The 115,343-nt window shown below is 32.8% G+C and carries 106 protein-coding genes, 2 tRNA genes, 3 rRNA genes and 3 pseudogenes (2 of these 114 cut by a window edge); 78 read left to right on the forward strand and 36 right to left on the reverse strand.

Annotated elements, in window-relative coordinates; all coding sequences use genetic code 11:
* The 16 genes from JG554_RS04265 to rrf form a co-directional block, all read left to right on the forward strand.
* A protein-coding gene (locus tag JG554_RS04265) for a PH domain-containing protein (protein WP_046207783.1) crosses the window boundary here: on the forward strand, positions 1-264 show its 3' portion. The gene continues 228 nt to the left of window position 1, outside the view; 264 of the gene's 492 nt are visible here — the last part of the coding sequence; the start codon falls outside the window, past its left edge; its stop codon occupies positions 262-264.
* A gap of 34 nt (positions 265-298) precedes the next feature.
* Positions 299-649, forward strand: a complete 351-nt coding sequence (gene acpS, locus JG554_RS04270) for a holo-ACP synthase (protein WP_046207784.1) — start codon at positions 299-301, stop codon at positions 647-649.
* 106 nt (positions 650-755) lie between these two features.
* Complete coding sequence (gene alr / locus JG554_RS04275) at positions 756-1,904, forward strand: alanine racemase (RefSeq protein WP_070039499.1); 1,149 nt, start codon at positions 756-758, stop codon at positions 1,902-1,904.
* An 87-nt stretch (positions 1,905-1,991) separates the two neighbouring features.
* Entirely contained in the window at positions 1,992-2,162 is a 171-nt protein-coding gene (gene mazE / locus JG554_RS04280; RefSeq protein ID WP_046207786.1) for a type II toxin-antitoxin system antitoxin MazE, read from the forward strand.
* Entirely contained in the window at positions 2,159-2,521 is a 363-nt protein-coding gene (locus tag JG554_RS04285; protein WP_019468010.1) for a type II toxin-antitoxin system PemK/MazF family toxin, read from the forward strand. The genes mazE and JG554_RS04285 overlap by 4 nt, the downstream gene beginning before the upstream one ends.
* A gap of 342 nt (positions 2,522-2,863) precedes the next feature.
* Positions 2,864-3,865, forward strand: a complete 1,002-nt coding sequence (locus JG554_RS04290) for a SpoIIE family protein phosphatase (protein ID WP_046207787.1) — start codon at positions 2,864-2,866, stop codon at positions 3,863-3,865.
* 68 nt (positions 3,866-3,933) lie between these two features.
* Positions 3,934-4,260, forward strand: a complete 327-nt coding sequence (locus JG554_RS04295) for an anti-sigma factor antagonist (protein ID WP_046207788.1) — start codon at positions 3,934-3,936, stop codon at positions 4,258-4,260.
* 1 nt (position 4,261) lies between these two features.
* A complete protein-coding gene (rsbW, locus tag JG554_RS04300) occupies positions 4,262-4,744 on the forward strand; it encodes an anti-sigma B factor RsbW (RefSeq protein ID WP_064209857.1) in 483 nt (160 codons plus the stop codon).
* Entirely contained in the window at positions 4,719-5,489 is a 771-nt protein-coding gene (sigB, locus tag JG554_RS04305; protein ID WP_046207790.1) for an RNA polymerase sigma factor SigB, read from the forward strand. Before rsbW ends, sigB begins: the two co-directional genes overlap by 26 nt.
* Positions 5,490-5,632: 143 nt before the next feature.
* Positions 5,633-7,783 (forward strand): Tex family protein, encoded by a 2,151-nt coding sequence (locus JG554_RS04310; protein ID WP_070039497.1) that lies wholly within the window; start codon positions 5,633-5,635, stop codon positions 7,781-7,783.
* Positions 7,776-8,228 carry a SprT family protein gene (locus JG554_RS04315; RefSeq protein ID WP_064209859.1) on the forward strand — a complete coding sequence of 151 codons (453 nt, stop codon included), beginning with the start codon at positions 7,776-7,778 and terminating at the stop codon, positions 8,226-8,228. Before JG554_RS04310 ends, JG554_RS04315 begins: the two co-directional genes overlap by 8 nt.
* A 346-nt stretch (positions 8,229-8,574) precedes the next feature.
* Positions 8,575-8,657, forward strand: a tRNA-Leu gene (locus tag JG554_RS04320).
* 35 nt (positions 8,658-8,692) lie between these two features.
* Positions 8,693-8,766: transfer RNA gene (locus JG554_RS04325), tRNA-Gly, on the forward strand.
* Between the two features lie 144 nt (positions 8,767-8,910).
* Positions 8,911-10,461, forward strand: a 16S ribosomal RNA gene (locus tag JG554_RS04330).
* Between the two features lie 283 nt (positions 10,462-10,744).
* A 23S ribosomal RNA gene (locus JG554_RS04335) occupies positions 10,745-13,663 on the forward strand.
* A 77-nt stretch (positions 13,664-13,740) separates the two neighbouring features.
* Positions 13,741-13,855 (forward strand): 5S ribosomal RNA (gene rrf, locus JG554_RS04340).
* The 16S, 23S and 5S rRNA genes sit together here with 2 tRNA genes alongside, the layout of an rRNA operon.
* Before the next feature lie 532 nt (positions 13,856-14,387).
* Here the strand turns inward: rrf and ilvA are convergent.
* The 9 genes from ilvA to ilvD all read right to left on the reverse strand — a co-directional run bounded on the left by ilvA (position 14,388) and on the right by ilvD (position 25,356).
* Positions 14,388-15,656 (reverse strand): threonine ammonia-lyase IlvA, encoded by a 1,269-nt coding sequence (gene ilvA, locus JG554_RS04345; protein ID WP_046206540.1) that lies wholly within the window; start codon positions 15,654-15,656, stop codon positions 14,388-14,390.
* A gap of 27 nt (positions 15,657-15,683) precedes the next feature.
* Entirely contained in the window at positions 15,684-16,259 is a 576-nt protein-coding gene (gene leuD, locus JG554_RS04350; RefSeq protein ID WP_064210005.1) for a 3-isopropylmalate dehydratase small subunit, read from the reverse strand.
* Between the two features lies 1 nt (position 16,260).
* Positions 16,261-17,631: a 3-isopropylmalate dehydratase large subunit gene (gene leuC, locus JG554_RS04355; RefSeq protein WP_070039235.1), complete on the reverse strand. Its 1,371-nt coding sequence runs from the start codon at positions 17,629-17,631 to the stop codon at positions 16,261-16,263.
* Between the two features lie 17 nt (positions 17,632-17,648).
* Positions 17,649-18,689 carry a 3-isopropylmalate dehydrogenase gene (gene leuB, locus JG554_RS04360; RefSeq protein ID WP_070039237.1) on the reverse strand — a complete coding sequence of 347 codons (1,041 nt, stop codon included), beginning with the start codon at positions 18,687-18,689 and terminating at the stop codon, positions 17,649-17,651.
* Positions 18,686-20,221: a 2-isopropylmalate synthase gene (locus JG554_RS04365; RefSeq protein ID WP_107360304.1), complete on the reverse strand. Its 1,536-nt coding sequence runs from the start codon at positions 20,219-20,221 to the stop codon at positions 18,686-18,688. The genes leuB and JG554_RS04365 overlap by 4 nt, the downstream gene beginning before the upstream one ends.
* A 124-nt stretch (positions 20,222-20,345) precedes the next feature.
* The gene (ilvC, locus tag JG554_RS04370; RefSeq protein WP_046206535.1) at positions 20,346-21,350 is read right to left on the reverse strand and encodes a ketol-acid reductoisomerase; all 1,005 of its coding nucleotides are present in this window, start codon (positions 21,348-21,350) and stop codon (positions 20,346-20,348) included.
* 44 nt (positions 21,351-21,394) lie between these two features.
* A complete protein-coding gene (gene ilvN / locus JG554_RS04375; RefSeq protein WP_046206534.1) occupies positions 21,395-21,868 on the reverse strand; it encodes an acetolactate synthase small subunit in 474 nt (157 codons plus the stop codon).
* On the reverse strand, positions 21,865-23,655 hold the full coding sequence (gene ilvB, locus JG554_RS04380; protein WP_070039243.1) for a biosynthetic-type acetolactate synthase large subunit: 1,791 nt from the start codon (positions 23,653-23,655) through the stop codon (positions 21,865-21,867). Before ilvB ends, ilvN begins: the two co-directional genes overlap by 4 nt.
* A gap of 12 nt (positions 23,656-23,667) precedes the next feature.
* A complete protein-coding gene (gene ilvD, locus JG554_RS04385) occupies positions 23,668-25,356 on the reverse strand; it encodes a dihydroxy-acid dehydratase (RefSeq protein ID WP_070039249.1) in 1,689 nt (562 codons plus the stop codon).
* A 612-nt stretch (positions 25,357-25,968) separates the two neighbouring features.
* On the opposite strand from ilvD, the gene tsaE reads away from it, so the two are divergent.
* From tsaE to JG554_RS04410, 5 genes are all read left to right on the forward strand, one after another.
* The gene (gene tsaE, locus JG554_RS04390; protein WP_070039252.1) at positions 25,969-26,430 is read left to right on the forward strand and encodes a tRNA (adenosine(37)-N6)-threonylcarbamoyltransferase complex ATPase subunit type 1 TsaE; all 462 of its coding nucleotides are present in this window, start codon (positions 25,969-25,971) and stop codon (positions 26,428-26,430) included.
* Positions 26,411-27,073, forward strand: a complete 663-nt coding sequence (gene tsaB, locus JG554_RS04395) for a tRNA (adenosine(37)-N6)-threonylcarbamoyltransferase complex dimerization subunit type 1 TsaB (RefSeq protein WP_046206530.1) — start codon at positions 26,411-26,413, stop codon at positions 27,071-27,073. The genes tsaE and tsaB overlap by 20 nt, the downstream gene beginning before the upstream one ends.
* Positions 27,046-27,510 (forward strand): ribosomal protein S18-alanine N-acetyltransferase, encoded by a 465-nt coding sequence (gene rimI, locus JG554_RS04400; protein ID WP_070039254.1) that lies wholly within the window; start codon positions 27,046-27,048, stop codon positions 27,508-27,510. The genes tsaB and rimI overlap by 28 nt, the downstream gene beginning before the upstream one ends.
* Entirely contained in the window at positions 27,503-28,531 is a 1,029-nt protein-coding gene (gene tsaD / locus JG554_RS04405; RefSeq protein ID WP_046206528.1) for a tRNA (adenosine(37)-N6)-threonylcarbamoyltransferase complex transferase subunit TsaD, read from the forward strand. Before rimI ends, tsaD begins: the two co-directional genes overlap by 8 nt.
* A gap of 327 nt (positions 28,532-28,858) precedes the next feature.
* Positions 28,859-29,281: a VOC family protein gene (locus JG554_RS04410; protein ID WP_064209770.1), complete on the forward strand. Its 423-nt coding sequence runs from the start codon at positions 28,859-28,861 to the stop codon at positions 29,279-29,281.
* Positions 29,282-29,383: 102 nt separating this feature from the next.
* On the opposite strand, the gene JG554_RS04415 is transcribed toward JG554_RS04410, so the two are convergent.
* Positions 29,384-30,985 carry a MutS-related protein gene (locus JG554_RS04415; protein ID WP_070039256.1) on the reverse strand — a complete coding sequence of 534 codons (1,602 nt, stop codon included), beginning with the start codon at positions 30,983-30,985 and terminating at the stop codon, positions 29,384-29,386.
* A 345-nt stretch (positions 30,986-31,330) separates the two neighbouring features.
* Positions 31,331-33,259, reverse strand: coding sequence for an ABC transporter ATP-binding protein (locus JG554_RS04420; RefSeq protein ID WP_070039259.1), 1,929 nt, complete (start codon positions 33,257-33,259; stop codon positions 31,331-31,333).
* Between the two features lie 147 nt (positions 33,260-33,406).
* On the opposite strand from JG554_RS04420, the gene JG554_RS04425 reads away from it, so the two are divergent.
* From JG554_RS04425 to JG554_RS04445, 5 genes are all read left to right on the forward strand, one after another.
* The gene (locus tag JG554_RS04425; protein ID WP_046206525.1) at positions 33,407-34,048 is read left to right on the forward strand and encodes a redox-sensing transcriptional repressor Rex; all 642 of its coding nucleotides are present in this window, start codon (positions 33,407-33,409) and stop codon (positions 34,046-34,048) included.
* Positions 34,049-34,233: 185 nt separating this feature from the next.
* Positions 34,234-35,319 (forward strand): YeeE/YedE family protein, encoded by a 1,086-nt coding sequence (locus tag JG554_RS04430; RefSeq protein WP_064209766.1) that lies wholly within the window; start codon positions 34,234-34,236, stop codon positions 35,317-35,319.
* A gap of 26 nt (positions 35,320-35,345) precedes the next feature.
* Positions 35,346-35,570, forward strand: a complete 225-nt coding sequence (locus JG554_RS04435) for a sulfurtransferase TusA family protein (RefSeq protein WP_019469551.1) — start codon at positions 35,346-35,348, stop codon at positions 35,568-35,570.
* A gap of 813 nt (positions 35,571-36,383) precedes the next feature.
* Positions 36,384-37,865: a sucrose-6-phosphate hydrolase gene (locus JG554_RS04440; RefSeq protein WP_070039261.1), complete on the forward strand. Its 1,482-nt coding sequence runs from the start codon at positions 36,384-36,386 to the stop codon at positions 37,863-37,865.
* The gene (locus tag JG554_RS04445) at positions 37,866-38,831 is read left to right on the forward strand and encodes a carbohydrate kinase family protein (RefSeq protein WP_070039265.1); all 966 of its coding nucleotides are present in this window, start codon (positions 37,866-37,868) and stop codon (positions 38,829-38,831) included.
* Positions 38,832-38,999: 168 nt separating this feature from the next.
* Here the strand turns inward: JG554_RS04445 and agrA are convergent, their stop codons facing one another.
* From agrA to JG554_RS04475, 6 genes and pseudogenes are all read right to left on the reverse strand, one after another.
* Positions 39,000-39,716: a quorum-sensing response regulator AgrA gene (gene agrA, locus JG554_RS04450; protein WP_046208006.1), complete on the reverse strand. Its 717-nt coding sequence runs from the start codon at positions 39,714-39,716 to the stop codon at positions 39,000-39,002.
* Positions 39,717-39,728: 12 nt separating this feature from the next.
* Positions 39,729-41,023 (reverse strand): annotated as a pseudogene (agrC, locus tag JG554_RS04455) (quorum-sensing sensor histidine kinase AgrC).
* Between the two features lie 30 nt (positions 41,024-41,053).
* Positions 41,054-41,191 (reverse strand): cyclic lactone autoinducer peptide AgrD, encoded by a 138-nt coding sequence (gene agrD, locus JG554_RS04460; RefSeq protein WP_046208004.1) that lies wholly within the window; start codon positions 41,189-41,191, stop codon positions 41,054-41,056.
* A gap of 2 nt (positions 41,192-41,193) precedes the next feature.
* Positions 41,194-41,763 (reverse strand): accessory gene regulator AgrB, encoded by a 570-nt coding sequence (locus tag JG554_RS04465; protein ID WP_046208003.1) that lies wholly within the window; start codon positions 41,761-41,763, stop codon positions 41,194-41,196.
* Positions 41,764-42,501: 738 nt separating this feature from the next.
* Positions 42,502-43,287, reverse strand: a complete 786-nt coding sequence (locus JG554_RS04470) for a carbon-nitrogen family hydrolase (protein ID WP_064209760.1) — start codon at positions 43,285-43,287, stop codon at positions 42,502-42,504.
* Positions 43,288-43,514: 227 nt separating this feature from the next.
* A complete protein-coding gene (locus JG554_RS04475; protein WP_046208001.1) occupies positions 43,515-44,144 on the reverse strand; it encodes a nitroreductase family protein in 630 nt (209 codons plus the stop codon).
* Between the two features lie 193 nt (positions 44,145-44,337).
* On the opposite strand from JG554_RS04475, the gene JG554_RS04480 reads away from it, so the two are divergent.
* Positions 44,338-46,413, forward strand: a complete 2,076-nt coding sequence (locus JG554_RS04480; RefSeq protein ID WP_070039267.1) for an SdrH family protein — start codon at positions 44,338-44,340, stop codon at positions 46,411-46,413.
* Between the two features lie 94 nt (positions 46,414-46,507).
* On the opposite strand, the gene mroQ is transcribed toward JG554_RS04480, so the two are convergent.
* The gene (mroQ, locus tag JG554_RS04485) at positions 46,508-47,251 is read right to left on the reverse strand and encodes an intramembrane glutamic endopeptidase MroQ (RefSeq protein ID WP_070039270.1); all 744 of its coding nucleotides are present in this window, start codon (positions 47,249-47,251) and stop codon (positions 46,508-46,510) included.
* Positions 47,252-47,426: 175 nt separating this feature from the next.
* Between mroQ and groES the strand changes: the two genes are divergently transcribed.
* From groES to JG554_RS04500, 3 genes are all read left to right on the forward strand, one after another.
* Positions 47,427-47,711 carry a co-chaperone GroES gene (groES, locus tag JG554_RS04490; protein WP_019469562.1) on the forward strand — a complete coding sequence of 95 codons (285 nt, stop codon included), beginning with the start codon at positions 47,427-47,429 and terminating at the stop codon, positions 47,709-47,711.
* A 51-nt stretch (positions 47,712-47,762) separates the two neighbouring features.
* On the forward strand, positions 47,763-49,385 hold the full coding sequence (gene groL / locus JG554_RS04495; protein ID WP_070039273.1) for a chaperonin GroEL: 1,623 nt from the start codon (positions 47,763-47,765) through the stop codon (positions 49,383-49,385).
* Between the two features lie 403 nt (positions 49,386-49,788).
* Positions 49,789-50,256: a bacillithiol transferase BstA gene (locus JG554_RS04500; RefSeq protein ID WP_064209736.1), complete on the forward strand. Its 468-nt coding sequence runs from the start codon at positions 49,789-49,791 to the stop codon at positions 50,254-50,256.
* 370 nt (positions 50,257-50,626) lie between these two features.
* On the opposite strand, the gene JG554_RS04505 is transcribed toward JG554_RS04500, so the two are convergent.
* Positions 50,627-51,919: an aminotransferase class I/II-fold pyridoxal phosphate-dependent enzyme gene (locus JG554_RS04505; protein WP_046207996.1), complete on the reverse strand. Its 1,293-nt coding sequence runs from the start codon at positions 51,917-51,919 to the stop codon at positions 50,627-50,629.
* A gap of 200 nt (positions 51,920-52,119) precedes the next feature.
* Between JG554_RS04505 and JG554_RS13190 the strand changes: the two genes are divergently transcribed.
* Together JG554_RS13190 and JG554_RS04510 are read left to right on the forward strand one after the other, a co-directional pair.
* The gene (locus JG554_RS13190) at positions 52,120-52,215 is read left to right on the forward strand and encodes a Trp-rich small protein (RefSeq protein WP_225309943.1); all 96 of its coding nucleotides are present in this window, start codon (positions 52,120-52,122) and stop codon (positions 52,213-52,215) included.
* Between the two features lie 229 nt (positions 52,216-52,444).
* Positions 52,445-52,639 (forward strand): SE1626 family protein, encoded by a 195-nt coding sequence (locus JG554_RS04510; RefSeq protein ID WP_046207995.1) that lies wholly within the window; start codon positions 52,445-52,447, stop codon positions 52,637-52,639.
* A gap of 120 nt (positions 52,640-52,759) precedes the next feature.
* Here JG554_RS04510 and JG554_RS13335 read toward each other — a convergent pair.
* Positions 52,760-54,283, reverse strand: a pseudogene (locus JG554_RS13335) (IS3 family transposase).
* Between the two features lie 219 nt (positions 54,284-54,502).
* Between JG554_RS13335 and pmtR the strand changes: the two are divergent.
* Genes pmtR through pmtD form a run of 5 tightly spaced genes read left to right on the forward strand, consistent with a single transcriptional unit; the run spans position 54,503 to position 58,064 of the window.
* A complete protein-coding gene (gene pmtR, locus JG554_RS04530) occupies positions 54,503-54,883 on the forward strand; it encodes a PSM export ABC transporter transcriptional regulator PmtR (RefSeq protein ID WP_046207994.1) in 381 nt (126 codons plus the stop codon).
* Entirely contained in the window at positions 54,880-55,746 is an 867-nt protein-coding gene (pmtA, locus tag JG554_RS04535; RefSeq protein ID WP_046207993.1) for a phenol-soluble modulin export ABC transporter ATP-binding protein PmtA, read from the forward strand. The genes pmtR and pmtA overlap by 4 nt, the downstream gene beginning before the upstream one ends.
* A gap of 36 nt (positions 55,747-55,782) precedes the next feature.
* Positions 55,783-56,445 carry a phenol-soluble modulin export ABC transporter permease subunit PmtB gene (pmtB, locus tag JG554_RS04540; protein ID WP_070039275.1) on the forward strand — a complete coding sequence of 221 codons (663 nt, stop codon included), beginning with the start codon at positions 55,783-55,785 and terminating at the stop codon, positions 56,443-56,445.
* An 18-nt stretch (positions 56,446-56,463) separates the two neighbouring features.
* Positions 56,464-57,336, forward strand: coding sequence for a phenol-soluble modulin export ABC transporter ATP-binding protein PmtC (pmtC, locus tag JG554_RS04545; protein ID WP_046207991.1), 873 nt, complete (start codon positions 56,464-56,466; stop codon positions 57,334-57,336).
* A complete protein-coding gene (gene pmtD / locus JG554_RS04550; RefSeq protein WP_046207990.1) occupies positions 57,336-58,064 on the forward strand; it encodes a phenol-soluble modulin export ABC transporter permease subunit PmtD in 729 nt (242 codons plus the stop codon). Before pmtC ends, pmtD begins: the two co-directional genes overlap by 1 nt.
* A gap of 71 nt (positions 58,065-58,135) precedes the next feature.
* Here the strand turns inward: pmtD and JG554_RS04555 are convergent, their stop codons facing one another.
* The gene (locus JG554_RS04555) at positions 58,136-58,696 is read right to left on the reverse strand and encodes a thioredoxin family protein (RefSeq protein WP_064209734.1); all 561 of its coding nucleotides are present in this window, start codon (positions 58,694-58,696) and stop codon (positions 58,136-58,138) included.
* Positions 58,697-59,038: 342 nt separating this feature from the next.
* Here JG554_RS04555 and JG554_RS04560 point away from each other — a divergent pair.
* The 3 genes and pseudogenes from JG554_RS04560 (at position 59,039) to JG554_RS04570 (ending at position 61,889) form a co-directional block, all read left to right on the forward strand.
* A pseudogene (locus JG554_RS04560) lies at positions 59,039-60,209 on the forward strand (IS256-like element IS256 family transposase).
* Positions 60,210-60,480: 271 nt separating this feature from the next.
* Positions 60,481-61,041 (forward strand): HAAS signaling domain-containing protein, encoded by a 561-nt coding sequence (locus tag JG554_RS04565; RefSeq protein WP_064209733.1) that lies wholly within the window; start codon positions 60,481-60,483, stop codon positions 61,039-61,041.
* Positions 61,038-61,889: a DUF4097 family beta strand repeat-containing protein gene (locus tag JG554_RS04570; protein ID WP_046207987.1), complete on the forward strand. Its 852-nt coding sequence runs from the start codon at positions 61,038-61,040 to the stop codon at positions 61,887-61,889. Before JG554_RS04565 ends, JG554_RS04570 begins: the two co-directional genes overlap by 4 nt.
* Before the next feature lie 190 nt (positions 61,890-62,079).
* On the opposite strand, the gene JG554_RS04575 is transcribed toward JG554_RS04570, so the two are convergent.
* A complete protein-coding gene (locus JG554_RS04575; protein ID WP_070039278.1) occupies positions 62,080-63,120 on the reverse strand; it encodes a C45 family autoproteolytic acyltransferase/hydrolase in 1,041 nt (346 codons plus the stop codon).
* Positions 63,121-63,549: 429 nt separating this feature from the next.
* On the opposite strand from JG554_RS04575, the gene JG554_RS04580 reads away from it, so the two are divergent.
* Positions 63,550-63,720, forward strand: coding sequence for a hypothetical protein (locus JG554_RS04580; protein WP_019469577.1), 171 nt, complete (start codon positions 63,550-63,552; stop codon positions 63,718-63,720).
* A gap of 249 nt (positions 63,721-63,969) precedes the next feature.
* Here JG554_RS04580 and JG554_RS04585 read toward each other — a convergent pair whose 3' ends face one another.
* A complete protein-coding gene (locus JG554_RS04585; RefSeq protein ID WP_064209731.1) occupies positions 63,970-64,395 on the reverse strand; it encodes a YolD-like family protein in 426 nt (141 codons plus the stop codon).
* 312 nt (positions 64,396-64,707) lie between these two features.
* Here JG554_RS04585 and pglS point away from each other — a divergent pair, with 312 nt between their 5' ends.
* On the forward strand, positions 64,708-65,745 hold the full coding sequence (gene pglS, locus JG554_RS04590) for a 6-phosphogluconolactonase (protein ID WP_046207984.1): 1,038 nt from the start codon (positions 64,708-64,710) through the stop codon (positions 65,743-65,745).
* A gap of 60 nt (positions 65,746-65,805) precedes the next feature.
* On the opposite strand, the gene JG554_RS04595 is transcribed toward pglS, so the two are convergent.
* From JG554_RS04595 to JG554_RS04605, 3 genes are all read right to left on the reverse strand, one after another.
* Positions 65,806-67,185: an aldehyde dehydrogenase gene (locus tag JG554_RS04595; protein ID WP_046207983.1), complete on the reverse strand. Its 1,380-nt coding sequence runs from the start codon at positions 67,183-67,185 to the stop codon at positions 65,806-65,808.
* A 150-nt stretch (positions 67,186-67,335) separates the two neighbouring features.
* Positions 67,336-68,262: a manganese-dependent inorganic pyrophosphatase gene (locus JG554_RS04600; protein WP_046207982.1), complete on the reverse strand. Its 927-nt coding sequence runs from the start codon at positions 68,260-68,262 to the stop codon at positions 67,336-67,338.
* 55 nt (positions 68,263-68,317) lie between these two features.
* Positions 68,318-68,869 carry a cysteine hydrolase family protein gene (locus JG554_RS04605; RefSeq protein ID WP_070039281.1) on the reverse strand — a complete coding sequence of 184 codons (552 nt, stop codon included), beginning with the start codon at positions 68,867-68,869 and terminating at the stop codon, positions 68,318-68,320.
* A 136-nt stretch (positions 68,870-69,005) separates the two neighbouring features.
* Between JG554_RS04605 and JG554_RS04610 the strand changes: the two genes are divergently transcribed.
* Both JG554_RS04610 and JG554_RS04615 read left to right on the forward strand, forming a co-directional pair.
* Positions 69,006-70,076, forward strand: coding sequence for a glycosyl hydrolase family 28-related protein (locus JG554_RS04610; protein WP_203265378.1), 1,071 nt, complete (start codon positions 69,006-69,008; stop codon positions 70,074-70,076).
* 142 nt (positions 70,077-70,218) lie between these two features.
* Complete coding sequence (locus tag JG554_RS04615) at positions 70,219-71,772, forward strand: SLC13 family permease (protein WP_046207979.1); 1,554 nt, start codon at positions 70,219-70,221, stop codon at positions 71,770-71,772.
* Positions 71,773-71,867: 95 nt separating this feature from the next.
* On the opposite strand, the gene JG554_RS04620 is transcribed toward JG554_RS04615, so the two are convergent.
* Positions 71,868-72,677 (reverse strand): prephenate dehydratase, encoded by an 810-nt coding sequence (locus JG554_RS04620; RefSeq protein ID WP_046207978.1) that lies wholly within the window; start codon positions 72,675-72,677, stop codon positions 71,868-71,870.
* 33 nt (positions 72,678-72,710) lie between these two features.
* Positions 72,711-73,778 (reverse strand): nitric oxide synthase oxygenase, encoded by a 1,068-nt coding sequence (locus tag JG554_RS04625; RefSeq protein WP_046207977.1) that lies wholly within the window; start codon positions 73,776-73,778, stop codon positions 72,711-72,713.
* Between the two features lie 240 nt (positions 73,779-74,018).
* Here JG554_RS04625 and JG554_RS04630 point away from each other — a divergent pair, with 240 nt between their 5' ends.
* From JG554_RS04630 to JG554_RS04675, 10 genes are all read left to right on the forward strand, one after another.
* Complete coding sequence (locus JG554_RS04630) at positions 74,019-75,488, forward strand: nicotinate phosphoribosyltransferase (RefSeq protein ID WP_070039283.1); 1,470 nt, start codon at positions 74,019-74,021, stop codon at positions 75,486-75,488.
* The gene (gene nadE, locus JG554_RS04635; protein ID WP_070039285.1) at positions 75,481-76,317 is read left to right on the forward strand and encodes an ammonia-dependent NAD(+) synthetase; all 837 of its coding nucleotides are present in this window, start codon (positions 75,481-75,483) and stop codon (positions 76,315-76,317) included. The genes JG554_RS04630 and nadE overlap by 8 nt, the downstream gene beginning before the upstream one ends.
* A 69-nt stretch (positions 76,318-76,386) precedes the next feature.
* Complete coding sequence (locus JG554_RS04640; RefSeq protein WP_019469590.1) at positions 76,387-76,965, forward strand: DUF2179 domain-containing protein; 579 nt, start codon at positions 76,387-76,389, stop codon at positions 76,963-76,965.
* Positions 76,962-77,147: an NETI motif-containing protein gene (locus JG554_RS04645; protein WP_046207974.1), complete on the forward strand. Its 186-nt coding sequence runs from the start codon at positions 76,962-76,964 to the stop codon at positions 77,145-77,147. Before JG554_RS04640 ends, JG554_RS04645 begins: the two co-directional genes overlap by 4 nt.
* Before the next feature lie 327 nt (positions 77,148-77,474).
* Positions 77,475-78,770: an adenylosuccinate lyase gene (gene purB, locus JG554_RS04650; RefSeq protein WP_064209727.1), complete on the forward strand. Its 1,296-nt coding sequence runs from the start codon at positions 77,475-77,477 to the stop codon at positions 78,768-78,770.
* 85 nt (positions 78,771-78,855) lie between these two features.
* Positions 78,856-79,158, forward strand: coding sequence for a YerC/YecD family TrpR-related protein (locus JG554_RS04655; protein ID WP_046207972.1), 303 nt, complete (start codon positions 78,856-78,858; stop codon positions 79,156-79,158).
* 296 nt (positions 79,159-79,454) lie between these two features.
* Positions 79,455-80,147: a heptaprenylglyceryl phosphate synthase gene (locus tag JG554_RS04660; protein WP_070039287.1), complete on the forward strand. Its 693-nt coding sequence runs from the start codon at positions 79,455-79,457 to the stop codon at positions 80,145-80,147.
* On the forward strand, positions 80,144-82,348 hold the full coding sequence (pcrA, locus tag JG554_RS04665) for a DNA helicase PcrA (RefSeq protein ID WP_070039289.1): 2,205 nt from the start codon (positions 80,144-80,146) through the stop codon (positions 82,346-82,348). The genes JG554_RS04660 and pcrA overlap by 4 nt, the downstream gene beginning before the upstream one ends.
* Positions 82,349-82,351: 3 nt before the next feature.
* Positions 82,352-84,355, forward strand: a complete 2,004-nt coding sequence (gene ligA / locus JG554_RS04670; protein ID WP_046207969.1) for an NAD-dependent DNA ligase LigA — start codon at positions 82,352-82,354, stop codon at positions 84,353-84,355.
* 12 nt (positions 84,356-84,367) lie between these two features.
* Positions 84,368-85,579 (forward strand): CamS family sex pheromone protein, encoded by a 1,212-nt coding sequence (locus JG554_RS04675; protein WP_064209724.1) that lies wholly within the window; start codon positions 84,368-84,370, stop codon positions 85,577-85,579.
* Positions 85,580-85,677: 98 nt separating this feature from the next.
* Here JG554_RS04675 and putP read toward each other — a convergent pair whose 3' ends face one another.
* Entirely contained in the window at positions 85,678-87,213 is a 1,536-nt protein-coding gene (putP, locus tag JG554_RS04680) for a sodium/proline symporter PutP (protein WP_046207967.1), read from the reverse strand.
* 381 nt (positions 87,214-87,594) lie between these two features.
* On the opposite strand from putP, the gene gatC reads away from it, so the two are divergent.
* From gatC to dinB, 7 genes are all read left to right on the forward strand, one after another.
* Positions 87,595-87,897, forward strand: a complete 303-nt coding sequence (gene gatC / locus JG554_RS04685) for an Asp-tRNA(Asn)/Glu-tRNA(Gln) amidotransferase subunit GatC (protein WP_019469599.1) — start codon at positions 87,595-87,597, stop codon at positions 87,895-87,897.
* Between the two features lies 1 nt (position 87,898).
* Positions 87,899-89,356: an Asp-tRNA(Asn)/Glu-tRNA(Gln) amidotransferase subunit GatA gene (gene gatA, locus JG554_RS04690; protein ID WP_046207966.1), complete on the forward strand. Its 1,458-nt coding sequence runs from the start codon at positions 87,899-87,901 to the stop codon at positions 89,354-89,356.
* Between the two features lie 12 nt (positions 89,357-89,368).
* Positions 89,369-90,796: an Asp-tRNA(Asn)/Glu-tRNA(Gln) amidotransferase subunit GatB gene (gene gatB, locus JG554_RS04695; protein ID WP_046207965.1), complete on the forward strand. Its 1,428-nt coding sequence runs from the start codon at positions 89,369-89,371 to the stop codon at positions 90,794-90,796.
* Positions 90,797-91,244: 448 nt separating this feature from the next.
* On the forward strand, positions 91,245-92,162 hold the full coding sequence (locus JG554_RS04700) for a diacylglycerol kinase (protein WP_046207964.1): 918 nt from the start codon (positions 91,245-91,247) through the stop codon (positions 92,160-92,162).
* A gap of 137 nt (positions 92,163-92,299) precedes the next feature.
* On the forward strand, positions 92,300-93,661 hold the full coding sequence (rlmD, locus tag JG554_RS04705) for a 23S rRNA (uracil(1939)-C(5))-methyltransferase RlmD (RefSeq protein ID WP_064209722.1): 1,362 nt from the start codon (positions 92,300-92,302) through the stop codon (positions 93,659-93,661).
* A gap of 204 nt (positions 93,662-93,865) precedes the next feature.
* Positions 93,866-94,420 (forward strand): DUF3267 domain-containing protein, encoded by a 555-nt coding sequence (locus JG554_RS04710; protein ID WP_070039291.1) that lies wholly within the window; start codon positions 93,866-93,868, stop codon positions 94,418-94,420.
* A gap of 199 nt (positions 94,421-94,619) precedes the next feature.
* Positions 94,620-95,690: a DNA polymerase IV gene (gene dinB / locus JG554_RS04715; RefSeq protein WP_070039292.1), complete on the forward strand. Its 1,071-nt coding sequence runs from the start codon at positions 94,620-94,622 to the stop codon at positions 95,688-95,690.
* 38 nt (positions 95,691-95,728) lie between these two features.
* On the opposite strand, the gene JG554_RS04720 is transcribed toward dinB, so the two are convergent.
* Both JG554_RS04720 and JG554_RS04725 read right to left on the reverse strand, forming a co-directional pair.
* Entirely contained in the window at positions 95,729-96,283 is a 555-nt protein-coding gene (locus JG554_RS04720; RefSeq protein ID WP_070039294.1) for a 3'-5' exonuclease, read from the reverse strand.
* Positions 96,284-96,498: 215 nt separating this feature from the next.
* Positions 96,499-97,005 (reverse strand): ferritin, encoded by a 507-nt coding sequence (locus tag JG554_RS04725; RefSeq protein ID WP_046207959.1) that lies wholly within the window; start codon positions 97,003-97,005, stop codon positions 96,499-96,501.
* A gap of 168 nt (positions 97,006-97,173) precedes the next feature.
* On the opposite strand from JG554_RS04725, the gene JG554_RS04730 reads away from it, so the two are divergent.
* On the forward strand, positions 97,174-98,493 hold the full coding sequence (locus tag JG554_RS04730) for a lipid II isoglutaminyl synthase subunit MurT (protein ID WP_046207958.1): 1,320 nt from the start codon (positions 97,174-97,176) through the stop codon (positions 98,491-98,493).
* Positions 98,490-99,215 (forward strand): lipid II isoglutaminyl synthase subunit GatD, encoded by a 726-nt coding sequence (locus JG554_RS04735; protein ID WP_064209718.1) that lies wholly within the window; start codon positions 98,490-98,492, stop codon positions 99,213-99,215. Before JG554_RS04730 ends, JG554_RS04735 begins: the two co-directional genes overlap by 4 nt.
* 84 nt (positions 99,216-99,299) lie before the next feature.
* Here JG554_RS04735 and JG554_RS04740 read toward each other — a convergent pair whose 3' ends face one another.
* On the reverse strand, positions 99,300-100,286 hold the full coding sequence (locus JG554_RS04740; protein WP_064209717.1) for an FUSC family protein: 987 nt from the start codon (positions 100,284-100,286) through the stop codon (positions 99,300-99,302).
* 175 nt (positions 100,287-100,461) lie between these two features.
* Here JG554_RS04740 and map point away from each other — a divergent pair, with 175 nt between their 5' ends.
* From map to vraR, 5 genes are all read left to right on the forward strand, one after another.
* Complete coding sequence (map, locus tag JG554_RS04745) at positions 100,462-101,214, forward strand: type I methionyl aminopeptidase (RefSeq protein WP_046207955.1); 753 nt, start codon at positions 100,462-100,464, stop codon at positions 101,212-101,214.
* 104 nt (positions 101,215-101,318) lie between these two features.
* Positions 101,319-101,705 (forward strand): hypothetical protein, encoded by a 387-nt coding sequence (locus JG554_RS04750; RefSeq protein WP_019469613.1) that lies wholly within the window; start codon positions 101,319-101,321, stop codon positions 101,703-101,705.
* A 16-nt stretch (positions 101,706-101,721) separates the two neighbouring features.
* On the forward strand, positions 101,722-102,423 hold the full coding sequence (vraT, locus tag JG554_RS04755; protein WP_064209716.1) for a cell wall-active antibiotics response protein VraT: 702 nt from the start codon (positions 101,722-101,724) through the stop codon (positions 102,421-102,423).
* Complete coding sequence (vraS, locus tag JG554_RS04760; RefSeq protein WP_046207953.1) at positions 102,420-103,463, forward strand: sensor histidine kinase VraS; 1,044 nt, start codon at positions 102,420-102,422, stop codon at positions 103,461-103,463. The genes vraT and vraS overlap by 4 nt, the downstream gene beginning before the upstream one ends.
* Positions 103,453-104,082 (forward strand): response regulator transcription factor VraR, encoded by a 630-nt coding sequence (gene vraR / locus JG554_RS04765; RefSeq protein WP_019469616.1) that lies wholly within the window; start codon positions 103,453-103,455, stop codon positions 104,080-104,082. The genes vraS and vraR overlap by 11 nt, the downstream gene beginning before the upstream one ends.
* A 69-nt stretch (positions 104,083-104,151) precedes the next feature.
* Here vraR and JG554_RS04770 read toward each other — a convergent pair whose 3' ends face one another.
* The 3 genes from JG554_RS04770 to JG554_RS04780 all read right to left on the reverse strand — a co-directional run bounded on the left by JG554_RS04770 (position 104,152) and on the right by JG554_RS04780 (position 106,300).
* Positions 104,152-105,240: a YihY/virulence factor BrkB family protein gene (locus JG554_RS04770; protein ID WP_046207952.1), complete on the reverse strand. Its 1,089-nt coding sequence runs from the start codon at positions 105,238-105,240 to the stop codon at positions 104,152-104,154.
* Between the two features lie 303 nt (positions 105,241-105,543).
* Positions 105,544-105,828, reverse strand: a complete 285-nt coding sequence (locus JG554_RS04775) for a YtxH domain-containing protein (RefSeq protein WP_203265379.1) — start codon at positions 105,826-105,828, stop codon at positions 105,544-105,546.
* A 7-nt stretch (positions 105,829-105,835) separates the two neighbouring features.
* Positions 105,836-106,300, reverse strand: coding sequence for a low molecular weight protein-tyrosine-phosphatase (locus JG554_RS04780; protein ID WP_046207950.1), 465 nt, complete (start codon positions 106,298-106,300; stop codon positions 105,836-105,838).
* A 132-nt stretch (positions 106,301-106,432) separates the two neighbouring features.
* Between JG554_RS04780 and JG554_RS04785 the strand changes: the two genes are divergently transcribed.
* The 3 genes from JG554_RS04785 to JG554_RS04795 all read left to right on the forward strand — a co-directional run bounded on the left by JG554_RS04785 (position 106,433) and on the right by JG554_RS04795 (position 108,565).
* Positions 106,433-106,636, forward strand: a complete 204-nt coding sequence (locus tag JG554_RS04785; protein WP_046207949.1) for a DUF1128 family protein — start codon at positions 106,433-106,435, stop codon at positions 106,634-106,636.
* A gap of 14 nt (positions 106,637-106,650) precedes the next feature.
* Positions 106,651-107,889 carry an aminopeptidase gene (locus tag JG554_RS04790; protein WP_064209715.1) on the forward strand — a complete coding sequence of 413 codons (1,239 nt, stop codon included), beginning with the start codon at positions 106,651-106,653 and terminating at the stop codon, positions 107,887-107,889.
* A gap of 154 nt (positions 107,890-108,043) precedes the next feature.
* Positions 108,044-108,565, forward strand: a complete 522-nt coding sequence (locus JG554_RS04795; protein WP_046207947.1) for an acyl-CoA thioesterase — start codon at positions 108,044-108,046, stop codon at positions 108,563-108,565.
* Between the two features lie 119 nt (positions 108,566-108,684).
* On the opposite strand, the gene yfkAB is transcribed toward JG554_RS04795, so the two are convergent.
* On the reverse strand, positions 108,685-109,845 hold the full coding sequence (gene yfkAB / locus JG554_RS04800) for a radical SAM/CxCxxxxC motif protein YfkAB (RefSeq protein WP_176745331.1): 1,161 nt from the start codon (positions 109,843-109,845) through the stop codon (positions 108,685-108,687).
* Between the two features lie 175 nt (positions 109,846-110,020).
* Between yfkAB and JG554_RS04805 the strand changes: the two genes are divergently transcribed.
* From JG554_RS04805 to JG554_RS04835, 7 genes are all read left to right on the forward strand, one after another.
* Entirely contained in the window at positions 110,021-110,191 is a 171-nt protein-coding gene (locus JG554_RS04805) for an SE1561 family protein (protein ID WP_019469624.1), read from the forward strand.
* Between the two features lie 89 nt (positions 110,192-110,280).
* Positions 110,281-110,799 carry a type 1 glutamine amidotransferase domain-containing protein gene (locus JG554_RS04810; RefSeq protein ID WP_046207946.1) on the forward strand — a complete coding sequence of 173 codons (519 nt, stop codon included), beginning with the start codon at positions 110,281-110,283 and terminating at the stop codon, positions 110,797-110,799.
* Positions 110,800-111,119: 320 nt separating this feature from the next.
* On the forward strand, positions 111,120-111,932 hold the full coding sequence (gene sgtB, locus JG554_RS04815; RefSeq protein ID WP_046207945.1) for a monofunctional peptidoglycan glycosyltransferase SgtB: 813 nt from the start codon (positions 111,120-111,122) through the stop codon (positions 111,930-111,932).
* A gap of 350 nt (positions 111,933-112,282) precedes the next feature.
* Positions 112,283-113,101, forward strand: coding sequence for a recombination regulator RecX (gene recX / locus JG554_RS04820; RefSeq protein ID WP_046207944.1), 819 nt, complete (start codon positions 112,283-112,285; stop codon positions 113,099-113,101).
* The gene (locus tag JG554_RS04825) at positions 113,079-113,393 is read left to right on the forward strand and encodes a YfhH family protein (RefSeq protein WP_046207943.1); all 315 of its coding nucleotides are present in this window, start codon (positions 113,079-113,081) and stop codon (positions 113,391-113,393) included. Before recX ends, JG554_RS04825 begins: the two co-directional genes overlap by 23 nt.
* Before the next feature lie 15 nt (positions 113,394-113,408).
* Positions 113,409-114,941 carry an ATP-binding cassette domain-containing protein gene (locus JG554_RS04830; RefSeq protein WP_203265380.1) on the forward strand — a complete coding sequence of 511 codons (1,533 nt, stop codon included), beginning with the start codon at positions 113,409-113,411 and terminating at the stop codon, positions 114,939-114,941.
* A 9-nt stretch (positions 114,942-114,950) separates the two neighbouring features.
* On the forward strand, positions 114,951-115,343 hold the 5' end (the start) of the coding sequence (locus tag JG554_RS04835; RefSeq protein WP_046207941.1) for a sugar ABC transporter permease. It continues 456 nt past the right edge of the window; the window shows 393 of its 849 coding nt (coding positions 1-393); its start codon is at positions 114,951-114,953; its stop codon lies beyond the right edge, outside the window.

Genomic DNA, 115,343 nt, shown 5'->3' on the forward strand with positions numbered 1-115,343 from the left:
AAAATATTTAGATATAAGTTAGAAAATCAAGAAATCACGGTTAGAAATGGCTTGTGGTTTATTAATGTAGTGAAAATTCCTTTGTTTCGTATTCAAAATGTCGATACCCATGAAGGTATCTTAATGAGAAAATATAATTTGGCGAGTTTAACCTTGTCGACAGCCGGTGGAAATACTGAAATAAAGCTAATTGACAAAAATAAAGCAAATACATTGAAACAAGAAATAAAAAAAGGTAATCATTCTATGCCACAGAATTTATAATAAAAAACTTATCATAGAAAGGCAGGAGTAGCTAATGATACATGGTATAGGCGTTGATTTAATAGAAATAGCTAGAATAAAAAAACTTTACTATAGACAAGATAAATTGGTAGAACGTGTATTGTCAAAAAATGAGCAACAACACTTTCATCAATTTAAAAGTGAAACGCGTAAAATAGAATTTTTAGCGGGAAGATTTACCTGTAAAGAAGCTTTTAGCAAAGCGCTCGGTACAGGACTTGGAAAAACTATAGCATTAAATGAAATAGATTGTTTTAATGATGAACTTGGAAAACCATGTATACATTATGATGGTTTTACAGTTCATGTAAGTATTTCACACACAGAACATTACGCAATGAGCCAAGTCATTATAGAAAAATAAAAAACGATTTTAATATAAAGTTTTGGCTATCTTTATTTAATTGTTATAAAATTAATTTAATGTATGTCAAAGTGTAACTTTATTTTTGAAATGGAGGTCTCGTTTAATGACTGATAAGTATTATAGATCCACATATTTAAACGTAGATTTAAATGCAATTGTGGCAAATTTTCAAGTTTTCCAAAAATTACACCCAAATAAAACGGTGATGCCAATCGTAAAAGCGAATGCTTATGGCCTTGGCAGCGTGAAAATCGCACGTTACCTTATGGATCATGGCGCTGATTTTTTTGGCGTAGCAACTTTGGATGAAGCGATAGAATTAAGAATGCACGGTATAGATGCTAAAATTTTAATATTAGGAGTTATACCTACATATAATATTAATAAAGCCATACAACATCGTGTAGCAATCACAATTCCATCAAAAGCATGGTTAGTTGAAGCGTTAAAAGAAATTCCAGAAGATAACGACAAAGATTTATGGTTACATGTAAAAATAGATACTGGCATGGGAAGATTAGGTATTAAAGATGCAGCGGAATATAAAGAAGTTATTGAGTTAATCCATAACCATGATCATTTAGTATTTGAAGGGGTATTTACGCATTTTGCATGTGCAGATGAACCTGGAGAATCAATGAATCAGCAACAAAGTTTATTTGAATCAATTGTCAATGAAGAAGAAAAGCCACAGTATATACATTCGCAAAATTCTGCAGGCGCATTAATGAAAGATAGCCAATTCTGTAATTCAGTGCGGGTGGGTATATCATTATACGGTTATTATCCTTCAAGTTATGTTAAAGACAGTGTGAAAATACATTTAAAACCAAGTGCGCAATGGATTAGTGAAATTGTACAAACAAAAGTCTTGCAACCAGGCGAATCTGTGAGTTATGGCAGTATTTATACAGCGACAGAACCTACAAAAATCGGTATTATTCCTGTTGGTTATGCAGATGGATTTCCAAGAGTGATGACCGGATTTAATGTAAATGTTAACAGCAAACAATGTGAAATTATTGGAAAAGTTTGCATGGATCAAATAATTATAAAAATTCCAGAAGAAATTCAAACTGGTGATAAAGTGATATTGTTGGATCATCATTCAGACAGTGAACAATCTGTGGAAGCGCTGGCATATCAACAACATACTATCAATTATGAAGTTTTATGTCGCTTAAATAGGAGATTGCCACGTATCTATTATGGTACTCAAGACCTAGAAATCCTTAATGAATTACTAAAATAGTATAGTCACTGTATTTAAAATTTGTTATTATATATCTAACAAGAAATCTCAATATATTCTATTTTAGTCACATGGAGGTCTTTATTCATGGCAAGTTTTAATCAAAGCAGAAATCATAGTATTGAACAACTATTAAAAGAAGGCTATTCGCAAATGGCTGACTTGAATCTCTCCCTTGCGGCGGAAGCATTTCCATTTGAATGTGAAGCTTGCGATTGCAATGAAGTCTACATTATATCTAAGAATAACAATGAATGATGAGAAGAGGAGACGTTTATTTAGCTGATTTGTCACCAGTACAGGGTTCTGAACAAGGGGGAATAAGGCCCGTAGTCATTATACAAAATGATACTGGTAACAAGTATAGTCCTACCGTAATTGTAGCTGCAATTACAGGTAGGATTAATAAAGCTAAAATACCTACACATGTAGAAATAGAAAAAAGCAAGTATAAACTCGACAAAGATTCTGTTATATTGTTAGAGCAAATACGGACGTTAGACAAGAACAGATTAAAAGAAAAACTGACATATCTATCTGAAGAAAAAATGCAAGAAGTTAATAATGCTATAGATATTAGCCTAGGTTTACATAATATTAGAAATCATAGAACATAATTTTTAAAAGTGAGCGTAATAAAATAACGAATAACAGACATCAATTCCTTATACATGCAACAAACACTTAATTCCAAGATAATTTGAAATAGAACAGAGAAAATAAAGCGTGTGTTTGTAATCAAATATTTATGAATAGGATGTTTAAGTTGAAAAGCTTTAGGTTATCCTAAAGCTTTTTTCGATATCAACGTAAAGTATGTATTTAAAAACATCTCACTTTGCTAGAAACAAAACTGTATTGCTTGATTAAATATTTAATACACATACATATAACAGAATATATTCTTGTTAAAACCGATGTATGCGATTTATATTTGCATTTTGAGGAGGAAATACTGAGTGAAAGAGTTCAAAAATCAATATAAAGCGCTAATTGACGAAAGTCTACACACAGTAAATGAGACAGATTTATTAAAAAAGTGTGAAGGCTTCACCGAAGAAGTGAAAAGAAAAGACTTGCTACCAGAAGATATCGTTGAAATTCATAAAAATTATGTTCAAGCATTAGAGTTAAGTAGTGAACAAATTTCTAAAACATTCAACGTACTTAAAGAAGTAGTAAAAGGATTTGGCTATAATTATAGAGATTATCAAGATCTTGTAAATCGATTACAATATCATGATAAAGAAATCGACTTAGCATCCCGTTTACAGCAAACGATGCTTAAGACAGATATTCCTCAATTCGATAGTATTCAAATCGGTGTAATTTCCGTAGCTGCGCAAAAGGTTAGTGGCGATTACTTTAATTTAATAGATCATAAAGACGGTACGATGAGTTTTGCAGTAGCAGATGTTATAGGTAAAGGTATACCTGCTGCCTTAGCTATGAGTATGATCAAATTTGGTATGGATTCATATGGGCATTCCCAATTGCCAAGCGATGGTCTTAAACGATTGAATCGCGTGGTAGAAAAAAATGTGAATCAAAATATGTTCGTAACGATGTTTTATGGACTGTATGAAGAATTAAACCACTTGTTATATTGCAGTTCTGCTGGCCATGAGCCAGGGTATATTTATAGAGCTGAAACCGAAACATTTGAGGAAATTAAAGTGAGAGGTCGCGTTTTAGGTGTTAGCCAACAAACACGATACAATCAACAAGAAATACCCGTTCATTTAGATGACTTAGTTATCATTTTTACAGATGGTGTCACAGAAGTAAGAAATGAAGCTGGTGACTTTTTAGATAAAAGTTATTTACTAGATATGATAAAAAAGTATAAACATATGCATCCACAAGACATTGTTCAACTTTTATATGAAGCAATTTTAAAAATTCAAAATCCAGAAAAAAGAGACGATTTAACAATATTGATAATAAAAAGAGTGAATTAGATAAGATTAATGATTAAAATAAAAGGGTATAACGGTTATTAATGAGACTATGCTTAGGAGTGTAATTTATGAATCTAAATATTGAAACAATATCACATGATACACATTATGAAGTTAAAGTTGGCGGAGAATTAGATGTTTATACTGTTCCAGAACTTGAAGAAGTACTCATGCCGATGAGACAAGAGGGAACGCATGATATATATGTAAATTTAGAAAATGTTAGTTATATGGATTCAACCGGTTTAGGACTATTTGTTGGAACATTAAAGGCTTTAAATCAAAACGATAAAGAATTATATATATTAGGTGCTTCAGATCGAATAAGTCGACTATTTGATATCACAGGTTTAAAAGATTTGATGCATGTTAATGAAGGAACGGAGGTCGAATAACATGCAACTTAAACAAGATTATATAGAAATGCGTTTACCAGCATCAGCAGAGTATGTAAGCTTAATACGTTTGACTCTATCAGGTGTATTTTCACGTGCTGGGGCGTCATATGACGATATAGAAGATGCCAAAATAGCAGTGAGTGAAGCAGTAACAAATGCAGTAAAACACGCATATAAAAACGATGCTACGGATGTAGGAATGATTAACCTTTGTTTTGAAATTTTTGATGATAAAATTAAAATAGTAATTTCCGATCAAGGGGAAAGTTTCGATTATGAAGAAACAAAAGCAAAATTAGGACCATATAAAGACAATGAAAATATAGATTTCCTTAGAGAGGGAGGTCTTGGTTTATTTTTAATTGAATCTTTAATGGATGAAGTTACAGTGGATAAAAACTCTGGTGTAACCATTAGCATGATTAAGTATATAAAAAAAGAGCAGGTGCGAAATAATGGCGAGAGAGTCGAAATCAGTTAATGACGTATCACCTGAACAAATCAACCAGTGGATAATGGAGCATCAAAATAATGAGAATTCAGATGCTCAAGATAAACTTGTTAAACATTATAAAAAGTTGATTGAATCATTGGCATATAAATATTCAAAAGGTCAATCTCATCACGAAGATCTCGTTCAGGTTGGTATGGTTGGTTTAATTGGTGCAATTAACCGATTCGACCTATCTTTTGATAGAAAGTTCGAAGCTTTTTTAGTACCAACTGTAATTGGTGAGATTAAGCGTTATCTACGTGATAAAACGTGGAGTGTGCACGTTCCTAGGCGAATTAAAGAAATCGGACCCCGTATTAAGAAAGTGACTGATGAATTGACAAATGAGTTAGAGCGCTCACCTTCTATTGCTGAAATTGCCGATAGGTTGGAAGTCAATGAAGAAGATGTGCTCGAAGCTATGGAAATGGGTCAAAGTTATAATGCATTAAGTGTAGACCATTCCATTGAAGCGGATAAAGACGGATCGACTGTTACATTATTAGATATTATGGGGCAACAAGATGATAATTATGATTTAACTGAAAAGCGTATGATATTAGAAAAAATACTCCCAATTTTATCTGAACGGGAAAGAGAGATTATACAGTGCACATTTATTGAAGGTTTAAGTCAAAAAGAAACAGGTGAAAGAATAGGTTTAAGTCAAATGCATGTATCTCGGTTACAACGAACAGCAATTAAGAAACTTCAAGAAGCAGCAAACCAATAAAATATATGCTTAAAGCAGAATTCATTTAATGAATTCTGCTTTTTTATACTTCGATTATTTTTAGGAAAAGAATCAAGATAACGTTATATGTTAGAATATATAAGTATTAGTAATAAATTTTTTATTTATGAGTGGAGGATACTATGGATAGTAATTTAATACAATCTATAAAAGAAAAATATAAATTTTCAAGTAAACAAATTAATGCAGTATTAACGTTGCTTGAAGAAAAAAATACAGTACCATTTATTGCACGCTATCGTAAAGAACAGACTGGCGGGTTAGATGAAGTAGAAATAAAACAAATTAATGATGAATATCAATATATGGTTAATCTTCAAAAAAGAAAAGAAGAAGTTATACATAATATAGAAGAACAAGGTTTACTGACTACAGAATTAAAAAATGACATTTTAAAGCAAACAAAGCTACAAAGAGTTGAAGATTTATATAGACCTTATAAACAGAAAAAGAAAACAAGAGCTACGGAAGCGAAAAGAAAAGGTTTAGAACCTTTTGCAAAATGGCTCAAAAATCCTAGTTTAGAAATGACAATAGAAGAAAAAGCAACTCAATTTTTCAATGAAGAAATAGAAAATATAGAACAAGCAATACAAGGTGCGCAAGATATTATTGCAGAAAAAGTTTCAGATGAACCTAAATATAGAACTAAAATACTTAAAGACACTTTTCAGCATGGCAAAATTGTTACACAAAAGAAAAAGAATGCTGAGGATGACCAAGAGATTTTTTCAATGTATTATGATTATTCAGAACCAATTAAAAAAATTGCAAATCATAGAACATTAGCAATCAATCGGGGAGAAAAAGAAAAAATACTATCAGTTAAAATAGATATGGATATTCAAGGCATTGAGAATTTTATTCGTAAGCATGAAATGATTCATCATCATGAAGGTTCAACAATTATTGAAAATGCGATTGCTGATAGTTTGAAAAGACTAATCATGCCTTCGATTGAAAGAGAGATAAGAGGTGACCTAACAGAAAAAGCTGAAAAACATGCTATTGATGTATTCAGCGAAAATTTAAGAAATTTATTATTACAACCACCAATGAAAGGGAAACAAATTCTAGGAGTGGATCCTGCTTTTAGAACAGGTTGTAAATTGGCTGTAATAAATCCTTTTGGCACTTTTATAGCTAAAGGAGTAATATACCCGCATCCACCAGTAAATAAAAAGGAAGACGCGGAGAAAATGTTTGTTCAGTTTGTAAATAACTATGATGTTGATTTAATTGCTATCGGTAATGGTACAGCTAGTAGAGAAACAGAACAATTTGTAGCTTCAATGATTCAAAAACATAAATTAAAAACACAATTTATAATTGTTAACGAGGCTGGAGCTTCTGTTTATTCTGCTTCAGAAATCGCTCGTTCAGAGTTCCCAGATTTTCAAGTAGAAGAACGTAGTGCTGTTTCGATTGGAAGAAGGGTACAAGATCCGTTAAGTGAGCTTGTAAAAATTGACCCAAAATCAATTGGCGTTGGTCAATATCAACATGATGTTAACCAAAAAGCATTGGAGGGCGCGTTAACTTTTGTTGTCGAAACAGCTGTTAACCAAGTAGGTGTTGATGTAAATACAGCTTCACGCTCACTATTGCAATATGTGTCGGGTCTGTCTTCGACTATAGCCCAAAACATAATTTTATACCGTGAAGAAAATGGGCCTATTAAACACAATAAGGATATTGCCAAAGTAAAAAGGTTAGGTGCTAAAACATTTGAACAAAGTATTGGTTTTTTAAGAATTATCAATGGTAGCGAACCTTTAGATAATACATCAATTCATCCAGAAAGTTACCAAGCAACTTATCAATTGTTAAGTGAGATTGGTTTTAGTGCAGATGATTTAGGAAAAGCTGATTTGAAAGCAGCTTTAAATCATGTGGATTTGACTGACATGGCTACAAAGCTAAACATTGGCGAACCCACCCTTGAAGATATTATCAAGTCGTTAATTGCACCAAATAGAGATCCACGTGATGAATTTGAGACACCAATATTAAAATCGGATGTCTTATCGATTGAAGATTTATCGAAAGATATGAAGTTAAGTGGAACTGTAAGAAATGTGGTTGACTTTGGAGCTTTTGTTGATATTGGTGTTAAACAAGATGGCCTTGTACACATTTCAAAATTATCTAAAAAATTTGTTAAAAACCCAATGGATGTTGTCAGTGTTGGAGATATTGTTGATGTTTGGATATTAGACATTGATGACAAGAAAGGGAAAGTATCACTAACTATGATTGATCCTCATGGATAATGAAAAATTACAAAGCATGACAGAGTCTATTTCTATCACAATTTTTAAAAGGCCGTTTAAACATAAAGCTTATTTTAATAAACGACTTAGAACAACTGGGGGTCGTTATATACTGAATACACACAATATAGAAATAAATGCAAAGCAATATGACGCTTTCGGTGAAAAGGCAGTTATTGATATTATTAAACATGAATTATGTCATTACCATCTTCATATACAAGGAAAAGGATATAAACACAAAGATAAAGATTTCAAGTTACTCAGTGCGCAAACAGGTGCCCCGAGATTTTGTTCAGCAGTTGAAAGCTATGAGAATCGAGTTAGGTACATCTATAAATGCTCAAACTGTGGTGTGAAATATGCTAGAATAAGAAAAGTGAATTTAAATAAAATGCTTTGTGGACATTGCAAAGGGAAATTGATAGAACAAAGCCATTTTTAAATAGTGAATTTAAGTAGCAAGAGAGCTGATACTTTTCAGCTCTTTTTTATTTAAGAATCACTTTACACGTTTGATATTAAAAAGACGATATAATTATATGAAATTTGTGCATTTAATTAGATAAAATAAATAAAAATGAATATTTTACTCTAATTCGTTATTTGTATGTGTTGACGATATATAATTTATGTTATATGATATTAAACGTTGCGAAAATAATATGAAATTAAATGAAGGACTTATTAAGTTTGTTAAAGAAATTTTAAAAACTTATTGACAAAACATTTCAAACATATTACAATTGAGTACGTTAACTTGATGAATGGAAAATTTTAGCGTCAACCGAGCGGCCGTGGCGGAATGGCAGACGCGCTAGGTTGAGGGCCTAGTGGGATTTATCCCGTGGAGGTTCAAGTCCTCTCGGCCGCATCAAAATACATTACATATGATATATATGAAAATATGCGGGTGTAGTTTAATGGCAAAACCTCAGCCTTCCAAGCTGATGTTGTGGGTTCGATTCCCATCACCCGCTCCATTATGAAATATTAAAATGAACATTGAAAACTGAATTGCAATATGTCAACGTTAATTCCGATTTCAACATTAAATGTTGAATCAAAACAACGTGTTATTGATAACACAAATTAGTATTTTATGAGCTAATCAAACATCATAATTTTTTATGGAGAGTTTGATCCTGGCTCAGGATGAACGCTGGCGGCGTGCCTAATACATGCAAGTCGAGCGAACAGATAAGGAGCTTGCTCCTTTGACGTTAGCGGCGGACGGGTGAGTAACACGTGGGTAACCTACCTATAAGACTGGAATAACTCCGGGAAACCGGGGCTAATGCCGGATAACATTTAGAACCGCATGGTTCTAAAGTGAAAGATGGTTTTGCTATCACTTATAGATGGACCCGCGCCGTATTAGCTAGTTGGTAAGGTAACGGCTTACCAAGGCAACGATACGTAGCCGACCTGAGAGGGTGATCGGCCACACTGGAACTGAGACACGGTCCAGACTCCTACGGGAGGCAGCAGTAGGGAATCTTCCGCAATGGGCGAAAGCCTGACGGAGCAACGCCGCGTGAGTGATGAAGGTCTTCGGATCGTAAAACTCTGTTATTAGGGAAGAACAAATGTGTAAGTAACTGTGCACGTCTTGACGGTACCTAATCAGAAAGCCACGGCTAACTACGTGCCAGCAGCCGCGGTAATACGTAGGTGGCAAGCGTTATCCGGAATTATTGGGCGTAAAGCGCGCGTAGGCGGTTTCTTAAGTCTGATGTGAAAGCCCACGGCTCAACCGTGGAGGGTCATTGGAAACTGGGAAACTTGAGTGCAGAAGAGGAAAGTGGAATTCCATGTGTAGCGGTGAAATGCGCAGAGATATGGAGGAACACCAGTGGCGAAGGCGACTTTCTGGTCTGTAACTGACGCTGATGTGCGAAAGCGTGGGGATCAAACAGGATTAGATACCCTGGTAGTCCACGCCGTAAACGATGAGTGCTAAGTGTTAGGGGTTTCCGCCCCTTAGTGCTGCAGCTAACGCATTAAGCACTCCGCCTGGGGAGTACGACCGCAAGGTTGAAACTCAAAGGAATTGACGGGGACCCGCACAAGCGGTGGAGCATGTGGTTTAATTCGAAGCAACGCGAAGAACCTTACCAAATTTTGACATCCTTTGACAACTCTAGAGATAGAGCCTTCCCTTCGGGGGACAAAGTGACAGGTGGTGCATGGTTGTCGTCAGCTCGTGTCGTGAGATGTTGGGTTAAGTCCCGCAACGAGCGCAACCCTTAAGCTTAGTTGCCAGCATTAAGTTGGGCACTCTAAGTTGACTGCCGGTGACAAACCGGAGGAAGGTGGGGATGACGTCAAATCATCATGCCCCTTATGATTTGGGCTACACACGTGCTACAATGGACAATACAAAGGGCAGCTAAACCGCGAGGTCATGCAAATCCCATAAAGTTGTTCTCAGTTCGGATTGTAGTCTGCAACTCGACTACATGAAGCTGGAATCGCTAGTAATCGTAGATCAGCATGCTACGGTGAATACGTTCCCGGGTCTTGTACACACCGCCCGTCACACCACGAGAGTTTGTAACACCCGAAGCCGGTGGAGTAACCATTTATGGAGCTAGCCGTCGAAGGTGGGACAAATGATTGGGGTGAAGTCGTAACAAGGTAGCCGTATCGGAAGGTGCGGCTGGATCACCTCCTTTCTAAGGATATATTCGGAACATCTTCTTTAGAAGATGACAAAGGAATAACATTGACATATTGTATTCAGTTTTGAATGCTCATTCGAGTATTCTTTAATGATTTGTACATTGAAAACTAGATAAGTAAGTAAAATTTATGATTTTACCAAGCAAAACCGAGTGAATAAGAGTTTTAAATAAGCTTGAATTCAAAAAGAAATAATCGCTAGTGTTCGAAAGAACACTCACAGATTAATAACATTTTGGGTTTTCAACCGACGGTTGTCGAGTTGGAAAGCAAATAGATTAAGTTATTAAGGGCGCACGGTGGATGCCTTGGCACTAGAAGCCGATGAAGGACGTTACTAACGACGATATGCTTTGGGGAGCTGTAAGTAAGCTGTGATCCAGAGATTTCCGAATGGGGGAACCCAATACGAGTTATGTCGTATTATCGATACGTAAATACATAGCGTATCGAAGGTAGACGCGGAGAACTGAAACATCTTAGTACCCGCAGGAAGAGAAAGAAAAATCGATTCCCTGAGTAGCGGCGAGCGAAACGGGAAGAGCCCAAACCAACGAGCTTGCTTGTTGGGGTTGTAGGACACTCTATACGGAGTTACAAAGGAATAGATTAGACGAAGCATCTGGAAAGATGCATCAAAGAAGGTAATAATCCTGTAGTCGAAAATCTGTTCTCTCTTGAGTGGATCCTGAGTACGACGGAACACGAGAAATTCCGTCGGAATCCGGGAGGACCATCTCCCAAGGCTAAATACTCTCTAGTGACCGATAGTGAACCAGTACCGTGAGGGAAAGGTGAAAAGTACCCCGGAAGGGGAGTGAAAGAGAACTTGAAACCGTGTGCTTACAAGTAGTCAGAGCCCGTTAATGGGTGATGGCGTGCCTTTTGTAGAATGAACCGGCGAGTTACGATTTGATGCAAGGTTAAGCAGTGAATGTGGAGCCGTAGCGAAAGCGAGTCTGAATAGGGCGTTGAGTATTTGGTCGTAGACCCGAAACCAGGTGATCTACCCTTGACCAGGTTGAAGTTCAGGTAACACTGAATGGAGGACCGAACCGACTTACGTTGAAAAGTGAGCGGATGAGTTGAGGGTAGCGGAGAAATTCCAATCGAACCTGGAGATAGCTGGTTCTCTCCGAAATAGCTTTAGGGCTAGCCTCAAGTGATGATTATTGGAGGTAGAGCACTGTTTGGACGAGGGGCCCTTCTCGGGTTACCGAATTCAGACAAACTCCGAATGCCAATCAATTTAACTTGGGAGTCAGAACGCGGGTGATAAGGTCCGTGTTCGAAAGGGAAACAGCCCAGACCACCAGCTAAGGTCCCAAAATATATGTTAAGTGGAAAAGGATGTGGCGTTGCCCAGACAACTAGTATGTTGGCTTAGAAGCAGCCATCATTTAAAGAGTGCGTAATAGCTCACTAGTCGAGTGACACTGCGCCGAAAATGTACCGGGGCTAAACATATTACCGAAGCTGTGGATTGTCCGTAGGACAATGGTAGGAGAGCGTTCTAAGGGCGTTGAAGCATGATCGCAAGGACATGTGGAGCGCTTAGAAGTGAGAATGCCGGTGTGAGTAGCGAAAGACGGGTGAGAATCCCGTCCACCGATTGACTAAGGTTTCCAGAGGAAGGCTCGTCCGCTCTGGGTTAGTCGGGTCCTAAGCTGAGGCCGATAGGCGTAGGCGATGGATAACAGGTTGATATTCCTGTACCACCATGAATCGTTTTAAGCGATGGGGGACGCAGTAGGATAGGCGAAGCGTACGATTGGATTGTACGTCCAAGCAGTAAGACTGAGTGTTAGGCAAATCCGGCACTCATAAGGTCAAGCTGTGATGGGGAGAGGAAATTGTTTCCTCGAGTCGTTGATTTCACACTGCCGAGAAAAGCCTCTAGCTAGATTTATGGTGCCCGTACCGCAAACCGACACAGGTAGTCAAGATGAGAATTCTAAGGTGAGCGAGCGAACTCTCGTTAAGGAACTCGGCAAAATGACCCCGTAACTTCGGGAGAAGGGGTGCTCTTTAGGGTTCACGCCCAGGAGAGCCGCAGTGAATAGGCCCAAGCGACTGTTTATCAAAAACACAGGTCTCTGCTAAACCGTAAGGTGATGTATAGGGGCTGACGCCTGCCCGGTGCTGGAAGGTTAAGAGGAGTGGTTAGCTTCTGCGAAGCTACGAATCGAAGCCCCAGTAAACGGCGGCCGTAACTATAACGGTCCTAAGGTAGCGAAATTCCTTGTCGGGTAAGTTCCGACCCGCACGAAAGGCGTAACGATTTGGGCACTGTCTCAACGAGAGACTCGGTGAAATCATAGTACCTGTGAAGATGCAGGTTACCCGCGACAGGACGGAAAGACCCCGTGGAGCTTTACTGTAGTCTGATATTGAAATTCGGTACAGCTTGTACAGGATAGGTAGGAGCCTTAGATACGTGAGCGCTAGCTTACGTGGAGGCGTTGGTGGGATACTACCCTCGCTGTATTGGATTTCTAACCCGCACCATTAATCATGGTGGGAGACAGTGTCAGATGGACAGTTTGACTGGGGCGGTCGCCTCCTAAAGAGTAACGGAGGCGCTCAAAGGTTTCCTCAGAATGGTTGGAAATCATTCATAGAGTGTAAAGGCACAAGGAAGCTTGACTGCGAGACTTACAAGTCGAGCAGGGTCGAAAGACGGACTTAGTGATCCGGTGGTTCCGCATGGAAGGGCCATCGCTCAACGGATAAAAGCTACCCCGGGGATAACAGGCTTATCTCCCCAAGAGTTCACATCGACGGGGAGGTTTGGCACCTCGATGTCGGCTCATCGCATCCTGGGGCTGTAGTCGGTCCCAAGGGTTGGGCTGTTCGCCCATTAAAGCGGTACGCGAGCTGGGTTCAGAACGTCGTGAGACAGTTCGGTCCCTATCCGTCGTGGGCGTAGGAAATTTGAGAGGAGCTGTCCTTAGTACGAGAGGACCGGGATGGACATACCTCTGGTGTACCAGTTGTCGTGCCAACGGCATCGCTGGGTAGCTATGTATGGACGGGATAAGTGCTGAAAGCATCTAAGCATGAAGCCCCCCTCAAGATGAGATTTCCCAACTTCGGTTATAAGATCCCTCAAAGATGATGAGGTTAATAGGTTCGAGGTGGAAGCATAGCGATATGTGGAGCTGACGAATACTAATCGATCGAAGACTTAATCAAATTTAAAAGTTTTGTTGGTTGAACTAAATTTTACTTACAATCTAGTTTTGAGTGTATAAATTTTATACATGACATTGTCTGGTGACTATAGCAAGGAGGTCACACCTGTTCCCATGCCGAACACAGAAGTTAAGCTCCTTAGCGCCGATGGTAGTCGGACTTACGTTCCGCAAGAGTAGGACGTTGCCAGGCAATCAAGACCCGAAAGGGTCTTTTTTTTACGTAAAAGGAGCTTAACTTCCAGTTCGAAGAACTGTAAACTGACAAAAGAAAGCGTTTGAAGCTGACGAAGTAAACGAGAGACGAAATGAGCTTACAAGCGGTAAGTGAGTGAGGAAAGCGTGAAATAGTAAAGGAATGCATGAGCAAAAACTCATGCATAAGTACCGCTATCTCAATAAATTGAGAGTGGTACTTTACGAACGCTTGTCTGAAATCAGAAAAGCTGCTTAGCGCCGATGGTAGCTGACTTACGTTCCGCAAGAGTAGGTGTAAAGAGGAATACATGAACTAAAGCTCATGTATAAGTCACACTATTCCAATAACATATAAATTTATAAGATATATAAGTGTCAAACGTAAAAATTAAAATTAAGAAGTGTGACTTTACAGGCAAGTAAGACCCGAAAGGGTCTTTTTTTTACGTAAAAGGAGCTTAACTTCCAGTTCGAAGAACTGCAAGTGGTACTTTATATAAAGTAAAAGTCTAGCATAAGCTAGACTTTTAAATTAATAGTGAATAAAGCATTTTGTTTTCGTTAATATAGATATTGGAAGGATCGAATTCATTGACATTCGACTTTAAGTTATCTAAATCTTGATGGTTATTTAATTGTATGCCGATGATGACAGTTCCTGTATTTTGAGAACTTTTCTTAAGGTACTCAAATTTAGTAATATCATCCTTTGGTCCAAGTACGTCATTTACAAATTCTCTTAATGCGCCAGGTCTTTGTGGGAAGTTGAGAATGAAGTAATGTTTCATTTCTTCAAATAATAAAGAACGTTCTTCGATTTCTTTCATACGGTTGATATCATTGTTGCCGCCACTTACAACACAAACAACTGTCTTACCTTTAATTTCTGAACGATATTGTTCTAATGCTGAAACACTTAAAGCACCAGCAGGTTCCGCAATAATTGCTTGTTTAGAATACATGTCCAAGATCGTTGAACAAACAGCGCCTTCATGTACTTGAATATAGTCATCTACTACATTTTTGGCAATATCATATGTGATTTCACCGACTTTTGCTACAGATGCACCATCCACAAATTTATCAATTTCAGGTAACGTTACTATTTGATTTTCTAGTACAACAGAGGCATACATACTACTCGCACCGGCAGGTTCTACGCCAATGATAGAAGTTTGTGGTGAATGTTCTTTGAAGTAAGTGCCTACCCCTGAAATTAACCCACCACCGCCTATAGCTGCGAATAAATAATCAAATTGAATGTTATCCTCTTTAGATTGTTTTAAAATTTCTTTGGCTAACGTACCTTGGCCAGCGATTGTATAAATGTTATTAAATGGATCGATGAAATTCATTTTATTATCTTGAGTATACGTAAGTGCCTCTTTTAGACAATCATCAAATGTATCGCCGGTAAGCACAACTTCAGCGTTACTACCACCAAAAAATTTCACCTGATTTATCTTTTGAAGAGGTGTAGTTACTGGCATAAATATAACAGCATTTAAATTAAGTTTGTTGGCAGTGTAAGCAACACCTTGTGCATGATTACCTGCACTTGCACATGTAATTCCGTTTTGTCTATCATTTTCATTTAACGCTATAATTGCGTTATAAGCACCTCTTAATTTAAAAGATCGAACCCATTGTAAGTCTTCTCTTTTTAAATAGACATCACAATCGTATTTAAGCGATAAGTAATGATCCTTTTGCAAAGGAGTTTCTTTAACAACATCTTTCAATTGTAAGAAAGCTTCATCTATATCTTTTGAAGAAACAGTTGTTTTGACAGCCATAAATTTCACACCTTTATTTAAGTTTCGTTAAAAAGCTTTTGACGTTTCATATGCTTGAATTTCATTTTCGAATTGTAGTGTTACAGCAATATCATCAAGTCCATTAACAAGTTTATTTTTCCACGTTTCATCAATAACAAAGTGAAATGTTTTATCATTCGCAGTCACAGTTTGATTAGGTAAATCAACAGTGACTTTACCTGCTTTGGCAATGTATTGACGTTCTTCTTCATTTAAAACGATAGGTAACATCGCATTTTTAGTACAGTTCATATAAAAGATATCACTATAACTACCAGCAATAATAATATCAAAACCATAATCCTTAATTGCCCAAGCTGCATGTTCACGGCTCGAACCACAACCAAAATTATCCCCAGTTACTAAAATCGTGGCATCTTGGTATTCTGGCTTATTTGGATTGAAATCTGGATTGTCGGATCCATCCTCTAAGTAGCGCCATTCATCAAAAGCAAAAGGTCCAAAACCAGATTTAGAAATTCGTTTTAAATGTACTTTTGGTATGATTTGGTCAGTATCAATATTATCATGAAATAATGGAACAACTTTACCAGTATAGGTTGTGATAGGTTGGATTTCCATATTATACAACCACCTTTCTTACGTCTACAAACTTCCCATTAATGGCTGCAGCAGCTGCCATAGCAGGGGAGACTAAGTGTGTTCGAGCCCCTTTGCCTTGGCGTCCTTCAAAGTTACGATTACTTGTTGATGCACAATGCACACCAGCAGGTACTTGGTCAGGGTTCATACCAAGACACATTGAACAACCAGGTTCTCTCCATTCAAATCCAGCATTTTTAAACACTTTATCAAGACCTAATTTTTCTGCTTCTATCTTTACTGTTCTAGAACCAGGAACGACGATTGCTGTAATATTAGGATGCACTTGATTTCCTTTTACAATATGGCTTGCTTCTATTAGATCAGATAGTCGAGCATTCGTACAAGAACCTAAAAATACATAACCTAAATCAATATCTTCTGCTTTTTGGCCAGGTTTTAGTCCCATATAGTTATAGGCCCGTTCATCATTAACATCATTAATTTCAGGAAATGGTGTATTAAAGCTAACACCCATTTCAGGGCTAGTACCCCAGGTAACTTGTGGTTCTAAATCAGAAACATCAAGTCGTATGATTTTATCAAAATTTGCATCATCATCAGTGTAAAGTTCACGCCATTCATCTACATCATATGCAAAGTTTGTTGCATAAGGTCTTCCTTTTACATATTCAAATGTAGTTTCATCAGGCGCCATCATCCCATACTTTGCACCAGCTTCGATCGCCATATTACAAATCGTCATTCTTGCTTCCATTGATAGACTACGAATAGTTTCACCTGAAAACTCAAGTGCATATCCAGTTCCAAAATCAACACCATATTGGTTAATAAGATGTAAAATAATATCTTTTGCATATACGCCTGTAGGTAGTTTACCAGTAACATCAATTTTTAAATTTTTTGGCTTTGTTTGCCATAGTGTTTGTGTTGCAAAAACATGTTCGACTTCACTAGTTCCAATACCAAATGCAATAGCACCAAAAGCACCATGTGTAGCTGTATGAGAGTCTCCGCATACGATTGTTTTTCCAGGTTGTGTCAGTCCAGTTTCAGGACCAACCATATGCACGATACCTTGTTCGTCAGAACCCATATCAAAAATATGCACATCAAATTCTTTGGCATTTTTTTGAAGCGTTGTTATTTGTTTATTAGCAATTTCATCTTTAATATTAAAAATATCAACTGTAGGAACGTTATGGTCCAACGTCGCATAGGTTAAATCTGGTCTGCGCAGCTTTCTATTTTGTAGTCTAAGTCCTTCAAAAGCTTGAGGAGATGTGACTTCGTGTATAAGATGTAGGTCTATATATAATAATTGTGGGTCACCTTCTTTACCGGTTAAGACATGCTTATTCCAAACTTTGTCAAATAGTGTTTTACCCATATGACATCTCCTCCTTTTTAAAGATTTTGTTTAATGAATTTAAAAATATCAGTTGTTTTATACTTACCATTGAGATCTTGAGTTGTTTTTTCATCTTCGATAAGTTGATAAATAACTGATTCTAATCTATGAGCAGCCTCTGGTGCATTAAGACTTTCTCTTAAACACATAACCACTGATAAAAGCATACCGAATGGATTTGCTATATCTTTATTTGCAATATCAGGTGCAGAACCATGAATGGGTTCATAAAGTCTTGGTCCTTTTTCACTAAAACTAGCTGATGGTGAAAGACCAAGCGAGCCAGGAATTACAGATGCCTCATCACTTAATATATCTCCAAATAAATTTTCTGTCACAATGACGTCAAATTGAGAAGGATTTGTAATGATATGCATTGCACAAGCATCTACAAGTAAATGATTAACTTCAACATCTGGATAGTCTTTAGATACATCATTTATTACATTTCTCCATAATTTACTGGAAGAAAGTACATTTTCCTTATCTACAGAAGTTAATTTTTTGCGACGGTTTTGAGCTAAATCAAAAGCAACTCTTGCAATTCGTTCTATTTCTGTACGTGTATAAGTTAAGGAATCTAAAGCTTTATCCTCATTCCAATGTTTTGGTTCACCAAAGTAAATACCACCTGTTAACTCTCTCACTAAAATAAAATCTGTACCAGCTACACGCTCTTTTTTAATAGGTGATAAGTGACTGGTACCACTCGTTACTGTAGTGGGGCGAATATTAGCAAATAGACCTAAAGCTTTTCGAATACCAAGCAGACCTTGTTCAGGTCTATTATTAGGGTCTGTCCATCTTGGGCCACCGACAGCACCCAATAAAATTGCGTCTGCTTGTTTACAAGCACTTAGTGTCGTATCAGGTAGTGGCGTACCATGATTATCTATAGCAATACCGCCGAAATCATGCGTTTCTAATTCATAGTCGAAATTATAGATATTACTCAGTTGTGAAAGAATTTCTAGTGAACCATTTAAAATTTCCGGTCCAATCCCATCCCCGGGAAGTGCTACAATCTTATAACTCATGAGTGAATACCTTCTTTCACTTCTGAATTAGAAACGTATTTAGCATGTGCTTCAACATATGATTTACATGATGCTAATAAGATGTCATGATCAATACCTACACCAGTAACGATTTGATCTCCAATTTTAATTTGGACATGTACTTCTGCTTGTGCATCAGTACCTTCAGTTACAGATTCAATACGATAGTCTATAAGTTCAGTTTTGCGATTGAAAATTCGATCTACTGCATTATATACAGAAACAATTGATCCAGTACCAATACTTGAATCTTGATACGTATTTCCATCTTTATCTTGAATTACTACGACAGCACTTTGTAGTCCATTTGAGACGAATTGTAGTTGCAGAGCTTCAACTTTATAGATGGCATTTTGTTCATGTTCAGTTCCTTGAATTAAAGCGTGTATATCCCTGTCAGTAACAGACTTTTTCTTATCAGCAATTGTTTTAAATTGCTTAAATAGTTCTTTTTGTTCTTCAGCATCCACATCATACCCCAATGCAACTAATTTTTCTGAAAAAGCGTGTTTACCAGATAATTTACCGAGCGGTAATTCAGTTGTTTTGACGCCTACTAATTGTGGTGTCATAATCTCATAAGTTTCAGGATTTTTAAGAACACCATCTTGATGAATACCTGATTCGTGACTAAAAGCGTTTTGTCCGACAATAGCTTTATTTCTTGGGACTCGAATTCCTGCATATCGTGCTATTAAATCAGATGTATTTTTAGTTTCTTCGAGATTTATTTGTGTTTGATTACCATAATGATCTTGTCGAACGTATAGGCCAAGTGCAACTTCCTCAAGGGCTGTGTTACCTGCACGTTCACCAATACCATTTAAAGTACCTTCAATGCGTTTTGCACCATTTTCAATTGCAGACATACTATTTGCAACAGCTAAGCCTAAGTCATCGTGACAGTGTGCACTATAAATAACTTCATGATTCGTTTTAATGCTTTCTTGGAGTGTTTTAAAAATTTTGCCATATTCTGTAGGGTAGCTGAATCCAACTGTATCAGGTATATTGATGACACTTGCTCCCGCATCAACTGCAGTTTGAACACATTCGATTAAGAAAGGTAGTTCCGTTCTTGTAGCATCTTCTGGTGAAAATTGAACGACGTCAAAATATTCTGTAGCATAAGCAACATGCTCTTTGATTGATGCTAACACTTCTTCTTTGGACATCATGAGTTTTGAGTCACGGTGAATAGGGCTAGTTGCTAAGAACACATGTATTCTAGGTTTTACTGCCTCTTTTGTTGATTGATACACTGCATCAATATCTTTTTTGACACAACGTGCTAAGCCACAAACAGCAGTGGTTGTTAATGCTTTAGAAATCGCTTCTACAGATTTAAAGCTACCTGAACTTGAAGCAGGGAAACCAGCTTCGATGATATCAACACCCCATTTTTCAAGTTGTTTAGCAATTTTTAAGCGTTCATCGAAGGAAAAGTTTACGCCTGGCGTTTGTTCTCCGTCTCTTAGTGTCGTATCAAAAATTTGAATATGGCTAGTCATTTTAAACATCTCCTAATAAATAGATTTTAGTTCAATATGATGAATGAGCCGAAGAATCTAAAATTGTCCTAAAAATTAAAGTAGGGGACTTCTCTTGATTCTTCAGGCATCACCATAAAACTAATTATTTTTCAATACTCTTGGATTTAATAAATGGCATCATCTCACGTAGGTCTCTACCAACCGCTTCAATTTGATGTCCATGTTGTTCTTCACGTAGTTTATGGAATTCTTCAAAATTATTTTCGTTATCTTTGATGAAACGATCGCTGAAGTTTCCTTGTTGAATATCGTTAAGTACTGCTTTCATATTATCTTTAACATCTGGAGTGATTACGCGTGGTCCTGATACATAGTCTCCAAATTCAGCTGTATTTGAGATTGAATAGCGCATGTTTTCCATGCCACCTTCATACATTAAATCAACAATTAATTTCATTTCATGTAAAACTTCAAAGTAAGCAATTTCTGGTTGATATCCAGCTTCAACTAATGTTTCAAAACCAGATTGAATTAGTTTTGTTGTACCACCACAAAGTACTGCTTGTTCACCGAATAAATCTGTCTCGGTTTCTTCTTTAAATGATGTTTCTAAAACACCAGCACGAGTTGCACCAATACCTTTTGCGTAACTTAGTGCTAAATCAGTTGCTTCACCACTTGCATCTTGTTCAACTGCAAATAGGGCGGGTACGGCGCTACCTTCTGTGAAAGTACGTCTAACTAAATGTCCAGGCCCTTTTGGTGCTACTAAAAATACATCTACTGTTTCAGGTGGTTGAATAACATTAAAGTGAATATTAAAGCCATGTGCGAAAACAAGTGCATTATTTGGCTCTAAATTAGGTTCAATTTCTTCATTATATACTTGTCCTTGAATTTCATCTGGTAATAATACCATGATGACATCAGCTTGTTTTGCTGCCTCATTTACAGGATATACTTCGAAACCATCATCTTTTGCTTTGTCAAATGAACGACCTGGTCTGATGCCAATAATCACGTCATAGCCGTTATCTTTTAGGTTTTGCGCATGTGCATGTCCTTGTGAACCATAGCCGATGATGGCTACTTTTTTACCTTGTAATGCATCTTTCGTTACTGATTGGTCATAATAAACTGTTGTCATAATAAAATCCTCCATGTTTTAAATATAGTTTGATGAATTGTGTTTTAAACTAAACCGGCTGAACCAGTTCTTGAAACTTGTTCAATGTTATATGATGATAGATCATCTAATAAATTATCCATTGTATATTGTGGACCTGAGGCTTGAAGATAGGTGTAAGGATCCTCATTTTTTAAAATAGAGACTAGCGCATCATAAGGTTTAATTACTTTTTGTAAATCTTGATGGTTACTTGGTGTTTCTAATTTCACAAGCACTAATTCTCTGTTGTAAGTGTTTGTATCAGTGATGTCTTCTACATCAATAATATTTATTTGTTTTTCCAATTGGCTAATTAAGTTTCTTAAAACATCTGAATCTGGGACTTCCGCTACAAATGTGATATTAGAAACGCCATCTTCTCTCGTTGGAGTAACTGATAACGTGACAATGTTAAATTGCCTGCGAACAAAGATACTCGTTAATCTATTTAAAGTACCAGCTTTATCTAAAACTTTTGTTCTAAATGTGCGTCTCATAATAATCCCTCCATCTCATAATTAGCTTTACCGCTAGGCACCATTGGATTAACAGGTTCGATAGGTGAGATACGAACATCAATGAGAGCAGGCCCTTTGTGTTCAAAAGCAGCGTCTAGTTGTTCTTCTAAATGTGTTGGATCATCGATAAGGAAACCTTTCACATTGTATGCTTCTCCCAATTTTAAGAAATCAGGTTGTCCATTAAATACGGAATGAGAGAAACGTTTGTTAAAGAATTTATCTTGCCATTGTTTAACCATACCTAACGTGCCGTTATTTATAATTACAACTTTTATGTCTAAATCGTATTCTTCTAGTATTGCTAACTCTTGATTGGTCATTTGGAAACCACCGTCGCCAACAAAAGCTACGACTGTTTTATCAGGTTCAGCTAATTTTGCACCTATTGCTGCAGGTATGCCAAAGCCCATTGTTCCTAAGCCACCACTCGTAACTAATTGACCGTGATTTTTAAATGGATAATATTGGGCAACCCACATTTGATGTTGACCGACATCAGTTGTAACAACTGCGTCACCTTTAGTAATTTCTCCTATATATTCAATAGTACGTTGTGGTTTTGAAAATGTACCATCTGGATCTTCTTTGTATGCAAAAGGTTGCTCTGCTTTATTGTTAAAGCATGTTTCTAACCAGTCATCATGGTTGATTGAATAGCTGTCGAATTCAAGTAATGCTTCTAAAGTTGCTTTACAATCTGCAACAATACCTAAATCAACTTTGATTATTTTATTTATTTCTGATGGATCAATGTCGATATGAACAATTTTTGCATTAGGTGCAAATTCATCTGGTTTACTTGCAAGTCTGTCATCAAAACGACTGCCAAAGTTTATAAGCAAATCACAATCTGTTAATGCCATATTGCTTGCGTATGATCCGTGCATTCCCCCCATACCTAAAAATAGGGGATTTTCATATGGTATGGCACCTAACCCTAATAAAGTACTAACTACAGGCAATTGATGTCGTGTAACAAATTCAGTGAAAACTTCATTAGCCTTAGCGTGATTTACACCAGCTCCTGATAAAACCACAGGTTTTTTAGAAGATTTTAAATAATCACGTAATTTTTGAATTTCTGTTTTGTCTGGTTGATTAGGAACTGAATAACCAGGTAGGTTCAATTCGTTTGAAACTTCTGCGTTAGTAGATAAGATTCCCATATCCTTTGGGAAGTCAATAACGACTGGTCCTTTTCTTCCTGAGTTTGCCACGTGAAATGCCTCATGGATTATTTTAGGTATTTCATTTACATTTTTAATCTGATAATTATGTTTAGTTATCGGTGTAGTCATTGAAAGCAAGTCTGCTTCTTGGAAAGCATCTTTCCCTATACCCGCTGTTGCAACTTGACCCGTGATAACGACAAGCGGTAGTGAATCACTATAAGCATCAGCAATACCAGTGATTGCATTTGTTGCTCCAGGACCACTTGTAACGACAACGACACCAGTTTTTCCAGAAACACGCGCATAACCCTCAGCAGCGTGTGAAGCACCTTGTTCATGTCTCGCTAGAATGTGTTTAATTTTCCCATCATAAAATGTGTCATATAGTGGAAGTACAGCACCACCAGGGTAACCAAATATAAAATCTACATCTTCATTTACAAGTGAATCTACTAATAATTCTGAACCAGATTTCATTTCATCAATTGTTTCTTTTTCTAATTCAACTTCGGGCTCAATTGCTTCTGCTGTTTCAAAATAATCTAAATTTTCTGATTTTTCATATTCAAGTATTTCAGTTTGTTTAGACATCATACTCACTCCTTAAATGAGATCTTCAGGTACTTGCATAATACCACCAGTATTAGCACTCGTTACTAATGCTGTATAGCGTGCAAGATAACCTGTTTTCACTTTTGCTTTAAATGGTTTCAAGTTTTGCTTTCTAGATTCTAATACTTCGTCTGTAACTTCTACATTTAATGTTCTGTTTGTTAAATCAATTGTGATATCGTCGTTGTTTTCAATTAAAGCGATAGGTCCACCCGCCGCAGCTTCTGGTGAAATATGACCAACAGCAATACCTCGTGTTGCTCCGGAAAATCTACCATCAGTGATTAATGCAACGTCTTTACCTAACCCTCTTCCTACAATAGATGATGTAGGGGCCAACATTTCCGGCATTCCTGGTCCACCTTTAGGGCCTTCATACCTAATTACAACCACATGACCTTCACGTACTACGTGATTGTCAATTGCTTCAACTGCTTCATCATGTGAATCAAAACAAATTGCTTTTCCTTTAAAGACTTTAATTGAAGGATCAACACCACCGACTTTGATGACCGCACCTTTAGGAGCTAAATTACCATAAAGGATTGAAAGGCCACCTTGTTTATCGTATGGATTATCAAGGTATCTGATTACATCACTATTTAATATCTCTTTGTGTTCGTTATTTTCACGAAGTGTTTTACCTGTGGCTGTAATTCTGTCTGGATGAAGTGTACCTTCTTTTTTAAATAATTCGTTAATGATAGCTGGAACGCCACCAGCTTCATGTACATCATGCATAGAATAGGAAGAACTTGGTGCTATTTTTGACAAATAAGGCGTTTTTTTCGCAATTTCATTTATTCTTGATAAGTCATAATCAATGCCAGCTTCATTTGCAATCGCTAATGTGTGTAGTACTGTATTGGTAGATCCCCCCATAGCCATGTCTAAAGCAAATGCGTCATCAATTGCTTCTTTAGTAACAATATCTCTTGGTTTAATGTCATTTTTGATATTATCAACAAGTTTAAATGCTGCTTCTCTAATCATTTCTCTACGTTGGTCACTTACTGCTAGGGCTGTACCGTTATATGGGAGAGCTAAGCCTAAGACCTCCATTAAACAATTCATTGAATTTGCTGTAAACATACCAGAACATGAACCACAAGTAGGGCAAGCATTTTGTTCCATATCTAAAAACTCATCTTTTGAAATTGAACCATCTTTAAATGCTCCAACTGCTTCAAACATTGAAGAAAGTGTTAATGCTTTACCTTGTGATGATAAACCTGCTTTCATAGGTCCACCTGAACAGAAAATAGCTGGAACATTGGTTCTTACAGCTGCTAGTAACATGCCAGGTGTAATCTTGTCACAGTTCGGTATGTAAAAGACACCATCAAACCAGTGTGCATTGATAACTGTTTCTGCAGCATCGGCAATAATTTCTCTAGATGGCAGTGAATATCTCATTCCAATATGTCCCATTGCAATACCATCATCTACACCGATTGTGTCAAATTCAAAGGGGATGGCACCTGCTTCTCGAATTGCTTCTTTAGCAATGTCAGCTAATTCTCTTAGGTGAACGTGTCCTGGTACAATGTCGATATATGAATTACATATAGCTACGAAAGGCTTATTCATATCTGTTGGTTTTTCTAAAGCACCTGTTGCATGCAAAAGGCTTCTTGCTGGAGCTTGATGATCTCCTTTTTTGATCATATCGCTTCTCATATTAATTCCCCCATAAATTTGAAAATAAAAAAGCGTCCCAATAAATAATTGGGACGCTTTCAAGTCCCATTCAACTAGAAATAGGACTTAAACATTTAGTAGATTCTTTACTAAAGTTCCAGTCCTAATAGCATAATAAAATGACTAAAATATTTGAAGTTGTTGGTTGGTATTGCATTGTATATTTGGTCATCTTATTATGCTCCTTTCCGTTAGAATGGTTTATCTGTTAATGTGTTAAATTGAATTGTCTAAAAATTCGATAAATTAAATTTACTATATTGAACTTGTGCTGTCAATGATTTTTTTAAATTTTCTATCAATTCAAATAATTTCAAAATGTTGGAACTTGTTTTAGTTTGAAGTAAAATAAGAAAAAATTTGTTAAACTATAGTAGTTAATTTAATGATAATAAAGTATTAAAGTAATAGATGATCATTTAGTGCTGATAAAAATCAATAAGAAAGTAGTCACTTTTAATGTTAGTGAATTTAAAACATTTTTTATCCATCATTATTGATTTGGAAGTAAATAGAAATACTTGAGCGATGCACAAGCATATGCGACACTAATCCAATTGATTTGGAAGTGTCGTTAAAAAGGAGAGACATATGATTAAAATAAATGATTTAGAAAGTATGGAACATTTTGCAAAATTGTTAGCGAAACATTTATCAGCAGGGGATATTATTTTATTAAATGGTGATTTAGGTGCTGGTAAGACAACATTAACGCAATTTATTGGTAAAGCTATGGGCGTAAAACGCAATATAAATTCTCCAACGTTTAACATCATTAAATCTTATCAAGGAAACGCATTTAAGTTACATCATATGGATTGCTATAGATTAGAAGATAGTGAAGAAGATTTGGGATTTGATGAATATTTTGAAGATCAAGCTGTCACATTGATTGAGTGGAGTGAATTTATCGAATCATTTTTACCAAATAATCACCTAACTATAGATATTAAAACCATAAATGAAACGACAAGAAATATAGAAATGAAAGCAGTAGGTCAACATTACAAAACGTTAAAGGAGGCCGTTGAACATGATTTATCTGTTGATTGATACATCTAATCAACCGTTGTCTGTTGCAGTTATGCAAAATAATGTAGTACTAGGTGAAATCAATACTAACGTGAAGCAAAATCATTCTACTCAGTTAATGCCGGCGATTCAACAGTTGTTTCATGAGAGTGGAATTGCAAAAGAAGAAATAAATGCGATTATTGTCGCGCAAGGACCTGGCTCTTATACTGGACTTAGAATTGGCGTAACGGTTGCTAAAACTTTGGCCTATGCATTGAATGCTGAACTATATGGTGTTTCTTCGCTAAAAGCGTTAGCTGCAACTGTTCAAGACGATGAACGACTTTTGGTGCCGATATTTGATGCACGTAGAGAAGCAGTATACACTGGAGTTTATCGATATAATGGAAACCAATTGCTCCAAGTAGAAGAAGATCAATATTTACCAATACAAGAACTTCTCAACTTATTACATAGAATGGGAAAACCATATGTATTTGTTGGCATAGACACTGAAAAAGTAAAAGATTTATTAGATAGTGATTGCATACCTAATATACCAAAAGCAAAATATATGAAGCATTTAGTTGAAACTACTGAAGATATACATCAATTTAAACCCAATTATATTAAATTGTCAGAGGCCGAAAGAAATTGGTTAAACCAACAGAAAAAGAACTAAATATACGCTTGATGACTTTGAAGGATGTACCTCAAGTATTTGATATTGAAAGAAATAGTTTTAACGACAGTAGTTGGACAATCGATGCTTTTTATCATGAAATAGAACAGAATGAGTTTGCACATTATTTTATAATTGAGTTTAATAATGTGATTATTGGTTATATTGGCATTTGGATAGTGATAGATCAAGCGCAGATTACAACAGTTGCGATAGATGAATCATATAGAGGCTATGGATTAGGACAATTATTATTAAAATACGCGATGAATTATGTACAAACCAAATGTGAAATTATGAGTTTAGAGGTTCGTATAGATAATGTGGTAGCACAACATGTGTATACAAATTTGGGATTCCAATTCGGAGGCAAACGTAAGAACTATTATGGTGAAGGTGAGGATGCAATAGTGATGTGGGTGAATTTAAATGAGTAATCAAACATTGATTTTAGCAGTTGAGTCAAGTTGTGACGAAACAAGTGTAAGCATTATTAAGCAAGGCACAGAAATTTTAAGTAATATTGTATTGAGTCAAATTGAAAGTCATAAGCGATTTGGAGGTGTGGTACCTGAGGTCGCTAGCCGGCACCACGTTGAAGGTATTACAACGACAATTGATCAAGCATTATATGAAGCAAATGTATCCATGGAAGATATAGATGCAGTAGCGGTAACTCAGGGTCCTGGACTCATAGGTGCATTGTTAGTAGGCATTAATGCAGCTAAGGCGTTAGCTTTTGCTTACAATAAACCATTGATACCTGTACATCATATTGCAGGACATATTTATGCGAATCATTTAGAACAACCATTACAATTTCCTTTAATAGCATTAATCGTGTCAGGTGGGCATACTGAACTAGTATACATGAAAGATCATTTGAATTTTGAAGTCATAGGAGAAACTAGAGATGATGCTGTTGGCGAAGCCTATGATAAAGTAGCGAGAACGATTGGTTTAGGCTATCCAGGTGGGCCACAAGTTGATCGATTAGCTGCAAAAGGTCAAGATAGCTATAATTTCCCGAGAGTTTGGTTAGAGGCTAATAGTTACGATTTTAGTTTTAGTGGATTAAAAAGTGCAGTCATAAATAAATTGCATAATTTACGACAAAAAGGAGTTGAAATAAAACCTGAAGATGTAGCAACGAGTTTTCAAAATAGTGTTGTCGAAGTTTTAGTTGGCAAAGCAGTGTCAGCTTGTGAGGCATATGATGTGAAACAGTTAATTATTGCGGGTGGTGTCGCCAGTAATAAAGGTTTAAGAGCAGCGCTTGATAAATCCTGTAAGCAACATGAGATTAATTTGCGAATACCGAGCCCAAAACTTTGTACAGATAATGCTGCTATGATTGGTGCTGCAGCACATTATTTATATCAAGCTGGATTTGTTGGTGACATGTCATTAAATGGATTTAATGATATGGATATAGAGCAATTTTCAATAAACAATTAAACTTGATAGGATGAACATTTAAAAATGTAATCACTTCATTTAGTGTAATATTAACTTAATATGATATTATCTCTATAAAAATGGATATAGCTTAGATTAATTATATATGAAATTAGGAAGTAGGAATATTAAATCAATGTTTGATGTTTCTACTTCTTTTTAAAAGTTTAATGCTATGTATTTCGTTAAATAAAAAAATATGTACATTATAAATATTATTAAGTTCAAATGTTTAAATATTAAAAAAGGGGTATATATTTTAATGTGTAGTCATACTATATAGAATAATGTAAATTTAGAATTACATTATCAGGAGGCGGCTTATCAATGAAATCAGTTCAGTATTTTAATTTTGAAAATAGTTTAGCAGCATTAGACTTTTATGAAAAAAATTTAGGTGCCACAGATATTCAACGTATTGGTGGTGACCATGAAATGTTTAAAGATATGCCAGAAGAATTCCAAGTAGACAAAAACTTTACAATGAATGCTTCATTTAAAGTTTTAGGTGAAACATTTTATTGTAGTGACACATGGAAAAATAAAAAAATCGATAATAGTGGTGCAATTGTAACATTTACATTTGATCACAGTAATGAAGCGGATAAACAACTAGCCATCGATTTCTTTAACAATGCAATAGCAGCTGGTTGTGAAGAGGCAATGCCGTTAGGTAAAACGGAGTGGTCAGAATTATATGGCATGTTTAATGATCCTTTCGGTATTACTTGGATGATTAATGCTGAATAAAATAGTTAAAGCAAATAAAGGAACAATGAAGCGAATATAAACTTCATTGTTCCTTTTCTGTATTTATTAGCGCATTTGTAGTTAAATGATTTGGTCTAAGACTTAAAGGAATTGATTGGAGGATGTTTTAGCACGTGTATATACTTGATTAGGAAATTTTAAGATTCTTAATAATTCAATTGCATTTCTTGTATCTGCTTTGCCAGGTTTAATTTTAAAATCAAAAGCAATCTCATTTTCATAAATGGTTTCGTTAAAGTGAAAGTTTTTGTACTGATTTTCTAATAATGTAGCTAATTCAATATCATGGGTCGCAGCTATGATTTCGTAATTTTGGCTATTGCCTAAATAATTTAACACGGATTCAGAAGCGGCAATTCGTTCTGTTGTATTAGTCCCTTTAAATATTTCATCAATGAAGCAATAAATTTTATCCTCTGTTTTTAAATCAAACAATCGTTTAATAGATTTGATTTCTGTCATAAAATAACTATCGCCAGACAAGATATCATCTTGGTTCACCATGGAGGTGAAAATTAAGCCAGGTTTATATTTAAAGTACTTTGCTGTAACTGTATTTATCGTTTGAGCGAGTAAAAGATTTAAGGCGATTGCTTTCATAAATGTTGACTTGCCTGACGCGTTCGAACCAGTTAATAATATATGACTATTAATTACTAAATCATTAGAAATAGCATCGACAAGCAGTGGGTGTGTAAGTGCTTCAAATTCTACTGAATCATCATTACTTGCTTGAGGCAATGCATATTGTGTTAATGTTTCTCTCCACAATGCTATTGCATAGTGATTGTCTATACTTCCTATATATTCATAACACGCCATAACTTCAGCTTCATATTTTTTAAAGCTATGTTGTATTAGATGGAAGATATGGTAGTCCAACATAAATATTGCTTTTAATAAGAATGCAAATACCATAGAATCTTCTGCTGTATTTACTCTTCCCAATAGACCACTTAGCCTACGAGCAACTTTAAAATGACTAAAGTCAACATCAATGGTAGGGGCACCATCTATTTTGTGAATTGCATAAGCCTTTTTAATAACATTTGATGTATAAAATAATGAATTTAAGTCTTGATCAAATGTCCTTTTGAGTACGCCACTTAAAATCATATTAAATATAGCAACAAGTATAGTTAAAAGAATACCGATTTCAGGTTTTAAAAATGCAAACAGTAAAAAGACTAACGGTAAATATGTAGTCAACATATACAGATGATTGCGTTTCACTGTGGTTAGTTGATCAGGGAACGTTGGATAAATTGCTTTACCGATTTTAGCAAGGTGGGTCGATATCTTTAGTCGAAAAAGTTCGTCATTTTTAAATTTTTGAATTAACATCTGATTATGAATGGTAAACATTTTCCTTAAAGTTGCATATAAACGCATCTCACCAATAGCAGTAAAATTAAAGTTCATGCTGTCGAAAAGGGCTTTTAAATTCAAGTCTGCGTAAGTTTTATCATCTATCAGATTTGTTTCATCAAACTGGTGTTTATATGTATCGAATTGATAACTATACCTGTGATTTGGTCGTACAAAAGATTCTAAAGGCTTTCTTAAGGACCATAAAGGTTTGATATCATGTATTAACTTTTTATTGGCAATGATTGTTGTGATAATAAATAAAAGAGTTGTTCCAATTATTAAAGCGATTAGGAACCAAAGAATAGGAAACATAAGTTTCACCTCATACTAGATTAATATGCTTTATTATGTCATGAAATAAATTGATATACAAATCGCTATTTAAGTTAAATATTTATAGATGTCAATAGAGAACGTGCGTACTTATCAACAATTAGTGTATAACTTGTTGATAAGTCGTGGGCAAATGTGTGGACATACATTGTTTTCTGAATATTCATTGGCGAAAAAGTAACATTTTACCTGTGTATAACTAGGATAACTCTGTGGATAGCTTTGATGATAGGGTTAAAGTTGTGAATAGTTAATGTGTAAAAAGTTAATAAAAAAGTACGAAAAATGAATTTTTCATTTTCGTACTTTTAGTTCAAATATGCTTTAAATTAACTTTTCTTGTAATTCTGCCCATTCTGACATAACTTGTTCTAATGCTTGTTCGCTATTTTCTTTCTCGTTAGCTAAACGCTTTGCTTCCTCTGGATCACTGTATATATCTGGCAGAGTTAGCATTTCATTGATTTCATTGATTTTAGTTTCAAAGTTATCTATTTTAGTTTCGCATTCATCAATTTGTCTTTCAATTTGGCGTTGTTCACGTTTTTGAAGTTTTTGATCGGTATAATGATCATTTTGTGATTCTATTGGTTTTGTTTGATGTGAAGTTTCATTTTCCTTTTTAGCTTGAATTGCTTCATTTTCTTCTTTTTTCTCAATAAAATATTGATAATTTCCTAAATACATTGTGCCACCATGAATGTCCAAATCATAAACTTTGTTTGCAAGTTGATTTATAAAATAACGATCGTGAGAAACAAATAAAATCGTACCTTCAAAATGATCCAATGCTTGCTCTAACATTTCTTTTGAATCTATATCGAGATGATTTGTAGGTTCATCTAAGATAAGTACATTGTTACGCTCAAGCATTAATAAAGCTAATTGCAATCTAGCTTTTTCACCACCAGAAAGGTCATTAATGATTTTTTTAACATCTTCTTGTACAAATAAAAATCGGCCGAGTACTGCGCGAATATCTTTTTCATTCATTGAAGGGTATTGGTCCCACAGATAATCTAGTATTGTTTTACTAGATTTGAATTCAGCTTGTTTTTGATCATAGTAACCGATTTTTAAATTTGCACCAGTAGTGATTTCTCCGTTCAATTTCGGTTGAATACCTGCAATTGTTTTGATTAAAGTCGATTTTCCGATACCGTTAGGCCCAATAATGGCGATATGGTCTCCTTTAGTCACTTCAATATTGATACCTTTGGTAACTGGCTGCTCATATCCAATATCTAAATCTTTGATATGGAAAACATCATTTCCTGTATTTCTATCAAAGTCAAATTGGATATTAGCACTTTTGGCATCAATCATTGGTTTATTGATTCTTTCCATTTTTTCAAGCATTTTTCTACGGCTTTTTGCCATACCAGTAGTTGAAGCCCTTGCTATATTTTTCTCAACAAAAGTTTCTAAGCGTTTAATCTCATCTTGTTGACGTTCATATTCTTGCATGCGTTTTTCATAATACTTATCTCTTTTTTCAATAAATTGTTTATAATTACCTATATAATGTTGCACATCGCCAAGGGCTACATCATAGATTTGATTGACTATTTTATCTAAAAAATATCTGTCATGGCTAATGATAACAATAGCACCTTTAAAATAGTTTAAATAACTTTCTAACCATTGTGTTGTTTCCATATCCAAATGGTTAGTAGGTTCATCAAGTAATAATAAATCAGGTTCACTTAATAACATTTGGGCTAATGAAAGCCTAGTTTTTTGACCACCACTAAAATCATTAATAGGGCGATTGAAATCCGCTTCAGTAAAATTCAGTCCATGGAGCACGGTTTTTATTTTACTTTCATATTGATATCCATCCTGTTGTTCGAATTCATTGGATAAATATTCATAACGATCGATATGACTTTTATATTCGTCTGTATCATATGCATTTGCATGTTGTGCTAACCAATCTGTTTCTTTTTTCATTTCAGCTTCTAGCTTTTTCATATTTTCAAAAGGTTTAGACATTTCTTCAATCACAGTTTGGTTTGTGTTGAGTGTCATTTGTTGTGTTAAATAACCAAGTTTTAAATTTTTACTTTTTGAAACATGTCCACTATCATAACCTTCGACGCCAGCAATAATTTTCATTAATGTAGATTTACCAGCACCGTTACGTCCTACGATACCAATACGTTCACCAGTTTTCACTTCAAAATCTACATTGTTAAAAATATCTTCTCCGTCGAATGATTTAGTAATGTCATTTAATTGTAATAATATCATCCGATTTTGCACCTCTCTATTCATTATCATTCTACCGTATTCTGCGTGTTGTTAAAACTACCAGTGTTTATTTTTATAATGTATTAATGTATAATGTTGTAGTAATTATAAGATTAATTAGACATTATAGTATAGGAGGACAAGATCTTGGCTAACCAAAGCGAAAAGATTCCTCGTGCCACGTTAAAACGGTTACCGTTATATTATAGATTCGTCAATACTTTGAAATCTAAAGGGATAGACAGAGTTAATTCTAAAACAATTAGTGAAGGTTTGAACATTGATTCTGCAACAATTCGTCGTGATTTTTCTTATTTTGGTGAATTAGGCAAAAAAGGGTATGGTTATAATATTGATAGCTTGTTACATTTTTTTAAAAATGAAATAAGTGAAAATGATGAAATTAAAATAGCCATCGTAGGTGTAGGGAACCTAGGTAAAGCATTACTAACATATAATTTTTCTATTCATGATGAAATGACTATTACAGAGGCGTTCGATATACGAGATGATGTGATAGGAACACAAATAGGCAATGTGGTTGTAAGTCCATTTTCGAAAATCACCGATGTCTTAAAGCAAGAGCAAATTGATGTCGTGATATTAACAACGCCTGAAAATGCAGCACAACAAGTTGCAGATACATTAGTTGGAGCTGGCATTAAAGGGATTTTAAATTTTACACCAACACGTGTTTATACGCCATCAGATGTTCAAGTTCATCATATTGATTTAGGGATTGAACTACAATCTTTACTTTTCTTTATGAAAAATTACAGTAATAAATAATAATTTTTAATATTAACTTTGTATAGATGCAAACATTTTTGATGTTTAGTTGTCTATGCAAAGTTTTTTTACTAGCAAGTTTTCATAGCACATCTTTTCATAAGACTTAAAACAGAAAGGTTGAAATTTCACTGTAAATCTAATATGATAATTCATATTGATTTCATCGGAAAAGAGGTAATGTTATGACGTGGTTAGTAATCAGTGGCTTAATCGTAGGCGGGCTTTTGGGGTTTGTCATGCAACGTACACGGTTTTGTCTTGCTGGTGGATTTAGGGATATGTATATCCAAAAAAGTAATAAAATGTTTTATGCCTTATTAATAGCAATATCCGTTCAAAGTATCGGACTACTCGTTTTAACTTCAACAGGGTTAGTGCAAATACCAGAGTCCACATATCCAATCATAGGTACGGTTATTGGCTCATTTATTTTTGGTATTGGCATTATATTAGCAGGCGGTTGTGCAACTGGCACATGGTATAGAGCAGGAGAAGGATTAATTGGTAGTTGGATAGCACTTATTGCATATGCATTTACATCAGCTGCTACTAAATTTGGTTTATTATTACCTTTAATGGACGGTATCAATAAACCTACTAATGTAAATACAAGTATGGCTCAAACTACAGGTATTCCGACATGGATTTGGGTCACTTTATTAACAATGATAACGCTCATATTTGTTGTAAAAACACTACGCAAACCAAAACCCAAATTTGCCGTACCAAAGTTAAAACAAAAATTTACAGGAATTCGCTATTATTTATTTGAAAAAAAATACCATCCATTTGTTGCAGCTATTGCAGTTGGACTCATTGCATTATTGGCTTGGCCAGTGAGTGAATCTACTGGTAGAATGTACGGTTTAGGCATTACAACACCATCTGCAAACATTGTTCAATTCTTTGTAACTGGTGATGTCCAACTATTAGATTGGGGTGTCTTTCTTGTTTTAGGTATCTTTGCTGGTTCTTATATTGCAGCAAAAGGTGCTAGAGAATTTAAGTGGAGATTACCAGATAAAAAAACAATCCGCAATAGTGTTATTGGTGGCGTATGTATGGGATTTGGTGCATCAGTAGCAGGCGGTTGCTCTATCGGAAATGGTTTAGTTGAAACAGCTACAATGTCTTGGAAAGGTTGGATCGCGCTTGCATCAATGATATTAGGTGCTTGGTTTATGAGTTACTTCATATTTATCAAACCAATGAAAAAAGCTCAAAAATCTACAACGCAAAAAGTTTCTACACAAACACAGACGACGTAAATTTTATTTTTTAGGAGGATTTCATTATGGTATATGAATTAGGTACAGTAGGTATGGTTTGTCCTTTTCCTTTGATTGAAGCACAGAAGAAAATGACTACTTTAGAGAACGGGGACGAATTAAAAATTGATTTTGATTGTACCCAAGCAACTGAAGCAATTCCAAATTGGGCAGCTGAAGAAGGTTACCCAGTTACTAATTATGAACAACTTGATGATGCTTCTTGGACAATCACTGTTCAGAAAGCTTAGTGATATAAAACTAAATTTGGATATCTGAATAAGATAAAACACAATGCTATATGAAGTGATTTCACTTCGTTAAAGGCTGACTACAGAAAAAAAGTCCGAGACATATTTTATGTTTCGGACTTTATTTAGTTCTATAAAAATTTCTCATTTAGTTACACGCGTTGTAAGGTTAAACGAGGTTAGTCCGAGTTGAACTATTTATAAATTTTCTTAAAACTAACAAAGTATATTGATGATTTTTTGAAAGTGTTATTCATAAAGTTGTCAATTGTTAAAAGTGTTTATAAAGCAAGTTGACTTTGATTTTTAATAGTATTTAAAGGGATTACAATATGATAAAATAGAGGATGTTTACAGTGCCAAGTAGATTGATTGGAAGAGATAGTAAAAATGATTTACATATCAAAGCGAATTGTCTGTCAGATGATAGAATATCATTTCAATTACAGTCTATATGAATATTTATGATGTCAAAATAATGTGCGAAAAGTTAAATTAAGGCATTTAATAAAGCTATACTAATATTAATATTAAGTTAGAAACTATTTATAGGGATGAATGTTGATGAAACAGAACTTATGTTAAGCATTGTTGATCTGATGTGGTCTTAGACATAGGAATCATATATTGATTAAACATCATACAAGGTGTAATGATATTGAAGAAGAGAAGCCATAGCGCTTTGAATCGATAAAAAGACAAATCTAATTAAATAGGAATGAAATAAAAACAAATGATGCATAAATGTTATGCTGAGTTGAATTGAGATGGACAATATCCGGAAAGTAGTAGTTAATAATAGGAGGAAATAAAGTGAGTGAATGGACAAGAGATGAACGTTATCAGCGTTACGAAGATATTGATCAAGAAGTAATGGATGAATTAACTGAGCTTGTGAATCAATCTAAATATAGACAATTATTTCATATTCAGCCGAAAACAGGACTCTTAAATGATCCTAACGGTCTAATTTATTATAAAGGAGAATACTACATCTCACACCAGTGGTTTCCTTTAGGAGCAGTCCATGGTTTGAAATATTGGTATACATATAAAAGTAAAGATTTAATAAATTTTGAAGATCAAGGGATTTCACTAAAACCGGATACAAAAGATGATAGTCATGGTGTTTATAGCGGCAGCGCATTTACATATCACAATAACTTGTATTATATGTATACAGGAAATCATAGAGATGAAAATTGGAATAGAAAGTCGACACAACATATAGCTAAAGTACTCGATAATGGCGAGGTTCAAAAATTTCCAAAAGCAGTAATAGCAGCACCGCCGTCAGGATATACACAACATTTTAGAGATCCTAAAGTGTTTGTTAAAGATGGAATTTACTATGCAGTCATTGCTGCACAAAATGAAGAAGGATATGGAAGAATACTTCAATACCAATCAACAGACATTGTGAACTGGACATTTCAAGGAGAAATAAAAACAAAGCTTGAGGCGTTTGGTTTTATGTGGGAATGCCCAGATTATTTTAATTTAGATGGCTTCGATTTACTGTTATTTTGTCCACAAGGTATTGAACCGGAGGGTGAAAAATTCAGGAATATTTACCAATCTGGTTATATTATGGGGCAATACGACATAGATCACCTTGTTATGAATCATGGTGATTTTCATGAATTAGATTATGGTTTTGATTTTTATGCGCCTCAAACTTTTACAGATGAATTTGGCGACAGAATACTCATTGGTTGGATGGGCTTACCAGAAGTGACCTATCCTACAGATTCAGATGGTTGGGCGCATTGTTTAACAATTCCGCGTATTTTGACAATTGAACAAGGCAATTTAAAACAACGTCCTATTAAAGCACTTCAACAATTAAGAACGAATAAAGAAACAGCATTAGGTTACGCTAATAAATTTACGCGATTCTTAAAACCATATGAAGGTAAACAATTTGAATTGATTATTGATATCTTGGAAAACGAAGCTACTGAAATATATTTTGAAATAAGAGCCTCAAAATCACAATCTTTGCGCATCGCTTATAATACAAAAAATAAAAAAATTACATTAGATCGTAGTGAAAGTGGCGCATTACCAGAACCAGTAGAAGGTAAAACACGTAGCACTTATTTGGATACACCTTTATCACAATTACAAATGTTCGTTGATACATCTAGCATTGAATTATTTTGTAATGATGGTGAGCGTGTAATGACTTCAAGAATTTTTACAGATGATGATGCGATAGGATTTAAAGCTTCTACTGAATCTGGGCAAGCCTTTCTCAATTTCACAAAATATGATATAAAGGGTGGACAATAAATGAAACGTTTACTTGCAATCGGCGAAGCACTTATCGATTTTATTCCTAATCAAAAAGATTCAAAATTAAAAGACGTAGAAGGGTTTACAAGACAAGTAGGCGGCGCACCTTGTAACGTTGCTTGTACAACCACAAAATTAGGTGGTCAAGCAGCTATGATCACTCAGTTAGGAAACGATGCTTTTGGTGATTTAATTGTAGAAACAATAAGTAATATTGGTGTGTCTACAAACTATATCCGACGAACAGATGAAGCGAACACAGCTTTAGCATTTGTAAGTTTAACCAAAGAAGGAGAACGAGATTTTTCATTTTATCGTAAACCATCAGCAGATATGTTATATCAACCTAGCAATATAGATGCAATAACTGTAACAGAAAATGATATGTTACATTTTTGTTCTGTTGATCTCGTAGATAGTCCAATGAAACAAGCGCATAAATCGTTAATAAATAAAGTGAAATCAGCAAATGGTACGATTATATTTGATCCTAACGTACGGTTGCCATTATGGCCAAGTGAAGCGGAATGTAAAAATGCAATTCGTGAATTCTTGCCATCAGCACATATACTTAAAATTTCAGACGAAGAATTGTCATTCGTCACTGGAAAAAAAGATGAAAAAGAAGCAATCGCTTGGTTATTCCAAGGTAGTGTAGAAGCTGTTATATACACTAAGGGTAAAGAAGGTGCTGAAATTCATTTCAAAGATGGTACCGTGCTTAGTCATGGTGGTTATAAAGTGAAAGCAATAGATACGACTGGTGCCGGTGATGCTTTTGTAGGTGCATTAATTAATAGATTAGCAGCATCTGATATTATCAATCCGATAGAAGCATTAAAACGAGAAGGTGGAACTATGCTTCAATTTAGTAACATCGTTGCTGCAAAAGTTACTACAAAATATGGCGCTATTGAGAGTATACCTACTTTAGATGAAGTTCAAGTGTTACTTGATTATTAACAAGAAAGGGAAGGACTGCAATAATTCTCTCAAGTTAAGGTGATTAAGGTTGAATGGGTGTTGAAGGTTGATTTAAGCTAAACGCATATATGAGTTTCACACAATAAATTGAAGAGTGATGTTAAAAGGCTGAGACATTTTTGTAGTCTCAGCCTTTTAGTTTATGTATTAAATTTTTTTAACATTACGTACAGAAGCATAGCAGTGTTCATTATTTTTGAAATAAACAATACGTGACTTAGAATCAATGGATTCAATATTGTGTCTATTGACAACAAAACTATTATGACATCTGAAAAAACGCTCGTCTAAATTATCAATTTCTTTTAAATTACCATAAAATTCAATTTGCCTATTGTCCAAATGAGCAATCAAACGATGCGAATTCGAAGATGATTCAAAGAACATGACATCATCGTATTGTACATAAATAGAATTGCTGCCGCGTTTAAGTTCGATTGTTTCAACCGTGCTTTCTTTTGAAAGTAATTTCAATCGAGTTTCTGAAGTTTCGAGGCAATCAATCACTCTGGATTTTAATTCGTCAGGATCATCTTTGAAGATGAAATCCATAGCAGCAACTTTATATACAAAGGTTAAATAAGTAAGCTCACTATGACTTGTGACAAATATGATATTGCTCACAGGATCATATTTTCTAATCTCACTTGCTAATTTAATACCGTTAATATCGGCCTCTAATTGTATATCAAGAAAATAACAACCAATATCTTTAAGTTCCTTTGCACGTTCCAATACCTCATAAGGATCTGACGTAGCTACTTCAATTTCCATTGGTTTTTCTTCTATCATGATGTAATTATTGATAATAGAAACTATATTTTCACGTTGTCTTACATCATCTTCACAAATGAATATTTTCATATTTACACATCCTTATGAATTAGAATTTAGTATTTCTACTTTTTGAATAAAGTAGTTATTGTCTATAGTTGTATCTAATAAAACATTGGAAGTTGCATCGGTTATTTCTTTTAAGTTAGATAATCCTAAACCACGATTTTTTCCTTTTGTTGAGTAATTTTCTTGGAACAAGGTATGTACTCTAGGCATATCAGGCTTACATTTGTTCATGATGATAAACATAACTGAATCGTCTTCATTTTTGATAAAAGCAATGCGAATTAGAGGATCATCCTCTATTTTTTCTGAAGCTTCTATAGCATTGTCTAATAAAATACCAATAATTCTACTCAAATTGATAATAGGCATATCAATTTTTTCAATTGGCTCTGGAACTTCAATACTTAATCTTATATTTTTTTCTTGAGCTTGTAATATTTTAGTTGTGATTAAACCTTTAATTTCACGGACTTTTAAATTTTCAATACCATTAATTTTAAGTGTTTTCATTTGCATATTATCTTGCATTGGTATGATTTCTTCATTGAAATATTTGCGTAAACCTTCCATATCATTTTCTCGAATATAATCAGATAATGTAGAAAGGATATTAACATAATCATGCCGAAACTTACGCATCTCATTATTAATCTTTTCAATTTGTAACGTATATTTATAATAATTTTCTATTTCTTTAATATTACGTTTATATTGGATTTGACGTATAATGCTGAAGGAAATAGTAATGATTAAAATAGCCGTAGTAATGATAACCACAGCATACATGATTGAAATAAATTTAGCATCACCAAATGAAACATTTTGATTTGGTAAGTAAAAATATATCAACCCTAAGATAATAAGTAGAAATAAACTAACTAATATTAAATATAATTTATTCAAAGATAAATCTGAAAAGAGAGTCGTTTTATAAAAAACCTAGCTATGTATGCGTAAATTAATGAAAACATAGTGAAAGTAATTGCATAAAATATTGAAAAATTATATTTGATAACTATTACATCTACAATCAAACTACTTAACCACAAACTTGTAAAGTTGGCCATATATAAAATAAAAAAACAAATCATTGTAGTAACAATACCAAGAAATTTGTTTTTATAATACATAAATATTAATGTAGCAACGAATAAAAATAGTACTGCTTGTGAATCAATTATAAAAAATAAAATAGCAGAAAGGATTATAATTCCAATAATAGAAATATAATCCTTCTTTATAAAATGAATACCACTTATAAGGCTCAAAGTATAGAACAAAATAATTGCTTGTAATAATGATAAAATCAATAAAAATAAAACCGCCATGTTATACACACTTTCTAAGTAACTATTATTTTATTTGTATAAATCTGTTAATTCTTTAGGAATTTCAGGTTCATCAACAAATCCAGTACAAGGTTTTACACTTGAGATTGTACCAATGAAAGTAAAGAACTTAGCAAAAATAGTTAAAATTGATTCGAAAATATTCATAATTAATAATCCTCCTTAGGGAAAAATATTGGAATTTGTAAAATTGCAATGATGGTAATACCAAGCAACATTAGTTGTTGGTATGGTTCATCTAAAAATACAGAAATAATTAATAATAATAATGTTACGGCGATAGCTTTAATTTTTTTTCCTTTTCTAAGTCGTTGTGGAATAGGTTGCTTTTTAGTTGCAGATGGTGAGAAAATTATGATTAAAACTAAACCTATTAAAGACAAGGTATACATTATTTCAGACGGTACTTTCATATACCCGACTATCCAAGGAAGTAAAACAAAGTAAAAAAGACTTTCTAAATAACATAATAGAGAACTTCTAGCATGTGCACCATGTGCAAAATGTCTGATTAAAAAAAATGATAAGTGTACAGTTAGTGTGTATAAAAATAGGTTGCAAAGGATTGAAATGCCATAAATTACAATTGCTTTAAAAAAGTTACTTACTACAACTTGCATGCCTAAACGCATTTTCAAATACTCTATATTATCTAGATTGTTTCGTATTTGAAGTTGTTTAGCAAGTCTATCTATTTTATTGTCAATTAATTTTACCATTGGCTATTCTCTCCTCACCCGTATTATACAATTTTAATTATATTTTAGGCGTCTCATTGCTTAAGTGTATGTTTTGTATTCCTAACTGTTTGTATTTCTTATCTTTTTAATTTTAACATATAATTCTTAACAAATAAGTATGAAATATAACGAGTTAGGAATTATTAAACGCAATTTCAAAAATTCATGGTTTAATAAACTTGTATCACAAAGAAGTGATAAAATTATTTAGACTTAGCCGTTTAAATGATGTTGTTAGTTAGGCTTTTGAGCAGGAGTCTAATTGACTTTACTAAATTGTGACTGTATCTTCGTATAGTTATTGGAGTTACAAGTTTAGTTGTCGGTTTCATTTCTTTGAATACGGATAAGAGGAGGCTGATGTTGTGACAAGAACCTTTTCAGTAATAGCTAGTGGTTTCGTGAAATAGTACTAAATTAGTACACAACTCGCTTAATACGTTAAGCAAATCCCTTAAATTTGTATTTGTAGACCTTTCCCAGTCTCAAATCAAATCTATTTTAACATTGTCTATAACAGAGACAATTTAAAATTTAAACATGTAAGCTATCGGAAACATCATTCAATTTATCATTTTAATCGGTAAATTCACTAATTTTTTTCATAATTAATAACATCCCCAAAAATAGATAGAGAAATAACTGTATAAAACATTCCCTTAATAATAAGTTACAAAAAACCGTGAGTCCCTCCCAAGCTCACGGTTTTTTTATGTTTTATTTATAAAGATGAGGTCTCAAATTTTTAAATACGGGTATTGCTTCACGTTGTTTAGAAACCTCATCTAAATTTAACGAACAATTTAATCTTCCTTCTTTATCATTGAGTTGATCTATAATTTCACCATTTGGATTAATAATTATTGAGTTACCAGCATACTCAGTTTTACCATCGTCACCACAGGTATTACAACCGACAACAAACATATCATTTTCTATCGCACGTGCTTTTAATAAAGCTATCCAATGGTCTAATCTAACACTTGGCCACTGTGCTACATAAAATGCGATTTCTGCTCCTTTACGTGCTGGATAACGTAGTATCTCAGGGAAACGCAAGTCATAACAAATAATTTGAGCAATTTTTACACCGTTAGAAAGTGAAAATGGTTCAGGAACAGCATTGCCTGGGCTCATAAAGAGTGGTTCATCTAACATTGGTACAAGATGTACCTTATCGTAACTATTGATTAAATAGCCTTGCTTAGATACTGCAAAGGCAGTGTTATATACACTTTCTTTCATGATATTAGATACAGAGCCTGCTACAATATCTACTTGATACTGAATAGCTAATTTTGAAATGAACTCAAAACTTCGTGATAATTGTTGATCTGCTAGTTTGTTCAATTGGGGTAAGGCATATCCGTTGTTCCACATTTCTGGCAATACAACAACATCTGTGTCAGTCGTCACATAATTAGAGAACCAATTTTTAATGGTTGCTTCATTAAAAGAAACATTTGCTGGTTCAATTTTAAGTTGAAAGATTTCTATATTCATCAATTTCACCCCTTAAATTAGTATTAGACTAAATATACTAAATATATTTAGAAAATTCAAAATATGATAAATTGTATTATATCTAGATATGAAAAAAGAGGCGAAGACACAGAAGTCTAAGCCTCATATTTTGGCAATCATACTAATATTGATAGAAAAGGAATGCATTTTGTCCACGTTTTTGAAGGTGGATGTATAATAACATGTCATTCCATATATTTAATCTTTTATTTTTTTATAAGGAATCGTTTGCTTATATCATTAAATTCTTTTTCATTAGCTGCTTCACGAATATTACCGAAAGGCATTTGTGCCATCAGTTTCCAAGTTTTTGGAATATCAAAAGCTTCAGAAACAGCTACATCTACAAGTGGGTTATAATGCTGTAATGAAGCCCCAATACCTTCAGTGCTTAGTGCTGTCCAAATAGCGAATTGATGCATTGCGTTTGTCTGATTAGACCAAATTGCAAAGTTTTCTGCGTAATTAGGCATTTGATTTTGTAATCCTTCGATGACTTCTTCGTCTTCAAAATATAAAATTGTTCCATATGAATGTTTAAAATTATCAATTTTATCAGCAGTCGGTTGAAAATCGCGATCAGGTCCCATTGTATTTTTCAGTGCTTCTTTTGTAATTTCCCAAAATTTATCATGGTTATCATTTAATAATAAAACAATACGTGTAGATTGAGAGTTAAATGAAGATGGTACATGTTTAACTGCATGTTCAATTATATTTTCAACTTCTTTATCAGAAATTGAAATTTCTTTATCTAAACTATAAATTGTACGTCTTGTTTCGATTGCATTTTGAAATGCATCTAAATCTTTTGATTTTTTAGAGAAAATTCCCATTATAGTAGCTCCTTTATTAATTCAAAATATATATCTAGTATAATAATTATACCTGAGTTTGTAAATAGGGTTTTTACAAAAAATTTCAGATTTATTACTTTTTCCTTTCAATAACCATCTATTTAATGAAAAAAAGTGAGCTTTCTAATATAATTATAATGAATACAAGGATTACTAATATGGAGGTGAGAAAATGAAAGGGTATAAAATGAATAAAGTATTAATCTCTAGCTTCGCTTTTGCAATAAGTGCCGCTTTAATATCTAAACCAATTCAAGCTGTTGAAGATCAAAATAATAACACATCGACTGGCACAAAGAATAAATTTGCTGAAACTGATGAAATGGGACGTTCATATTTTGCACCTTCAATTTCCAACCTTTATAATGTAGACGATAAAGAAAATTCTGTCTCTAACGTTGAAAATAATAATATAATAAAAAATGAATTGACAGATGATAATTTAAAATCAGATGAAAACTATGATTCATTGAATGATAATGCTTCTAACAATGATGGAAGTGATACACACATTCAACCCGACAATCCAAGTGAAGGAGACATATCTGATACAAATGAAGAGGGTGGTACAGAAGAGACGCCAAAACCTGACCAACCTGATAAAGATGAAGATACATCTTCAAAACCAGATGAACCAAGCGAAGGAGACACTTCTGATACAAATGGAGACGGTGATACAGGAGAAACATCAAAACCAGACAAACCCAATAAAGATGAAGAATCACCTTCAAAACCAGATGAACCAAGTGAAGGGGACACGTCTGATACAAATGAAGACGGTGATACAGGAGAAACATCAAAACCTGACCAACCTGATAAAGATGAAGATACATCTTCAAAACCAGATGAACCAAGTGAAGGAGACACGTCTGATACAAATGAAGGTGGTGATACAGGAGAAACATCAAAACCTGACCAACCTGATAAAGATGAAGATACATCTTCAAAACCAGATGAACCAAGTGAAGGAGACACGTCTGATACAAATGAAGGTGGAGGTTCATCGCCAAAACCAGACAAATCCAGTGATGGAAATACATCCGGTTCAAATGGAGGTACAGGAACATCGACAAAGCCTGACCGACCAAATGAAGGTGGAGGTTCATCGCCAAAACCAGACAAACCCAGTGATGGAAATACATCCGGTTCAAATGGAGGTACAGGAACATCGACAAAGCCTGACCGACCAAATGAAGGTGGAGGTTCATCGCCAAAACCAGACAAACCCAGTGATGGAAATACATCTGGTTCAAATGGAGGTACAGGAACACCGACAAAGCCTGACCGACCAAATGAAGGTGGAGGTTCATCGCCAAAACCAGACAAACCCAACGATGGAAATACAACCGGTTCAAATGGAGGTACAGGAACACCGACAAAGCCTGACCGACCAAATGAAGGTGGAGGTTCATCACCTCAACCAGACAAACCCAGTGATGGAAATACAACCGGTTCAAATGGAGGTACAGGAACACCGACAAAGCCTGACCGACCTAATTTGACACCACCGTCAAACTCTCATTATCCCAATACACCAAGTAATGGAAATCATGAGAGTGGTAATGGAGATGCGTATCAACTAACAAAACCAATCAAACCATCATATTCTGCGCGTCCGAACTTAAAAGGATCAAGTGAAAATGCACAATCAAATAAATATCAAAGTGATTTTAATTATGGAGATTTAGCAGTTAAAGAAGATACAAATCAAGCGTCGACGCATACAAAAAGTGACCGTCAAATTTTAAATAGATTTAACCAAATGTCTACCGGTTCATTTAAATATAATCCTTTTGTTGTAAACCAAGTAAAACAATTAAACAATGGTGAAGAAAAAATTTCTAATAGAGAAATTTTATCCATATTAAGACCACAACGATTTGATGATAATGCTTTTTTAAATGAGTTACAGAAAGGAACGAATTATTTTAAATTTCAGTATTTTAACCCATTAAAATCGCAGGATTATTATAAAAATTTAGATAATCAAGTTTTAGCTTTGATTACAGGTGAAATTGGCTCTATGCCAGATTTGAAAAATCCAAAAACGGAAAGTGCTACAGGTAAATATGAGTATCATTCTAGTGGCGATGAAGAAATGACTGAAACTGCGGATAAAGATTCAAAAAATACTATTGATATAAAATTTGAACGTATATTATTTGCTTTAATAACAGCTATTTTTATTATCTTTGTAGGTGTCGTAGTTGGTTACTTTGTTCATCGTAAAAACAAAAATAATGAATAACTAAAATATAAAAAGGGTTAATCCATTTCATAAGATGGATTAACCCTTTATTTTGAGAATGTAACTATTTTCTTATTTTATAATAAAATGTTAGTTAAACAATAAGATTAAAAATAAATGAAGTAGTTTCTTGTAACTCTTTTATTTTTTCTGGTCCAATTAAAACTTGAATAATTACTACAAAACCATTTTGCATCATATGTACAGCAATAGGAACCCATATGCGCTTAGTAAATGCATATAATCCTGAAAAAATCATTCCCATACCAAAGTAAATGATGAAGAAAGCTGGGTCACCGTGTGCAGCACTAAATATAATAGAACTTACTACCGAAGCTACAATGAATTTTAGGGTCTTATTACCTTTCATAAGTTGATATAACTCACCAAAGATAACTTTTCTAAACACATATTCTTCAAGAATTGGGCCTACAATTGAAATTAAAATAATGAAGACAGGTATATCTTGAGCGACTTTCATTAACCTTTCTGTATTTGGACTTGATTGCGGTCCACCTAATACAAACATATTAATTAAATTAGCAATGATTTGATAAACCATAACACTAACATATCCAACGAATGCCCATAGTATTGCGTAGCGTTTCTTCTCTTTTGCTTGTTGTTCTAACTGTGTTGGATTAGCAATGAAATTATTGATTATAATGATAATGATGGATGCAATTATAAATAAAATCACTTGTGTATAAATATTGGTAAACATTAACGATTTACCACTTAAATTGCTGAAAAAACCAGCCATATGTAAAAATAAAACACCATATTGTGCTAGACCATAAATAACTAATGTCAATATGGATACCCACAAACGAGACATAATGAACCTCCAAAAATAGTTTATATCTTATTTTAGCGTAAATTATGTTCATACACAAAATATACAACGATGGTTTTAACTTGAAATATTGACCAACTTTGATTATTATAGAAAATAGATTAGCACTCAAGGTAATAAAGTGCTAAAGATTTCCAATTCTAAGGAGGAACAATCAATGTTAAAACCATTAGGTAACCGAGTAATTATTCAAAAAATAGAACAAGAGCAAACAACAAAAAGTGGTATTGTATTAACAGATAGCGCTAAAGAGAAGTCAAATGAAGGTACGATAATTGCAGTAGGTGCAGGACGTATTTTAAAAGATGGTTCTCGAGTTGCTCCTGAAGTGAATGAAGGCGATAACGTTGTTTTTCAACAATACGCTGGCACAGAAGTTAAACGTGGGGACGAAACATATTTAATTCTAAACGAAGATGATATTTTAGCAATTATTGAATAATAAAAATTATAACTACGATAAAATATACTAACAACATGGAGGTTAAGAAATATGGCTAAAGATTTAAAGTTCTCTGAAGATGCACGTCAATCTATGCTAAGAGGTGTAGATAAATTAGCAAATGCTGTCAAAGTTACAATTGGTCCTAAAGGACGTAATGTTGTATTAGATAAAGAATACACTTCACCATTAATTACTAATGACGGTGTAACAATTGCAAAAGAAATTGAATTAGAAGATCCTTATGAAAATATGGGTGCTAAATTAGTACAAGAAGTAGCGAACAAGACAAATGAAATCGCTGGAGACGGTACAACTACAGCTACTGTATTAGCACAAGCAATGATTCAAGAAGGTTTGAAAAATGTTACAAGTGGTGCTAACCCAGTTGGACTACGTCAAGGTATTGACAAAGCTGTAGAAGTAGCGATTGAAGCTTTACATGAAATTTCACAAAATGTAGATAATAAAAATGAAATAGCACAAGTTGGTTCTATTTCAGCAGCTGATGAAGAAATTGGTAAATATATTTCTGAAGCAATGGAAAAAGTTGGAAATGATGGTGTGATTACAATTGAAGAATCAAGTGGCTTTAATACCGAATTAGAAGTTGTAGAAGGTATGCAATTCGACAGAGGTTATCAATCTCCATATATGGTCACAGATTCAGATAAAATGGTTGCAGAGTTAGAAAGACCATATATTTTAATTACAGATAAAAAGATTTCATCTTTCCAAGATATTTTACCGTTATTGGAACAAGTAGTTCAAGCTAACCGTCCAATTTTAATAGTAGCTGACGATGTTGAAGGCGATGCATTAACAAATATAGTATTAAACCGCATGCGTGGCACGTTTACAGCAGTTGCAGTAAAAGCGCCTGGATTTGGCGATCGTCGCAAAGCAATGTTAGAAGATTTAGCAATTTTAACAGGTGCACAAGTGATTACTGACGATTTAGGCTTAGAACTTAAAGAGGCAACAATTGATATGCTTGGTACTGCTAATAAAGCTGAAATTACTAAAGACAATACTACAGTTGTCGATGGTGATGGTGATCAAAACAATATCGATGCAAGAGTAAGTCAAATCAAAGCACAAATTGATGAAACTGATTCTGATTTTGATAGAGAAAAATTACAGGAACGCTTAGCGAAATTAGCAGGCGGTGTTGCAGTAATTAAAGTTGGTGCAGCAAGTGAAACAGAGTTAAAAGAGCGTAAATTACGTATTGAAGATGCTTTAAACTCTACAAGAGCTGCCGTTGAAGAAGGAATTGTAGCAGGCGGTGGTACAGCATTTATGAACATTTTTGATGAAGTATCAAAAATTGAAGCTGAAGGCGACGTAGCTACAGGGGTTAATATCGTCTTAAAAGCTCTAGAAGCACCTGTACGTCAGATAGCAGAAAATGCTGGCTTAGAAGGCTCAATTATAGTTGAAAGACTTAAAAATTCAGAAGTAGGCGTTGGCTTTAATGCTGCTACTAATGAATGGGTGAATATGCTTGAAGCTGGTATTGTAGATCCAACTAAAGTAACACGCTCATCACTTCAACACGCAGCAAGTGTTGCAGCTATGTTCTTAACAACAGAAGCAGTTGTTGCTAATATTCCTGAAGAAAATAACAATGAACCGCAACCAGGTATGGGTGGCATGCCAGGCATGATGTAAAATATTTATCACATCTATGTTTAGTTGGTTGATATGACGAAATAATATAAAAATTAAAAACAAACTTTATAGAAGATACTCATGGACGTTTCTCATTTAAACAAATTTTTTGAGAAACGTCTTTTTTATATATCATAGTATAAGTTAAAGCAAAACAAACGTGTTATTAAACTGAAGATTTACTAGTGATAATAAAAAGGTGTCAGTGTATGCTTTTTGATTATAAATTATATCTAAATTTTGAATCGATGGATTAGATATTAATAATTAAAATATACATTGTTTATAATAATTTTACTTATGTGAATAAGTATTAAATAAAAGGGTAGAGAGTGGATGTACGTTTTTATAGCCACATTATATTTAAGTTGCACGATATTTGAAGAGTGGAGGGGATTAAATTATGACAAAGAAATCAGTATATGATGTTATTGATATGGGTGTTAATTATTTAATTTCAGGTTATGATAATTGGAGTAATGATCAAGTATTGGACGATAAAATTGATTTATTCCCAAATACAATACATTGGCAATATGGTCATGTTTTAACTATATTTGAATCTGCATTATCTTTATATGATAAAAATACAGTAGATGTAGAGAAATACACACGTTTGTTTGGTTATGGATCCTCACCAGAAAATTGGGGAGATGAAACAGTACCAAAAATAGATGAAATCTTGAACGATTTACAAACTTTACCAGAGCGTGCTCAAAAAATTTCAGATGAAGAACTACAAGCAGAATTAACTGAAACCATTGCAGGTTGTAATACGTTAGACGAATTGTTGGTATTAAATGCCATTCATATTCCTTTACATGCTGGTAAAATTGAAGAAATGTCTCGTGTTTTAAAACAACAACAATAAATTAAAGGGATACTGATATATAAATCCTAGAAAAATAGCACACAGATGATTTAATGATATAATTTAATCCATCTGCGTGCTTCTTTATTCTTCAGTATTTCGTATTGTTGACTCGCTTTCTTAGGGGGGGCAGCTTCATCCTGTGATCTTCAGCTTATCTTGTTCCCCCAAGCGTCTCGCTAGAATACAACTCATTCACATGTAATTCCACATTAAAATACTTTAAAAAACAAGGCTCTATATCAAACCAGGTAGTAGCTCAATGAGCTAACTATAATTAACACAATATTGAAAAGGGCAATTTCTATATGATTTCAATAGAAATTGCCCTTTTTTACTTGTCCAAGAACTTTATGTCCCAGTGACTTTTTTATACATTTTGTAAATCAGAAATGGCTTTAGCTATTGAATCAAAGACATGAGGGATATCATCTTTTTCTACACAACTAAAAGCAATTCTAATGTCAGAATCATTTAATGCAATTACACCAATAGAATAATTTTCGATTAAATGCTTACGTAACTGTTCTGGATTAACATTTTTAACTTTAAGCGCCATAAAGTATCCAGAGTTAAAATCATAGGGTTGCCAATATGTTGAATATTTTTCGTCATAAACAACAGATTTTGTAGTTTGGTATCTTGCATTTAATGTATCTATATTCTTTTGAATCTCTTTGTCAAATTGATCATGGTTTTCAAGTACATATTTAACTGCACTTTGAGAAGGCATTGGTCCACTAGAAATATTACTTCTAATTAACCCTTTTACTTTGGCTTCTAAGACTTGTTTTGTAATAGGATCGTTCACACCAAAACTAATAAATCCAACACGTAACCCCCATGCAAAGAATTCTTTAGTAGCTCCATCTAAGCGGATAGGTAATAAATTAGGCAAATGTAAATTTGTTAATGCAGTAAATAGAGATTGCGTGTAAACATCTTCATAGAATAAACCATAGTAAGCGTCGTCTATTAATGCAATAACATTAGTGCCACGCTCTGCAAGTGATTTGATGGCATCGACAATAACGGCTACTTCATCTTTAGTAGGCGTATAGCCAGTTGGGTTATTAGGATAATTCAGGATTAAAATAACTTTATCTTTGTTATATTGTTCTAAAGTATGAACAAGTTGTTCAGTGGTGAAATGTCCATGCTCATCGAAGATATCATATGTTTCAATTTCAGCACTATGTCTTGTACTATATACTAATTTATAGTTACCCCAATTATGTGATGGTAGTAAAATTGTGTCTCCGCTATCAACAAACATATCTCCCACAATAGATAGACCGTGTGTCAATGCATTCGTAACAATAGGTCTTGTCATGTGATTCGCAGTTAAATCAGGATTGTCTTTCAACATTTTTTGTTGCCATAAATCGCGAAGTGCTTCTAAACCTTGAGGAGGTGCGTACGGAAAGATGTCATTTGGTTCTAAATGATTGAACATATCATTTAACGTTTCAGCATACATTTTACTATCTTTATATGTTGCCATACCAATTGTGGCATTATACTTAGTAGCTTTCGCTTCTGCAGATTGTGATAAAATGCCTTTTGGATAATACATTAATTTGCCTAAATCAGAAAGCATATCTGCGATTTCTGGATTGGATTTAGATAATTGTTCGTTTAAATCTAAAGCTAAAGGATTCATAGTTTGTTAACCTCTCTTTACTTTTTAAATGATATAACTATATTATCTTGAAATCAGTCAAAATTAAAGCGTTCTAAACATTTTATAAGAAAAATATAAATTTATGGTCATTTTATACGAACATGTGTTCTGATTTATGTTAGAATATAGATAGGCCATCAAAATCCTACATGGTACTTTTTTGTGGGGGGTGTAGTATGATTACGTGGTGGCAAGAAATTTTAGTAACTTTAATAACAGGTGGCTTACTTGTTGTATTCCGTGTTTGGTTAGAAGATAAGTGGAAAGACAAATAGGTGGCCTTACACAAAAAACCCCAAGTCTGATAGCGCAGACTTGGGGTTGTGTAGTATAATTCGTGGATACAATTATATTTTAGCACCACCAAGTATAAACTGCAAACAATATATTCTATTGCGTGTAATGGAAATTAATAAAATAATAAATTTAAATAGAAATAATACGAATGAGTTTTAGAAATTGCGAGTAAATTTTGATACAATATAATTATTTGAGGTGAGTATAGTGAAGCATTTAACAAAAATATTTGTGGTTATTGCTATTGTATTGTTTGTCGTTGGTTATTATTTGCAGGCTACTGGTCATGAAAATTCAGGCATAAAATTATTAATTGCAGCAATTATGTTTATGATATGTGCATTTATAAATAGAAGTAATGATAGACGCAAAAGAAATAACCAAAATCATAAAAGGAAATAAATAGTAAGATAGAGACAACAATTTCTTTCTTACTAAGAGCAAGGCTACCCATTTTTTATGTGAACTGCACCCTGTCAAGTAGACAGTGAAAAAAACAAAATGTTTATGGCTACCTTATATTTACGATATAAGGGTAGCCATTTTTAATGTTATTCTTTCTTGATTAAAAAATTCTATATATGAATTAATTGCTTTTATTGCTGTAGCCTTGTCTTTAAAAATCACTTTTTTTCTTCCTCTAAACAATTCACTTTTAATAGTTCCCCATACACCTTCCATAGGCCCATTATCTATGCAACATCCTGGTCGTGACATACTTTGTTTTATACCAAGTTGCTCTAACGTAACTTTAAATAATCTGCTTGTATATTGATATCCTCTGTCGCTATGCAAGAGTATACCTTCGGTATTCGGCACAAGTTTGACTGCTTTTTTGAGCGTATCTAATACAAATTTATTTATGACTGATAATCTGTTTGCTGCCTAAGTCATAAATAGCACTTAAGTAAAGTTTTTTACCATTGCTGAGTTTGAATTCTGTAACGTCAGTTAACCATTTTTTATTTGGGATTTGTTCTTCAAATTTTCTATTTAATATATTATGTGCTGTAATTTCAGGTGTTGTTTTAATATATCGTTTTCTTTTAGGGCGGATAGTAGATTTTAGATTAAGTTGATTCATCAATCTATAGACACGTTTATGATTTACTTTTTGATGTAGTTTAAGTCTTAAATATATGTATATACGACGATATCCATATATGCCTTTGTATTTATTGTAGATATCAACGATATCTTTGATTAATTTTTGATTTTCAATTTCTTTATTTGATGGTTTGCGATGTAACCATTTATAGTAACTTGAACGTGATATCTTTAATACTGAACATAACCAAGCTATCGGATAAAGGTTTTTAAATGCTTTTACCGTTTGGTATGATGCTTTTTGTCTGATGCCTGTTTCATCAACTTCCTTTCTATTTCTTCTTCCTTTTTTAAAACGTCATTTTCCATTTGAAGAAATTTATTTTTCTCTTTAAGTATCTTAATTTCAGCTTTTAATGCCTCTTCAGGTGTTAATACAGACTGGGGTTTCCCTTTTCCACGTCCATCTTTAAGCCCATCATACCCATGCAAGTTGTACTTTTTTACCCAGTTATATACTTGGCTATAATTGATGTTAAAATGATTTGCTGTTGTCTTATACGATTGGCCATGATTCATATAATAATCAACGATTTCTACACGATCTTCAAATGTTAATGATTTATATTTCAATTGATACACCTCGGGTTTTGGAGAATATGTTTTTAATATTTTACCCGATAAATACTTTGAAATCCATTTGTTTACAGTTGAAGTAGTGGGGATATTATATTTAACTACTAAATCAGTTAAAGATAGGCCATCATTTATATATTCGTGCACAACTTTAAGCTTAAATTCATTTGAGTAGGTATTATTTCTCTGAATTGGTAAAAGCACCTTTATTCCATGCTTCTTAAATTTATAATAGTTAATCAATAATGTTCTAGGAGAACAATTTAAATTTAATTTTTGAATTACATTTTTCATACTATATCCTTCTTCATATAAGCTGAAAGCTTTTTGATAAGTTTCAGGTGATAATTTTCTATGAGTCATAAAAAGCTCCCTTCAAAGTTTACATTTTTAAGTGTCTACTTTGAAGGGAGCATATCAATGTTGGTTAGCCTTTTTATTTTAAACGATATAGTTATTGGTTTTAATATTTAAAACAAAATTTTCAATCACTGTAAATTTTTATTTAAAATGAAATTTTGACTTTACAAGTGTGTATATATTGTATATATTGTGTATATACAGTTATGAGGGAGGACGTTAATGAAAATACTTTTAAAAAATAGTAGTGAAAGGCCGATTTATGAGCAAATCAAACAACAAGTAAAAGAGAACATTTTAAAAGGATACGTTGCTCCTGGAGAACATTTGCCTTCAATGAGAGAATTAGCACAGGATTTAAGTGTCAGTGTAATCACCACAAAGCGTGCCTACGAAGATTTAGAAAAAGATGGTTTTGTTTTTACTATAAGAGGAAAAGGTACATTTGTGAAGGAGCAGGACAGTTCAATTTTAAAAGAAAAACAATTTATAGTTATAGAATCCTTAGCTAAATCAATGAGTAAAGAAGCCAAGACCATTGGGATGACTTTGTCAGAGTTACAAGAAATATTAGCGTTGATTTATGAGGAGGACGACGAATGAATGCAATAGAATTGAAAAACATTAATTATCATTTTAAAGAATTTCAATTAAATGATATTTCATTTAAAGTCCCTCAAGGATTTGTAACTGGTTTTATCGGAGCAAATGGTGTTGGTAAAACGACAATTATCAGGTTAATCATGGATTTAATTGAACCTAATGATGGTGAAATATTCGTTTTTAACCAAAAAATGAAAAATAATGCTGTAGCAATAAAAGATAAAATTGGTTTTATTTATTCTGAGTTATATCTTAATGATAAATGGACAATAAAGAAAACAGAAAGTTATATTGCGCCATTTTATAGTTATTGGAGTCATGATATTTTTAAACATTATGTTGAGTTGTTTGGTTTACCTTTTAATAAAAAGATTAAAACATTTTCAACAGGAATGAAGATGAAGTTATCTATTGCAATCGCATTTAGCCATCAAGCGGAATTATTTATTTTAGATGAACCTACTTCAGGCCTAGATCCTATTGTTAGAAATGAAGTTTTAGATATCATTCAAAAAGAACTTATTGATGAGAAAAAGACTGTTTTTTTATCAACGCATATTATTTCTGATTTGGAAAAAATTGCTGATTATTTAGTCTATATTAAAGATGGAGAAGTTGTTTTGAATGATTTTTTAGATAAACTTTTAAATCAGTTTAAAATTGTCAAAGGTGATTCCGATCAAATTGATGAAGAGTTAAGGCAATTAACTCAATACTTTGAAAGTAATAAAACGGGTTATACTGCACTAACAACTCAAGCCAATGTGTTTTATGAAATATTTGGAAACGCCGTTGCAATCACTAGTCCAACAATTGAAGACTTAATGGTTTACCTCGAAAAAGGTACCCAAAAGAATGATTAGGGCCTTTCTAATAATTAACAACGCGGGAGGTATAAGATGAAAAATTTACTTATTCGAAACCTTAAGTTACGTAAATGGACGATTGTTTTATATGCAGTTTTACTTGTTATTTCGCCTTTACAATTAATTTTGAATCATGACACCTTGATGAATAAAGTGATTTATTCTGCACTTGTTATGGTACTGGTAGTTATTTCAGTTTTAGATTCAGGACATGTTTTTCGTTTTAATAAAAAGCTAGGACACAAACAATCCTATGACTTTTTTGCTAGTTTACCGGTTTCTAAATTATCTTTATTAAATGCGAACTATATAACTGTTTTGGTATTTACTTTTATTGGTGCAGGCATTTTATCTTTATATGGTATTTCCAATGATAACTATACAAATAATACAATTAACATTAACTTCACATTGCCATTTTCTTATATTGCCATCAACTTCTTTGCCATACCATTAGGCTTTAAGCGTTATACAGAACAAAAGGCAGAATATATTTCATTTATTCCTTACGTGCTAGGGATGTTAATTTTCTTACCGTTTGTCATTGCAATTATCATTATCGGTTGTTCATTACTATTTGATTATGACTTTGAACATTTAAGATATTTTAAAAATTTCTTTAACTATGGCTTTTTGTCACTAAGTGTTATATTTTTAGGAATAAATTATATCATTCAATATAGAAAGCTAAATTAACTTTAAAGGAGGCGCATTATGCAGTTAAAACAAATTACTAAAACATATGGTAGTAATAACGTATTAGACCATATTGATTTTGATTTTGGCCATAGTCAAATTGTTGGTTTAATAGGTAAAAATGGAGTGGGTAAAACCACTTTAATGAAAGTGATGAATGGCAACATTGTAAATTATAAAGGTGAAGTTCAACTAAGTAATAAAGAAAACGTAGGTTATTTAATTGAGCATCCTAAATTATACGATAATAAATCTGGCTTATATAACTTGAAGCTTTTTGCAAATGTGTTAGGAAAAGGATTTGATAAAAAGTATGCTGATCAAATTATCGATGCATTTGGAATGCGCGGTTATATAAAAAAGAAAATTAAAAAATATTCAATGGGTATGAAACAAAAGTTAGCTATTGCAGTGTCTTTAATGAATAAGCCCAAATATTTAATTTTAGATGAACCAACAAATGGAATGGATCCTGACGGTTCAATTGATGTTTTAAAAACGATACAATCACTTGTTCAAGAACTAGATATGAAAATCCTGATTTCAAGTCATAAACTTGAAGACATAGAGTTAATTTGTGATAGAGCAGTCTTTTTAAGAGATGGAACATTTGTACAAGATGTTGATATGAAAGAAGGTGCTCCAACAGATTCTACGGTATTGAATCTTGAAGCAGGTGACTTTGAGGCAGGATTAGCTTATTTAAATGAACATTTTGATGTTATACAGTCTCAAAAAGAAACAGGAGAAGTTATATTAAAGGCTCAAAAAAGCTATAAAGACATATTACGAGGGTTAGCAAGTAAAGAAATTTTCCCTGAATTTATTGAAACACGTAAAAGTTCGTTACGTGATACGTACTTTAATATCAATCAGAAAGGTGGCCAATAATGAACAGTATACAACTCGTAAAATATGACTTGATTAGTATATTTAAAAGTCCTTTAACTTACTTAGCATTATTATTGACGATTTTACCAATGATTGGATTTACAATTTTATTTGTTCAACAATCTGATGAAATGAATGGTAATACATTACTTTCAATTGGTAGTTGGTTCTTTTCTATTATGGGTCTACTTTTTGTAATTAAAACAATTACACGTGATATTTCTCAAGGTACGATTCAATTATATATGAATAAAACATCGAGTCGTGTGGGTTATGTTGTTGCAAAAGTTGTTTCTATTATACTAATTGCTATATTAATAACAGCTATTCTTGTTGCATTTGTTTTAATTGTTCAAGGTATTGTAGATGGTAAAAATATTAAAATGGATAAAATTTTTGAATTACTATGGTTTTTCCTAATGTTCCATTTATTCTTTGGATTACTATTATATTTATTTGCATTAGTAGTGCCTAAAACAGCGCTTATTTTCACATTAGGAATTTTCTTAGTATTGATTGTGCCTTTTGCAGAGCCTTTCTTACCAATGATTCCAAAAATTGGAGATAACATACAAGACTCATTAAAATATATTCCATTTAGTTATTTAACATCGAAAACGACTTCTGGAGATTATACATTCAGTAATTGGCAATGGTTTATTACCTCAGCTTCAATTGTTATTTTATTTATTATTAATCTATTCTATGCATCTAAAAAAGATATTTAATAGTAGAAATTAAACTTCAATAAAAACACGTATGAATTGTAGTAAAGCTCATCCAATTCATACGTGTTTAATTATTTAGTGATTAATTTATCTAAGATTGAATCGTAAACATGTTTCCACATTTGTGAGTCTGTTTTGTAACGATTTGCAATAATTGTGTGTGTTTCTGCTGATTTGTCTTTAAATGTAGGGTCGTCTTTTTCAGGTAATTTTGAGCGCGTGTCATCTACAAAGTTTTGGACTTGTCTAGCACGAGGCCCCCAAACAGTTTGTTGTTCAAAATCATCATTTAGAAAGACAAATATTGGAATAGATCTAGCCGTGCCATTTGTTAAGTATTGATCTATTAAATCAGTATTTTCATCGCGATGGAATACTCTGACTTCCAAGTGTAATGCTTCACTAATATGTTTTAGAATAGGAAGATTCATCATAGCATCTCCGCACCAATCTTCTGTTATTACAAGCACTTTGCTGTAAGGTAAAGATTTGATTTTTTCAAGACGTTCATCATCTTGAGGAAGTGAGAATGATTTATAAATTGTAAGTAAATTTTCTTGGTTTTCAGTCATATCCTCAATGTACTGATCAAGTGGCTGACTGTTTTTGAAATAAGTTTCTAAACTTGTCATTATTTTTCCCCCTTTAATTTATTAGCTATTATTATAGCAACAATTTTTAATGAAAGAAAATTTTTAATACTTAGAAAAGTAATAAGTTTTAATATTTGTTTTAAATGAAAATACTAAATGATTATGCTATATTAATTTAGTATGAATAGTGTAAAACAACATTGGATTACATAACTTTTTGATATTAGTTTTTAACTAATAATATTTAAACATTAAATTTATTATATTTAATCATTGAATCGATAAAGTCCGTATAATTGTGTAAAAGTAAAAAGGCCATATAACAGTCCTTTTACGGTACAATGTTTTTAACGACAAAAACATACCCAGGAGGACTTTTACATGACCCAAGTACATTTTACACTGAAAAGCGAAGAGATTCAAAGCATTATTGAATATTCTGTAAAGGATGACGTTTCTAAAAATATTTTAACAACGGTATTTAATCAACTAATGGAAAATCAACGAACAGAATATATTCAAGCAAAAGAATATGAACGAACAGAAAACCGACAAAGTCAACGAAATGGCTATTATGAGCGCAGCTTTACGACACGTGTAGGCACGCTAGAATTAAAAGTACCCAGAACACGTGATGGCCATTTTTCACCCACAGTGTTTGAACGTTATCAACGAAACGAAAAAGCCCTCATGGCTTCAATGTTGGAAATGTATGTATCAGGCGTTTCAACTCGTAAAGTATCAAAAATTGTGGAAGAACTTTGTGGTAAATCCGTCTCTAAGTCCTTCGTTTCTAGCTTAACAGAACAGCTAGAACCTATGGTTAACGAGTGGCAGAATCGTTTATTATCAGAAAAAAATTATCCTTACTTAATGACCGATGTACTCTATATAAAAGTACGAGAAGAAAATCGAGTACTCTCAAAAAGCTGTCATATAGCGATTGGAATAACCAAAGATGGCGACCGTGAAATTATCGGCTTCATGATTCAAAGTGGCGAAAGCGAAGAGACCTGGACAACATTTTTTGAATACCTAAAAGAACGCGGTTTACAAGGTACGGAACTCGTTATTTCTGATGCGCACAAAGGATTAGTCTCTGCCATTAGAAAATCCTTCACCAACGTAAGTTGGCAAAGATGCCAAGTTCACTTCCTAAGAAATATCTTTACCACCATTCCTAAAAAATTCAAAATCTTTCAGAGAAGCTGTTAAAGGAATTTTTAAGTTCACAGATATTAACTTAGCGCGTGAGGCTAAAAATCGATTGATTCATGATTATATCGATCAACCAAAATATTCAAAAGCTTGCGCATCATTGGATGATGGATTCGAAGACGCCTTTCAATATACCGTACAAGGAAATTCCCACAATCGACTAAAGAGTACCAATCTAATTGAACGACTGAATCAAGAAGTACGCAGAAGAGAAAAGATTATTCGCATCTTCCCCAATCAAACATCAGCCAATCGCTTAATTGGAGCCGTTCTTATGGACCTACATGATGAATGGATTTATTCTTCAAGAAAATACATCAATTTTGATAAGTAGAAATGGTAAAAACATTGTATAGCATTTTACACAGGAGTCTGGACTTGACTATATTGAATCTTTGATATGTTAGATTATGTTTACTTAATAATCTTAACGCAACATTTAGATGATGAATATATTAAAGTGTTTGTTATACATAGAAATGATGAAATTAGAGCGTTGAAATTTGTATTATTAAATTTGATAATGACATGCCTTATCGGTTTGCCATGTTTTGAATTGAAATAGAAATCGATGAAATCTTACAATTTGAATGGCGGTAGATAACTTGGATAAAATCACATTTTTAAATGCGTTAGAACAAGAATTAGAAAACCTACCTCGAAATGAACGAGATAAAGTGATGTATGAATATGAGCAGTATTTTTTTGAACAAGAAAACAATGGGAAAAATGAATACCAAATCATTGGAGCTTTAGAATCGCCAAAGCAGATTGGTAAACAGATAATGGCAAAAAATGCTATTGTATCTGCCGAATATAGACCAAGTACTAAAAATATTGTCAGAGCAATAATGGCTTCTCTAGGTATGGGGATTTTGTCATTAATTATTATTTTGATACCTATGGTAATATTAGCTGTATTTATGTGTGGCTTATTACTCGTTGCGTTTTTCTTAACTATTAGCCCTATATTGTTAATTGTTCATGGATTATTGAATCACATGATTAGTCTTGCGATAAGTAATTATTTTTTTGCTTTTTCTTTTACAGGGTTAGGTATTGTTTTATTTGTAATTATAGCTAAACTAGCTCAACTTGTTTATCGTTTAATTTTAAAATACTTAAGATGGAATATCCGAACAATTAAAGGAAGTGTAGATTTATGAAGCGGTTATTTTTAGGTGGATTAACTTTATTTATAACGTGCTTTCTTTTAGGAAGTGTTACATGGTTCGGTTTTGAAAAGCAAAATGAAAAATTAAATAGTGTTAATAAAGTATTAGATTCTAAAGATATTAAAAATTTAGATGTTTTAACTGAAAATTGTAAAGTTTTAATTAAAGCTGGAGATAAAACGTCAGTGAGATATAAAGGTAAAAGAAATCTTGATATTAGCAATCATGATAAAACGTTGAAAGTTAAAGAGACTGAAAAACTAGAAAACCATTATGGTTTAAATTACAATCCTTTTAGAAACTTTGAGGATAACTTAATTATCACTTTACCTGAAGAAAAATTAAATGAACTGCATGTTTCAAGTAAATATAACACTATAACGGTTAAACAATTAAATGTAAATGATGCAGATTTTTCAAAAAAGCATAAAAATGGAGGTAAGGTGTTTGTAAATGAATCTAAGTTTGAAAAGTTAAGGTATAAAGGACTAAATTCAGCTATAACGTTTAAAAATAGTGAAATAAATAATGCTAATATTAAAACTGAAAATGCCAGAATAAATAGTGAAAATACTCTTATCCAAGCGTCTGTGTTATTAGTAAATAATGGAAGCATAAACTTATCTAATACAGAAATCGATTCAAATTTTAAGGCTTCTGCTAAAAAAGGTGATATTAATATTAGTTATAAAGCGGCGCCGAAAAATACACTTCTAAAGTTATATCCATTTCATGGAGATGAAAAAGTTAACAATAAGCATTTTGTGAATCAAAAAATAGGAAATGGGGATAATATTTTAGAGTTATATACCACTGACGGAGATATAGTGATTGATTAATTACTTTTATAGAATCTGGGACATCATTGACTCGTCCCAGATTTTTTCATATTGTTAGTGAGCCTTATGTATAAGATTCAGCCCAGGTACTCATTTTGTACTTTTTTCGATTTTAATCATCATTGCTAGGAGAGAGACAATAAAATCTTTTTAATAAAATTAGATCTCTGTTTCACTCCTTTTGTATAGTCTAATAAGTTGCAAAGGTTAATTCGGTATCTAATTGACCAAAAAGTGTGTCTGTAGATAAAGCTTGCCCATTAAGCCAGTTTGCAAAGTTTATTTTGGTCGGATGTTTATTTTCACCGATTGCAATATATGCAGTTAAAGTCTGTGGTTCATACATACTCGTATGTATTGTTCCTGACCAACTTCTAAAAAGCTTGCTATAAATGTTATATGGAGGGTTATTAAATAATTTAAAAGCTTCTGCTTTATTTAGGTGTGCTGGTTTATGTTTAATAAGCCGTTCTAAACGCGCCTCTGATTCTGCTGTATAATTTCTATTTTCATGTGTTAATAATTTAAAGTGATTCGTACAAGTTTGGTCATAGCGCACGTTAATTGAACGGGGTGTAACTTCAATAATTGCATGATCTAGATTTTTATCCATAACAATGTAGCTAAATGAACTTCTATGTGGGATTTCCTTTAATAGTTGTATTGCTTCTGGTACAGTTTTACAATACTGTAGAATAATTCTACCTATCATATAACATACAAAACCGTCTCCAGGATGTTTACGGTGCATGAAATTGTAACCCATAGACAGCCCAGCTTCGTTCATTCCATCCATTCTTCCAGTTACACGCGAAGTTGGCCCAACCTGTGCTAAACCACCATCATTTGGTTGAAATAATAAATATCGTCCATCATAAGTGGCAGGATGGTAGTCGTAATTGCGTACCATGTAATCATTTCCTAAAAAGACAGTGCAACCGCTATTTTTTAATGGTGTAAAACGGTAATGTCCGAAGTTTAATATCATTTGTTTGGTAGGGAGATTCAAAACTTCTTGCATACCTTTTATTTCTTCCCAAATTTGTGGGGCATATATTTGGAAAATTTCATATGTTTCTTTAATATTTATATCAAATCTAGGCATGCGTTTTTTCCATTCTTTTTCTCTATTTTTTAGCATTGGTGTTTGCTGCATCCATTTAGCAGTTTTGACGCCTAAATCAAAATGTGATCCTCGGTGCGTTAAAATATCTGATTGTACTTTTTGCATAAAAAAACTCCTATGTTAAGTGTAACCTTACAATAATGTTATCTCATTGTAACGTCATGTTAATTGTATTACTGTTCTGTGGAAGTTATCATAAAATTAACTTTTAAAACTAAATCTTAATTTAGTTGAATGAGGTGATGATTATGTTAAATTACTATGGACAATTAAGAGATGCTCTATCAACTTGGTGGGGTAATTAATATCTAATGATTATTTTATAGTAGTATCATGTTTACTTCAAATGGTTATTAAATTCCAATTCTTTTCAAACTATTTAAGTTATAATGGTTATTTAGTATATTTATAATGTAATTTTATATTATGAATCCTTAGAATAATTTATTTGAAAAAGGGTATATATTTATTGATGTCTTTAAGTATGCTATCATAATTGTTAGACATGTTAATAAATTATTGAGGTGAAACAGAATGTGGAATTTTATTAAAGGTTTATTTAAATTTGTATTCGGTACAATTCTTACTGTATCGTTAGCAGCAGGAATAGGTGCTGTTGTATTCGCTTATATCTTCAAAAAAGACTTTGAAGATATCGAAAATAAAACAAAAGAAATCGTTTCAGACATCGAATCTAATAATTAATTACTGATAGAACACTTTTAAGTGTTCTATTTTTTTTAGCCTCCGTTCATCTGCCGAAAGCAGATGCTACGGAGGCTTATGCAGTCGGAAGACTGCGAACCAAAGTAAAAGAACTGCCGAAAGCAGATGCTACGGAGGCTTATGCAGTCGGAAGACTGCGAACCAAAGTAAAAGAACTGCCGAAAGCAGATGCTACGGAGGCTTATGCAGTCGAAGGACTGCGAATGACATGTGTGCAATAACTGACTTTTAGTACGATGTTGGTTGATGCTTTAGGTTTATGTTTGTGATATCAAAAAGTGATAGCTTTATTGTGTTTGAATTGGCAAGTGGATATCCCTCTAAGTACATATGAAGCATATCAATATTTTTAATTTCCAATGTGATATATTCTAGCCAACCATTCTTATAATATTCGATATCCACTGGTATATTTGCATGTAGTGCTTGATGTAGTTGAATATTAAGTTCATTTAATTGATCGTCTGATAAAATAGGACGGTCAATTTTATTTTGATCAATGATATGTTGTTGTACTGCCTCAAATTGTTCGGGTAACGTTGCAAATGGTGCCCACTTAACCATTCCGCGTCCTTGTGGAATATTAGGATTTAATTTTTCCCTAGGTATTTTTCTATAATCAGTTTCTTTATTATTATATTCATTTGAAAGCATCTAATCACCTCAATTCAATAATAGAACATTTGTTCGTATTATTGCAAGTTATTTTTCAATATTTAATAAAATGTTAGCGTAACGTCTGAAAACTGACCTGATTTATAAAAGAAAGCAGATAATAATTAAAGTGAAAGCTAGAAAATGATATGTTTAATTAAGATAAATTAGTTTAATAAAAGTAAAAGTTATTTTTGTCATATAGGTTACAATGAGATGATGTATAATCGCGTATTAGCACTAAAACCATTATATTGTCATTTAGCATTAATATTTATTAAAATGAAAGTATCATTATATGGAGGGGTTTACATGACTACAGTAGGATATATCGGTTCATATACGAAAAAAGAGGGGAAGGGCATTTACCGTTTCGAATTAGATGAACAAACAGGAACGATTGTTGAGGTAGAAACAGGTTATGAATTAGAAGCATCAACATACGTGAATCAGCATGACTCATTTTTATATGCTGTCACACGTGAAGGCGAAGACTGTGGTATCGCAAGTTTTAAAATAGACCAAGATGGCAAAATTAGCTTTATTAATAAATGTTTAGCTTCAACAAAAGGTAGCGGATGTTATGTTTCAGTTTCGCCAAATGGAAAATACATTTTTGAAGCAGTTTATGGTGCAGGACTGGCTCGTATTTATGAAGCGAATCCGACTACTGGTGAAGTTATTCGTTTAATTCAAGAGTTAACACATGATTACCCAACAGGTCCTTTAGAAAGACAAGAACAACCTCATGTCCATTACCTTGGTATAACACCAGATGAAAAATATGTGGTGGCTATGGATTTAGGGACAGATAAGATTGTAACGTATGAATTTGGAGATAATGGATACAGTGAATATGCAGTATATGACTTTGAGCCAGGAGATGGACCACGGCATATTGCTTTCCATGAAAATGGGAAAATCGCTTATGTTGTACACGAATTATCAAATATTGTAAGTGTTATGGAATACGAAAATGGTGAATTCTCAGAAATTGAGCGCCATGCAACAATACCCGAAAATTTTGAAGGTGCAACCAAGTTAGCTGCAGTAAGATTATCTCACGATCAAAAGTTCTTATATATTAGTAATAGAGGACATGATAGTATTGCTATCTTCAAACTTGGAGACAATGGCTCAACAATTTCACTCGTAGATATAGTGGCAAGTGGAGGAGCATTTCCTCGTGATTTTAATATTACTGGATCAGATGACTTCTTAGTTTGCGCCCACCAAGAGGGTGATTATGAAGTTGTTGTATTTAAGAGAGACAAAGTTACTGGAAAATTAGAGAAAGCAGATGACAACAAAAATGCACCAGAAGGTGTTTGTGTTCAGTTTTTAAAATAAAATAAATGATAAAAATCCCGAAAACTTAGCTTAGTTTTCGGGATTTACTATATTAAAATATTATTTGTTGAAGAATGCTTTAATATATTTAAATTTTCCTTTGTAAGGAGGGAACAATAGGCTTGATTCCAACCTTGTAGATTTAAAAATATATGATTTATCATGACTAAAAGTATCAAAAGAATATTTTCCATGGTATTTTCCTATACCGGAAGCACCAACACCACCAAAAGGTAAATTAGGGTTTGCTAAATGCATTAAGGTATCATTGATTGCACCACCACCAAAGGATAATTCATTTAGTATTCTCTCTGAACTGTTTTCATCTTCACTAAATAAATAAAGGCTAAGTGGTTTAGGTTTAGTACGTATTAAATCAATTGCTTCGTCAAAATCATCGTAAGCTATAATAGGTAAAATTGGTCCGAAAATTTCATTTTCCATAATTTTTGAATCGAAAGTAGTACCGTCTAAGATAGTAGGTGCAATAAAATTTTCATCAATATCAGTTTGACCACCAAAAGTAATCTCAGGGTGATGAATATTTAACAATTCATTTAAACGATGATAATGTTTTTTGTTTACAATACGTCCAAAGTCTGGACTATCTTGAATATTTGTACCATAAAATTCAGTTATTGTCTTTTTTAATGCACTGATGAGCTCATCTTTTACTTTACGATTTACCAGTAAGTAATCCGGTGCAACACAAGTTTGTCCAGCATTTGTAAACTTACCAAAACAAATACGTTCACTTGCAACTTTAATATTTGCACTTTCGTCAATGATTGCAGGTGACTTTCCACCTAATTCTAAAGTTACAGGCGTTAAGTTTTTGCTTGCAGCACTATATACGATGCGTCCAACTTGCTCACTACCTGTGAAGAAAATATAATCAAAAGGTAAATGAAGTAAAGACTGAGTTGTATCAGCATTTCCTTGAATGATATTAATATACTCAGGATCAAAGGCGTCGGAAATGATTTGCTGTATGACATCAGATACATTCGGTGTGAATTCAGAGGGTTTTAGTATTATAGTGTTTCCTGCAGCAATTGCACCAATCAACGGTTCTATTAACAATTGGAATGGATAATTAAAAGGTCCAATAATTAGCACTGTGCCATAAGGTTCTTTCATAATGTAACTTTTGGTAGGAAACATAAATAAGGGTGTATTGACTTGTTTGGTTTTGGCCCAATTTTTTAGTTCTTTACGAGCTGATTTAATATTTTTTAATGTAAAGCCAATCTCAGTTGCGTAGGCTTCTACTTTATTTTTACCTAAATCTTTTTGAAAAGCTTCAAGTAAGTCATTTTCATAATTTTTAATACTCTTACTTAACTGTTTGAGTTGTTTTTTTCTAAATTTAAGTGATTTGGTTTCATGAGTATTAAAATATTGTTTACTATTGTGGAAAGATTGTTCTATTGAATTCAAATATTATTCCTCCTAGTATATTGATGATTTAGATAGTTTAAAAAGATGGATAAAAAACTGGAACATAATTATTATTATGTCCCAGTTTTTCTATATAGTAAACTATTTAAGTTTTTACTATATAGTGTTATATATTGATAAAGTATGAGATTAGCTTAAAGCTTCTGTAATTTGTGGTACAACTTGTTTTTTACGAGATACAACACCTGGTAAAAATGCAGTATTATTGTCTAGTTTAACGTTGAATGCGTTGCCTACTTTATCTTTTTCAGCACCAACAACTAAAATTTTAGAATCACTGTTGATGATATCAGTTACAAGCAGTACAAATAAATCATATTTTTCATTTGTACTTACTTCTAACATTGCTTTTTCTAACTCTTCTTGACGTTGGAATACTTCATCAATATCTACAGTATTAACTTGACCGATACGTGTAATATAGTCACCCATATTAAATGATTTTGCATCCATATTTAATAGCTCAGATGCAGTTTTGTCAGTTGTTGAAGCACCTGCTTTTAACATTTCTAAACCATAAGATTCTAAGTCAACATCTGCAATTGATTTTAAAGCTTCAGCAGCGTCAATATCTTCTTGTGTACAAGTTGGTGATTTAAATAGTAAGCTATCTGAAATGATAGCAGAAATCATTAAACCAGCAATTTCAGGTTTGATTTCAAAACCACGTTCTTTGTACATTTTGTATAAGATTGTTGCAGTACAACCTACTGGCTCAGCACGGTAATATAATGGTCCTGCAGTTTCAAAGTTTGAAATTCTATGATGGTCAACGACATGTTGAATTGATGACTTATCAATTGTATCAGCACTTTGTTGGAATTCATTATGGTCAACTAAGATAACATTTTGATTATTTAAATCATCACTAAGTAATTCTGGTGTGTCTACATTAAAATGATTTAATGCATATTGAGTTTCAGGTCCTACTTCGCCTAAACGATAAGGTGTTGCGTCTGTATTTCCTGTTTGTTGTTCAAAATCTGCCATAATAATAGCTGATGAGATTGCATCTGTATCTGGATTTTTATGACCGAAAATATAAGTTTTTGCCATGTTTTAATTCTCCTTAATTTTTTATTTAATTTTATTTTATCATGATTTTCTATTGTTATTCTACTTCAGCACCTAATGAATTTTTAAAATGATCTAATGCCCATTGATGCCCTGTTGGATTAAAAGAAGCGACACCCTTATGAGAAATTGAAATAGCATATCCCAAATTGTAAGCAGTGATTGCGGTGTGCAGCACGCAAATATCTGTACATACACCAACAATTTCTAAATGCGTAATGTTGCGTTCACGTAACATAATGTCTAAGGGCGTACCACAAAATGAATCATAACGTGTTTTATCTAAATAATGCACATGATCATTAAATAAGATATTTTGAAAAATATCATTTACTTTACCGTAAAGTTCTCTTCCAGTGGTATCAATTATATTATGAGGTGGAAAAAGATTGTTTTCTGGATGATAGCTATTTTCTTCATAATGTAAATCCATAAGAAAAAAGATATTAGCCTGTTTTTTATTATATGCTTCAATTCTTTCAACAATATAACTTTCAATTTGTTGACCCGGAAGGCCACAAGTTAATTTACCATTATCAGCAACAAAATCATTTGAATAGTCAACAATAATAAGCGCGCTATTTTTCATCTAATGTAACACTCCCAAAATTAAGATTATAGTTATTATATACTAAGTACATAAATCATTAAAGGTGCATTTAAAGCGTTTGAAAAACGAACTATTAGTTTATTATAAAGTATTAAGTGAGGAGGAAGAATTACTAATGATAATTAATGCAATGCAGTTCGGCCTAAAAGGTAAGCATAGATGGGCAGATACACGCGCGATTCAAAAAGCGTTAAAATACGCTAGAAAACACAAAAACACAACAATTTATATTCCTAAGGGAGAGTATCATATTCGTAGACCGTTGGTAATATATGATTCAACTACTTTGATAATGGACGACGAAGCAGTATTAAAAAGAGTAGGCAAAGATACTTTATTGAAAAATGGTAGATGGCTGAAATCTTATTATGGATATGAAGGTAATAGTGAAATCTGCATTGCTGGTGGAACATTGGATATGAATGGTTATGAGTATCCATATAACAATACAGCAATGTGCATGGGGCATGCTCAAAATATTCAAATTTTAGGTGTAACATTTAAAGATGTTGTTGGAGGTCATGCAATAGATGCATGCGGCATTAATGGCCTATATATAAATGGTTGCGAATTTTTAGGATTTAAAGACGATAAAGGAGAAAGGTTATTTTCAGAAGCGGTACAAATTGATATACAAGTAAAAGGTGCTTTCCCAAAATTTGGTGCCACGGATGGTACGATAACTAAAAATGTAATAATTGAAAATTGTTATTTTGGAAATTCAAAGACACCAACGATGGGTGCTTGGAATAGAGCAATTGGATCTCATGCGAGTAGATTTAATCAATTTTACGAAAATATACACATTCGTTTTAATACATTTGAAGGTATCAACCAATACGCACTGACCCCTTTAAAATCAAAAGATACTTTTATCCATGATAATATATTTAAAAATTGTGGAGGAGGGATTCGATTTTTAGCAGTGAAAGATGGAAAAAATGCACAAGATCTCACAGGTAAGGCAAGACCAACGCAATCTGGAAGTAATTTAAATATTTATCATAATCACTTTATAGGTCATATGTCTAAAGATGCCATTCGAGTGCAAAGCTATAATAACGTAAAACACAACAATATATTTATAGCACAGAATTATTATGACAATAAGCAGCAAAGACTTTATTTAAAAGATATAGAAGATTTGTATCTCTCAAATCAGGAAAATATAAGCGTTAAAAAATAAATATAAAATAATGATTCTTTATTTTAGTAGTTCTGAATTAAAACACAATATAAAACATATTGTAATTTAATAGAAATTATATTATGTTAAAGAGTAATAAAGTAAGAAAATTCAGAAAGTAATTGAAATCGGGGGAATCATTATGAATAATATAAACAAAGGGGAATATAGGCGTTCGCAGTATTTAACATTTTTTTCTAAAAAAAATAAATCTTATAATGCAGGACAGCTTACAGGGTTGATTTTAGGGCCACTACTATTTATTTTGACATTGTTAACTTTTGAACCTGAAAATTTATCGTATAAAGGCGTTTTTGTATTAGCGATTACTATTTGGATCGCTATTTGGTGGATTACTGAAGCAATACCAATTGCTGCAACTAGTTTGTTGCCATTAATTTTATTGCCTGTTGGACATGTACTTAGCCCAGAAGAAGTATCTGCTCAATATGGTAATGATATTATTTTTCTATTTTTAGGTGGATTTATATTAGCTATTGCTATGGAAAGATGGAATTTACATACACGTGTTGCCTTAACAATCATTAGTATTCTAGGTACAAGTACTGGAAAGATTTTATTAGGTTTTATGATAGCGACAGGATTCTTATCTATGTTTGTTTCTAATACTGCAGCTGTGATGATTATGATACCGATAGGTTTAGCGATTATTAAAGAAGCAAATGATTTAAAAGGGGAAGAAATGAATGCTACAAGCATCAGTAAATTTGAACAATCGCTAGTGTTAGCCATTGGGTATGCAGGAACCATTGGTGGTTTAGGAACTTTGATCGGAACGCCTCCACTTATTATCCTTAAAGGCCAATATCAATCTGCATTTGGTGAGGAAATAAGCTTTGCTAAATGGATGGTCATTGGCGTACCTACAGTCATTGTACTATTGATTTTAGTATGGTTGTATCTACGTTATGTTGCATTTAAACATGATATGAAAGAACTGCCAGGCGGTCAGAACTTAATTAGGAAAAAATTAGATGAGTTAGGAAAGATGAAATACGAAGAAAAAGTGGTACAAGCAATTTTTATATTAGCAAGTTTGTTATGGATTAGTAGAGAATTCTTATTGAAAAATTGGTCGTTCACCTCAGAAGTGGCAGACGGTACAATTGCCATGTTTATAGCTGTATTATTATTTTTAATACCGGCTAAAAATAAAGAACAACATACGCGAATTATTGATTGGAATGTTGCCAAAGACTTGCCATGGGGCGTACTCATTTTATTTGGTGGAGGTTTGGCACTTGCTAAAGGTATCTCAGAGAGTGGCTTAGCGAAATGGTTAGGTGAACAATTAAAGTTGATTGAAGGCGTTAGTCCATTAATTATCGTTCTTGTCATTACAATATTTGTGTTGTTTTTAACAGAAATAACTTCGAATACAGCTACTGCGACTATGATTTTACCTATACTTGCAACACTTTCAGTTGCAGTTAATGTACATCCGCTACTACTCATGGTACCTGCTGCTATGGCCGCTAATTGTGCTTATATGTTACCAGTTGGCACACCACCAAATGCTATTGTATTTGGAACTGGAAGGATTAGCATTAAAAAAATGGCGTCAGTTGGATTTTGGGTTAACCTGTTGAGTATTATTGTTATTGTGTTAGTAGTTTATTTCTTAGTACCACCAGTATTAGGTATAGATATTACCAAACCATTACCATTAAAATAAATCAAAAATAATAGAGCCCGAGACAATTAAATGTCTCAGGCTCTATTATTTTTGAAGTATCATATCATGATAAGTTTTTGAATTTTACTTTCTGATTAATCGTGATTTAACTTATTGAAAGATCCAATGATTGTAACTTGAAAATCTAAAGTGTTCAAGATTTTAATGACTTTCGATAACGCTTCTGTTAAACCAGTATCTGCTTGGACGAAAAAATGATACATGCCCAGCTGTGTTTTTAAAGGTCTAGACTCAATCCAAGATAAGTTGATGTTAAAAAGCACAAAAGTGTTTAAAATACTTGCAAGTAAACCTGGTTTATCAAATTGTGGTGTAATGAGTAACATTGTGTCACTAGCATTGTCCGAATGTTGTGGCTGGTTACTTACGACTAAAAAACGTGTGACATTGTGAGGGAAGTCTTGAATGTTTTGTTCTATAGGTTGAAAGCCATAAGTTTCCCCACTACCTAAAGGTGCGATTGCACCCACTTGGTTGGTTATTTTTTCTAAACTTTGTATCGTGCTATCTACATAATCATATGTGAACTTATGTTGTTGTATATATTGGCTCGTTTGACTAATTGCTGGGCTTATTGAATAAACTTTTGATATATCATTGACTGTTGCATTTTCAGGGCCATATAAAGCAAATTGTATATCTAAATGTATTTCTCCCTGTGCATAAATATTTTGTTGTGTTAAGGCATCGGCAACAATATTGATTGTACCTTCAATTGAATTTTCGATGGGCACGACAGCAATACTATGATTATCTTCTGAGACAGCAGTAACGACTTCATACAAATTAGATTTAGACGTATATTCGAACTCAGATTCTGATAGATATTGTTTTGCCGCTAAATATGAAAATGTTCCTTTTGGACCTAAATAATATAATTTCATGTGACGTTACCCCTTGTATATATGTGTTAAAAATTAATGGAAAGGACACCCAGAAACAGATGATTGTTTTTTATAAAAGAAATTCGGTTCTTTCATCTCATTTTTATACCCGTGATGGTAATTAGATACTAAAGTTGGAGATAAAGATGGTGCCAACCAAGACCATTTTCCGGTTACATCTCTTCCATTTTTCCGTTCGTTTTTTTCAAATCTTTCAAATTGTTTTGACGCAGTTAGATGATCAACCATTGATACGCCTTCATTTTTAAAAGAATGATATACTGCATAATTCAATTCGACTAACGTTCTATCTTTGTTAAAAGAATTATTCTTTAGTGTATCAAATTCAAAAGCTTCTGCAACGGTTTCTAGTAAATTGTAGCGATATGAATCAGTAAAATTTCGCACCGCAATTTCATTTACCATGTACCAGCCGTTGAACGGCGCGGTTGGATATGTGATTCCACCAATTTTTAAGTCCATGTTAGATATAATTGGTACGGCATACCATTTTAGCCCAAGCTTTTCTAATTTTGGAAAACGATCATGAGTAATAGGCACTTCTTTTATCATTTCAGGTTGATAATTGTAAAACTTTAACGATTCACCAGGAATTTTATAAATTAAAGGTAAAATGTCAAAATCTGTATGTTTGCCTTGCCAACCTAAATGTTCGGCTAATTGTGTGATTTTTAGTTCGGAAGGGTCACCTACGTCTTCATAACCTGCATATCTGATAAGTTGATTATTATATATTTTTGGAGGATGTTGAGCATCAAAAATAGTGATACATGGTTTTATTTTCCCTCCATTTGTAGCGAATTGAATATGATTTTCTATTGCATCTAAAAATTCTTGTTCAGTCTGGATATGTCTTGCATCATTGACGGTTAATGAGTCCCAGAATGCACGGCCTATACAACGATTTGAATTTCTCCAAGCCATCTTAGCACCATATACAAGTTCCTCGTTAGTATGTTTATACGTACCAGTTAAGTTTATTTGTGTTTCTATCTGATTAATTCGTTTTAAAATAGTATTTTCGTTATAATTTAATTCTTTATACATTGTTTGAATAAATGATTTAGCTTCATTTAACATATAAAACACCTCGCACACATTATACGGTATTTTTTCTATTTTTAATGTTTAATTATAGAATTGTCATGATTTTGTCGCTACTATTTTGAATTTACTACTAACTAAATAATAATTAAATAACAAAATTATATTTAATATTATGATGCGTTATGTTTGAAGTAATATGGATAAATTCATTTCAGATATAAACGTTTAATTTTTTGTGTTAAACTAATGAAAAAGCCGATAGGAGAGATAGCGGTGTACCAATTTGAGGATGATACATTAGTATTACATAATGATTTATATCAAATAAATATGGCGGAGAGTTATTGGAATGACGGGATTCATGAAAGAAATGCTGTATTTGATTTATATTTTAGAAATATGCCTTTCAACAGCGGATATGCAGTGTTTAATGGATTGAAACGAGTGATTGCTTATATCAATAACTTTCATTTTTCGGAATCGGATATTAAATATTTAAAATCCATTGGTTATCAAGAAGACTTTTTAGAATATTTAAAAGATATGAAATTTACTGGTAATATTCGTTCTATGCAAGAAGGAGAATTATGTTTTGGTAATGAACCTTTATTAAGCGTAGAAGCACCACTTATCCAAGCACAATTAATTGAAACGATGTTGTTAAATATCGTGAATTTTCACACGCTAATTACTACGAAAGCAAGTAGAATAAAACAAGTAGCGCCAAATGACACATTAATGGAATTTGGAACAAGACGTGGACAAGAAGCAGATGCTGCTTTGTGGGGTGCAAGAGCAGCATATATTGGTGGATTTGATTCAACGAGTAATGTGCGCGCTGGAAAACTTTTTGGCATACCAGTATCAGGAACGCATGCGCATGCAATGGTTCAAACTTATGGTGATGAATATATTGCATTTAAAAAATATGCAGAACGCCATAAAGATTGCGTGTTCTTAGTTGATACTTTTCATACTTTGAAATCTGGTGTACCAACAGCGATAAAAGTTGCTAAAGAGCTTGGTGATGAAATTAACTTTGTTGGTATACGTTTAGATTCTGGTGATATCGCTTATTTATCAAAAGAAGCACGTCGCATGTTAGATGATGCAGGATTTACTGAAACTAAAATTATTGCATCAAATGATTTAGATGAACAAACGATTACAAGCTTGAAATCGCAAGGTGCAAAGGTTGATTCATGGGGTGTTGGTACTAAATTAATTACTGGTTACGATCAGCCTGCCTTAGGTGCAGTATACAAACTTGTGGCAGTAGAAGATGCTTCAGGGAATTATGTAGACCGAATAAAGCTATCAAACAATGCAGAAAAGGTAACTACACCAGGAAAGAAAAACGTCTATCGTATTATTAATAAGAAAACAAACAAAGCTGAGGGTGACTATATCACGTTAGCGCATGAAGATCCTTATGATGAGTCTCCACTTAAATTGTTCCATCCTGTACATACGTATAAGATGAAATTTATAAAATCCTTTATAGCCAAGCCGTTACACCATGATATTTTTAAAGAAGGTGAACTCGTTTATGATTTACCAAATGAAAAGGAAGCACAAAATTATTTGACTAAAAGTCTTTCGTACTTATGGGATGAGAACAAGCGTCATCTTAATCCTCAGGAGTACCCAGTTGATTTAAGTACAGAATGTTGGGAAAATAAACATAAACGTATATTTGAAGTGGCAGAACATGTGAAGGAGATGGAAGAAGAACATGAGTGAAATTCAAGATATTATCGTAAGAGAAATGAAAGTCAAGCCCAGCATTGATAGCAAATTAGAAACGCGTAATATTATTCAATTTATTAAAAATTATATCCAATCTCATTCATTTATTAAATCATTGGTTTTAGGTATTTCAGGTGGGCAAGATTCGACTTTAGCTGGTAAGCTATGTCAAATCGCGATAAATGAATTAAAAGAAAAAGATATTGATTGTCAATTTATTGCAGTTAAATTACCATATGGCGAACAAAAAGATGCTGATGAAGTTGAAGATGCTTTGAAGTTTATACAACCGGATCGAACAATTACAGTCAACATTAAACCTTCAGTAGATCAAAGTGTAGAATCGCTAAAAGAATCTGGAATTGTGTTGACGGATTTCCAAAAAGGGAATGAAAAAGCGCGTGAACGTATGAAAGCACAATTTTCGATTGCATCCAATCAACAAGGAATTGTTGTGGGTACTGATCACTCAGCGGAAAACTTGACTGGATTTTTTACAAAATATGGCGATGGTGCAGCAGATATCGCACCGTTATTTGGTTTAAATAAACGTCAAGGGCGACAAATATTAGCATATTTAGATGCTCCAGCACATTTATATGAAAAAGTACCAACTGCTGATTTAGAAGAAAACAAACCACAATTACCAGATGAAGATGCACTTGGTGTTAGTTATGCTCATATAGATGATTATTTAGAAGGAAAACAAGTGCCAAAAGAAGCAAAAGTTATCATAGAAAATCATTATATTAAAAATGCACATAAAAGAGAATTAGCTTACACAAGATATACATGGCCGAAAAATCAAACAGATTTCGAATGATTTTAGTGACAAAATAATAAGTTACTGATAAAATAATTTGAATTTAATGAGAAAGAAAGGGAAATGAACATGTCAGTAATTACTTCTAATCCATGGTTAATGGTTTTAGCTATTTTTATTATTAATGTTGCTTATGTAACTTGTTTGACAATGAGAACGATTTTAACACTCAAAGGTTATCGTTATGTTGCAGCAGTGGTAAGTTTCTTAGAAGTTTTAGTATACGTTATCGGTTTGGGAATGGTTATGTCTAGTTTAGATCAAATTCAAAATGTCTTTGCATATGCATTTGGGTTTTCAATCGGTATTATTGTAGGAATGAAAATTGAAGAGAAATTAGCGCTTGGTTATACAGTTGTGAATGTTACTTCATCTGAATATGAATTAGATTTACCAAAGCAATTGAGAGATTTAGGTTATGGCGTTACACATAATACTGCTTATGGCAGAGATGGCACGAGATTAATCTTACAAATATTAACACCAAGACGTTTTGAGCTGAAATTGATAGAAACCATTAAGCAAATTGATGAAAAAGCGTTTATCATCGCATATGAACCAAGAACAATTCACGGTGGTTTTTGGGTTAAAGGTGTGCGTAGCAAGAAACTTAAACAATATGATCCAGATAAAGTGGAAAGTATATGAAAAAGCAGCAAAAGTTTAAAGTAGAAGAAAACGAAACGATACAAGCTTGTTTGCAACGTATGCGAGATGCTGGATATATGCCTATTAAACGCTTTGAAAAACCAATTTATAAAGAAAATAAAGATGGTAAATATGAAGTATACAGGCAAGAAATTCAATTTGTTGGGAAATTAATAGAATAATTGTTTAAAACAGATACTTAGTGTTAGATATATAAACGCAATCGTTGGCAGAGATAGAAATCTCAGGTCAACGATTTTTTTATCATATAATCGCAAATTAATATAAAATGATAAGTCTTGAGGAGAATAAGGTTTTTATGCACGGCTTTTGATAAAACGTGTTAAAATTTCTATAAAGAAGATAGAAAAGACTTATACATTTATGATTAATTCTGTTAAACTAATAATGACAAGAATAAACACGAACTTTAATTGTATTTTTTGATAAAATGTACATGTTTTTGGAGTTTGTGAACTAAAACTTACGCAAGATAGGAGCTTATTTTAATGATAGAACGTTATTCTAGAGAAGAAATGTCTAATATTTGGACGGATCAAAATCGCTATGAAGCTTGGTTAGAAGTAGAAATACTAGCATGTGAAGCTTGGAGTAAATTAGGAGATATACCTGCTGAAGATGTATTGAAAATTCGTCAGAATGCAAAGGTTGATGTTAACCGCGCAAAAGAAATTGAGGAAGAAACACGACACGATGTCGTTGCATTTACAAGACAAGTATCAGAGACATTAGGTGAAGAGCGTAAATGGGTACACTACGGGTTAACATCAACTGATGTAGTTGATACGGCATTAAGTTATGTCATTAAACAAGCAAACGATATTATTGAAAAAGATTTAGAAAGATTTATTGATGTTTTAGCACAAAAAGCTAAAAATTATAAATATACTTTAATGATGGGACGAACTCATGGTGTACATGCGGAACCAACAACATTTGGTGTCAAAATGGCATTATGGTATACAGAAATGAAACGTAATTTAGAGCGTTTTAAGCGTGTGAGAAAAGAAATAGAAGTTGGTAAAATGAGTGGTGCAGTAGGGACTTTTGCAAACATCCCACCTGAAATTGAAGCGCATGTCTGTGAAAATTTAGGTTTAGATACAGCCGCTGTTTCTACTCAGACGTTACAACGTGACCGACACGCATATTATATAGCTACTTTAGCGTTGATAAGTACTTCTATGGAAAAATTTGCAGTGGAAATACGCAACTTACAAAAAACTGAAACAAGAGAAGTTGAAGAAGCTTTTGCTAAAGGCCAAAAAGGTTCGTCAGCGATGCCACACAAACGTAATCCAATTGGCTCAGAAAATATTACTGGTATTGCTCGTGTTATCAGAGGATACATTACAACTGCATATGAAAATGTAGCTTTATGGCATGAAAGAGATATTTCACATTCATCTGCAGAAAGAATCATGCTGCCAGATGTAACGATAGCTTTAGATTACGGGTTAAATAGATTTACAAATATTGTAGAAAGACTTACTGTATTTGAAGATAATATGTTAGCAAATATCGATAAAACTTTTGGTCTTATTTATTCGCAACGTGTATTATTAGCGTTGATAAATAAAGGTTTAGCACGTGAAGCAGCATATGATAAAGTACAGCCAAAAGCGATGGAGTCTTGGGAAACAAAAACACCATTTAGAACATTAATTGAACAAGATTCATCTATTACAGATTTATTGAGCACTGAAGAATTAGATGAATGTTTCAATCCAAAACACCATTTAAACCAAGTTGATACGATTTTTAAACGTGCAGGATTAGAATAATTGAAATTTACTTATGAAATCGTTACACTTTAATGTATTAGCACGTTGAATTAAGATTAAAATGAAAGTACAGGGGTTGTTTTTAATGCAAATAGAAAAATTAAGAGGAAAAGCATTAGATGAATTATTTGATGCAATTCTTACATTAGAAAACAGAGAAGAATGTTACCAATTCTTTGACGATTTATGTACAGTAAATGAGATTCAATCGTTATCTCAACGATTGCAAGTCGCAAAAATGATTAAGCAAGGATATACTTATGCGACGATTGAACAAGAGTCTGGTGCTTCAACTGCAACGATTTCTCGTGTTAAGAGATCTTTACAATGGGGAAATGATGCTTACACAATGATTCTAGACCGCATGAATATTGAAACGGCCGATTAATTAACAATTCTATATACTGTAGCGAAGTGTAATTTTAATGATTTCATTAGTAAAGCTGTTAGTAAAGAAACTTTCTTTGCTGACAGCTTTTTATGTTGTTAATTTAAAGTGTATTGATAAAATAGATACGAAGCGATTATTTTTCTGAAAAATTTTGAATATATTTAATGAGAAACATGATTAATCTACCATTGATATGTCATGTTAGAATTCAATATAAAATCCTATATCGTTTTAGAACTCAGTGGTTAAAAATGATATAATCAAAAGTATGCTAAAAAAAGGAGTAACATATCATGTATGACATTAAAAAATGGAAACATATTTTTAAATTAGATCCTGCTAAGTCGATTTCTGACGATGATTTAGATGCGGTATGTATGTCTCAAACCGATGCAATTATGATAGGTGGCACAGATGATGTTACTGAAGATAATGTTATTCAATTGATGAGTAGGGTGAGAAGATATCCTTTACCTCTCGTTTTCGAAATTTCCAATATCGAAAGTGTAATGCCTGGTTTTGACTTTTATTTTGTACCGACTGTATTGAATAGTACAGATGTAAAATATCATAACGGTGTACTTTTAGAAGCATTGAAATCATTTGGACATGTCATAGATTTTGAAGAAGTTGTTTTTGAAGGATATGTTGTCATGAATCCTGAAAGCAAAGTAGCACAAGTTACACAAGCTGAAACAAATTTAACAGATGAAGATATCGAAGCATATGCTCAAATGATTAATGAAATGTATAAATTACCAGTTATGTACCTTGAATATAGTGGTGCATACGGAGAAGTTGAAAAGGTAAAGACAGCTGCAAATATGTTAAGTGATACACAATTATTTTATGGTGGTGGCATTAGTAATCAAGAAGAAGCTGAAGAAATGGCTTCGATTGCTGATACGATTATCGTTGGTGATATTGTTTATAAAGATATTAAAAACGCATTAAAAACAGTTAAGATAAAGGAGTCACATAAATGAATGCATTAGTAAATAAGATGAATGATGAACAAAGTTTAGCAGTACGCACTACAGAAGGGCCACTACTTATTATGGCGGGTGCGGGTTCAGGCAAAACACGTGTTTTAACTCATCGTATAGCTTACTTGCTTGATGAAAAGGACGTATCCCCATACAACATTCTAGCGATTACTTTTACAAACAAGGCAGCAAAAGAAATGAAAGCACGTGTGGAAGCTTTAGTAGGAGAACCGGCTCAAGTTATATGGATGTCAACATTTCACTCAATGTGTGTAAGAATACTGAGAAGAGATGCGGATAGAATTGGTATTGAACGTAATTTTACTATAATTGATCCTACGGACCAAAAATCAGTTATCAAAGATGTATTGAAAAATGAAAATATAGATAGTAAAAAGTTTGAACCAAGAATGTTTATAGGTGCTATAAGTAATTTGAAAAATGAATTGAAAACACCAGAGGATGCACAAAAAGATGCTGAAACATATCATGAACAAATGGTTGCTACAGTGTATAAAGGATATCAAAGACAGTTATCAAGAAATGAAGCGTTAGATTTTGATGATTTAATCATGGTTACAATTCGATTATTTGAACGTGTGCCAGATGTGTTAGAATTTTATCAAAATAAATTCCAATACATTCATGTCGATGAGTACCAAGATACAAACAAAGCACAATATACATTAGTAAATCTTTTAGCATCTAAATTTAAAAATTTATGTGTAGTTGGTGATTCTGATCAATCTATTTATGGTTGGCGTGGTGCTGATATTCAAAACATACTTTCCTTTGAAGAAGATTATCCTGAAGCTAAAACGATATTTTTAGAACAAAATTATCGCTCAACTAAAAATATATTAAATGCAGCTAACGAAGTAATCAAAAATAATTCAGAGCGTAAACCCAAAGGGTTATGGACAGGTAATACATCTGGAGAAAAAATTCACTATTATGAAGCTACTACTGAGAGAGACGAAGCGGAATATGTAGTTAAGGAAATTATGAAACAACAACGTAATGGAAAAAAATATAAAGATATGGCTATCTTATACCGTACCAATGCTCAGTCTCGTGTGTTGGAAGAGACATTTATGAAATCTAATATTCCATACACAATGGTTGGTGGTCAAAAATTCTATGATCGTAAAGAAATTAAAGATCTACTTAGCTATTTGAGAATAATAGCCAATAGCAATGATGATATCAGTTTACGTCGTGTAATCAATGTACCAAAACGTGGCGTAGGTCCATCGACAGTAGATAAAATTCAGGCATATGCTGCTCAAAACGAGATAAGTATGTTTGATGCACTAGCAGAAGTAGACTTTATAGGCTTATCTAAAAAAGTAACACAAGCATGTATTTCATTTTATGACATGATACAGAACTTAATTAAACAACAAGAATTTTTAGAGATTACAGAAATCGTTGAAGAAGTATTGGTGAAATCAGGTTACCGTGAGATGTTGGAACGAGAACAAACATTAGAATCAAGAAGTAGATTAGAAAATATAGATGAATTTATGTCAGTCCCTAAAGACTACGAAGAAAACACGCCATTAGAAGAACAGTCGTTAATCAATTTTTTAACAGACTTATCTTTAGTTGCTGATATAGACGAAGCGCAAATAGATGATGGCATAACGTTGATGACAATGCACTCAGCCAAAGGATTAGAGTTTCCTATTGTATTTATTATGGGCATGGAAGAATCATTATTTCCACATATAAGGGCGATAAAAAGTGATGATGATCATGAAATGCAAGAAGAAAGAAGAATTTGTTATGTAGCGATTACACGTGCTGAAGAAACGTTATATTTAACGCATGCGACATCAAGAATGCTTTTTGGAAGACCGCAGTCCAATATGGCTTCAAGATTCTTAAATGAAATACCTGAAGATTTATTAGAAAACGAAAATAAATCACGAGCAACTACACAAGGAAATCGATTTAAATCTGCAACCAAACAACCTGAAAAAAGAGGATATAGTAAACGTGTGACATCCTCGAAAAAAGCACAACAATCGACGGATTGGCATGTTGGTGACAAAGTTATTCATAAATCATGGGGTGAAGGTATGGTAAGTAATGTTAATGAAAAAAATGGTTCGGTTGAATTAGATATTATCTTTAAATCTGAAGGACCTAAACGTTTGCTTGCTCAATTTGCACCTATTGAAAAGAAAGGGGAATAAAGCGTGGCTGACTTACAATCGCGTGTCGATGTATTACATCAATTACTAAATCAATATAGTTATGAATATTATGTACAAGACAACCCTTCAGTACCAGACAGTGAATACGATAAACTTTTACATGAATTGATAGATATTGAGGCGAACAACCCAGAATATCGAACAGCTGATTCACCTACAGTAAGAGTGGGCGGCTCAGCTCAATCAACTTTTGAAAAAGTGAATCATGATACACCGATGCTAAGTTTAGGGAATGCTTTTAATAAAGAAGATTTAAAAAAATTTGATCAGCGTATACGTGAACAAATTAATCATGTGGAATACATGTGCGAATTGAAAATAGATGGTTTAGCAGTTTCTCTCAAATACGAGAATGGTAAATTCGTACAAGGTTTGACACGTGGTGACGGTACTACGGGTGAAGATATCACCGAAAACTTAAGAACGATACATGCAATACCATTAAAGATTAATGAAGCTAGAACATTTGAAGTTCGTGGTGAAGCATACATGCCCAGAAAATCATTTTTTGATTTAAATGAAGCTAAAGCACAAAATGATGAGCAACCTTTTGCCAATCCAAGAAATGCAGCTGCTGGTTCACTTCGACAATTAGACTCCAAACTTGCAGCAAAGAGAAAGTTAAGTGTTTTCTTATATAGCGTAAATGACTTTACACAATTTCATGCACATACACAAAGCGAAGCTTTAGATGAATTAGATAAATTAGGTTTTAAAACAAATAAAGAAAGAGAACGTGTCCAAACTATAGAAGAAGTATTCGATTATATTGAAAAATGGACTGAAGCACGTGAACAGTTACCTTATGATATCGACGGCATTGTTATCAAAGTAAATGATTTAGACCAGCAAGATGAGCTTGGCTATACACAAAAATCTCCTCGTTGGGCAATTGCGTATAAGTTTCCTGCTGAAGAAGTCATAACAGATTTATTAGATATTGAACTGAGTATTGGTAGAACAGGCGTTGTTACACCTACGGCTATACTTGAACCAGTTAAAGTAGCGGGCACTACAGTTTCTAGAGCTTCTTTACATAATGAAGATCTAATACATGAAAAAGATATTCGAATTGGTGATAGTGTTGTAATTAAGAAGGCGGGAGACATTATACCAGAAGTCATAAAAAGCGTATTAGATCGTCGGCCACAAAATGCTGAAGTTTACCACATGCCTACACATTGCCCTAGTTGTAGCCATGAACTTGTAAGAATTGAAGGGGAAGTGGCTTTAAGATGTATCAATCCAAAATGCCAAGCACAACTTGTTGAAGGTATGATTCATTTTGTATCACGACAAGCAATGAATATAGATGGTTTAGGTACTAAAATTATTCAACAACTTTATGAAAATGAAAAAATAAAAGATGTTGCTGATATATTTTACTTAACTAAAGACGATTTGCTACCATTAGAGAGAATGGGTGAAAAGAAAGTAAACAATCTATTAAATGCGATTGAAGATGCTAAATCAAACTCATTAGAACATTTGCTATTTGGTTTAGGGATTAGACACTTAGGTGTCAAAGCGAGCCAAGTCATTGCTGAAAAATATGGAACCATGGATGATTTATTTAATGTTACAGAAGAGTCATTGATTGAAATCTATGATGTTGGTCAAAAATTAGCACAATCATTAGTCACTTATTTAGAAAATGAAGATATCCGTGCACTTATTAATAAATTAAAGAAAAAACATGTTAATATGACTTATAAAGGTGTCAAAACAACAGAGTTAGAAGGGCATCCAGAATTTATTAATAAGACCATTGTTTTAACTGGAAAGTTATATCAAATGACAAGAAATGAAGCTTCAAAATGGTTAGAGATTCAAGGTGCTAAAGTTACAAACAGTGTTACAAAAAAGACAGATTTAGTAATTGCTGGAGAAGACGCTGGTTCAAAACTTACAAAGGCTGAACAATTTGGTACAGAAGTTTGGACAGAAGATGACTTTGTCCAGAAACAAAAAGAAATAGAGGGATAGAGGAGATAATGCATGAAAAGAACGATTATACTATTCATCTCAGCAATTTTTCTATTATCAGCATGTGGAAATGAGGATAATGAAAAAAGTAAAGAACAATCTAATGACAATAAGCAGCAAGAAAAATCAGGTTCAGTTAAAGAAATTGCCACCGATAAAAATGTTCAAGGCAATAATTATAGAACGATTTTACCATTTAAAGAAAGTCAAGCACGTGGTTTATTACAAGATAATATGGCAAATAGTTATAACGGTGAAGATTTTGAAAACGGGCTTTTAGAATTGAGTAAAGAAGTTTTTCCAACTGACGATTATTTATATCAAGATGGTCAATACTTAGATAAAGATACGATTAACGCTTATTTAGACCCGAAATATACAAAATCAGAAGTAGATGCAATGGATGAAGATGAACGAAAAGAAAAGAAAGCGAATGAAAATTTAGGTTTAAATCCATCACATAATGGTGAAACAGATCCAGAAAAAATTGCGGAAGATTCACCTGCATATCTTTCTAATATTTTGGAACAGGATTTTTATGCGAGTGGTGATACTAAAGGGAAGAAAATTAAAGGTATGACCATTGGGCTAGCAATGAATAGTACTTATTACTATCAAAAAGAAAAAGATGGCGAGACCTATAGTAAAGATTTAGATGATAAAGAAATTAAGAAACAAGGAAAGCAAATGGCAGGCGAAATTTTGTCAAGAGTCAGAGAAAATAAAGCTTTGAAAGACATACCTATACACTTTGCAATTTATAAACAAACTGGCGAAAATTCAATTGTACCAGGAGAGTTTATTGCTGGTACGACAGTTGAAGATGGTAAGACACGTATTAATGAATGGAAAGATATTAATCAAACAACAGCATTGTTACCTTCTGATGAAGCAAGTAAAATTGATGAAAATTTAAATAATAATTTCAAACAATTTAATGATGATTTACAGACGTATTTTAATAACTTTACTCAAGCAGTAGGGACAGTTAAATTTGATAATAAAAAAGCGAAGCAACTAACTGTTGATGTACCGATTGATTATTATGGCGAAGCAGAAACAATTGGTATCACACAATATATCACTGAACAAGCAGAGAAATACTTTGATGATATTGACGAATATGAAATTCGTATAAAAGATGGTAACAAGGCAAAAGCTTTAATCAGTAAAACTAAAGATGACAAAGACCCACAAGTCCATATTTATAAAAACAATAATTAATAAGCATATACACATTAAAAGCCACACTTGTAATCAAGATATGTATTACAAGTGTGGCTTTTAATGTGTTAATTTATAGTGAGAGAGTTATTATACGATTATTCTTTGACAATCTCTTTTACTTTATTTAAATCGTTATTTACAAACTCACCGGGCTTTTTCGTAATTTTACTTACTAGATAAGTAACGATCACACTAGCTAGGAAACCAGGAATTATTTCATACATACCGAAGATTTCATTTATTGATGCTAATGGTTTAATCCAAGCAATCCATACAATAACGACTAAAGCACCGGTAATCATACCGCTCAAAGCACCAGCGTGAGACAAACCCTTCCAGTAAAGTGAGAAGATTACTAACGGACTAAATGCCGCGCCAAACCCTGCCCAAGCATTACCTACAAGGTTTAAAATTGTATCATTTGGAGACCAAGCAATCCAAATTGCAATAATTGCTACTAGTAAAACAGATAGTCTTCCTATCATTACAAACTCTTTTTCGTGTGTTTTTGCTTTCGATTCACCGCGAATAAGTTTATAAAAATCTTCAGTCAGTGAACTAGAAGTTACTAATAACTGAGATGAAATTGTGCTCATGATAGCTGCCAATATAGCTGCTAATAAGAATCCACCAACGAGTGGATGGAATAAAATTTGGCTCATAATGATAAATAGTGTCTCTGGATCTTCCATTTTAATATGGTATTGAGGTATAAATGCGATACCTGTTAACCCTACAGCAACTGCACCTAAGAGCCCTACAACCATCCAGCTTATACCTAAACGTCTAGCTTTTGGTAAAAGTTTATGTGTTTTAATGGACATAAAACGAACGATGATATGTGGTTGTCCAAAATAACCTAAACCCCAGGCAAATAAGGAAATAATACCTAAAAATGTAGTCCCTTTAAACAAGTCCATATTGGTAGGTTTCATTGCTGCTACCTCACTAAATGTATCCAAACCGTTGAGTTTTATAAGTGCTACGATAGGGACCATGACCATAGCAATTAACATAATTACACCTTGAAAGAAATCTGTAATGGATACAGCTAAATATCCACCAAAAAACGTATAAAAAATAACGATTGCTGCAACAATGATAAGCCCCCAATGATAGTTCAAGCCAAAAGCACTTTCAAATAATTTACCACCAGATACAAACCCAGAATGTGTATATAAAGTAAAAAACACAACGATGATTAGACCTGAAATTATTTTTATGTAATTTTTGCGGTCGTTGAGTCGATTTTTAAAAAAATCTGGTAAGGTAATAGCATCTCCTGCAATTTCAGTATAAATACGAAGTCGAGGTGCGACTACAAAATAGTTAACATAAGCGCCAAGTGATAAACCAATTGTAATCCACATTGCAGATAATCCAGTACTATATACAGATCCAGGAAGCCCCATAATCATCCATCCACTCATATCAGATGCACCTGCTGATAGGGCAGTTACATAAGGGCCAATACTTCTACCTCCAAGCATAAATTCACTTAAATTACCTGTGGATTGCTTATAACCGTAATAGCCAATAACTAATAAAATGATAAAATAAATAATAATCATGATATACGTTTGCCAAGTAGCGTGAACTTGATTCGCTAAAGATGTGCCTAGAATAAACATAATACTTCAACTCCCATATCCCCAGAATATTAAATTGTGTTACATGAATTATTATACAATGAAATTTATAAATAGAGTAGAAATATTTTTTGTTTTTCAAAATAATTAGCTCAATGACAAAAATGAAAAAGCTTACATTAAATGAAATAATATTACACTATTTATAAAAAATATGGTTTATTATGCAATGATTGATATAAATGCTGTGATACTTAAGTAGATTATGTTCAAAATATATTTAAGTCACATAATTCCAAAAGGTTGAGCAAAAGGAATTAAAATAAACAAGGTTATTTATTGTTATTGGTGAAAAGTTTAGATTTTTGCTTGGAATTTTGATACAATTTTATAATGAATGAGTAAAAAGGAGGCTTTTATTTAATGGCTAAAGTTACACGTGAAGAGGTAGAGCATATTGCTAATTTAGCTAGACTTCAAATATCAGAAGAAGAAACAATTGAAATGCAAGATACATTAGAAAGTATTTTAAATTTTGCTAATCATATAGATACAGCAGACACTAGCTCAATTGAGCCAACTTATCATGTATTAGATTTACAAAACGTGTTAAGAGAAGACAAAGCAATCGAGGGCATTCCTCAAGAGCTTGCATTAAAAAATGCTAAAGAGACGGAAGATGGACAATTCAAGGTGCCATCTATCATGAATGAGGAGGACGCTTAAGATGACCATCCGTTATGAATCTGTGGAAAATTTAATTACATTAATAAAAAACAAAGAAATTAAACCTTCACAAGTAGTAAACGATATCTACGATGCAATTGAAGAAACTGATCCAACAATCAAATCATTTCTTGCATTAGATAAAGATAATGCTATTAAAAAAGCACAAGAATTAGATGAGTTACAAGCCAAGGACCAAATGGAAGGCAAACTTTTTGGTATTCCAATGGGAATTAAAGATAATATTATTACTGAAGGTGTAGAAACAACATGTGCTAGTAAAATGCTAGAAGGATTTGTACCTATCTATGAATCCACAGTTATGAATAAATTACGCAACGAACAAGCGGTTTTAATTGGAAAATTAAACATGGATGAATTTGCAATGGGAGGTTCTACAGAAACTTCTTATTTTAAAAAAACGTTAAATCCATTTGATCACACAGCTGTTCCTGGTGGTTCATCTGGTGGTTCTGCAGCAGCAGTTGCAGCAGGATTAGTTCCTTTTAGTTTAGGCTCTGATACTGGTGGTTCAATTCGTCAACCTGCAGCTTATTGTGGAATCGTAGGCTTAAAACCAACTTATGGTCGTGTATCACGTTTTGGTTTGGTAGCATTTGCGTCTTCATTAGACCAAATCGGACCGTTAACACGCAATGTTAAGGACAATGCATTAGTATTAGAAGCAATCACTGGTTTAGATGAAAATGATAGTACAAGTGCACCAGTAGAAGATGCAGACTTTACATCTGATATTGGTAAAGATATTCAAGGACTTAAAGTAGCATTACCAAAAGAATATCTTGGCGAAGGTATATCTGACGAAGTGAAAGCATCTGTGAAAAACGCTGTTGAAACATTGAAAGAACTAGGTGCTACAGTAGAAGAAGTTTCATTACCAAACACAAAATATGGCATTCCTTCTTATTATGTAATCGCATCATCTGAAGCATCATCAAATTTATCGCGTTTTGATGGTATCAGATACGGTTATCATTCACCAGAAGCAAATTCACTTGAAGAATTATATAAAATGTCAAGAAGTGAAGGATTTGGTGAAGAAGTTAAGCGTCGTATTTTCCTTGGTACATTTGCGTTAAGTTCGGGTTACTATGATGCGTTCTACAAAAAATCACAAAAAGTTAGAACATTAATTAAAAATGATTTCGATCGTATTTTTGATAACTATGATGTTGTAGTAGGACCAACAACACCAACAACTGCATTTAATATAGGTGAAGAAATCGATGATCCACTTACAATGTATGCGAATGACTTACTAACAACACCAGTTAACTTAGCTGGTTTGCCAGGTATATCTATTCCTTGCGGTAAAGCGAATGGACGTCCAATTGGTTTGCAATTTATTGGTAAACCATTTGATGAGAAAACATTATATCGTGTCGCTTTCCAATATGAAACAAAATTTAATTTGCATAATGAATACGAAAATTTATAAGGAGTGGAAATCATGCATTTTGAAACAGTTATTGGACTAGAGGTCCATGTTGAGTTAAAAACAGAATCTAAAATGTTTTCTCCATCACCAGCACATTTCGGAGCAAAACCTAACTCAAACACAAACGTCATTGATTTGGCTTACCCTGGTGTATTACCAGTTGTCAATAGACGTGCGGTTGATTGGGCGATGAGAGCATCAATGGCATTAAATATGGATATTGCAACAGAATCAAAATTTGATCGTAAAAACTATTTCTATCCAGATAATCCTAAAGCATATCAAATTTCACAATTTGATCAGCCAATTGGTGAAAATGGTTATATTGATATTGAAGTAGATGGTGAAACGAAACGTATAGGTATCACACGTTTACACATGGAAGAAGATGCTGGTAAGTCAACGCATAAGGATGGTTATTCACTAGTTGACTTAAATAGACAAGGTACACCATTGATTGAAATTGTATCTGAACCAGATATTCGCTCACCACAAGAAGCGTATGCATACTTAGAAAAATTGCGTTCAATCATACAATATACTGGTGTCTCTGATTGTAAAATGGAAGAAGGATCATTGCGTTGTGATGCTAATATTTCTTTACGACCATATGGTCAAGAAGAATTTGGAACAAAAGCAGAATTGAAAAATTTAAACTCATTTACTTATGTACGTAAAGGGTTAGAATATGAAGAAAAACGTCAAGAAGAAGAATTATTGAACGGCGGAGAGATTTTACAAGAAACGAGACGTTTTGATGAAGCTACAGGTAAAACGAATCTTATGCGTGTAAAAGAAGGTTCTGATGATTACCGTTACTTCCCAGAACCAGATATTGTGCCTTTATATGTTGACGATGAATGGAAAGAACGCGTACGTCAAACAATACCTGAATTACCAGATGAAAGAAAAGATAAATACGTCAATCAATTTGGTTTACCAGCATATGATGCACATGTGATTACATTGACAAAAGAAATGTCTGATTTCTTTGAAGGTGCAGTAGCTGAAGGTGCAGATGTAAAATTAACTTCAAACTGGTTAATGGGCGGCGTTAATGAGTATTTAAATAAACATCAAATAGAATTATTAGATACTAAACTTACACCACAAAATCTTGCAGGTATGATTAAGTTGATTGAAGATGGCACAATGAGTAGTAAAATCGCTAAAAAAGTTTTCCCAGAACTAGCTGAAAATGGTGGAGATGCCAAACAAATTATGGAAGATAAAGGCTTAGTTCAAATCTCTGATGAAGCAACACTGCTTAAATTTGTAAATGAAGCGTTAGACAACAATCCACAATCCGTTGAAGATTATCAAAATGGTAAGGGTAAAGCTATGGGCTTCTTAGTTGGTCAAATTATGAAAGCTTCCAAAGGTCAAGCTAACCCACAATTAGTGAACCAATTATTAAAACAAGAATTAGATAAAAGATAACATCATCATTTATTTTTAAACAGTTTTAATCTAATTAAAGAAAAACCTGAGACTGAAGCATCTTAAATTAAAAAATAAACGTCAATTTCTATTACAAATATAGGAATTGGCGTTTTTTGTTGGTGTAACATTCAGGAATATATCATTATCATCTTTTTTTTAGCGATTTTGGCAATTATTGACACCAGGGGGATTATTTAAAATGAGCAAATGAGGATAAGGTATATTCATGTAAAATGTAGCACAATCAAAACTTTAAAATTTCTAATGTGATCGCAATTCTTAATTATGGATTAATGCTTATGTTTTAGCCATTGGTATGGATGTTTCAAAAACTTTAATATTGAGTAGTATATTATATTTTCTTTTAAAAACAGCCTAAATGCTTTTATCATTTAACTAAATCATTTAATATATATACTGAGTATAAAAAGTTGAGGGATAAAATATGAGAAAACGAGCTAGAATCATTTATAACCCAACATCTGGTAAAGAATTGTTTAAGCGAACATTACCAGATGTGTTAATAAAATTAGAAAAGGCCGGTTTTGAAACGAGTGCCTATGCGACTGAAAAAATTGGAGATGCTACCACTGAGGCGAAGCGTTGTTTAACACAAGATTATGATGTTTTAATAGCTGCTGGTGGTGATGGGACACTTAATGAAGTCATCAATGGCATAGCAGAACATCCGAATAGACCTAAGATTGGCATTATCCCAATGGGAACTGTAAATGATTTTGGGCGAGCTTTGCACTTACCTAATGATATTATGAGCGCGATAGATGTCATTATTGAAGGTCATTCAACACGCGTTGATATCGGGAAAATGAACAGTAGATACTTCATTAATTTAGCTGCAGGTGGACAATTAACACAGGTATCTTATGAGACACCAAGTAGATTAAAATCAATTGTCGGCCCTTTTGCATATTATATTAAAGGATTTGAAATGTTGCCTCAGATGAAAGCTGTTGATTTACGTATCGAATATGATGATGAGGTTTTCCAAGGAGAGGCGCTCTTATTTTTATTAGGTTTGACCAACTCTATGGCAGGATTTGAAAAGTTAGTGCCTGATGCCAAATTAGATGATGGCTATTTCACCTTGATTATAGTTGAAAAAGCTAATTTAGCAGAATTAGGACATATTATGACGCTTGCATCTCGAGGTGAACATATTAAACATCCTAAAGTACATTATAAAAAAGCCAAATCGATTAATATTTCTTCATTTATAGATTTGCAATTGAATGTGGATGGTGAATATGGTGGCAAGTTGCCTGGTAACTTTTTGAATTTAAAACAGCATATTGAAGTCTATACACCAAACGATATTAAAAACGAGGAGTTAGTTGAGCAATAATAGACAATATATTAAAATAAAGCATCATCGTGAACGAGATTAATGAATAAGATAAAATGAATCTTCCAAAATGTTAATAGACAACGAGGTTAGGTAAAACTACAAATAGCCTAACCTCTTTTATATGGGGTGACAAAATGAGCATAATACAAAAAAATGAAATTATAGAAGGACGCGTAATTGATTTAACACATGAAGGACATGGCGTTGTAAAGTTAGACCGTTATCCTGTGTTTGTCCCTAATAGTTTAATAGATGAAACGATTAAATTTAAAGTGATCAAAGTAAAAAAGAATTTTGCGATAGGTAAATTAATAGAAGTTAAAGAACAAAGTAGTGAACGTGTCGAGCCACCCTGTGTATATTATTACAAATGCGGGGGCTGTCAATTACAACATATGACATACCAAGCTCAATTGAATATGAAGAAAGAACAAGTGGTTAATTTGTTTCATCGAAAAGCAGATTTTAAAGAAACGATAATTAATGAAACAGTTGGTATGGAAAACCCCTGGTATTATCGAAATAAATCACAAATACCCGTTGGAAAGAATAAAGAAGGAGAGATTATCTCAGGTTTTTATAGACAAAGAAGTCACGATATTATAGATATGGAAACATGTTTAATTCAAGACCAATTGCATCAAAAAGTTATGAACCAACTTAAAGTTTGGTTTAACGAATTAAATATTAGTGTTTATAATGAACAAAAAAAACAAGGGCTTATGAGACATGTTGTTATACGTACTGGACACCATTCAAGAGAATTAATGGTTATTTTTGTGACAAACGGCAGGAAATTTAAACAAAGTGATTTACTTGTACAAAAATTAATTGATACATTTCCTGAAATCACGAGTATTAAACATAATATCAACAATACACATTCCAATGTGATATTAGGAGCCGAGTCTAATACCTTATATGGTGAGACAACAATTAATGATAAATTATCAGACGTTACTTTTAAAATAAGCGATCAATCTTTTTATCAAATTAATTCGATACAAACTGAAAAATTGTATCAGCTTGCGATTGAATATGCAAACTTAAATCAAGATGATATTGTCCTGGATACATATTGTGGTATTGGAACAATAGGTTTATATATGGCACCAAAAGCAAAACATGTTTATGGAGTAGAAGTCGTGCCAGAAGCCATTGAAGATGCACAACAAAATGCGACTATAAACCAATTCGAAAATACTACTTTTGTCTGTGGTAAGGCAGAAGAGGTTATATTAAAATGGAAATCACAAGGAATTAAACCAGATGTAGTGATGGTTGACCCACCTAGAAAAGGCTGTGATGAAACATTTTTACAAACATTATTAGAATTAAATCCAAGAAAAATTGTCTATATTTCATGTAATCCATCTACACAGCAACGTGATGCGCAATATTTAGCGCAACATTACAAACTAACGAAAATTACACCAGTAGATATGTTTCCACATACAACACATGTTGAAACGGTTGCACAATTCAACCGTATTTAAAAATAGCTTAATAGATAAGTGTTATTCAATAAACATTGTGTAAAGTTAATTAACTTGTTATTTACTCAGTATTGCAGTTTATTTCATTCTAAGAAGATTTGTTAAAATTCAATTACAAGTCATTAACTTTGTTCAATAGCTCTTTCTAAGTGGATAAAATCATTGTATACTCTAGGTAACAACAAAGCATTTGGAGGGTTGCTAATGTTTAAAATTGAGTTGTTTTCTAATAAAAAGTTATTAGAAGGATTTTTACTATTCCAATTGACAATAGTAATGATCAGTATATTGCTATCGTATAAATTTGCTTATTTATTTGCTTCAGTTATAGAGCAAAATATCTTATTTAATTTAATCTATGGTATTTTAGGTTTTACAATTGTTTATTTCATACATGAATTGATTCATAACTTAATGTTTCGCATTTTATCAAAAGGTCAAAAACCAATTTATCGAGTTAAATATGGTTTGGTAAAGTCACATATGCCACAAGTTTATTTTAAAAAATGGCAATATAGCTTGATTATGTTAGCCCCTTTAATTGTTATATCATCCGTTTTATTTATCGTATTTTTTATTACGCCTTATTCATCTATCATATTTATAGCAAGTTTTCACATTGGCTATTGTGTTATGGATTTATATTTACTTTCCGGCGTATTAAATGACAAGGTTGAAGTGATAGAAGACACTGAGGATGGTATTAAATATTATACAAAAAACCCTTCAAATGAATTGCAAACTGAACCAAAATCATAAAAAATAATTAATCTGAGTTAGTATTACTACTATATACGCAGTTGCTTTTATGGATCATTGCGTGTTAAAAAAGTGGTTAGCTAACTCTTTTTTTTATATGCTTTTTGTTATGAGCATATATTATGTAACAAAATCATTTAGATTGTAAGATAAATATCAAAAGCATCATAATATGAATTTTAAAAGGGAGGTGTGTGCATTGTCAGAAAGAAGGATTATTCATATAGATATGGACTATTTCTTTGCTCAAGTAGAAATAAGAGATAATCCAAATTTGGAAGGGAAGCCAGTCATCGTCGGTGGAAAGGCAAGTGGTAGAGGCGTGGTGTCAACAGCTTCTTATGAGGCAAGAAAATATGGTGTTCATTCTGCAATGCCCACCGCACAAGCACATAAATTATGTCCGAATGGTTTTTATGTATCACCTAGATTTGAAGCCTATAAAGAAGCTTCAAATACAATTATGAATATTTTTAAAAGTTATACTGAAATTGTCGAACCATTGTCATTAGATGAGGCTTATTTAGATATTACGCATTTAGTGCGACCTGATTTACCGGCGTCTATGATTGCACAATATATTCGCAGAGATATATACGAAGCAACTAAGTTAACATCCTCTGCAGGTGTCTCATACAATAAATTTTTGGCGAAGTTAGCGAGTGGTATGAATAAGCCTAATGGTCTAACTATTATTGATTATAAAAATGTACACGATATTTTAATGGGATTAGATATTGGAGATTTTCCAGGGGTGGGTAAAGCTTCAAAAGAAAAAATGCATGAACATAAAATTTATAATGGTCAAGATTTGTATAATCAAAGTGAACGTGAATTAATTCGTCTTTTTGGAAAACGCGGTTATGGATTGTACAATAAGGCAAGAGGTATAGACAATAATGAAGTGAAAGCTACAAGAATTAGAAAATCCGTCGGAACAGAACGTACTTTCGCAACCGATATTAACGATGATGATCAAATTCTGCAAAAAATATGGGAATTAAGTCATAAAACAGCTGAACGCTTAGCCAGAATTCAAAAATCTGGCAAAACCGTTACTGTTAAAATTAAAACTTTTAAATTTGAAACCTTGTCAAAACAAAGAAGTTTGAGAGATCCAGTAAGAAATGAGACGGATATTTATAATATTGCTTATAGTTTATATACTGAACTAAAAGATTCAGAAACACCAATTAGATTGGTTGGTGTGACAGTGGGTAACCTAGAAAAGGCGACCTATGAAAATATGACAATTTACGACTATATTTAAGTAAAATACAAAGGTAATATAGACTGATTTTAAATCCATTAATCTTTATCTTTTAACTGTTTACCAAATATTGATAACATACTGTTTAAATCATCATAGTGTTGTAATAGTCGAAAGGTAATCATTGCACATGCTTTCGCATCATTTAAAGCATCGTGATGACCATGAAAATCTAGATTGTAATAATGCATCATGTGGCTCAACCCATAACGATGACTATTTATTGTTTTTCTAGACAGTTGTAGTGAACAAAAATAAGTAATTGTTGGTGTTTCTTGTCCAATTTGTTTAATGCTGTCATACAACACATTCATATCAAAGGATGCGTTATGAGCAACTACTGGTAAACCATCAATGAATTGCATCATATATGGATATACTGATTCAAATGTCGGCGCATCTTTCACATCATTTGGATTAATACCATGAACTGCAATGTTTTGTTTTGAAAAATAGTCATTTGGATTAACTAGTGTGTAAAAAGATTCTGTAATTTGATGATTGATCACTTTGACCATTCCCACTGAACATATACTCGTTCTTTTTCCATTTGCAGTTTCAAAATCTAAAGCAATATAAGCATTGGCTGTCATCAAGCAAGAATCCTTTCTCTTATAGAATATGTTATGACTTTATATAATTCTCTTTTCGAAGTCAAGTGAGTAAAACTCAATGAAACAAATAGTTGCATCTGCTAGTCTTTGCTGCTGACTCATAAATACTTAAAAAGCATGCCAACATCATTGGCATGCTTTTGTATAGTTATTAATAACTATATAGAAATAAGTAGTGAGTTACCACACTAACTCTATGCTTCATCTTCATTAAATGAACGTGAGGCTAATTCTTTCTCATATAAATATAAAGTATTACTATCATCACCGATACGTTTTAAGTAATCAATATGTGTATCAAACATTGATTCTTCTTCGACTTGTTCATCTAGGAACCAATTTAAAAATGAAATCGTAGCATAATCTTTATCTTTATTAGCTAAATCAGATAAGTTATAAAATCTGCGTGTTACGTCTTGTTCTTGAGCTAAGCCATCTTCAAAGGTTTCTAAGATACTTGTGAATTCAGATTTAGGTGCTGGTATCGAATTAAAGATTGCTTGTTCACCACGATCATTGATGTAATCATAAATTTTCTTACCATGAAATCTTTCTTCTTTTGCTTGCTGGATATAGAAATTAGCAAAGCCTTCGTAGGATTTGCTATCACAATATGCAGCCATTGCCATATAGGCGTGTGCAGCAAAATATTCGTGATTCATTTGTTCATTTAATGCATCTAATAATTCTTTATTCAACATAAGTCAAAGCCTCCATGTATCATTTTTTATTAGTATAGCAAATTTATTCTCATTCGTAAATAATAATTATTCTAATCTGGGAGGTTGATATATATTTGCATTGAGAATTGTTTGGAATACAACTTAATCGTGTTATAATATTTGAGTGAATAGTAGAGGAGGAAGTAGATGAGACAATGGACTGCAACACGCCTAGCGAGATTGGCAAGACAAGTAAGTCGTACTGTTGGGAAAAAAGGAACAGACTTACCAGGTCAAGTCGCTAGAAGAGTGGATAAAAATATTTTAAGAGAATTAGCATCTCATGTTGATGAGATTGTATTTATAAGTGGTACAAATGGGAAAACGACTACATCAAATTTAATAGGTCATACGTTAAAAGCAAACCAAATTGAAATCATACATAATAATGAAGGTGCAAATATGGCTGCTGGAATTACATCAGCTTTTATTTTGCAACTTAAAAAAAATACTAAAATTGCAGTTATTGAAATTGATGAAGGTTCTATACCAAGAGTACTAAACGAAGTTACACCTACAATGATGGTCGTCACTAATTTCTTTCGTGACCAAATGGATCGATTTGGGGAAATCGATATTATGGTAAATAATATTGCAAAAGCAATTGATAATAAAGGTATAAAATTATTATTAAATGCCGACGATCCTTTTGTTAGTAGATTAAAGATAGCAAGTGATACTGTTACTTATTATGGTATGAAAAAGCATGCGCATGATTTTGAACAAAGTTCTATGAATGAAAGTAGATATTGTCCTAATTGTGGTCGTTTATTACATTATGATTATATTCATTATAACCAATTAGGCCATTACTATTGTGAATGTGGTTTTAAACGAGAAAAAACAAAATATGAAGTATCTCAATTTGATTTAACTCCATTTCTTAACTTAAATGTTGGTACTACAACATTTAATATGAAAATTGCAGGCGATTTTAATGCATATAATGCAATTGCTGCTTATACCGTGCTCAGAGAACTTGGATTAAATGATGCGTCAATTCGAAAAGGGTTTGAAACTTATACTTCTGATAATGGCAGAATGCAGTATTTTAAAAAGGGTACCAAAGAAGCTATGATCAATCTAGCAAAAAACCCTGCCGGTATGAATGCAAGTCTCTCGGTCGGTGATCGAATAGAAGGGAATAAAGTTTATGTAATCAGTTTAAATGATTATGCTGCGGACGGACGTGACACATCTTGGATTTACGATGCTGATTTTGAAAAATTAGTGAATCAACAAATAGAAGCTATTATAGTTACAGGTTCACGAGCGGAAGAGCTACAATTAAGATTAAAACTTGCAGAGATTAATGTACCGATCATATTAGAAAGTGATATCTACAAAGCGACTGCGAAAACAATGGAATATACAAATAGCTTTACTGTAGCAATACCTAACTATACTTCACTTTCCCCTATGTTAAAGCAATTGAACCACTCTTTTGAGGAGGACAAAGTAAAATGAATGAGTTGACGGTCTATCACTTTATGCCCGATAAATTAAATTTATATAGTGATATAGGAAATATCATTGCACTTAAACAACGTGCTAAACGCCGTAATATCGAACTAAAGGTAGTAGATATTAATCAGACAGAAAATGTTACTTTCGATGAATGTGATATCTTTTTTATTGGTGGCGGTAGTGACAGAGAACAAGCATTAGCTACACAAGAATTAACTAAAATTAAAAGCAAGTTGAAAGATGCGATTGAAGATGGCTTACCCGGTCTAACTGTGTGCGGTGGTTACCAATTTTTAGGACGTAAATACGTTACGCCAGATGGTACAGAATTAGACGGTTTAAATATTTTAGATTTTTATACAGAATCTAAAAAAGATCGTTTGACAGGAGATATTGTAATCGAAAGTAATACTTTTGGCACAATAGTTGGATTTGAAAATCATGGGGGACGTACTTATCATAATTTCGGGACTTTGGGAGAAGTTACGCATGGTTTTGGTAATAATGATGACGATGCCAAAGAAGGTATTCATTACAAGAATTTATTAGGTACGTATTTACATGGCCCCATACTACCTAAAAACCATGAAATTACAGACTATCTATTAGAAAAAGCGTGTGAACGCAAAGGCATTGTATTCGAACCGAAAGAATTAGATAATACTGAGGAAGAAGCAGCTAAGAAAGTCATTATTGAACGCGTTTCTCAACAGAAAAAATAGAATTCCGACTTTATTAAAATATAAAAAATAGCCTAGGACCTTTGTCCTAGGCTATTTTTTATGTTACGTATTTAATGTTATTCTTTAAGCAAATCGACTATTTAAAATTCTATAAATTAATAGTATTTCATAGACAATATGACTTTTTAATTGGTTTTTATCAAACTCATCTAAACCTTTGACCGTGGATTTAAGTAATGACGCTGATTCAGGATGACGTTCAAAATGTCCGGTACTATGTATATTATTTATACTGTCAGCAATATTCAGCATAGCAAGTTGCTCTTCTTTAGTAAAGGTAACCTGCGTGTCTTTTGGCAAATAAACTAAGTTAGATAGGTGAGTTATGAATAAGCGATTTGTATGTGTACGTGTAGTTAAAGACTTTAAACGAATCCATTCTGAATGATGATGTTTATGATAACTGAGTTCGTCTTTTTGATAAGAAAGCAACGTTTCGACTTTTTGATTTAAATTTAATAAAGTGGCAAGTTGTTGATTGGTCGATCCATTATAAAATTTACCAACAACTAGTTGGCGTATACGCTTATGAAATAGTGCATACATTTTTTCTTCTGTTAAATTAATAGCATCATCCAGTTGATCATAATATTTGGGTGGTAAGACAATAAAGTTTACTAATCCAGCTGTTACTAATCCAATAATAGCTGTTAATAGTCTGGAAAAGAAATTAAAATAATAAGCATCATGTATACCAGGAATCATAGCCATTGCGGTTAATGTTGCTACAGTAGTACCAACTTGTAAGTTCAATTTTGTACATAAAATAATGGTGAATGTTGCACTAAATGCATAGGCAAAAGCAGATTGATCACCAAAAATAAAAGTGAAAATCACGGCAAATAATGCACCAATAATTGTAGCAGGAAGTCTTCTATACCCTTTTATTAATGAAGCCTTAGCGGTTGGTTCAATTGTGACTATAGCTGTTAATATAGCGAAAATTGGGTTTAAATTTAAGGCTAAACAAAAAAGAGCAGTTAAAAATGTAGCTAAACCTGTTTTTATTGTACGTGCACCAACAATATTTTTATACCAAGAATCATTCATATTAAAACTCCTATATAAATAAACGTTTAATGATTTAACCAGAATTGTAAAACTGGTTATGTCATTACTTCGTTAAAATGTTAAACTATATATGATAAAATTTTCTAATTTATTATATCAAAAAAAGTCTGCTATAATAAGAAGGAATATAATTTACAAAAAGGAACGGGATAAAATGATTGTAAAAACAGAAGAAGAATTAACAGCACTAAAAGATATTGGATACATTTGTGCACTTGTCAGAGACAAAATGCAAGAAGCTACTAAACCTGGTATTACTACAAAAGAACTTGATGATATTGCAAAAGATTTATTTGAAGCACATGGAGCTATTTCTGCGCCAATTCATGACGAAAACTTTCCAGGCCAAACTTGTATCAGCGTAAATGAAGAAGTGGCACATGGTATTCCTGGAAAACGAAAAATTCGTGAAGGCGACTTAGTAAATATTGATGTTTCTGCCTTGAAAAATGGCTATTATGCGGACACAGGGATTTCATTTGTAGTTGGTGAAGCGGATAATCCATTGAAACAAAAAGTTTGTGATGTTGCATTAGAAGCATTTGATGCAGCTATGACCAAAATCAAGCCTGGTGCGAAGCTAAGTCAAATTGGTAAAGCAGTCCATGCGACGGCACGTAAAAATGATTTAACTGTGATTAAAAATTTAACAGGTCATGGTGTAGGTCAGTCATTACATGAATCTCCAAGCCATGTGATGAATTATTATGATCCAAAAGATAAAACATTGCTTAAAGAAGGCACTGTAATTGCTGTTGAGCCATTTATTTCTTCAAAAGCAACATTTGTCACAGAAGGTAAAAATGAATGGGCTTTTGAAACGCAAGATAAAAGCTTTGTTGCTCAAATTGAACATACCGTTATAGTAACGAAAGAAGGACCAGTTTTAACTACTAAAATAGATTAGAATAAGTTTCGGTCTAAAGTCCTAATATAAGATGGTTCCGGAGCCTATACTAATGGTTCCGGATATTTTTTATAATAGAATCTAATCAATCATGAGGTGATTCTATGAATTATATTACGACTTATTTAGAAAAAATGACCAAACAAACCTTTTATTCAAGCTTAATTGAGTATAGACAATATCTTGATAAAAAATTAAGAAGTATAGAAATGTACATAAATTATCTATTTGAAAGAAAAACTTATGTAGCTAGGCTAATAGATCATTTAACATTATCTTTAGAAAATAAATATATCGACATTTTAGATGAATCTGATATTGAATGTGCACAGGAAATTGAGCACTATGATATAGAAAAAATTAAAAATGATTTGAATGAAATGGAAGCAGACTACGCACGTATTGTAGCCGATTTATCACAACAAGCTAAAGAAAAAGTAAATGTTGAAACAGAATGTGATTTAATCGAACAAATTAGTTTAGTCGCTTGAAGAAAGGTGGCGAAACATGACTCATAAATATATATCAACTGAGATGTTGATTGTGTTTACAGCATTAATGATAATAGCTAATTTCTACTATATTTTCTTTGAAAAAATTGGCTTTATTTTTGTATTATTATTAGGCTGTATATTGGTTTATGTAGGATATTTATATTTTCATAAAATACGAGGTTTATTATCATTTTGGATAGGGGTATTACTTATTGCTTTTACCTTATTATCTAATAAATACACGATTATTATATTATTTATATTTTTAATTGTGTTAATAGTGAGATATATCTTTTATAGATTTAAACCGTTGAAAATTATTGCGACAGAAGAGGCAGTAGAATCTCCAGAATTTATTAAACAAAAGTGGTTTGGTGAGCAACGTACACCTATTTATGTTTATAAATGGGAAGATTTACAAATACAGCATGGTATTGGTGATATTCATATAGATATGTCTAAAGCTGCTAATATTAGAGAACATAATACGGTAGTAATCAGACATTTTTTAGGTAAAGTGCAAATTATTGTGCCTTTAAATTACAATATAAAATTACATTTTTCAGCACTTTATGGCAATGCATACGTCAATGAAACATCATATAAAGTTGAAAACAACAATATTAAAGTTATTGAAGAAACAAAAGAAGATAATTATGCTGTTAATGTCTATTTGTCAACATTCATAGGAGATGTTGAGGTGATTTATAAATGAATCACTACATAAGAGCAATAGGGTCGATGTTGATATTAGTTTATAGTACATTTTTCGCTATGTTTTTTATAGATAAAGTATTTGTGAATATTATATATTTTCAAGGTATGATTTATACACAAATCTTTGGTATTCCAGTTTTACTATTTATTAATTTATTAGTTATATTACTATGCATCATAGTTGGCTCAGTATTAGCATATAAAATCAACCAACAAAATCATTGGTTACAAGATCAAATTGAACGTTCTATTGAAGGACAAACAGTTGGTATCAACGACCAGAATATAGAATTATATAATGAAACAATTGAATTATATCAGACACTTGTACCGCTCAATCAAGAAGTTCATAAATTACGTTTAAAAACACAAAATTTAACGAATGAATCATATAATATGAACGATGTGAAAGTTAAAAAAATAATTGAAGATGAAAGGCAAAGACTGGCTCGTGAGTTACATGATTCCGTTAGCCAGCAACTATTTGCAGCAAGCATGATGCTCTCTGCCATTAAAGAAACTGATTTGAAAGCACCTTTAGATCAACAAATTCCAGTATTGGAAAAAATGGTCCAAGATTCACAATTAGAAATGCGTGCCTTGCTATTACATTTAAGACCAATTGGCTTGAAGGATAAATCACTTGGCCAAGGTATCAAAGATTTAGTAGTTGATCTACAGAAAAAAGTGCCAATGAAAGTCGTACATGATATTGAGGATTTCGACGTTCCTAAAGGCATTGAAGATCATTTGTTTAGAATTACACAAGAAGCAATTTCAAATACATTAAGACATTCAAAAGGTACAAAAGTTACAATTGAATTGTTTAATAGAGAAGAATATTTATTATTACGTATACAAGATGATGGTAAAGGCTTTAACGTTGATGATAAGGTAGAACAAAGCTATGGGTTAAAAAATATGCGTGAACGAGCACTTGAAATTGGCGCAACATTTCATATAGTATCACTGCCAGATTCAGGAACACGGATTGAAGTTAAAGCCCCATTAAATAAGGAGGATTCGTATGCCGATTAAAGTATTATTTGTTGATGATCATGAAATGGTCAGAATTGGTATTTCTAGTTATTTATCTACTCAACCAGATATAGAAGTAGTCGGAGAAGGGCAATCGGGGAAAGATGCAATTGAAAAAGCACATGAACTTAAGCCTGATTTAATTTTAATGGACTTACTCATGGATGATATGGATGGTGTAGAAGCTACAGAACAAATCAAGAAAGATTTGCCACACATTAAAGTTGTTATGCTAACCAGTTATATTGAAGATAATGAAGTATACCGTGCTTTAGATTCTGGTGTAGATAGTTATATTTTAAAAACGACAAGTGCCAGCGATATCGCCGAAGCGATACGTAAAACATATCGTGATGAATCTGTGTTTGAAGCAGAAGTGTTGGTTAAGATGAGGAATCGTATGAAACAACGCGCTGAATTATATGAGATGTTAACTGAACGTGAGATGGAGATATTATTATTAATCGCTAAAGGATACTCAAATCAGGAAATTGCTAGTGCTTCACATATTACAATCAAAACAGTTAAAACACATGTCAGTAACGTGTTGAGTAAATTAGAAGTACAAGATAGAACTCAAGCTGTAATTTATGCATTTCAACATAATTTAATACAATAAAAAAAGCTAAAACCTAAGCAAATAATGTGTGCCTAGGTTTTAGCTTTTTAAATTTATATATAAAGAAAATTAAGTCGTTTCATTTACATCGTTATTTTTTTCTTCTTCAAGTTGATCAATGGTAATTTCTTCTGGTGTCTTACCTGCAACAACTTTTCTTTGATGCATAATAGCATTGATTTCAGCACCAATGATGATGATAAAACCAGTGATATAAAGCCATAGCATTAATATAATGATACCGGCAATACTACCATATGTTTTAGAATAATTAGCAAAGTTTGAAATATAAATACCAAATAAATAAGAGCCGCCTAAAAATACGATAGTTGCAAAAATAGCACCGGGTATAACTGAAAGCATTTTAATTTTAACATTTGGCGCTAATGTGTATAAAACCATAAATGCAATTAGAACGACAATAACGGGCAATACAAAACGTACTGTATCAAATACCCATTTCACTTGTTCACCAAGTCCAATAGGCCCAAATAATAGATCGCCAATTTGTTGACCAAATGTAGGTAAAACAAGCGCAACTGGCATTACGATTATCATTGCTAAGGTGAATAACACGCTATATAGTTTAGAAACTACAAAGTTTCTACTATCTTCAACATCATATGCGACATTGAACGAATTCATTAATGCAGTCATACCGTTGGATGCAGACCATAATGCTGCGATTAACCCAATAGATAGTAAGCCACCACTAGCATTGTCCATAATATCACCGATAATAGATGATACTTGTGGTGCGTAATCTTGTGGTACATGTTCCTTAATCATGCTTCTAATTGAACCTTGTTTAATACCGAGATATGGCACAATAGATAACAAGAAAAGTAACATAGGAAATAGTGACAGCATAAAATAATAGGATAATTGTGCTGATAATCCTGATGCATCGTCTTTTCCTATTCTATATACTAAATAAGAGAAAAAATTTGAATCTTTAGTATATTTTGCTGGTTTATTGATACGTGAGACAAAAAATTCTTGATTATCTTTTTTTGGTGATTTCGATTTGAATTCATTTGGTGTTATGTATATGCGATCACGTTCAATTTGTTCGTGCTTATCTTTTTTGTTCTTTTGTTCTTCAACTTCTTTAGTTTCATTCAGAAAATTAGAAGATGTTTTTTCATTTTTAGACATATCAAATCTCCTTGTATACTGATATTTTACGTATACAGTTTAATATACTGTAAAATCTATTAAAGGTAAATATGTGTTGCCACATTCTTTTGAAATAAAGTATCTTTTGAGAAATAAAATATCAGATAATAAATCAAAAATAAAGAGGGTAGGAAAGAAATCATAACTAACAAGTTGATTTCCAATTCCCACCCCCGCTAAGTTGACTATGTTATATTTCTGCTAGTCATCTTTGACGATTCACTTCAATTTATAAATATGAAATAGATAAACATTTATAATGTTCATTAGTAAAGCTGTTCCTTAATTTTTCAAACGATTATTTTTGCATTCAACAAATGTATCCTTTGCATCTTTTAAAGAGCGTTCTAACTCAGGATTATTACGTCTAATTTCTTCAATTGCATCTTTCCAATATGAAACTTCATCTTTAATGTTAGAAAATGCTGAAGGCTTTTGTGAACGATTACCTTCTTTAATATCTTTAATTGATTGTTTTAATGATTGGCGTGTAGATTTGTCAGCAAGTGTTGCTGCGCCTCCTATTACAGCACCTAATAATATACCTGGAATTAATTTGTTTTGCATGATGTTGTTACCCCTCTCTTAAATTAGCATCTTTAATAATGAAATCAATTAAATTATCACAAGACGATTGTACCATTTTATACACGCCTTCGAAATTGTTTGTATAATAAGGATCTGGTACATCAGTTTCAGTCATATCACTGAAATCTAACAATTTAAATAATTTTCCTTTAATATTTGGATTAATACTTTGAATATCATCAACGTTGCTTTGATCCATAGCAATAATATAATCAAAGTCGTCGTTAGAATCAAATAGTTCACTAATCATCCCATCAAATGGAATATGATGTTCAGTTAATATTTTTTGTGTCCCTTCGTGAGGTGATTGACCAAGATTCCATTTACCTGTACCTCTTGAAGTGACTTCTATACCATCGATACTTCTATCTTTTAATCTTTGGCGCATTATAGCTTCTGCCATAGGTGAACGACAAATATTTCCTAAACAAACAAATGCAACTGTAATCATATATTGACCTCCAAATTATATAATCCTATTTCCCATTTTAATGTTTTTTTAATCATTTCTAAAGAGGAATTATGATAAAAGTTTTACAAGGTTAGCAAATTTGATAAAATAAATTAAAAAGAGGTGAGAGTTGTGACTAAAAATAACGAAGAAATGATTGAAGAAATTCGTGATCGTTTAAATCTAGTTAATCAAAGTTTAATCAATCCCGAAAAATATAAATCTGCTGATGCGCAAGAAGTAAAAGAGGTATATGATTATGTAACTTCGAAAGCCTCATTTACGCCAAGTGAAGCTTCAGCAATTGCAGATGCGCTTGGACAAATTCGTAAATAAGGGAGAGTTTAAATATGGGGCAATTACAACATAAAATGAAACAGTACGCTGAATTATTAGCAGGCATTGGCATGAACGTACAAGAAGGCCAACCAGTATTCATCCGTTCAAGCGTAGATGCTTTAGAATTGACACATTACATAGTTGAAGCAGCATATAAAAGAGGGGCTTCAGATGTGAAAGTAGAGTATAGTGATGATCGTTTAGCACGTCTTAAATTTGAAAATGAAACAGTTGAACATTTTGAAAAAAATGAAGTTAAGACATACGAGGTAGCTAAACGCATGGATTATGTTAACCGTGGTGCAGCAAATCTAGCATTAATTACTCAGGATCCAGATTTATTAAATGGTATAGATAGTGATAAATTAGCCACGTTCCAAAGACAATACGCTACAGCATATAAAGGTTATATGGAAGCAAGTCAGAAAAATCAATTTCCTTGGTGTGTAGCTGCATTTCCATCAAAAGCGTGGGCAGCACGTGTATACCCAGAATTAACTGTAGAAGCAGCATATGAAAAATTTATTGATGAAGTCCTAGACATTGTACGTGTAGACGGAAATGATCCAGTGGTAAATTGGGAAAAGCATATTGCAAATTTAAGTAAACATGCAGATAAATTGCAACATAAAAGCTATGAGGCTTTGCATTATATCTCTGAAGGAACTGATTTAAAAATTGGACTTCCAAAAGGGCATATTTGGGAAGATGCAACGAGTTATACAGAGAATGGTCAAGCATTTGTTGCTAATATTCCGACAGAAGAAGTATTCACAGCACCGCATCGATTGAAAGTGAATGGATATGTAACGAATAAATTACCATTAAGCCATAACGGTAATATTATTGATGGATTTACACTTACATTTAAAGATGGTGAAGTAGTAGACTTTAAAGCCGAACAAGGTGAAGAAGTGCTACGTGATTTACTGAATACAGACGAAGGAGCCAAACACTTGGGTGAAGTGGCTTTAGTACCAGACGATTCCCCAATTTCTAATCGGAATACAATATTTTATAACACGTTATTTGATGAAAATGCCTCTTGTCATATTGCATTAGGTTCAGCTTATGGCTTTAATATTGAGGGTGGCACAACGATGACTACTGAAGAAAAATTAGCACATGGATTAAACGATTCACTGGTTCATGTCGACTTTATGATTGGTAGTTCTGATTTAACGATTTATGGAATCACAGCAAGTGGCGAGCAAGAACTGATTTTTGAAAATGGTAATTGGGCTAATTAATCATTTTAAAATAAAAATAGTTTAATCATTAGATATTTTCCAATTAAAATCATCATTTTCGGGGTGGGACGGCGAAATCTTTTTAATAAAAATAGGTTTCTGTCCCACTCCTAATTTATATTTGCTTAAGTTTAAAAAAGGGAAGGAATATATTATGGGAACTACTAAAATGAAATCGATGTCTGAATCGAGAAGTGTTAAAGCAAGACAAGTATTTCCGCAAGATACGAATCATCATCATACGATGTTCGGTGGAATGTTGATGGCTAACATTGATGAAATAGCAGCAATTACAGCAATGAAGCATAGTAACGCACAAGTTGTTACGGCATCTACAGATTCTGTTGATTTTTTAAAGCCAATTAAAACGGGCGATATCGTATCATATGAGGCAATGGTGTCATATGCAGGTACATCATCAATGGAAGTATGTGTACAAATTACAATTGAGGATGTTTTGAAAAATGAAAGGCACCTAGCAGCACTGAGTTTTTTGACTTTTGTTGCACTGGACAATGAAGGTAAACCATCAAATGTACCGCAAGTGTATCCAGAATCAAAAACTGAAAACTGGTTTCATGAAACAGCATTAGCGAGGGTTAAACGCCGTAAAGAAAGAAGACAAGAAAGTAAAGAAACAATTGAGTTTTTAGCTAGTGTGCAGCATATTGAATAAAGATAAGGAATGTCTATTCCGAATATGATGATTGAAATCTTAGTTTTGACTAAGGATATTCATCTTATTTGAAAATGACATTCCTTTTTTGATTGAATTATCAAATTTAATAGAGATGATCAATGCATAGGATAACGTCGATGCATATCTATTTCATTTTGTTTGAAATTTGTATCAGGATAATACATATTTTTTACGAGTACATTTGGTCCTAAGCAATTAAATTTAGGGCAATGGCAGTTTAATGATTGTGCTAAAGGTGTCTTTAACCATGCATCAAAAACATCTGTGAGTTTATCATTTTTAATATTTGATAAAGTACCATTTTCATCACCAAAATCAGTCACTATAATGTTTCCAGAGAACACATTCACATTTAATCTATTTCTACCATCTGGATCATTTCGCATCGTAACATTTTTGGAATTTCTTAATCTATGTAGTAATGCTTGATCATCTTCGTTGGAAATACATGGATAAATGGGTAATGTACCAAAAAGCATCCATATATCTGGATGTCGAATATCTAGTAAGTGATGAATTGCTTCTTTGATTTCAGCTAATGATAACACCTCTAATTGACTAGCAAAGTCAGAAGGATACATCGGATGAATTTCATGTCTTTGACATTTCATATCATTAACAATTTCATTATGTATTTTATTCAGATAAGGTCTTGTACTTTTGTTTAACATTGTTTCAGCAGAAATGAACATGCCTTGTTCAGAAAGTGTTTGAGCGTTTGATAACATTTGATCATAAAGTCTCAATTTTGCTTTCAATGGTGGCTGTTTTTCCATTGCTCCAAATCCAACTTCTGTAAATTCATCTATCGTTCCCCAATTATGTGAAATATGCATTACATCAATATATTCAGCTATATCTAAATATCTGTCGATAGGTAATGTAAGATTTGAATTCATTTGAACATAAATCCCGCGTTCATAGGCGTATTTCAATAGTGGTTTCACAACATTTTTAATAGATTTCTTTGAAAACATAGGTTCACCACCAGTGATGGACATCGTTTTTAAATTTGGGATTTCATCCAAACGTCGATAAATTAAATCTATTGGTAAAGGAGAAGGGTCTGCAGTTTGAAGTGTGTATCCTACCGCGCAATGACTGCAACGCATATTACAGAGATTCGTCGTGGTGAATTCAATATTACTTAAAGTTAATGCATTATGTTCTTGAATATCATTATAGGTTTCCCATGGATCATTAAATATAGATATAGGTTTTTTAATACTAGATAATATAGATTTTTGATATGTCATTTAAAACATCCTTTTATTAAAGCTTGGTTTAGGTTTAAATATATGAAATGGTTAAACATATAGAAATTATTCTAATTTTGTTAAATTATTTCAGTTTATAATTATTAAGACTTTAGCAAAATTTGTCAAATCCATGTTAGTATAATAATATCTGAAAAAAGGAGTTACTAATACAATGGATGACAATCAAACAATAGATCAAATAAAAAAGAGATTAGAAAAATTTATGAATGATATCGATCATGTGAACCCAAATGAAGTAAAAGTAGAAGACATAGACGAATGGATTGGCTTATTAGATCAATTAGAAGAAAAAGTTAAATCAGTTTCGAAATCATCAGATTAAATTTCGGAGTATTGAAAGTTTTTATGTTTAAAAAACTCTAGTTTCGTCTATACAGAGTATATAACATAAATATGGAAAGGTGATAATTCATGGCTAAAAAAGTAGCAATTATTGTAACGAATGAATTTGAAGATGTAGAATTAACAAGTCCTAAAGAAGCAATTGAAGAAGCAGGACACGAAACTGTTGTTATTGGAGATGAAGCCAATAGTGAAGTTGTTGGGAAACATGGTGAAAAAGTTTCTGTGGATGTAAGTATTGCTGATGCAAAACCAGAAGATTATGATGGATTATTAATTCCAGGTGGTTTCTCACCTGATCATCTACGTGGTGATTCTGAAGGCAGATACGGTACATTTGCTAAATACTTTACCAAAAATGATGTCCCAACGTTTGCAATTTGCCATGGACCACAAATTTTAATAGATACAGACGACTTATCAGGTAGAACAGTAACTGCAGTACTAAATGTTCGTAAAGATTTAGCGAACGCTGGTGCACAAGTTGTTGACGAATCTGTAGTTGTTGATAAGAATATTGTAACTAGTCGTACACCTGATGATTTAGATGACTTTAATAAAGCAATCGTAGATCAATTAAATGCCTAATCATTTGTGGTACGTCAATTTTAAAAAATGGTATTAATGAAATAGTTGTCTATGTTTTAGATGAATTTACTTTGAATGTGCTAAAGTGGTTCATTATAAAATATAGGCAACTTTTTTGTTTCTTATTAGCATTGAATTTTAAATTCAAACCGTATTTTGGTATTGAGATATTATAAATTTTAAAAGCTTTGATCATAATGCCATGATAGGAGTTACATATACACCCTTGGACCGATTTTTATGATTTACTATAGATAAAAATTCCAACAATTGATAAACTCACTTATAATGATATGAGAGCAATATAAAGGAGCTACCGCATGAAAAGAAGCGATCGTTATAAGCAAACAACCAAAAAATCTCAAGCTGATACTGTAAACGAACCTCAATATAATACTTATTTTCAGCCAGTAACAAAAACAAAAAAACAGAAAAAAGGAAAAGGACTTTTCTTCAAATTGCTTATTCCTATTTTAATTGTTTTAGGAATATTTATTGCTATAATGTATGCTTTGAGTACGCGCGCAGATATTGATGAATTAAAAAAAATAGAAAATAAGAATTCGTTTGTATCTGTCTCAAACATGCCAGAATATACTAAAGGTGCATTTATAGCTATGGAAGATGAACGCTATTATAGGCATCACGGATTTGATATAAAAGGAACGTCAAGGGCACTTTTTTCGACATTAAGTGATAAAAATGTACAAGGTGGAAGTACAATCACGCAACAGGTAGTAAAAAATTATTTTTATGATAATGAACAGTCTATTACACGTAAAGTTAAAGAATTGTTTGTAGCTCATCGCGTTGAAAAAAACTACAGTAAAGATGAAATACTTAGTTTTTATATGAATAACATTTATTACGGTAGTGATAATTATTCAGTAGAATCAGCTGCAAATTATTACTTTGGGGTTACGACAGATAAAAATAATCAAGAGTTGCCACAAATTTCAGTTTTACAGAGTGCCATTTTAGCAAGCAAAATTAATGCACCTAGTGTTTATAACATCGATGATATGTCGGATAATTTCATAAATCGAGTGAAAACGGATTTAGAAAAAATGAAACAACAAGAATTTATTTCAGATGAACAATACAAAAATGCATTATTAGAATTAGGCGTATGATTATAGTAATATCAGCAAGTATCACGAGAAGTATAAGATAAGTTGTCAAAGAGAAGTCCCTGCCTTAGTAGTCATGAAAAAATGAATGCTTGGAAGGGGCTTTTTTAAATATTTTAAAAATACAAAATACGTTAATTTCAACTGTGCAATGAAGGTTTTTTAAATGCTTGTTAAGTACTATAAAATATATTGAAATTTGTAGATTAACGATGTCATTTTGTGAAAGGAATAAACCTTGAACCATGATATAATTTGTATATAAAAATAATGAAGTTGAAGTTTGCAAATAAAAATCACTATAATTCCATTCATAAACAATATAAGTTATTCTTATAAGTGGAGTGAAGATAATGCCGAAAATCACAAAAATAGAAGTTCAAAAAAACAATAAAGAACGTTTTAATTTATATTTAGATGATGAATTTGAGATGGGTATTGATATTGATACTTTTGTCTATTTCAATCTTAAAAAGGGACAACTTGTTGAAGCAGCTGAAATGGAAAAAATTCAAAAGTATGAGCAATATAGACAAGCGATTAATATAGCGATTCAATATCTGTCATATAGAAAAAGAACTGAGCACGAAGTGGCACAGCATCTAGCAAAGAAAGATATTTCAGAAAGTGTTATTGCAGATGTATTAGATTATTGCCATAAGCAAAATTTAATAGATCATAAAGACTACGCGAATAGTTTAAAAAACACTATGATTTTAACTACGGATAAAGGACCTGAAATTTTCAAACAAAAATTACGCGAAGCTGGTATAGAGCAAAATATCATTGATGAATATGCGCTTTTATATAATGAAGAACAACCTTTAGACAAGATTATAAAATTAGCAAATAAAATATTGAAACAAAAAAAAGGACCACAAATAAAGCGTGAAGAAAAGTTGAAACAATCTTTGATGCAAAAAGGTTATACATTTGAAACGATTAACATTGTGATGGAAGAATTAGATTTTTCACAATCAGAAGAATCATTAGACATGTTATTACAAAACGATTTAGAAAAAGCGTATACTAAGAGTTCGAAAAAGTATACAGGTAGAAAATTAGTCAATAAAACGATTGAAACACTTATGAGAAAAGGCTATCAATATGATAAAATAAAATCTAAACTAGAAGAGAGTGGAATTGAGAATGGAACGGAAGAAATTGAGTGAAATGAGTGAAATAGAATTACGTCATGAAATTCAAGGGTATAAAGAACAAATGCGCAAAGCAGAAATGAATGGTATTTATAACGAGTATGACGTATATGCAAGTAAAGCAATCATAGCAGAAAGCTATTTAGTAGATAGAAATAAAGTAGAACTTGGCAAAATTTATCAACTGAATGATGGTACAAAAAGTTATTTTAAGGTAGAACGACTTAAAGGTATTTTTGCATGGGGATTCAGAATCAATAGTTCAGAGCCAGAAGAAGGTTTGCCCTTAGCATTATTAAAACTGTAGAAGGATGAAGATAGTATGGGTAGTTCAATTATTTTAAAGTTACTTAATGTAACACATTACTATAGAAATAAAAAATCAAAAAAGTGGTATCAGCCTTTTGGTTATGATGCAGATAACATAGAGTTAAATAATATTAATCTACATATCTATCAAGGTGAATCACTTGGCATCATCGGTGAGCCTGCGTCTTCAAAATCTCTTGTAGGTCGGATATTAAGTGGTGAAATTAAACCTGATAAGGGAAGAGTTGTGCGCAAAACAGATTTGTTTTATGCAGATATAGACGATAAATATGCTCAAAATATATCGGTTGAAGATTACATATCTAATGCAGTTACATTATTCCCATACAAAGTCAATACGCATAAAGTTGAACAAGTTCTAAAATATGCACATGTCGAAGCGCAAAGTGATACGCCTATATGTGAATTACCAGATGAAGTATATGCCCGCATACTTTTTTCACTTGCCAGAACATCTAAAGCAAGTATTATTATTTTTAATAAAATACTGCAAAATTTAACGGATGAATATTTTGAAAAAGCAATTGAACTATCAGATGAATACATAAATAATAATTTAACCATTGTTATGATAGATGACAATGTTGAAAGAGTTAGTAAGGCAAGTAATTATATAGCGTGGGTTTCGCATGGTCAACTTAGAATGGAAGGTTCTATTAAACAAGTCATTCCTGTATTTAATGAACATGAGAGAGATAGAGCATCTTTAGAAAGTGATGAAGAAAAACGAAATTTTGATTTAGATTGGAAAAAAAGTAGAGCGCGTACGCCTGAGTTAACTTATAATTTCAAACGAATTGAAAGATATAACCACGTTAAACCACCGGTTGTACTAGTTAGATTCTGGACATTTATAACTATTTGTATACTAGGTGTGCTTTTAACAGCAGTGTTAATATTTAATGATATTGGTAAAATTAACATAGGACAAAATGAAGACCAAGCCACTATTCAAAACCAACCTAAAAATCCTTACGAAGCTAAACTATCATATGGAATCGTATTAGATGATTCAGTTAAATTAAAGAATCTAAAAAAAGGAAATGAGTTAAGTCCTAGCAAGTACGCTTTGCTTACCATTACTGGGGAAAACACAAAAAATTATCGTGTTAGTGTCGATAATCAGTCTTATAAAGTCGGGAAAAAAGATATTCGTTATTTTGAACCAGCAGGTTTATTTGAAGAACATAGTGGAGATGCACTCGCGCCATTTATGAGTAAAAATTATAGTAATTATTTTGAATTTTTTAATAGTCACTTACATAAAAAGCATGGTACTGTGACAGATTCACTAGTTCCAGAAGAAGGGAAAAATGATCGCTTTATTGTACCTATCGTTCAACAACCGATTGCAATGATATTTAATGATCAAAATAAACTTTCCGGGTTTACAATTCCGATGAAAGATAAAGCGAAGTTAAAAGAGAAATTTAATATTGATAATAACTTCTGGATTACTAAATCAGGTGATGGTTATTTCATGGCAGATTTTAAAAATGATAAATGGATATATATTGAATTGTAGGTGTAGTAAATGATAGATAATTTAATTAATTTTTATAAGAATGCACCATTTTTAAGTAAACACTTGTACCATCGATTAAAGGGGCAATGGAAATGGTTTGTAATACCATTTATTATTAGCATCCTGTTATTATGTCTGCTAATGTTCATATTTAATGTGAATGGTACAGAAGAAATAAAACAAGCACGTGGTTATTTTAGATTAGCAGCATTAATAAGTTTTTCATTTATCTGGATAGCTATTTATCAAAGTTATCAATTGTTTAAAAAAGAGTATTTTACTGCTAAAGTTTTTAATTTGAATCCAATTTTTCAAACGATTATGATAGCTATTATTTCTAATTTATTAATGTTTATTGCGTTAATGATGATTATATTAATGACACCAGTTAATATAGAGAGT

This window comes from Staphylococcus sp. 11-B-312 (assembly GCF_016743055.1).
GTDB classification, from domain to species: domain Bacteria; phylum Bacillota; class Bacilli; order Staphylococcales; family Staphylococcaceae; genus Staphylococcus; species Staphylococcus ureilyticus.

What these genes read in the sequence shown, in the direction of transcription:
- acpS (WP_046207784.1), top strand. Translation starts at nt 299, where the DNA reads ATGATACATGGTATAGGCGTTGATTTAATAGAAATAGCTAGAATAAAA.
- alr (WP_070039499.1), top strand. Translation starts at nt 756, where the DNA reads ATGACTGATAAGTATTATAGATCCACATATTTAAACGTAGATTTAAAT.
- mazE (WP_046207786.1), top strand. Translation starts at nt 1,992, where the DNA reads ATGGCAAGTTTTAATCAAAGCAGAAATCATAGTATTGAACAACTATTA.
- JG554_RS04285 (WP_019468010.1), top strand. Translation starts at nt 2,159, where the DNA reads ATGATGAGAAGAGGAGACGTTTATTTAGCTGATTTGTCACCAGTACAG.
- JG554_RS04295 (WP_046207788.1), top strand. Translation starts at nt 3,934, where the DNA reads ATGAATCTAAATATTGAAACAATATCACATGATACACATTATGAAGTT.
- rsbW (WP_064209857.1), top strand. Translation starts at nt 4,262, where the DNA reads ATGCAACTTAAACAAGATTATATAGAAATGCGTTTACCAGCATCAGCA.
- sigB (WP_046207790.1), top strand. Translation starts at nt 4,719, where the DNA reads ATGGCGAGAGAGTCGAAATCAGTTAATGACGTATCACCTGAACAAATC.
- JG554_RS04310 (WP_070039497.1), top strand. Translation starts at nt 5,633, where the DNA reads ATGGATAGTAATTTAATACAATCTATAAAAGAAAAATATAAATTTTCA.
- JG554_RS04315 (WP_064209859.1), top strand. Translation starts at nt 7,776, where the DNA reads ATGGATAATGAAAAATTACAAAGCATGACAGAGTCTATTTCTATCACA.
- ilvA (WP_046206540.1), bottom strand. Translation starts at nt 15,656, where the DNA reads ATGGCTGTCAAAACAACTGTTTCTTCAAAAGATATAGATGAAGCTTTC.
- leuD (WP_064210005.1), bottom strand. Translation starts at nt 16,259, where the DNA reads ATGGAAATCCAACCTATCACAACCTATACTGGTAAAGTTGTTCCATTA.
- leuC (WP_070039235.1), bottom strand. Translation starts at nt 17,631, where the DNA reads ATGGGTAAAACACTATTTGACAAAGTTTGGAATAAGCATGTCTTAACC.
- leuB (WP_070039237.1), bottom strand. Translation starts at nt 18,689, where the DNA reads ATGAGTTATAAGATTGTAGCACTTCCCGGGGATGGGATTGGACCGGAA.
- JG554_RS04365 (WP_107360304.1), bottom strand. Translation starts at nt 20,221, where the DNA reads ATGACTAGCCATATTCAAATTTTTGATACGACACTAAGAGACGGAGAA.
- ilvC (WP_046206535.1), bottom strand. Translation starts at nt 21,350, where the DNA reads ATGACAACAGTTTATTATGACCAATCAGTAACGAAAGATGCATTACAA.
- ilvN (WP_046206534.1), bottom strand. Translation starts at nt 21,868, where the DNA reads ATGAGACGCACATTTAGAACAAAAGTTTTAGATAAAGCTGGTACTTTA.
- ilvB (WP_070039243.1), bottom strand. Translation starts at nt 23,655, where the DNA reads ATGTCTAAACAAACTGAAATACTTGAATATGAAAAATCAGAAAATTTA.
- ilvD (WP_070039249.1), bottom strand. Translation starts at nt 25,356, where the DNA reads ATGAGAAGCGATATGATCAAAAAAGGAGATCATCAAGCTCCAGCAAGA.
- tsaE (WP_070039252.1), top strand. Translation starts at nt 25,969, where the DNA reads ATGATTAAAATAAATGATTTAGAAAGTATGGAACATTTTGCAAAATTG.
- tsaB (WP_046206530.1), top strand. Translation starts at nt 26,411, where the DNA reads ATGATTTATCTGTTGATTGATACATCTAATCAACCGTTGTCTGTTGCA.
- tsaD (WP_046206528.1), top strand. Translation starts at nt 27,503, where the DNA reads ATGAGTAATCAAACATTGATTTTAGCAGTTGAGTCAAGTTGTGACGAA.
- JG554_RS04410 (WP_064209770.1), top strand. Translation starts at nt 28,859, where the DNA reads ATGAAATCAGTTCAGTATTTTAATTTTGAAAATAGTTTAGCAGCATTA.
- JG554_RS04415 (WP_070039256.1), bottom strand. Translation starts at nt 30,985, where the DNA reads ATGTTTCCTATTCTTTGGTTCCTAATCGCTTTAATAATTGGAACAACT.
- JG554_RS04420 (WP_070039259.1), bottom strand. Translation starts at nt 33,259, where the DNA reads ATGATATTATTACAATTAAATGACATTACTAAATCATTCGACGGAGAA.
- JG554_RS04430 (WP_064209766.1), top strand. Translation starts at nt 34,234, where the DNA reads ATGACGTGGTTAGTAATCAGTGGCTTAATCGTAGGCGGGCTTTTGGGG.
- JG554_RS04435 (WP_019469551.1), top strand. Translation starts at nt 35,346, where the DNA reads ATGGTATATGAATTAGGTACAGTAGGTATGGTTTGTCCTTTTCCTTTG.
- JG554_RS04445 (WP_070039265.1), top strand. Translation starts at nt 37,866, where the DNA reads ATGAAACGTTTACTTGCAATCGGCGAAGCACTTATCGATTTTATTCCT.
- agrA (WP_046208006.1), bottom strand. Translation starts at nt 39,716, where the DNA reads ATGAAAATATTCATTTGTGAAGATGATGTAAGACAACGTGAAAATATA.
- agrD (WP_046208004.1), bottom strand. Translation starts at nt 41,191, where the DNA reads ATGAATATTTTCGAATCAATTTTAACTATTTTTGCTAAGTTCTTTACT.
- JG554_RS04465 (WP_046208003.1), bottom strand. Translation starts at nt 41,763, where the DNA reads ATGGTAAAATTAATTGACAATAAAATAGATAGACTTGCTAAACAACTT.
- JG554_RS04470 (WP_064209760.1), bottom strand. Translation starts at nt 43,287, where the DNA reads ATGAATATAGAAATCTTTCAACTTAAAATTGAACCAGCAAATGTTTCT.
- JG554_RS04475 (WP_046208001.1), bottom strand. Translation starts at nt 44,144, where the DNA reads ATGGGAATTTTCTCTAAAAAATCAAAAGATTTAGATGCATTTCAAAAT.
- JG554_RS04480 (WP_070039267.1), top strand. Translation starts at nt 44,338, where the DNA reads ATGAAAGGGTATAAAATGAATAAAGTATTAATCTCTAGCTTCGCTTTT.
- mroQ (WP_070039270.1), bottom strand. Translation starts at nt 47,251, where the DNA reads ATGTCTCGTTTGTGGGTATCCATATTGACATTAGTTATTTATGGTCTA.
- groES (WP_019469562.1), top strand. Translation starts at nt 47,427, where the DNA reads ATGTTAAAACCATTAGGTAACCGAGTAATTATTCAAAAAATAGAACAA.
- groL (WP_070039273.1), top strand. Translation starts at nt 47,763, where the DNA reads ATGGCTAAAGATTTAAAGTTCTCTGAAGATGCACGTCAATCTATGCTA.
- JG554_RS04500 (WP_064209736.1), top strand. Translation starts at nt 49,789, where the DNA reads ATGACAAAGAAATCAGTATATGATGTTATTGATATGGGTGTTAATTAT.
- JG554_RS04505 (WP_046207996.1), bottom strand. Translation starts at nt 51,919, where the DNA reads ATGAATCCTTTAGCTTTAGATTTAAACGAACAATTATCTAAATCCAAT.
- pmtR (WP_046207994.1), top strand. Translation starts at nt 54,503, where the DNA reads ATGAAAATACTTTTAAAAAATAGTAGTGAAAGGCCGATTTATGAGCAA.
- pmtA (WP_046207993.1), top strand. Translation starts at nt 54,880, where the DNA reads ATGAATGCAATAGAATTGAAAAACATTAATTATCATTTTAAAGAATTT.
- pmtB (WP_070039275.1), top strand. Translation starts at nt 55,783, where the DNA reads ATGAAAAATTTACTTATTCGAAACCTTAAGTTACGTAAATGGACGATT.
- pmtC (WP_046207991.1), top strand. Translation starts at nt 56,464, where the DNA reads ATGCAGTTAAAACAAATTACTAAAACATATGGTAGTAATAACGTATTA.
- pmtD (WP_046207990.1), top strand. Translation starts at nt 57,336, where the DNA reads ATGAACAGTATACAACTCGTAAAATATGACTTGATTAGTATATTTAAA.
- JG554_RS04555 (WP_064209734.1), bottom strand. Translation starts at nt 58,696, where the DNA reads ATGACAAGTTTAGAAACTTATTTCAAAAACAGTCAGCCACTTGATCAG.
- JG554_RS04570 (WP_046207987.1), top strand. Translation starts at nt 61,038, where the DNA reads ATGAAGCGGTTATTTTTAGGTGGATTAACTTTATTTATAACGTGCTTT.
- JG554_RS04575 (WP_070039278.1), bottom strand. Translation starts at nt 63,120, where the DNA reads ATGCAAAAAGTACAATCAGATATTTTAACGCACCGAGGATCACATTTT.
- JG554_RS04580 (WP_019469577.1), top strand. Translation starts at nt 63,550, where the DNA reads ATGTGGAATTTTATTAAAGGTTTATTTAAATTTGTATTCGGTACAATT.
- JG554_RS04585 (WP_064209731.1), bottom strand. Translation starts at nt 64,395, where the DNA reads ATGCTTTCAAATGAATATAATAATAAAGAAACTGATTATAGAAAAATA.
- pglS (WP_046207984.1), top strand. Translation starts at nt 64,708, where the DNA reads ATGACTACAGTAGGATATATCGGTTCATATACGAAAAAAGAGGGGAAG.
- JG554_RS04600 (WP_046207982.1), bottom strand. Translation starts at nt 68,262, where the DNA reads ATGGCAAAAACTTATATTTTCGGTCATAAAAATCCAGATACAGATGCA.
- JG554_RS04605 (WP_070039281.1), bottom strand. Translation starts at nt 68,869, where the DNA reads ATGAAAAATAGCGCGCTTATTATTGTTGACTATTCAAATGATTTTGTT.
- JG554_RS04610 (WP_203265378.1), top strand. Translation starts at nt 69,006, where the DNA reads ATGATAATTAATGCAATGCAGTTCGGCCTAAAAGGTAAGCATAGATGG.
- JG554_RS04615 (WP_046207979.1), top strand. Translation starts at nt 70,219, where the DNA reads ATGAATAATATAAACAAAGGGGAATATAGGCGTTCGCAGTATTTAACA.
- JG554_RS04620 (WP_046207978.1), bottom strand. Translation starts at nt 72,677, where the DNA reads ATGAAATTATATTATTTAGGTCCAAAAGGAACATTTTCATATTTAGCG.
- JG554_RS04625 (WP_046207977.1), bottom strand. Translation starts at nt 73,778, where the DNA reads ATGTTAAATGAAGCTAAATCATTTATTCAAACAATGTATAAAGAATTA.
- nadE (WP_070039285.1), top strand. Translation starts at nt 75,481, where the DNA reads ATGAGTGAAATTCAAGATATTATCGTAAGAGAAATGAAAGTCAAGCCC.
- JG554_RS04640 (WP_019469590.1), top strand. Translation starts at nt 76,387, where the DNA reads ATGTCAGTAATTACTTCTAATCCATGGTTAATGGTTTTAGCTATTTTT.
- JG554_RS04645 (WP_046207974.1), top strand. Translation starts at nt 76,962, where the DNA reads ATGAAAAAGCAGCAAAAGTTTAAAGTAGAAGAAAACGAAACGATACAA.
- purB (WP_064209727.1), top strand. Translation starts at nt 77,475, where the DNA reads ATGATAGAACGTTATTCTAGAGAAGAAATGTCTAATATTTGGACGGAT.
- JG554_RS04655 (WP_046207972.1), top strand. Translation starts at nt 78,856, where the DNA reads ATGCAAATAGAAAAATTAAGAGGAAAAGCATTAGATGAATTATTTGAT.
- JG554_RS04660 (WP_070039287.1), top strand. Translation starts at nt 79,455, where the DNA reads ATGTATGACATTAAAAAATGGAAACATATTTTTAAATTAGATCCTGCT.
- pcrA (WP_070039289.1), top strand. Translation starts at nt 80,144, where the DNA reads ATGAATGCATTAGTAAATAAGATGAATGATGAACAAAGTTTAGCAGTA.
- JG554_RS04675 (WP_064209724.1), top strand. Translation starts at nt 84,368, where the DNA reads ATGAAAAGAACGATTATACTATTCATCTCAGCAATTTTTCTATTATCA.
- putP (WP_046207967.1), bottom strand. Translation starts at nt 87,213, where the DNA reads ATGTTTATTCTAGGCACATCTTTAGCGAATCAAGTTCACGCTACTTGG.
- gatC (WP_019469599.1), top strand. Translation starts at nt 87,595, where the DNA reads ATGGCTAAAGTTACACGTGAAGAGGTAGAGCATATTGCTAATTTAGCT.
- gatA (WP_046207966.1), top strand. Translation starts at nt 87,899, where the DNA reads ATGACCATCCGTTATGAATCTGTGGAAAATTTAATTACATTAATAAAA.
- gatB (WP_046207965.1), top strand. Translation starts at nt 89,369, where the DNA reads ATGCATTTTGAAACAGTTATTGGACTAGAGGTCCATGTTGAGTTAAAA.
- JG554_RS04700 (WP_046207964.1), top strand. Translation starts at nt 91,245, where the DNA reads ATGAGAAAACGAGCTAGAATCATTTATAACCCAACATCTGGTAAAGAA.
- rlmD (WP_064209722.1), top strand. Translation starts at nt 92,300, where the DNA reads ATGAGCATAATACAAAAAAATGAAATTATAGAAGGACGCGTAATTGAT.
- JG554_RS04710 (WP_070039291.1), top strand. Translation starts at nt 93,866, where the DNA reads ATGTTTAAAATTGAGTTGTTTTCTAATAAAAAGTTATTAGAAGGATTT.
- JG554_RS04720 (WP_070039294.1), bottom strand. Translation starts at nt 96,283, where the DNA reads ATGACAGCCAATGCTTATATTGCTTTAGATTTTGAAACTGCAAATGGA.
- JG554_RS04725 (WP_046207959.1), bottom strand. Translation starts at nt 97,005, where the DNA reads ATGTTGAATAAAGAATTATTAGATGCATTAAATGAACAAATGAATCAC.
- JG554_RS04730 (WP_046207958.1), top strand. Translation starts at nt 97,174, where the DNA reads ATGAGACAATGGACTGCAACACGCCTAGCGAGATTGGCAAGACAAGTA.
- JG554_RS04735 (WP_064209718.1), top strand. Translation starts at nt 98,490, where the DNA reads ATGAATGAGTTGACGGTCTATCACTTTATGCCCGATAAATTAAATTTA.
- JG554_RS04740 (WP_064209717.1), bottom strand. Translation starts at nt 100,286, where the DNA reads ATGAATGATTCTTGGTATAAAAATATTGTTGGTGCACGTACAATAAAA.
- map (WP_046207955.1), top strand. Translation starts at nt 100,462, where the DNA reads ATGATTGTAAAAACAGAAGAAGAATTAACAGCACTAAAAGATATTGGA.
- JG554_RS04750 (WP_019469613.1), top strand. Translation starts at nt 101,319, where the DNA reads ATGAATTATATTACGACTTATTTAGAAAAAATGACCAAACAAACCTTT.
- vraT (WP_064209716.1), top strand. Translation starts at nt 101,722, where the DNA reads ATGACTCATAAATATATATCAACTGAGATGTTGATTGTGTTTACAGCA.
- vraS (WP_046207953.1), top strand. Translation starts at nt 102,420, where the DNA reads ATGAATCACTACATAAGAGCAATAGGGTCGATGTTGATATTAGTTTAT.
- vraR (WP_019469616.1), top strand. Translation starts at nt 103,453, where the DNA reads ATGCCGATTAAAGTATTATTTGTTGATGATCATGAAATGGTCAGAATT.
- JG554_RS04770 (WP_046207952.1), bottom strand. Translation starts at nt 105,240, where the DNA reads ATGTCTAAAAATGAAAAAACATCTTCTAATTTTCTGAATGAAACTAAA.
- JG554_RS04775 (WP_203265379.1), bottom strand. Translation starts at nt 105,828, where the DNA reads ATGCAAAACAAATTAATTCCAGGTATATTATTAGGTGCTGTAATAGGA.
- JG554_RS04780 (WP_046207950.1), bottom strand. Translation starts at nt 106,300, where the DNA reads ATGATTACAGTTGCATTTGTTTGTTTAGGAAATATTTGTCGTTCACCT.
- JG554_RS04790 (WP_064209715.1), top strand. Translation starts at nt 106,651, where the DNA reads ATGGGGCAATTACAACATAAAATGAAACAGTACGCTGAATTATTAGCA.
- JG554_RS04795 (WP_046207947.1), top strand. Translation starts at nt 108,044, where the DNA reads ATGGGAACTACTAAAATGAAATCGATGTCTGAATCGAGAAGTGTTAAA.
- yfkAB (WP_176745331.1), bottom strand. Translation starts at nt 109,845, where the DNA reads ATGACATATCAAAAATCTATATTATCTAGTATTAAAAAACCTATATCT.
- JG554_RS04805 (WP_019469624.1), top strand. Translation starts at nt 110,021, where the DNA reads ATGGATGACAATCAAACAATAGATCAAATAAAAAAGAGATTAGAAAAA.
- JG554_RS04810 (WP_046207946.1), top strand. Translation starts at nt 110,281, where the DNA reads ATGGCTAAAAAAGTAGCAATTATTGTAACGAATGAATTTGAAGATGTA.
- sgtB (WP_046207945.1), top strand. Translation starts at nt 111,120, where the DNA reads ATGAAAAGAAGCGATCGTTATAAGCAAACAACCAAAAAATCTCAAGCT.
- recX (WP_046207944.1), top strand. Translation starts at nt 112,283, where the DNA reads ATGCCGAAAATCACAAAAATAGAAGTTCAAAAAAACAATAAAGAACGT.
- JG554_RS04825 (WP_046207943.1), top strand. Translation starts at nt 113,079, where the DNA reads ATGGAACGGAAGAAATTGAGTGAAATGAGTGAAATAGAATTACGTCAT.
- JG554_RS04830 (WP_203265380.1), top strand. Translation starts at nt 113,409, where the DNA reads ATGGGTAGTTCAATTATTTTAAAGTTACTTAATGTAACACATTACTAT.